Annotated in this window: 99 protein-coding genes and 1 riboswitch (2 of these 100 cut by a window edge); of the genes, 51 read left to right on the top strand and 48 right to left on the bottom strand. The window is 60.2% G+C overall.

What is annotated here, in order from left to right; all coding sequences use genetic code 11:
• Window positions 1-198: the start of a transporter substrate-binding domain-containing protein gene (locus OIL88_04045; protein HJI71542.1), read on the bottom strand. Its footprint begins 2,607 nt before the window's first position; the window shows 198 of its 2,805 coding nt (coding positions 1-198); its start codon is at window positions 196-198; its stop codon lies beyond the left edge, outside the window.
• 224 nt (window positions 199-422) lie between these two features.
• On the opposite strand from OIL88_04045, the gene OIL88_04050 reads away from it, so the two are divergent.
• From OIL88_04050 to OIL88_04060, 3 genes are all read left to right on the top strand, one after another.
• On the top strand, window positions 423-848 hold the full coding sequence (locus tag OIL88_04050) for a potassium channel family protein (GenBank protein ID HJI71543.1): 426 nt from the start codon (window positions 423-425) through the stop codon (window positions 846-848).
• A 37-nt stretch (window positions 849-885) separates the two neighbouring features.
• On the top strand, window positions 886-1,419 hold the full coding sequence (locus OIL88_04055; GenBank protein ID HJI71544.1) for a TIGR00730 family Rossman fold protein: 534 nt from the start codon (window positions 886-888) through the stop codon (window positions 1,417-1,419).
• 124 nt (window positions 1,420-1,543) lie between these two features.
• Window positions 1,544-2,830, top strand: a complete 1,287-nt coding sequence (locus OIL88_04060; protein ID HJI71545.1) for a chloride channel protein — start codon at window positions 1,544-1,546, stop codon at window positions 2,828-2,830.
• Window positions 2,831-2,916: 86 nt separating this feature from the next.
• Here the strand turns inward: OIL88_04060 and OIL88_04065 are convergent, their stop codons facing one another.
• From OIL88_04065 to OIL88_04085, 5 genes are all read right to left on the bottom strand, one after another.
• Window positions 2,917-3,654, bottom strand: a complete 738-nt coding sequence (locus tag OIL88_04065; GenBank protein ID HJI71546.1) for a class I SAM-dependent methyltransferase — start codon at window positions 3,652-3,654, stop codon at window positions 2,917-2,919.
• 258 nt (window positions 3,655-3,912) lie between these two features.
• Entirely contained in the window at window positions 3,913-4,788 is an 876-nt protein-coding gene (locus OIL88_04070) for an EamA family transporter (GenBank protein HJI71547.1), read from the bottom strand.
• Between the two features lie 68 nt (window positions 4,789-4,856).
• Entirely contained in the window at window positions 4,857-5,555 is a 699-nt protein-coding gene (locus tag OIL88_04075; GenBank protein ID HJI71548.1) for an ABC-2 transporter permease, read from the bottom strand.
• On the bottom strand, window positions 5,552-6,433 hold the full coding sequence (locus OIL88_04080) for an ABC transporter ATP-binding protein (GenBank protein HJI71549.1): 882 nt from the start codon (window positions 6,431-6,433) through the stop codon (window positions 5,552-5,554). Before OIL88_04080 ends, OIL88_04075 begins: the two co-directional genes overlap by 4 nt.
• Before the next feature lie 23 nt (window positions 6,434-6,456).
• Window positions 6,457-6,837 (bottom strand): GntR family transcriptional regulator, encoded by a 381-nt coding sequence (locus tag OIL88_04085; protein ID HJI71550.1) that lies wholly within the window; start codon window positions 6,835-6,837, stop codon window positions 6,457-6,459.
• A gap of 215 nt (window positions 6,838-7,052) precedes the next feature.
• Here OIL88_04085 and OIL88_04090 point away from each other — a divergent pair, with 215 nt between their 5' ends.
• The 3 genes from OIL88_04090 to OIL88_04100 all read left to right on the top strand — a co-directional run bounded on the left by OIL88_04090 (window position 7,053) and on the right by OIL88_04100 (window position 10,235).
• Window positions 7,053-8,666 (top strand): peptide chain release factor 3, encoded by a 1,614-nt coding sequence (locus OIL88_04090; protein ID HJI71551.1) that lies wholly within the window; start codon window positions 7,053-7,055, stop codon window positions 8,664-8,666.
• 156 nt (window positions 8,667-8,822) lie between these two features.
• Window positions 8,823-9,545, top strand: coding sequence for a VUT family protein (locus tag OIL88_04095; protein HJI71552.1), 723 nt, complete (start codon window positions 8,823-8,825; stop codon window positions 9,543-9,545).
• Between the two features lie 9 nt (window positions 9,546-9,554).
• The gene (locus OIL88_04100) at window positions 9,555-10,235 is read left to right on the top strand and encodes an SDR family oxidoreductase (protein ID HJI71553.1); all 681 of its coding nucleotides are present in this window, start codon (window positions 9,555-9,557) and stop codon (window positions 10,233-10,235) included.
• A 50-nt stretch (window positions 10,236-10,285) separates the two neighbouring features.
• On the opposite strand, the gene OIL88_04105 is transcribed toward OIL88_04100, so the two are convergent.
• Both OIL88_04105 and OIL88_04110 read right to left on the bottom strand, forming a co-directional pair.
• The gene (locus tag OIL88_04105; protein HJI71554.1) at window positions 10,286-11,011 is read right to left on the bottom strand and encodes a uracil-DNA glycosylase; all 726 of its coding nucleotides are present in this window, start codon (window positions 11,009-11,011) and stop codon (window positions 10,286-10,288) included.
• Window positions 11,012-11,099: 88 nt separating this feature from the next.
• Complete coding sequence (locus OIL88_04110; protein HJI71555.1) at window positions 11,100-12,002, bottom strand: DMT family transporter; 903 nt, start codon at window positions 12,000-12,002, stop codon at window positions 11,100-11,102.
• Between the two features lie 158 nt (window positions 12,003-12,160).
• On the opposite strand from OIL88_04110, the gene OIL88_04115 reads away from it, so the two are divergent.
• Window positions 12,161-13,027 (top strand): LysR family transcriptional regulator, encoded by an 867-nt coding sequence (locus tag OIL88_04115; protein HJI71556.1) that lies wholly within the window; start codon window positions 12,161-12,163, stop codon window positions 13,025-13,027.
• Between the two features lie 25 nt (window positions 13,028-13,052).
• Here OIL88_04115 and OIL88_04120 read toward each other — a convergent pair whose 3' ends face one another.
• Entirely contained in the window at window positions 13,053-14,435 is a 1,383-nt protein-coding gene (locus OIL88_04120; GenBank protein ID HJI71557.1) for an MATE family efflux transporter, read from the bottom strand.
• Between the two features lie 224 nt (window positions 14,436-14,659).
• Here OIL88_04120 and OIL88_04125 point away from each other — a divergent pair, with 224 nt between their 5' ends.
• A complete protein-coding gene (locus OIL88_04125; GenBank protein ID HJI71558.1) occupies window positions 14,660-15,475 on the top strand; it encodes a methyltransferase domain-containing protein in 816 nt (271 codons plus the stop codon).
• 114 nt (window positions 15,476-15,589) lie between these two features.
• Here OIL88_04125 and OIL88_04130 read toward each other — a convergent pair whose 3' ends face one another.
• A complete protein-coding gene (locus OIL88_04130; protein ID HJI71559.1) occupies window positions 15,590-15,964 on the bottom strand; it encodes a hypothetical protein in 375 nt (124 codons plus the stop codon).
• 457 nt (window positions 15,965-16,421) lie between these two features.
• On the opposite strand from OIL88_04130, the gene OIL88_04135 reads away from it, so the two are divergent.
• Window positions 16,422-17,126: a class I SAM-dependent methyltransferase gene (locus OIL88_04135; GenBank protein HJI71560.1), complete on the top strand. Its 705-nt coding sequence runs from the start codon at window positions 16,422-16,424 to the stop codon at window positions 17,124-17,126.
• A gap of 48 nt (window positions 17,127-17,174) precedes the next feature.
• Here OIL88_04135 and OIL88_04140 read toward each other — a convergent pair whose 3' ends face one another.
• A complete protein-coding gene (locus OIL88_04140) occupies window positions 17,175-17,471 on the bottom strand; it encodes a hypothetical protein (GenBank protein HJI71561.1) in 297 nt (98 codons plus the stop codon).
• A 77-nt stretch (window positions 17,472-17,548) separates the two neighbouring features.
• On the opposite strand from OIL88_04140, the gene OIL88_04145 reads away from it, so the two are divergent.
• The 4 genes from OIL88_04145 (at window position 17,549) to OIL88_04160 (ending at window position 24,064) form a co-directional block, all read left to right on the top strand.
• A complete protein-coding gene (locus tag OIL88_04145; GenBank protein HJI71562.1) occupies window positions 17,549-18,037 on the top strand; it encodes an N-acetyltransferase in 489 nt (162 codons plus the stop codon).
• Window positions 18,038-18,342: 305 nt separating this feature from the next.
• A complete protein-coding gene (locus OIL88_04150; protein ID HJI71563.1) occupies window positions 18,343-20,346 on the top strand; it encodes a TetM/TetW/TetO/TetS family tetracycline resistance ribosomal protection protein in 2,004 nt (667 codons plus the stop codon).
• A gap of 93 nt (window positions 20,347-20,439) precedes the next feature.
• Window positions 20,440-21,558, top strand: coding sequence for an ATP-binding protein (locus tag OIL88_04155; GenBank protein HJI71564.1), 1,119 nt, complete (start codon window positions 20,440-20,442; stop codon window positions 21,556-21,558).
• A gap of 10 nt (window positions 21,559-21,568) precedes the next feature.
• Entirely contained in the window at window positions 21,569-24,064 is a 2,496-nt protein-coding gene (locus OIL88_04160; protein ID HJI71565.1) for an excinuclease ABC subunit UvrA, read from the top strand.
• 40 nt (window positions 24,065-24,104) lie between these two features.
• Here OIL88_04160 and OIL88_04165 read toward each other — a convergent pair whose 3' ends face one another.
• From OIL88_04165 to OIL88_04195, 7 genes are all read right to left on the bottom strand, one after another.
• On the bottom strand, window positions 24,105-25,205 hold the full coding sequence (locus OIL88_04165) for an AAA family ATPase (GenBank protein HJI71566.1): 1,101 nt from the start codon (window positions 25,203-25,205) through the stop codon (window positions 24,105-24,107).
• 118 nt (window positions 25,206-25,323) lie between these two features.
• The gene (locus OIL88_04170) at window positions 25,324-25,923 is read right to left on the bottom strand and encodes a tRNA (cytidine(34)-2'-O)-methyltransferase (protein HJI71567.1); all 600 of its coding nucleotides are present in this window, start codon (window positions 25,921-25,923) and stop codon (window positions 25,324-25,326) included.
• A 101-nt stretch (window positions 25,924-26,024) separates the two neighbouring features.
• Entirely contained in the window at window positions 26,025-27,155 is a 1,131-nt protein-coding gene (locus tag OIL88_04175; GenBank protein HJI71568.1) for a GTP-binding protein, read from the bottom strand.
• An 86-nt stretch (window positions 27,156-27,241) separates the two neighbouring features.
• Window positions 27,242-27,583 carry an ArsC family transcriptional regulator gene (locus OIL88_04180; protein HJI71569.1) on the bottom strand — a complete coding sequence of 114 codons (342 nt, stop codon included), beginning with the start codon at window positions 27,581-27,583 and terminating at the stop codon, window positions 27,242-27,244.
• A gap of 12 nt (window positions 27,584-27,595) precedes the next feature.
• A complete protein-coding gene (locus OIL88_04185) occupies window positions 27,596-28,219 on the bottom strand; it encodes a flavodoxin family protein (GenBank protein ID HJI71570.1) in 624 nt (207 codons plus the stop codon).
• A 73-nt stretch (window positions 28,220-28,292) separates the two neighbouring features.
• On the bottom strand, window positions 28,293-29,822 hold the full coding sequence (locus OIL88_04190; GenBank protein HJI71571.1) for a diguanylate cyclase: 1,530 nt from the start codon (window positions 29,820-29,822) through the stop codon (window positions 28,293-28,295).
• A 127-nt stretch (window positions 29,823-29,949) separates the two neighbouring features.
• The gene (locus OIL88_04195) at window positions 29,950-32,667 is read right to left on the bottom strand and encodes an EAL domain-containing protein (protein ID HJI71572.1); all 2,718 of its coding nucleotides are present in this window, start codon (window positions 32,665-32,667) and stop codon (window positions 29,950-29,952) included.
• Between the two features lie 315 nt (window positions 32,668-32,982).
• Between OIL88_04195 and OIL88_04200 the strand changes: the two genes are divergently transcribed.
• Complete coding sequence (locus tag OIL88_04200; GenBank protein HJI71573.1) at window positions 32,983-33,852, top strand: patatin family protein; 870 nt, start codon at window positions 32,983-32,985, stop codon at window positions 33,850-33,852.
• Between the two features lie 100 nt (window positions 33,853-33,952).
• On the opposite strand, the gene OIL88_04205 is transcribed toward OIL88_04200, so the two are convergent.
• The 3 genes from OIL88_04205 to thiM are packed head-to-tail and all read right to left on the bottom strand — an operon-like array spanning window position 33,953 to window position 35,829.
• Window positions 33,953-34,648: a thiamine phosphate synthase gene (locus tag OIL88_04205; GenBank protein HJI71574.1), complete on the bottom strand. Its 696-nt coding sequence runs from the start codon at window positions 34,646-34,648 to the stop codon at window positions 33,953-33,955.
• Complete coding sequence (locus OIL88_04210; GenBank protein HJI71575.1) at window positions 34,645-34,986, bottom strand: thiamine-binding protein; 342 nt, start codon at window positions 34,984-34,986, stop codon at window positions 34,645-34,647. Before OIL88_04210 ends, OIL88_04205 begins: the two co-directional genes overlap by 4 nt.
• A 3-nt stretch (window positions 34,987-34,989) precedes the next feature.
• Complete coding sequence (thiM, locus tag OIL88_04215; GenBank protein ID HJI71576.1) at window positions 34,990-35,829, bottom strand: hydroxyethylthiazole kinase; 840 nt, start codon at window positions 35,827-35,829, stop codon at window positions 34,990-34,992.
• Window positions 35,830-35,881: 52 nt separating this feature from the next.
• Window positions 35,882-35,992: riboswitch (TPP riboswitch) on the bottom strand.
• A 93-nt stretch (window positions 35,993-36,085) separates the two neighbouring features.
• On the opposite strand from thiM, the gene OIL88_04220 reads away from it, so the two are divergent.
• The 4 genes from OIL88_04220 to OIL88_04235 all read left to right on the top strand — a co-directional run bounded on the left by OIL88_04220 (window position 36,086) and on the right by OIL88_04235 (window position 40,647).
• Entirely contained in the window at window positions 36,086-36,994 is a 909-nt protein-coding gene (locus OIL88_04220) for a Cof-type HAD-IIB family hydrolase (protein ID HJI71577.1), read from the top strand.
• A 10-nt stretch (window positions 36,995-37,004) separates the two neighbouring features.
• A complete protein-coding gene (locus tag OIL88_04225; GenBank protein HJI71578.1) occupies window positions 37,005-37,901 on the top strand; it encodes a LysR family transcriptional regulator in 897 nt (298 codons plus the stop codon).
• A 155-nt stretch (window positions 37,902-38,056) separates the two neighbouring features.
• A complete protein-coding gene (locus tag OIL88_04230) occupies window positions 38,057-39,190 on the top strand; it encodes a 5-methyltetrahydropteroyltriglutamate--homocysteine S-methyltransferase (protein HJI71579.1) in 1,134 nt (377 codons plus the stop codon).
• Window positions 39,191-39,312: 122 nt separating this feature from the next.
• Window positions 39,313-40,647: a uracil-xanthine permease family protein gene (locus OIL88_04235; GenBank protein ID HJI71580.1), complete on the top strand. Its 1,335-nt coding sequence runs from the start codon at window positions 39,313-39,315 to the stop codon at window positions 40,645-40,647.
• 61 nt (window positions 40,648-40,708) lie between these two features.
• On the opposite strand, the gene OIL88_04240 is transcribed toward OIL88_04235, so the two are convergent.
• The 4 genes from OIL88_04240 to OIL88_04255 form a co-directional block, all read right to left on the bottom strand.
• Window positions 40,709-41,371 (bottom strand): alpha/beta hydrolase-fold protein, encoded by a 663-nt coding sequence (locus tag OIL88_04240; protein HJI71581.1) that lies wholly within the window; start codon window positions 41,369-41,371, stop codon window positions 40,709-40,711.
• A 206-nt stretch (window positions 41,372-41,577) separates the two neighbouring features.
• On the bottom strand, window positions 41,578-43,362 hold the full coding sequence (locus OIL88_04245; GenBank protein ID HJI71582.1) for a carbohydrate-binding domain-containing protein: 1,785 nt from the start codon (window positions 43,360-43,362) through the stop codon (window positions 41,578-41,580).
• Window positions 43,363-43,633: 271 nt separating this feature from the next.
• Window positions 43,634-45,415: a carbohydrate-binding domain-containing protein gene (locus OIL88_04250; protein ID HJI71583.1), complete on the bottom strand. Its 1,782-nt coding sequence runs from the start codon at window positions 45,413-45,415 to the stop codon at window positions 43,634-43,636.
• Window positions 45,416-45,622: 207 nt separating this feature from the next.
• Window positions 45,623-46,936 carry an NCS2 family permease gene (locus OIL88_04255; GenBank protein ID HJI71584.1) on the bottom strand — a complete coding sequence of 438 codons (1,314 nt, stop codon included), beginning with the start codon at window positions 46,934-46,936 and terminating at the stop codon, window positions 45,623-45,625.
• A gap of 193 nt (window positions 46,937-47,129) precedes the next feature.
• On the opposite strand from OIL88_04255, the gene OIL88_04260 reads away from it, so the two are divergent.
• Together OIL88_04260 and bsh are read left to right on the top strand one after the other, a co-directional pair.
• Entirely contained in the window at window positions 47,130-47,549 is a 420-nt protein-coding gene (locus tag OIL88_04260) for a peptide deformylase (GenBank protein ID HJI71585.1), read from the top strand.
• Window positions 47,550-47,680: 131 nt separating this feature from the next.
• Window positions 47,681-48,646 carry a choloylglycine hydrolase gene (gene bsh / locus OIL88_04265; GenBank protein ID HJI71586.1) on the top strand — a complete coding sequence of 322 codons (966 nt, stop codon included), beginning with the start codon at window positions 47,681-47,683 and terminating at the stop codon, window positions 48,644-48,646.
• Window positions 48,647-48,727: 81 nt separating this feature from the next.
• Here the strand turns inward: bsh and OIL88_04270 are convergent, their stop codons facing one another.
• Together OIL88_04270 and OIL88_04275 are read right to left on the bottom strand one after the other, a co-directional pair.
• Window positions 48,728-50,875 (bottom strand): KUP/HAK/KT family potassium transporter, encoded by a 2,148-nt coding sequence (locus tag OIL88_04270; protein HJI71587.1) that lies wholly within the window; start codon window positions 50,873-50,875, stop codon window positions 48,728-48,730.
• Between the two features lie 238 nt (window positions 50,876-51,113).
• The gene (locus tag OIL88_04275; protein ID HJI71588.1) at window positions 51,114-52,025 is read right to left on the bottom strand and encodes a DMT family transporter; all 912 of its coding nucleotides are present in this window, start codon (window positions 52,023-52,025) and stop codon (window positions 51,114-51,116) included.
• 118 nt (window positions 52,026-52,143) lie between these two features.
• Between OIL88_04275 and OIL88_04280 the strand changes: the two genes are divergently transcribed.
• Window positions 52,144-53,001: a LysR family transcriptional regulator gene (locus OIL88_04280; GenBank protein HJI71589.1), complete on the top strand. Its 858-nt coding sequence runs from the start codon at window positions 52,144-52,146 to the stop codon at window positions 52,999-53,001.
• A 465-nt stretch (window positions 53,002-53,466) separates the two neighbouring features.
• Window positions 53,467-54,684, top strand: coding sequence for an aminotransferase class I/II-fold pyridoxal phosphate-dependent enzyme (locus OIL88_04285; GenBank protein ID HJI71590.1), 1,218 nt, complete (start codon window positions 53,467-53,469; stop codon window positions 54,682-54,684).
• A 75-nt stretch (window positions 54,685-54,759) separates the two neighbouring features.
• Here the strand turns inward: OIL88_04285 and OIL88_04290 are convergent, their stop codons facing one another.
• Entirely contained in the window at window positions 54,760-55,170 is a 411-nt protein-coding gene (locus OIL88_04290) for a peptide deformylase (GenBank protein HJI71591.1), read from the bottom strand.
• Between the two features lie 205 nt (window positions 55,171-55,375).
• Here OIL88_04290 and OIL88_04295 point away from each other — a divergent pair, with 205 nt between their 5' ends.
• Together OIL88_04295 and OIL88_04300 are read left to right on the top strand one after the other, a co-directional pair.
• Window positions 55,376-56,791, top strand: coding sequence for an MFS transporter (locus OIL88_04295; protein HJI71592.1), 1,416 nt, complete (start codon window positions 55,376-55,378; stop codon window positions 56,789-56,791).
• Between the two features lie 152 nt (window positions 56,792-56,943).
• Window positions 56,944-57,864: a hypothetical protein gene (locus OIL88_04300; GenBank protein ID HJI71593.1), complete on the top strand. Its 921-nt coding sequence runs from the start codon at window positions 56,944-56,946 to the stop codon at window positions 57,862-57,864.
• Window positions 57,865-58,285: 421 nt separating this feature from the next.
• Here OIL88_04300 and pdxT read toward each other — a convergent pair whose 3' ends face one another.
• Window positions 58,286-58,873 carry a pyridoxal 5'-phosphate synthase glutaminase subunit PdxT gene (pdxT, locus tag OIL88_04305; GenBank protein ID HJI71594.1) on the bottom strand — a complete coding sequence of 196 codons (588 nt, stop codon included), beginning with the start codon at window positions 58,871-58,873 and terminating at the stop codon, window positions 58,286-58,288.
• A 20-nt stretch (window positions 58,874-58,893) separates the two neighbouring features.
• Window positions 58,894-59,784 (bottom strand): pyridoxal 5'-phosphate synthase lyase subunit PdxS, encoded by an 891-nt coding sequence (gene pdxS, locus OIL88_04310; GenBank protein HJI71595.1) that lies wholly within the window; start codon window positions 59,782-59,784, stop codon window positions 58,894-58,896.
• A gap of 145 nt (window positions 59,785-59,929) precedes the next feature.
• Here pdxS and OIL88_04315 point away from each other — a divergent pair, with 145 nt between their 5' ends.
• Together OIL88_04315 and OIL88_04320 are read left to right on the top strand one after the other, a co-directional pair.
• Window positions 59,930-61,366, top strand: coding sequence for a PLP-dependent aminotransferase family protein (locus OIL88_04315; protein HJI71596.1), 1,437 nt, complete (start codon window positions 59,930-59,932; stop codon window positions 61,364-61,366).
• A gap of 542 nt (window positions 61,367-61,908) precedes the next feature.
• A complete protein-coding gene (locus OIL88_04320) occupies window positions 61,909-62,790 on the top strand; it encodes a hypothetical protein (protein ID HJI71597.1) in 882 nt (293 codons plus the stop codon).
• Between the two features lie 241 nt (window positions 62,791-63,031).
• Here the strand turns inward: OIL88_04320 and OIL88_04325 are convergent, their stop codons facing one another.
• Complete coding sequence (locus tag OIL88_04325) at window positions 63,032-63,595, bottom strand: NADH peroxidase (GenBank protein ID HJI71598.1); 564 nt, start codon at window positions 63,593-63,595, stop codon at window positions 63,032-63,034.
• Between the two features lie 253 nt (window positions 63,596-63,848).
• Between OIL88_04325 and OIL88_04330 the strand changes: the two genes are divergently transcribed.
• The 8 genes from OIL88_04330 to OIL88_04365 all read left to right on the top strand — a co-directional run bounded on the left by OIL88_04330 (window position 63,849) and on the right by OIL88_04365 (window position 73,118).
• Complete coding sequence (locus tag OIL88_04330) at window positions 63,849-65,069, top strand: iron-containing alcohol dehydrogenase (protein HJI71599.1); 1,221 nt, start codon at window positions 63,849-63,851, stop codon at window positions 65,067-65,069.
• Between the two features lie 8 nt (window positions 65,070-65,077).
• Window positions 65,078-66,457 carry an aldehyde dehydrogenase gene (locus OIL88_04335; GenBank protein HJI71600.1) on the top strand — a complete coding sequence of 460 codons (1,380 nt, stop codon included), beginning with the start codon at window positions 65,078-65,080 and terminating at the stop codon, window positions 66,455-66,457.
• A gap of 423 nt (window positions 66,458-66,880) precedes the next feature.
• On the top strand, window positions 66,881-67,060 hold the full coding sequence (locus tag OIL88_04340) for a hypothetical protein (protein HJI71601.1): 180 nt from the start codon (window positions 66,881-66,883) through the stop codon (window positions 67,058-67,060).
• 66 nt (window positions 67,061-67,126) lie between these two features.
• Window positions 67,127-67,672 carry a metallophosphoesterase family protein gene (locus OIL88_04345; GenBank protein ID HJI71602.1) on the top strand — a complete coding sequence of 182 codons (546 nt, stop codon included), beginning with the start codon at window positions 67,127-67,129 and terminating at the stop codon, window positions 67,670-67,672.
• Between the two features lie 73 nt (window positions 67,673-67,745).
• Window positions 67,746-68,582 carry a PRD domain-containing protein gene (locus OIL88_04350; protein HJI71603.1) on the top strand — a complete coding sequence of 279 codons (837 nt, stop codon included), beginning with the start codon at window positions 67,746-67,748 and terminating at the stop codon, window positions 68,580-68,582.
• Between the two features lie 346 nt (window positions 68,583-68,928).
• A complete protein-coding gene (locus OIL88_04355; protein ID HJI71604.1) occupies window positions 68,929-70,377 on the top strand; it encodes a PTS transporter subunit EIIC in 1,449 nt (482 codons plus the stop codon).
• Window positions 70,378-70,455: 78 nt separating this feature from the next.
• Window positions 70,456-71,220 (top strand): ChbG/HpnK family deacetylase, encoded by a 765-nt coding sequence (locus tag OIL88_04360; GenBank protein HJI71605.1) that lies wholly within the window; start codon window positions 70,456-70,458, stop codon window positions 71,218-71,220.
• A gap of 140 nt (window positions 71,221-71,360) precedes the next feature.
• On the top strand, window positions 71,361-73,118 hold the full coding sequence (locus OIL88_04365) for a DUF2130 domain-containing protein (protein HJI71606.1): 1,758 nt from the start codon (window positions 71,361-71,363) through the stop codon (window positions 73,116-73,118).
• A gap of 79 nt (window positions 73,119-73,197) precedes the next feature.
• Here the strand turns inward: OIL88_04365 and OIL88_04370 are convergent, their stop codons facing one another.
• From OIL88_04370 to OIL88_04380, 3 genes are all read right to left on the bottom strand, one after another.
• Window positions 73,198-75,879 (bottom strand): DUF3516 domain-containing protein, encoded by a 2,682-nt coding sequence (locus OIL88_04370; protein HJI71607.1) that lies wholly within the window; start codon window positions 75,877-75,879, stop codon window positions 73,198-73,200.
• Between the two features lie 309 nt (window positions 75,880-76,188).
• Window positions 76,189-77,028, bottom strand: coding sequence for a methyltransferase (locus OIL88_04375; protein ID HJI71608.1), 840 nt, complete (start codon window positions 77,026-77,028; stop codon window positions 76,189-76,191).
• Window positions 77,029-77,145: 117 nt separating this feature from the next.
• Entirely contained in the window at window positions 77,146-78,018 is an 873-nt protein-coding gene (locus OIL88_04380) for a class I SAM-dependent methyltransferase (protein HJI71609.1), read from the bottom strand.
• Window positions 78,019-78,285: 267 nt separating this feature from the next.
• Between OIL88_04380 and OIL88_04385 the strand changes: the two genes are divergently transcribed.
• The 4 genes from OIL88_04385 to OIL88_04400 all read left to right on the top strand — a co-directional run bounded on the left by OIL88_04385 (window position 78,286) and on the right by OIL88_04400 (window position 82,790).
• Window positions 78,286-79,008: a helix-turn-helix domain-containing protein gene (locus OIL88_04385; protein ID HJI71610.1), complete on the top strand. Its 723-nt coding sequence runs from the start codon at window positions 78,286-78,288 to the stop codon at window positions 79,006-79,008.
• The gene (locus OIL88_04390; protein HJI71611.1) at window positions 79,008-79,907 is read left to right on the top strand and encodes a DUF4097 domain-containing protein; all 900 of its coding nucleotides are present in this window, start codon (window positions 79,008-79,010) and stop codon (window positions 79,905-79,907) included. Before OIL88_04385 ends, OIL88_04390 begins: the two co-directional genes overlap by 1 nt.
• A gap of 96 nt (window positions 79,908-80,003) precedes the next feature.
• Window positions 80,004-81,911, top strand: coding sequence for a tRNA uridine(34) 5-carboxymethylaminomethyl modification radical SAM/GNAT enzyme Elp3 (locus OIL88_04395; GenBank protein HJI71612.1), 1,908 nt, complete (start codon window positions 80,004-80,006; stop codon window positions 81,909-81,911).
• A complete protein-coding gene (locus OIL88_04400; protein ID HJI71613.1) occupies window positions 81,912-82,790 on the top strand; it encodes a fused MFS/spermidine synthase in 879 nt (292 codons plus the stop codon).
• A gap of 26 nt (window positions 82,791-82,816) precedes the next feature.
• On the opposite strand, the gene OIL88_04405 is transcribed toward OIL88_04400, so the two are convergent.
• The 9 genes from OIL88_04405 to OIL88_04445 all read right to left on the bottom strand — a co-directional run bounded on the left by OIL88_04405 (window position 82,817) and on the right by OIL88_04445 (window position 92,564).
• The gene (locus tag OIL88_04405) at window positions 82,817-85,261 is read right to left on the bottom strand and encodes a DEAD/DEAH box helicase (protein ID HJI71614.1); all 2,445 of its coding nucleotides are present in this window, start codon (window positions 85,259-85,261) and stop codon (window positions 82,817-82,819) included.
• Between the two features lie 116 nt (window positions 85,262-85,377).
• Window positions 85,378-86,682 (bottom strand): ATP-binding protein, encoded by a 1,305-nt coding sequence (locus OIL88_04410; protein ID HJI71615.1) that lies wholly within the window; start codon window positions 86,680-86,682, stop codon window positions 85,378-85,380.
• Window positions 86,675-88,435, bottom strand: coding sequence for a TerB N-terminal domain-containing protein (locus tag OIL88_04415; GenBank protein HJI71616.1), 1,761 nt, complete (start codon window positions 88,433-88,435; stop codon window positions 86,675-86,677). Before OIL88_04415 ends, OIL88_04410 begins: the two co-directional genes overlap by 8 nt.
• Window positions 88,436-88,522: 87 nt before the next feature.
• Window positions 88,523-89,239 (bottom strand): DUF554 domain-containing protein, encoded by a 717-nt coding sequence (locus OIL88_04420; GenBank protein ID HJI71617.1) that lies wholly within the window; start codon window positions 89,237-89,239, stop codon window positions 88,523-88,525.
• Between the two features lie 118 nt (window positions 89,240-89,357).
• Window positions 89,358-90,788: a hypothetical protein gene (locus OIL88_04425; protein HJI71618.1), complete on the bottom strand. Its 1,431-nt coding sequence runs from the start codon at window positions 90,786-90,788 to the stop codon at window positions 89,358-89,360.
• Window positions 90,789-90,806: 18 nt separating this feature from the next.
• Window positions 90,807-91,022, bottom strand: coding sequence for a hypothetical protein (locus OIL88_04430; protein ID HJI71619.1), 216 nt, complete (start codon window positions 91,020-91,022; stop codon window positions 90,807-90,809).
• A 49-nt stretch (window positions 91,023-91,071) separates the two neighbouring features.
• Window positions 91,072-91,671, bottom strand: a complete 600-nt coding sequence (locus tag OIL88_04435) for a hypothetical protein (GenBank protein ID HJI71620.1) — start codon at window positions 91,669-91,671, stop codon at window positions 91,072-91,074.
• Window positions 91,672-91,761: 90 nt separating this feature from the next.
• Entirely contained in the window at window positions 91,762-92,271 is a 510-nt protein-coding gene (locus OIL88_04440) for a hypothetical protein (GenBank protein HJI71621.1), read from the bottom strand.
• On the bottom strand, window positions 92,268-92,564 hold the full coding sequence (locus OIL88_04445) for a hypothetical protein (GenBank protein ID HJI71622.1): 297 nt from the start codon (window positions 92,562-92,564) through the stop codon (window positions 92,268-92,270). The genes OIL88_04440 and OIL88_04445 overlap by 4 nt, the downstream gene beginning before the upstream one ends.
• Before the next feature lie 346 nt (window positions 92,565-92,910).
• Between OIL88_04445 and OIL88_04450 the strand changes: the two genes are divergently transcribed.
• From OIL88_04450 to OIL88_04460, 3 genes are read left to right on the top strand one after another with little or no spacing between them, the layout of a single operon-like run.
• Window positions 92,911-94,512 carry an FAD-binding oxidoreductase gene (locus tag OIL88_04450; protein HJI71623.1) on the top strand — a complete coding sequence of 534 codons (1,602 nt, stop codon included), beginning with the start codon at window positions 92,911-92,913 and terminating at the stop codon, window positions 94,510-94,512.
• 2 nt (window positions 94,513-94,514) lie between these two features.
• Window positions 94,515-95,330 (top strand): electron transfer flavoprotein subunit beta/FixA family protein, encoded by an 816-nt coding sequence (locus OIL88_04455; GenBank protein HJI71624.1) that lies wholly within the window; start codon window positions 94,515-94,517, stop codon window positions 95,328-95,330.
• On the top strand, window positions 95,331-96,536 hold the full coding sequence (locus tag OIL88_04460) for an electron transfer flavoprotein subunit alpha (GenBank protein HJI71625.1): 1,206 nt from the start codon (window positions 95,331-95,333) through the stop codon (window positions 96,534-96,536).
• On the opposite strand, the gene OIL88_04465 is transcribed toward OIL88_04460, so the two are convergent.
• Entirely contained in the window at window positions 96,533-97,345 is an 813-nt protein-coding gene (locus tag OIL88_04465) for an HD domain-containing protein (GenBank protein HJI71626.1), read from the bottom strand. The two genes, OIL88_04460 and OIL88_04465, sit on opposite strands and share 4 nt — an antisense overlap.
• Window positions 97,346-97,472: 127 nt before the next feature.
• Between OIL88_04465 and OIL88_04470 the strand changes: the two genes are divergently transcribed.
• The 4 genes from OIL88_04470 (at window position 97,473) to OIL88_04485 (ending at window position 100,974) form a co-directional block, all read left to right on the top strand.
• A complete protein-coding gene (locus tag OIL88_04470; GenBank protein HJI71627.1) occupies window positions 97,473-98,165 on the top strand; it encodes an AzlC family ABC transporter permease in 693 nt (230 codons plus the stop codon).
• Window positions 98,155-98,478 carry an AzlD domain-containing protein gene (locus OIL88_04475; protein ID HJI71628.1) on the top strand — a complete coding sequence of 108 codons (324 nt, stop codon included), beginning with the start codon at window positions 98,155-98,157 and terminating at the stop codon, window positions 98,476-98,478. Before OIL88_04470 ends, OIL88_04475 begins: the two co-directional genes overlap by 11 nt.
• A 142-nt stretch (window positions 98,479-98,620) precedes the next feature.
• Window positions 98,621-99,643 (top strand): 2-keto-3-deoxygluconate permease, encoded by a 1,023-nt coding sequence (locus tag OIL88_04480; GenBank protein HJI71629.1) that lies wholly within the window; start codon window positions 98,621-98,623, stop codon window positions 99,641-99,643.
• A 188-nt stretch (window positions 99,644-99,831) separates the two neighbouring features.
• Window positions 99,832-100,974, top strand: a complete 1,143-nt coding sequence (locus OIL88_04485; protein ID HJI71630.1) for a diguanylate cyclase — start codon at window positions 99,832-99,834, stop codon at window positions 100,972-100,974.
• A 111-nt stretch (window positions 100,975-101,085) separates the two neighbouring features.
• On the opposite strand, the gene OIL88_04490 is transcribed toward OIL88_04485, so the two are convergent.
• Window positions 101,086-102,021 (bottom strand): DMT family transporter, encoded by a 936-nt coding sequence (locus OIL88_04490; protein HJI71631.1) that lies wholly within the window; start codon window positions 102,019-102,021, stop codon window positions 101,086-101,088.
• 99 nt (window positions 102,022-102,120) lie between these two features.
• Entirely contained in the window at window positions 102,121-105,867 is a 3,747-nt protein-coding gene (locus OIL88_04495) for a phosphoribosylformylglycinamidine synthase (GenBank protein ID HJI71632.1), read from the bottom strand.
• A 184-nt stretch (window positions 105,868-106,051) separates the two neighbouring features.
• On the opposite strand from OIL88_04495, the gene OIL88_04500 reads away from it, so the two are divergent.
• The gene (locus tag OIL88_04500) at window positions 106,052-107,614 is read left to right on the top strand and encodes a cation:proton antiporter (protein ID HJI71633.1); all 1,563 of its coding nucleotides are present in this window, start codon (window positions 106,052-106,054) and stop codon (window positions 107,612-107,614) included.
• A 284-nt stretch (window positions 107,615-107,898) separates the two neighbouring features.
• On the opposite strand, the gene OIL88_04505 is transcribed toward OIL88_04500, so the two are convergent.
• Window positions 107,899-108,648, bottom strand: coding sequence for an SDR family oxidoreductase (locus OIL88_04505; GenBank protein HJI71634.1), 750 nt, complete (start codon window positions 108,646-108,648; stop codon window positions 107,899-107,901).
• A gap of 213 nt (window positions 108,649-108,861) precedes the next feature.
• Complete coding sequence (locus OIL88_04510) at window positions 108,862-110,205, bottom strand: homoserine dehydrogenase (protein HJI71635.1); 1,344 nt, start codon at window positions 110,203-110,205, stop codon at window positions 108,862-108,864.
• A 251-nt stretch (window positions 110,206-110,456) separates the two neighbouring features.
• Here OIL88_04510 and OIL88_04515 point away from each other — a divergent pair, with 251 nt between their 5' ends.
• From OIL88_04515 to OIL88_04535, 5 genes are all read left to right on the top strand, one after another.
• Window positions 110,457-111,623 carry an ABC transporter substrate-binding protein gene (locus tag OIL88_04515; GenBank protein ID HJI71636.1) on the top strand — a complete coding sequence of 389 codons (1,167 nt, stop codon included), beginning with the start codon at window positions 110,457-110,459 and terminating at the stop codon, window positions 111,621-111,623.
• A gap of 271 nt (window positions 111,624-111,894) precedes the next feature.
• Window positions 111,895-113,082: an ABC transporter substrate-binding protein gene (locus OIL88_04520; protein HJI71637.1), complete on the top strand. Its 1,188-nt coding sequence runs from the start codon at window positions 111,895-111,897 to the stop codon at window positions 113,080-113,082.
• 139 nt (window positions 113,083-113,221) lie between these two features.
• Window positions 113,222-114,103 carry a branched-chain amino acid ABC transporter permease gene (locus OIL88_04525; GenBank protein ID HJI71638.1) on the top strand — a complete coding sequence of 294 codons (882 nt, stop codon included), beginning with the start codon at window positions 113,222-113,224 and terminating at the stop codon, window positions 114,101-114,103.
• 9 nt (window positions 114,104-114,112) lie between these two features.
• Entirely contained in the window at window positions 114,113-115,192 is a 1,080-nt protein-coding gene (locus OIL88_04530; GenBank protein ID HJI71639.1) for a branched-chain amino acid ABC transporter permease, read from the top strand.
• Window positions 115,182-115,343 carry the 5' end (the start) of an ABC transporter ATP-binding protein gene (locus OIL88_04535; protein HJI71640.1) on the top strand. The gene runs 699 nt beyond the window's last position, so the window shows 162 of its 861 coding nt (coding positions 1-162); the start codon lies at window positions 115,182-115,184; the stop codon falls past the right edge of the window. The genes OIL88_04530 and OIL88_04535 overlap by 11 nt, the downstream gene beginning before the upstream one ends.

The raw sequence follows: 115,343 nt of genomic DNA on the forward strand, positions 1-115,343 counted from the left end.
CGAGAGGCGCTCGCCTGGGTTGCCGTCTTGGAACCCCTCGTTGTTGATAAGCCAGCCGACGCGGACCGTTTTGATCTGCTGGTCGGTATCGGCGGCAAAGGCCGGTGCGGGCATGACGGCGCTCAGCACGGTAAGTGCGGTGAGCACGATGGCGAGGGCGCGATATATAGTTGAACGAAGGACGGCGGCAGCTCTCACGGGCAATCCTAACGAATCGAGATAACACCACGTAAGGATACCAGCTCAGATGCCCCGTTTGCCCACAGATATAGTCATTGGGGACGTTCTTAAACGACTAGTCATTGGGGACGTTCTTGAATGACTAGTCGTTTAAGAACGTCCCCAATGACTAGTTCCGTTTGCGGGGGAGGCGTGGGACAATACCGAGCGAATGCGATTGATTGTCCGCGGAAGGGGTCGCGATGAAAAAGCTCAGGACGCTTGCCGATGTGTTGCATCAGGCCGGGTTCGCCCACATAACGGGCGTGTTCCTCGTCTTTTTCTTGCTGTGCTCAACTGCCGTTTGGCTGTCCGAGCCCACGACCCTTACGTTTGGCGACGGGCTCTGGTTTAGCTTTGAGACCGTGTCGACCATCGGTTTTGGCGACATTCCGGCCGAGACACCGGTTGCCCGCGTCATCACGGTCGTTTTGAGCATCATCAGCATCTTCTACATCGCTATGCTCACGGGCGTGGCGGTGAACTACTGCAATACGCTCATCAAGATGCGCCAAAAAGACACCATGGCGCGCTTTATGGACAATCTTGAGCATTTGGAAGAGCTCGACCGCGATGAGCTCGCCGATTTGTCGCGCCGTGTGCGCGAGTATCGCCGGCGCCAACGTTAGAACGGGCGTCGCGCGTCACGACGAGGGGGACTGAATATTGAATATCACGGTATACCTGGGCGCCAGCGTCGGTAACGACCCGGCGTTTCTGCCTGCAGTGCGAGAGCTCGGCACGTGGATTGGCGCCAACGGCCACGCACTGGTATACGGCGGGTCCAAGTCGGGCCTGATGGGTGCGCTCGCCGATAGCGTGCTCGATGCCGGCGGCCACGTGACGGGCGTTGAGCCGAGCTTTTTTATCGAGGCGGAGTTCCAGCACGACGGCATCGACGACCTCATCGTGACGAGCGACATGGCCGAGCGCAAGGCGAAGATGATCGAGCTCGGCGACGCGTTCATCGCCTTCCCGGGTGGAACGGGCACGCTCGAGGAGATTGCCGAGGTCATGTCTGCCGTGTCGCTGGGGCATCTGAGCGCGCCGTGCATTCTGTATAACCTGGATGGGTACTACAACGACCTGGAGGCTTTGCTCGAGCATATGATCGAAAAGGGATTATCGAGTCCGCGTCGCCAGCAGGGCATTTACTTTGCCGAAGATTTGCACGAGATTGCCTCGATCATCAATGGCTAAGTTCTAGATTAGGCGCGCGTTGCGCCCAATGGCGCCGTTTGGGGTGCAGATGGTTGGCTCGTCTGGGCAACGCTCGCTCTACAATAAAACATACCTTTGTCGACTCTAACCACGGGAGGGCCCGATGGATAAGCTTGCAAAACCTAAAAACCGCGCGCTGTTTTTGGTCAGCGTGGCTGTGACCGGCGCATTCGCGGGTGCCGCCGTCTGGCTGTTCTTCTTTGCGATGGAGCACGGCATCGACTATCTGTGGACCGAGATTCCGCACATGTTGGGAGTGGCGTCGCCCGAGCTCGCCAGTGGCCCGTTCGGCTTTTTGCCGTATCCATTTTTCGTCTGCCTGCTGGGCGGTTTGCTGATCGGTCTGTACGAAAAGATGACGGGTGCCAAGACCGACGACCTCAACCAGGTAATGGCCAAGGTCAAGCAAGACGGACGCTACCCGTATGACAATCTGGGCAAGCTTTCGCTCGCGGCATTGCTGCCGCTGCTGTTTGGCGGAAGTATTGGACCGGAGGCCGGACTGACCGGCGTTATCGCGGGCCTGTGCAGCTGGGTCGGCGACCGCATGCGTCGCTTTGGTGCCGAGTTTAGGGAACTCACGCTGTTGGGCACCCAGGCCGCGCTGACGGCACTCTTTACCGCGCCCGTCTTTGGCTTTGTGGCCCCGCTCGCCGGCAGCGCCGATGGCGAGGACTCCGTGTCTGACGAGATCACCATCAAGCTGCCCAAGGCACAGAAGACCGTGGTCTACGGCATCGCGATTGCCGGCGGCCTGGGCACCTATCTGCTGCTCGGCCAGCTCATGGGCGGCGGCATGGGTATGCCCAGGTTCGAGGCCGCCGAGGTGGGTAACCTGGAGCTTGCCTGGCTTATCCCCCTGTCGCTGATCGGCACGGTCTGCGGCTGGCTGTACTTTGTTTCGGAGCACGCGAGCGAGGCACTAGCCCACGCGATAGGGGAGCGCCCCGTGGTCAAGGCCATGCTGGCAGGTCTGGCGCTTGCGGCTTGTGGCACGGTTCTGCCCTATACCATGTTTGCCGGCGAGACCCAGGCCGATGTGCTCATGGAAACCTACCTGACCATTCCCGCCGGCGTGCTTATCGCAACCGGCCTGGTCAAGGCCATGCTGACGCCCGCCCTCATTACCATGGGCTGGCGCGGCGGCCATTTCTTCCCCGTCATCTTCTCGGGCGTAAGCCTGGGCTACGGCCTTGCCATCCTCACCGGTGCCGATCCGGTCTTTTGCGTTGCCGTCTGCACCGCCTCGACGATGGGCGCCGTCATGCGCCAGCCCGTCATGGTCGTGGGCCTGCTGCTCATGTGCTTCCCGCTCAAGGGCATCGTCTGCATGATCATCGCCGCCGTCATCGCCGCCGGTATTCCACTACCCAAGCCGCTGCGCAAGTAGTGCGCTGCTCGTCTGGGCTTATTCCATAACCCGTTTTGAAAGAAGCCGCGCGGGGCCGTATGTCTACGGCCCCGCGCGGCTGTCATTTAGAGCTTCCTCAGCACGATTGCGATGGTGTTGAGATACTCGAGGGCGCCCGCTTCAACGGCGGCACGGTCGCCCGCTGCGTATTCGTTGTCACAGACGAGCCAGTCTGCCCATGCTTCGTTGGTGCAGAGCATGGTCTGCATCGAGACAATCTCGACGCCGGTGGTCTGCTCGATCATGGCGTGCCACCAGGTCATATCGTGCATGTAATCGAGCTGCTCGGGTGTCCAAGACGTGAGCAGACAGTCCGGCAGCTTGTCGTGGCAGTCGCGGACCATGCCGGGAATGCTCAAATAAAGCATGCCCTCGTGCTTAACATAGGGGAGCAGGCGCTCGCCCAGATAGTGAGAGTCGCGGCCATAGTAGTTGTACGAGTCGATGCTCACGACTGCATCAAAAAAGTCATGCTCAAACGGCAAGCCTTGCGAGGCGTCCGCTTTAACAGGGCGAATGGTGTCGCGGGGAATACCGAGTGAATCGAAGAACGCGCGGTTCTCGACGGGGTCGCTCCAGAGGTCGACAGCGTAGGTGTCAAACCCGTATTCGCGGGCGAGCAGGGCACTGGTGATACCGGTGCCCGATCCAAGGTCGCAGACGCGGGCGCCGCAGGGAATACTTGCATCGCAAAGGAGCTCCTCGCAGAGCTTGAGGGGGTTCGGCCCCATAATCTTAGAACGCACGAGCGCCGTATCGAAGCTGTTGGCTTTTGGGAAGGATTGAGATTCCTGGGATTGCATTGTTCTTTCCTATCAGGTGCAAATTGGCAGATGACGGAGGCGGAACGGCGTAACAAACCACGGTCGTTGCACGGCCGTTTCCATGGTTCTATGCGATTGACCGTTCCCTAAAGAACAATGACCAAAAAGACATCCCCTTGGATGATCGAGATTGGGCCAAGGCCCGTGACGCATTTATTGTAGGACGTTACGCGCTGGCGGGGGGTATGCCATTTGTCATAGTTTTGCCGGTGGATTGAACCCCGTTCGTTTCCGCTGCTATTTCCATATCGCGAGCGCGGCGGTGCCCAAAACGATGAGGGCTAGTCCGATGGCGCTGCGGCGCGAGAGCTTTTCGTTGAAGGCCAGGTGCGCGAACAGCACCGAAACAAGGATCGAGAGCTTGTCGATCTGTACCACGACGCTTACCTGCCCGGCGGCAATGGCGTAGTAGTAGAACAGCCACGACGCGCCGGTTGCAATGCCCGATGCTGCGAGAAACGCGAGTTCATGTCGGTCAACGCGCACTACCTGTCCCAGTTTTCCCTTGGCGGCAACGATTGCCCATGCCATGACGAGTACCACGCAGGTACGGATCGCCGTTGCCAGATTGGACTCGACGCCCTCGATGCCAACCTTGGCAAGGATGGACGTGAGCGCCGCGAAAACGGCGGCGCCGATGGCGTAGGCAAGCCAGGTTCGGTCTTGCTTCTGGCCCACGCCAACTGACTGCCTCTTCTCAATCATCAGGAACGTGCCGAGGGCGATTGCGGCCGTCCCGATAAGCTTTACGGTCAGATTGCTCGTCTCGCCAAAGAGAGCAATGGCGATCAGCGCGGCGAGTACGGTGCTCATCTTGTCGACCGGTACGACCTTATTGACGTCTCCAATGCTGAGCGCCTTGAAGTAGCAGATCCACGAAGCGCCAGTGGCAAGTCCTGAGAGGACGAGGAATAGCCAAGCCTTGGCGGGAATACCGCCGATGGACCCGATGGATCCAGAAATGCCCGCCATTACCCAGGCAAATACGAGCACCACGCAGGTGCGGATGGCGGTGGCGATATCGGAATCGGTGTGTTTGATGCCGCATTTGGCCAGGATAGATGTGATGCCGGCAAAGAATGCCGATGCAAACGCTGCAACAACCCACGACACGGGTGCGGCGCCTCCTCAAGAACGACTGCGCCAGATCTGCGGCGCTCGTCCGATGATACCGCTTGCGGCTACAGGTCGCGTGCGCGATAAACCTTGGTGCTGACGGCGTAGCTGATCATGAATAGCACGAACGCAAGGACGGCTATGCCGGCGCACAGACATCCGATAACGGCGGGGTCGGGATTCGCCCCGGCAATCGACATGAGCCAGTTGCTGATGGGGTTGGAGGAGCTCAGCGTGGCCATGGCAAGGCATCCGAGCAGGGCGAACAGGCCGACGGAAAGGCGCAGCGCCTCCATGTGTCCAAATCGAAAGAACAGCGGCTGTGCCAAAAACACCATCATGAGGGAGATGAGCATCGATGCTGCCGAGGCTATTGCGATCTCAAAGACGGTTTGTCCCGTCGAGGGCATGCCCGCGCTGTTGAAGAGCGGGATAGAGACGATGCCCAGAAGCGCGGCGGCGCATGCCATGACGGCCGAGAAGACAATGATGCTCAGGTAGCGTGCACAGATGATGTCTATGCGCGAGATGGGCAGCGTTGCCCGATAGCGCTCCCATCCGTTTTGATTGTCGTAGCCGGCCAGCGAGTTCATGACCACGATGGGCGACATGGCACTGACCGCGCAGGCGCCGGCGCTCATACCGGAATCGCCATCCGATGCGTTGGCGAGGGTCAGTACGACGAAGATGAACAGGCCGACGCCCGCAATGCTCGGGACAAGCGTGCGGACGATGGCGAGCTCAGACATAAAGGCGCGTTTCATTTCGAAGCCCCTTTCAGCATGAGGCGAAGATAGTCATCAATGGTTGCCCGGTCGCAGGGAATCTCGGGGAAGGCCTCGAGCACATCGCGACGGTTGGGCACGAGCACGTCCACGCTATAGGCGTGGTGGGCGGCACGGGCGCCTTCGACGCAAGCCATGAGCTCGGACGCCTGTGCTTGGGTGCAGTGGGCGATGCCGGCTCGGTCGGTAATGTCCTCGCGCGGCAGGTCAAACACAATCGAGCCGTTATCGATGCAGATGACGCGGTCGGCAGTGCGATCGAGGTCGGATGTAATGTGGCTCGAGAGCAGCACGCTGTGCTGGCCGTCGGCGACAAAGGTAAGCAACTCGTCGAGCAGTTCCTCGCGCGCCATGGGATCAAGGCCTGCGGTGGCTTCGTCCAAAACGAGCAGCTTGGCATTGTGGCTGAGCGCACAGGCGAGCTGCAGCTTCATGCCCATGCCGCGGGAGAGGTCCTTGACCTTTGTCTTGGGATCGAGGCCAAATCGGTCGATGAATCCGGCGAACGTTTCGCAGCTCCACGTGGGGTATGCCGGGCCTACGAGCCTCTCGATCTGGCCCACCTTGAGCGTGGAGGGGAAGGGGCATGTGTCCAGGACAAGACCGACGCGGGAGCGCAGATGGCTTTGCGATTCATCGGGCGTGTCGGCGCCATAGCGCTGCCCAAACAGGTGTACCTCGCCGGCATCGAGCTTTATAAGCCCGAGTGCGGCTCGAATCGTCGTTGTCTTGCCGGCACCGTTTGCTCCCACAAAGCCGACAATTTGGCCGGGCTCCACAGCAAGCGTGACGTCACGCAACGAAAAACGGTCGCTCACGCGGCGCGATACGCCTTTGAGTTCTAGCAAATTTTGCATGGTATAGCCTTTCTTGCAGATGGCTACTGCATGGTTTCGGGGGCTACGAGGTCGAGCATCTCGTGCAGCTTGTCGCGCGTGACGCCCAAGGCTTCGGCTTGGTTCGCCGCTTTCGCAAGCAGCTCTTCGATATGGCAGAGCTGGTTTTCGCGCAAGAGCTCCTGGTTGCCCTCGGCGACAAAACAGCCCTTGCCCTGCACGGTGCAGATAAACCCGAGCTGCTCCAGGTCGGCGTAGGCGCGCTTGGTGGTGATGACGCTCACACCCAAGTCGCTCGCGAGTGCGCGGATGCTGGGGAGTTTGGCTCCCGCAGCGAGCGTGCCCGAAAGGATCTGAGCTTTGACCTGCGAGGATATCTGTTCGTAGATAGGCTTATCGCTCGAATTGGATAGGATGATGTCCACAGCGGCTCCTTAGCTGTTGGGCTACACGTGTATATAACCGGTAAGCACAGTATATATACACTATGCACAGTTACGCAAGAGACAAATTCGGATTGGGCCGGCTGCCCGGGCCTTGACTGATGAATTTGTCCTGATAGGCGCCCTAGATCGGGATTTCGCGGCTACAATAATGCGGTTACATCGACGTAATGCACTCAATGCAAGAAAGGATCCGCATGGCAAGCCTGTCGGATGAAATCTCGTCGCGCCGCACATTCGCGATCATCAGCCACCCGGACGCCGGTAAGACCACGCTTACCGAGAAGCTGCTGCTCTATACCGGCAGCATCCAGACTGCCGGCTCGGTCAAGGGCAAGAGCTCGGCCAAGCACGCCGTCTCGGACTGGATGGACATCGAGAAGGAGCGCGGCATTTCCGTTACCTCCTCGGTGCTGCAGTTCACCTATAATGGCGCCTGCGTCAACATCCTCGATACCCCCGGCCACCAGGACTTCTCGGAGGATACCTACCGTACCCTTATGGCCGCCGACGCCGCAGTCATGGTCATCGACGGCGCTAAGGGCGTCGAGGCCCAGACCAAAAAGCTCTTTAAGGTCTGTACGCTGCGCCACATTCCCATCTTCACCTTTGTGAACAAGCTCGACCACGAGGCTCGCGATCCGTTTGAGCTCATGGAAGAGATCGAGAACGTCCTGGGTATCAATACGTATCCCATGAACTGGCCGATCGGCAGCGGCCGCAACTTCCGCGGCGTGTTCGACCGTCAGACCCGTCGCGTCATTGCCTTTGAGGGCGACGGCCACGCCAACGCCACCAAGAAGGTCGCCGAGGTCGAGGCCGAGCTGGGCGATCCCGCTATGGACGAGCTCATCGGCGAAGAGAACCATAAGAACCTGATGGATGACATCGAGCTGCTCGATGGCGCCGGCGACGAGCTCGACTTGGATGCCGTGGCCTGCGGCAAGCTGAGTCCGGCGTTCTTTGGCTCGGCGCTTACCAACTTTGGCGTGGAGCCTTTCCTGAAGGAGTTCCTGCGTCTGGCCCCGACGCCGCGCGCCTATACCGATACGCTCACCAGCGAGCCGGTCGATCCCTGCCGCGACGACTTTAGCGGCTTTGTGTTTAAGATCCAGGCCAACATGGACAAGAACCACCGCGACCGCATCGCTTTTGTGCGCATTTGCTCGGGCAAGTTCGAGCGCGGCATGGACGCCTTCCACGTGCAGGGCAACCGCAAGCTTAAGCTTGCCACGGGCACGTCGATGATGGCCGATGACCGCGCCATCGTGGACGAGGCGTACGCGGGCGATATCGTGGGCCTGTTCGATCCGGGTATCTTTAGCATCGGTGACACCGTGTGCTCTGGCAAGCGCCATGTGCAGTATCCGCAGATCCCGACGTTTGCCCCCGAGATGTTCGCCCGCATTACGCAGGTCGATACGCTCAAGCGCAAGCAGTTTGTGAAGGGCATGGAGGAGCTTGCCCAGGAGGGCGCCATCCAGATCTTCCGCGAGCTGGGTGCCGGTATGGAGAGCGTCATCGTGGGCGTGGTCGGCGTGCTGCAGTTTGAGGTGCTCGAGCGCCGCCTCAAGGCCGAGTACCGTGTTGAGGTTCGTCGCCAGCCGCTGCCCTATACGGACATCCGCTGGATCCAGAACGACCCCGACACCATCGATATCCCGGCCCTTTCGCTCACGCGCGACACCTTGCGTGTCGAGGACATGCGCGGTGGTAAGCTGCTGCTGTTCACGAGCCCGTGGAACGTGGACTGGGCAACCGACCACAATCCCGACCTGATCCTGTCGGAGTTTGGCAACGTAGCCTTTTAACGCATCGGCGCGGTGGCCCTGCGGGGCTGCCGCGCTGGTTGCTTGCCTGATGCCGTGTGAGCGGCTATCATACCCACCGTCGTCTCAAGACCGGGGCGTCCGAGCAGTTCGGGTTCGATATCCTGCTCGTTAAACCTAAAACCAAAGGAGTACATAATGATCAAGAAGGTCATGGAGGACTACAAGGTCCTGTTGCGGAGCATTCCCGCGGCAACGGTTTCGCTGTTTTTCGTGAGCGTCATCATGATGAACCTGCTGGCCAACAAAGAGCTCATCAGTCTGCCGTATCTGGCGCTCGACTGTGGCTTTGTGGTGAGCTGGGTTTCGTTTTTGTGCCAGGACATGATCTGCAAGCGCTTTGGCGCCAAGGCATCCATCAAAATCTCTATCCTCGCGCTGCTGGTTAACCTGGCCGTGAGCCTGTGCTTTTGGGCATGCTCGCTCACGCCCGGCATGTGGGGTGCTTACTACGACACGGGCATGACCGAGGTCAACACTGCCCTTAACGCCACTATCGGCGGCACCTGGTACGTGGTGCTGGGCTCTTCGCTGGCAATGCTCGTTTCTGCCGTGGTTAACTCCACGCTCAACCAGTCGCTCGGCCGCATGCTCAAAAAGAATAACTTTGCGAGCTTCGCCTTCCGTTCCTATGTGTCCACGGGCGTTGGCCAGTTTATCGACAACCTGGTCTTTGCCATTGTGGTAAGCCACACGTTCTTTGGTTGGACCTGGGTACAGGTCCTTATGTGCTCGCTGACCGGCGCTGTTGCCGAGCTACTGTGCGAGGTCTTCCTGAGCCCCGTGGGCTACAAGGTCGTGCGCGGCTGGGAGCGCGAGAATGTGGGCTCCGAGTACCTCGAGCGCCACGCAACCGCCTAAGGAGCAAGTATGCGGGTTTTGATCACGGGCGCTTCGGGTGGTATCGGAGCCGCGTGCGTGCAGCGCTTTTTGGACGAGGGCCACGAGGTCGTGGGCTTTGATCTGCTGCCGGCGGCGATCGAACACGAGCGCTACCGCCATCTGATCGTTGATGTCCGCGAGCCGGACTCGTTTCCAAGCGACCTTGAGCCTCAGGTAATCGTGAATGTTGCCGGTACGCAGGATTCGGCCGACGACATCGCCTCCAACCTGCGTGGCACCATCAACGTGACCGAGCACTATGCCTTTGTGGGGGAGGGGCTTGCCGCCAAGCCGGCGCCTGCTATCCAATCCGTGGTCAATGTGGGGTCGGCGAGCGGGCATACGGGATCGGAGTTTCCCGCCTATGCCGCCAGCAAGGGTGGCGTTATCGCCTACACCAAGAACCTTGCAAACCGTCTGGCGCCGCAGGCCATCGCCAACAGTGTGGACCCGGGTGGCGTTGTCACGCCGCTCAACCGTTGTGTGATGGAAGACGAGCACCTGTGGAACCAGATTATGGAGCTCACGCCGCTTAAGCGCTGGGCCACCGCCCAAGAGATCGCCGAGTGGATCTACTTTGTGGGCGTGACCAACCGGTTTATGACCGGGCAGAGCCTGCTGATCGATGGCGGCGAGGCCGGCCGCACACAATTTATTTGGCCCGAATAGGAAACGCGCCCGATGGAAAGCCGTCGGGCGCGTTTTTGATGTATCGATTTTTAGCCGAGGCAAGTCCAGTTGACGGGGGTCGAGCCGTGCTGTTCGAGTAGCCGATTGGCTGCCGAGAAGGGGCGCGACCCCATAAAAGCGGGGAGTTCTGCCGTGGCACGGTTTGCCGAAAGTGGCGAGGGGTGCGTGGAGGCTAAGCAGTACTTGCCGGTTGCCTTGCCCGCGCCAGTCGCGGCGAGCTTGCCCTCGACCATCTGCTGGGCAAAGCGGCCCCATGCCAAAAAGACGACCGGTTGGGGCAGCAGACAGCAGCGCTCGATAACGTAGTCGGTCAGCGTGCTCCAGCCCAGTTTGGCGTGCGAGTTGGCGGCATGCTCGCGCACGGTGAGCGTGGTGTTGAGGAGCAGGGCGCCCTGTTGTGCCCAGGGGGTTAGGTCTCCCGTGGCGGGGATGGGGCAGCCCAGATCGGCGTTGAGTTCCTTATAGATGTTGCGCAGGCTCGGCGGCAGCTTGGCTTGCGTCGCGGGGACCGAGAACGACAGTCCCATGGCCTGGTTCGGTCCGTGATAGGGATCTTGACCCAAGATGACAACCTTGACCTGGTCGGCCGGCGTGTAGGCGAGGGCATTGAGGATGTCGTCTTGTGCCGGGTAGATAGTCTGCTCGGCACGCAAAAGGGCGATGCGCTCGAGCAGCTGGTTCGTCGTGTCACGTACCGGCTGCGGCGCATCGCCCAACCAAGTTGCGATGTTGCGGTCGCGGGTTGCGGTGTCCATGGGGCTCCTTTATGGCAGATGCTCTGTTGGCATCTATTGTAAAGGCGCACCGGTTACCTTTATGCCGCGGCTGTATGAAGAGTGGGGTCTACGAGACGCGCTCGGGCGCTCCTGCCATGCGAGCGTGTCCATGTGCGCGAAGGCGCGGAGGCTCGACGGTTGCCACCATGACGCCGGTGAGGATGAGGGCGGCGCCAAAGAAGGCGATGGGGCTCAGGACCTCGCCAACCAGGAAAAACGAGAAGACGGCGGAGCAGACCGGTTCGAGCGAGAAGGCGAAGCCGGTGGTCTCGGCAGGCACGTGGGGCTGCACGAGCGTCTGGGTGATAAAGCCGTAGGCAGAGCAGATGAGTGCGAGGGCAACGACAACGACGATCTCGCTCGGCGTGCTGGGAAGCGTAAAGCCGCCAAAGGCAAATGCGGCGATGCCCGAGAACAGGCCGCCGAAGCCCAGCTGCCAAACACCCAGGGCCAGCGGATCGACTTCTTCGACAAAGCGCTTAGCTACGATAATGTGACCGGCATAGACAAAGGCCGAGAGCAGCATGATGATCGCACCGGGATTCAGGCTGGTAAAGTCGGCACCCGAGAGCAGCAACATGCCGCAGGTGACGATGGCGGTTCCGATGAGCACCTTGCGCCCGGGAGCGCGACGCAGCAGGGCTGCGTTGGCAAACGGCACGATTACGACCGTCAGGCTCTGCAAAAAGCCGGCGGTTGAGGCGGAGGTGAGGCTGGAGCCCAGGCACATGCACGTGAGCTCGGTTGCCATGATGGCGCCGATGATGGCAGAGCGAATCATCACGTCACGGTTGATACGCAGCGCGTGCTTGTGGAAGAGCAGCAGGCAGGCCACAAAGGCGATGATGCAGCGCAACGCAACGATGCTCGTGGCGTTCATGCTGTCCATGCCGATCTTCATGAGGGGGTACGAAAAGCCCCATGCGACGGGAACGGAAAATGAGAGCGCGATTGCTTTTTTGCGATCCATGGGACTCCTTTTGTTACAGAACGGTTTCGCAAAAAGGATTCTGCTCCCAGATGTGGATGTAGTAAAGCGAATGTATCTTCAGTATGATTAAGAAATACTAATGCTACTAGAAAAAGCGCTGGCAAAACGTTTTACGGCTACATCGATGTGGAGGCACGATGGCATCGCGGTATCAGATTGTTTGTATGGTGGTCGATCGCGGCAGTCTTAAGGGCGCGGCGGACGAGCTAGGCTATACGCAAAGTGCGGTGAGCCAGGCCGTCAAGGCGCTCGAGCGCGAGCTGGGTACCACGCTTATCGAGCGCGGCAAGCAGGGTGTCTCGCTTACGCGCGACGGTAAGCAGTATCTGCCGTATCTGCGCCAGATCGTAACTGCCGAGGCCGAGCTCGAGGGCAAACGCCAGGAGTTGCTGGGACTCTCCTCGACCGATATTCGCATTGCGACGTTTACCAACGTGAGCCGTACCGTGTTGCCGCGCGTGATTCGCGACTTTGGGGCCCTGCACCCGGGCGTGCACTTTACCCTCAAGCAGGGCGATTACACGCGCAACGCTCAGTGGGTGCACGATGGCGTGGTTGACTTTTGCTTTACGGCGCGCGGATTTACCGCTGGGCTCGAGAAGCGCGTGGTCTATCACGACGAGTTGGTGGCGCTGCTGCCGACCGCGCATCCGCTGACGGCAAAGGAAAAGGTGACGCTCGCCGACCTGGCGTCCGAGCCGTTTGTGCTGCTGGATGAGGGCGAACAGAGCCTGGTGCTCGATGCATTCGCGGCGCATGGGCTGTCGCCGCACGTGACGAGCGAGGTGACCGACGACTACACCATCATGGCGATGGTGGAGGAGGGCCTAGGCGTGAGCATGCTGTATCGCCGTACCGTCGAGGGCATGCAGGCCGATATTCGCGTACGTCCTATCGTGCATGCCCCCTCGCGCGACGTGGTGGCCGCCTGGCGCAGCTGGGACACCATGCCCATTGCCACCAGGCGCTTTATCGACTATATGAGCTCGCATATCGTCAATTAGCGATGCGCGGCGCTTGGGGTTTCGCCTAACGCGCCCCTGCCTTGGCCTGGGCCAGGCGGTAGGTGCGCGCAGGATGACAGAGCAGCACGGCTACGACCATAAAGAACGCGGTAGTGCCCAGGCTGATGGGGTAGACCATCATGATGTTCGCGAACGTGCGGAAGTGCGGGAAGACGCAGAACACCCAGTAGAAGCGGATACCGCAGACGCAGATCATGGTGATGAGGGCGGGCAAGAGCGATATGCCAAAGCCGCGCAGGTAACCGGACATGTTTTCGTAGAACATGCTAAAGGCGTACGCGGGGAAGATCGAGCACACGCGGATATAGCCGATCGAGACGATATTGGGATCGCTGTTAAAGAGCGACAGGATCTCGCGCCCCAGACCGACGATGAGAACGATGGTGGTGAGCGCGACAATGCCACCTTCGACCAAGCAGACCTTGAGCGTCTTGGTGCAGCGGTCGATCTGGCGCGCGCCGTGGTTCTGTCCCACAAAGGTGGTGCAGGCTTGGCTAAAGCTGTTGAGCAGGTTGTAGCACACGTACTCCAGGCTCATGGCCGCGCTGGAGGCCGCCATGACCTCGGTGCCCAGGCTGTTGATGGCGGACTGGATGATAATGTTGGCGACGGCAAAGACAGCGCTCTGGATGCCGGCGGGCAGTCCGATCTTGACGATGCGCTTGAGGGCGACGGGGTCGATAGCCAAGTCGCGCGGGGTGACGCGGACGACGGAGTCGGTCTTGAGCAGGCGGATAAAGAGCGTGGCGGCGCTGACGGTATAGGCGATGGCGGTGGCGATGGCGACGCCCGCGACGCCCCAGTGAAGTACGGGGACAAAGATGAGGTCCAGGCCAATGTTCAGGACGGTGGACACGGCGAGCGCCTGGAGCGGCATACGGGTGATGCCGACGGAGCGGAAGATGGCGGCTTCGAAGTTGTAGAGCAGGATCGAGGGCATGCTCAGCAAAAAGACGCGCAGGTAGAGCGATGCGAGTGGCATGGTCTCGGCGGGGACGTTGAGCGCGGCGAGCATGGGCTCGGCAAAGATCTCGCCCAGCGCGATGACGACAAAGCCCACGAGTGCCATCAGGATCGAGGTGTGGACCGCGCGCTTGACCATGTTTTGGTCGTTGCGGCCGATGGCGTTGGCGATAACCACGTTGGAGCCAAGCGACAGGCCGATAAACAGGTTGATCATCAGGCTGGTGAGCGGAACGTTGGAGCCGACCGCCGCCATGGCCAGGGTTCCCTGGTCGCCCGAGAAGTTGCCGATAATGACCGTGGCGATGAGGTTCGACAGTTGCTCGAGGATGCTCGTGGCGGCGACGGGAAAGGCGAACAGGGGAATATTGCGCCACAGCGAGCCGGTAGTCATGTCAATGTGCTTAGATGCGGTGTCAGCCATACGCTCTCAATCTCTTATATGCGCTTCAATGCCAATTTGCGCAGACGATGATACTCCTAATGCAATCAGCCGGTACTTGGGGGGAACGTTTCTTTTCTGTCAGCACATAGACTAGTCATTGGGACGTTCTTGAATGACTAGTCGTTTAAGAACGTCCCCAATGACTAGGTGGGGGAGGCGTGAGACAATGGTGGGCGCTGTGTTGTCCGCGCTAAGGAGTTGCCATGTTGTTGTGTCCCGTTTGCCATGAGCCGTTGGTGGACGACGAGCGTGGGGCTGTATGTGCAGGTGGGCATCGATTCGATCGTGCGCGCGAGGGCTATCTGTACCTGTTGCGCTCGTCTAAGAGCGGTGACTCTATGGGCGATCCCAAGTCGCAGGCCCGTAGCCGTCGTGACTTCCTCAATTGCGACTACTATGCACCGTTGCGCGATGCGATGGTCGAGCTCGTACGCGAACGAGCGGCTGAGCGCGGGGCGTCCACGGACAAGCCGCTGACTTTGCTCGACATCTGCTGCGGCGAGGGTTACTACACGAGCGCCATGGGCTCGGTGCCGAACGTTGATGCCTACGGGTTTGACCTGGGCAAGGAAATGGTGCGTTTGGCTGCCAAGCGTGGCGGTGCGACGTATTTCGTCGCCAACATGAAGGACATCCCCGTGGCAGATGGCACCTTTGATATGGTAACCGAGTTGTTCGCTCCCTTTAACGAGCGCGAGTTTGCCCGCGTGCTGGCGCCCGAGGGCTCGCTCTACACCGTGGTCCCGGGTGCCCGCCATCTCTTTGGACTCAAGGAAATCCTCTACGACACGCCGTATCTCAACGACGAGAGGTTGCCGCAGACTACCGAGCTTGAGCTAGTCGGCACGCAGCGCGTGGCGGCGTCGATCACCCTCCAGACGCAGGCCGACATCGAAGCCGTGTTCCAGATGACGCCCTACTACTATCGCACGCGTCGCGAGGATCGCGAGCGCCTAGCGGGTCTACAGCGGCTCGAGACGGATATCGAGTTCGTGATCGCGGAGTACCGGCATCGGTAACGGACGGCGTCCCTGCGCATCTATCTCTCATGAAAGCGCTCCCGAAGTCATTTAAGACTTCGGGAGCGCTTGCGTAGTGTGTTTTGTGAGCGCCCTAGCGTGGGGATCAGCTGCTTACAGGCGATCGGCAGCTTCCTTCTTGACGTTATTTGCCGCTGAGAACAGCAATGCGTCGAAGATGACGAAGATGATGCTCAGAACGTTCATGGTGTGGCTGATGCAGCTGAGCGCTACCGCCGCAATGGCAATGACGAGCGCGACGATGCTTGCAGTCAAGACGCTCTTGACGGTTGACGGCTTGTTCGAACCCTTGATGCCGAACACGCCGGCGACAAGCACGATAACGCCATGGACGGTGGAGACGATGCCTCCCGTCATGCCGTTGGTGGCTTCTGTGGTCATCGACATGACACCCAGAATAATCTGAACGATGCCGAAGACCACAGCGAGCAGGGAAAGGACCTTCAACATTTTGCGTGCGTTGCTCATGGTATTCCTTTCGGTTGAGTGGACGGGCGCTGCGCAAATGGCGGCCCGTTGGAACGCATCTGATATCAACCAGCCATTTTAGCTGAATTACGTGCAAGGACAACTTGGATCACCAAGGCACTGTGCTTGAGCGAAGCGCGGAATCGAACCTTACGGAAGCGAAAGCTGGGCGTAAGCCAAATCGATGGCAGCCCATGTGCGGCGCTGCGATGATGAGGCCGTAACAAGGAGCTGGTCTCAAGGAGGAGTCATGATGTACGGAGCAGGGCAAGTGCGTGAGCCGCGGTCGTTGGGAAGGCGCATGGGTGATTCTGTGATCGCTGCCGTGTGCACGGGATTGATGGCGGTGCTTTGCATTGCGATGCTGTGGACCATGTCGCATGTGGGACAATAGCGAACGGTTGGGTGCCGACACAAACGGCGCTCACGTATTCGCTTTGCTTGCTAAGGAGTGCCCATGGGCGTTGTCGATCCCTTTTCTGTTGCTCGGGCTGCGGGGCTTGAGCTGATCGGGAAGTCCGAGGGTCTCACGCTCACCGACGGCACGATGGAGCTGCGCGCCGATTTTGGCCGCATGCTTCCACGACTCAAGCAGGGCCGTTTGCAGCAAGAGCTACTGGTGAAGGCTGCGCGCACAAAAGGCATCGAGCAACCATGGGCGATTGACGCCACGGCGGGCTTTGGCGAGGATTCGCTGCTGTTGGCGGCTGCGGGCTTTACCGTCGATCTGTATGAGCAGGATTGCGTGATCGCGGCGCTCCTTAAGGATGCCCTGGATCGCGCGGCAGATGAACCGGCGCTTTCGACAGCCGTGGCGCGTATGCGCTTACATGCGGGCGAGGACAGCATTGCCGGCCTTCGCCATACAGCTGAGTTGATCGAGCGGGGCGAGCTTGCCGCCCCCGACGCGGTGTACCTGGACCCCATGTTTCCCGAGCGTACCAAAAGTGCGGCGGTCAAAAAGAAGTTCCAACTCTTGCACCATCTGGAGCAGCCGTGCGCTGATGAGGAGACGCTGGTCGAGGCTGCGCTTGCGGTGCACCCGCGCAAGATCGTTATCAAGCGGCCGGTGAAGGGGCCGCTGCTTGCCGGCGTTAAGCCGAGCCATCAACTTGCGGGCAAGGCCGTTCGCTACGATGTTTTGGTGCCGCCGCGCCCGTAGCTTGCGCGCGATAGCTGGCGCTCCGTCAGTGTCGTGCCGAAGCGGCGCCTATTTCCAAGGGTGCGACGTCAGGTGCCATCCGCCGCAGTATTCACATTTGTAGCAGGCCAAACCACGCCGCCCGCGGTTTTCGCAGTCGGCCATAACGGCCTCGGCCTCGGCGCGCGTGTCGTAACGGTTTTTGCGCTCGCACGATTTGTAGCGCCAGGCCTCATCGCGCTCGGCGTCCAGGGCGTCGCGGCGCTCGTCCTCGCGCGCAAACAGGTCGCTCATATCACCGCCCGTGGCAGCGCCCAAAAACTCGCTTTTGGCTTTTGACCAAGCGGCTCGCTTTTTGCTCCCCATCTGCTTCGTGCCCCTCTCCAAACGCTGGTATCATTGCCCAATCAAAGTGATACCAATAAACGTGAGGTCGCCGCGTGATGATCAGAAAAACCCTCGATACCGACATTCCCGCCGTCATGGCTATCTATGACGCGGCCCGCGACTTTATGCGCGCGCATGGCAACGCCACGCAGTGGCCCGAGGGCACGCCTTCGGCCGAGCAACTGGCTGCCGATATCGCCGCCGGTGGCAGCTATGTGTGCGAAGTCGACGGCCGCGTGGTGGCGACGTTTGCCTTTTTACCGGGCCCGGACGAGTGCTATGGCGTAATTGAGGACGGGCGATGGCGCAGCGACACTCCGTACGCCGTGCTGCACCGTGTGGCGTCCGACGGCACCACGCATGGCGTTGCGGCCGCGATGTTTGCCTTTGCCAAGGAACGTATCGACCATCTGCGTATCGACACGCACCAAGACAACCTGCCTATGCAGGGCGCCATCGCCAAGGCCGGGTTTAAGCGCGCCGGTATCGTATATGTGTCGGACGGTACGCCGCGCGTCGCGTTTGATTGGCTGCGCGAGGCATAAAGGCCGAGTCACATACCAGCGTTTCACCGAAATGAAAATGGCCCCGAGTGGGGCCATTTTTGGTAAAACGCGTTGTTGCGGGGCTCGCGTTGTTATCGCCCCAGATGAGCCCGGGCAGATAAAAAGGGGAGGTGCCGGCTTTCGCAAGGCGCGAACCTACGAAAATCGCCGCGCGGCAACGCGGGGCGATGAGCTCGGTCGGGGGATAGGGCCCGCTTCGCCCGCCGGCCCGTACATTGTATCATCCAGTGTGGAACGAGGACGCCCGTTGCCGCGTGCGATGGGCTTGCAATAAGAGGAGAGCCATGTCGAAGCAAGCGGTCGTTGGAATCTTGGCGCATGTCGATGCTGGCAAGACCACGTTGGCCGAGGCCATGCTGTTCAACGCGGGTCGTATTCGCAAGCGCGGCCACGTTGATGATGGCGACTCGCACCTGGACACTAACGAGATCGAGCGCGAGCGCGGTATTACGATCTTCTCGTCGCAGGCCGTACTCGACCATGGCGATACCCGCGTCATGCTCGTGGATGCGCCGGGGCATGTCGATTTCTCTGCCGAGGCGGAGCGCACGCTGCGCGCACTCGACTATGCGATTTTGGTTGTGGGCGCCAACGACGGCGTGCAGGGGCACACCGAAACCCTGTGGCGCCTGCTTGCGCGCTATGACATCCCGACGTTCATCTATATCAATAAAATCGATTTGGAGAATCCCGGCCGCGATGTTTTGCTGGCACAGCTTGGGCAGCGTCTTTCCGAAGGCTGCCTGGATGCCAACGAACTGCTGGCGGGCGGTGCCGTTCAGGAGGACGCTGCTGCGTTGGACGAGGCGGCGCTCGAGGAGTTTCTTGAAGCGGGTGAGCTTTCCGTCGCAACGCTGTCGCGCATGGTTGCCGAGCGCAAGCTCTTTCCCTGCTTTGCCGGCTCGGCGCTCAAGGACCAGGGCGTGGACGAGCTGCTGGATGGTATATGCGCGCTGATGCGTGAACGGGCATGGCACCCGGAGTTTGCCGCGCGCGTCTACCGTGTGAGCCGCGGGGATCGCGGCGAGCGCTTGGCATGGGTTAAAGTGACCGGCGGCACGCTGCATGCCAAACAGCTGATTAACGGACGTTCCGGCGCCGAGGCATGGGAGCAGAAGGTCGATCAGGTACGCATCTATAACGGCGAAAAGTATGAGCTTGCCCAAGAAGTTGCTGCTGGCGGTATTTGTGCCGTGACGGGTCTTGCGCACGTTCGCCCAGGGGATGCCCTGGGCGCGGAACCTGCGAGCGATGCGCCCGTCATTGCGCCGGTCCTCACCTATACGGTGCTTCCGGGCGAACACGATGTCCACGCGGTGTTCAAAGCGCTGACTGAGTTAGCGGACGAAGATCCCATGCTCGGCGTAAGCTGGAACACTCATCTTGAGCAGATTCATTTACAGCTGATGGGCGCCGTGCAACTCGAGGTCGTGCAGCGGGTGTTGGCCGATCGTTTTGGCCTTCCGGTTGCGTTTGAGTCTGGCGGCATTCTCTATAAGGAGACTATTTCGCAGCCGGTCGAGGGCGTGGGCCACTTTGAGCCGCTGCGCCACTATGCCGAGGTGCATCTGCGCCTGGAGCCGTTGCCAGCGGGTTCGGGCGTGCAGTTTGGCACCGTGACCTCGACCGACGAGCTCGATCTTAACTGGCAACGTCTGGCGCTCACCAACGCCATGGAGCGCGATCACCTGGGCGTGCTGACCGGCTCTCCCATCACCGATGTGCGCATTACGCTCACGGGCGGCCGCGCGCATGCCAAACACACCGAGGGTGGCGATTTTCGCCAGGCCACGTACCGTGCGATTCGACAGGGACTCATGCAGGCGCGTGAGGCGGATGCTGCGGTGCTGCTGGAGCCGTGGTATCGCTTTGAGCTCGAGGTGCCGGGGGAGTGTGTGGGCCGTGCGCTCTCGGATGCCACGCGTATGGGCGCCGAGTACGAGCCGCCGGCGATGCTGGGCGACCGCGCCAAGCTCCTAGGCCGCGTCCCCGCATCCGAGGTGCAGGATTATGCGTTGGAGGTGGCTGCCTACACAAGCGGCCGCGGGCATCTGTACCTAGAGTTTGCCGGCTACGCGCCTTGTCATGATGCTGAGCGCGTGATCGAGGCGGCTGCCTACGAGCCCGAGGCCGATCTGCCCAACACGCCCGACTCGGTCTTCTGCTCTCACGGCGCCGGCTACACCGTCAAATGGTACGACGTACCCACCGCAGCCCACGTAAAGGTCGGTCCCGCCACCTTCCGCCCCTGGCGAGCGGCAGACGCGGAGTTTTTCGGCCACATGTGACAAAGGGATAGCTCCTTTGTCACATGCTATTGGTATAACTCGGTACAAGTTGGTATAACTATTACCAGGGTTTGCCAATCCGAGGAGGCCGACATGAACCCGAATCCCTTTAAGCCAACGGCAGGCAAGCGGCCTCCGATACTCATCGGTCGCGAGTCGGTCATCGAAGATTTTGAGGAAGGGCTCGACAACGGCGCTGGGGCGCCGGGCAGGCTCATGCTCATTACGGGAAACCGCGGCTGTGGCAAAACGGTTCTCCTACGGGAGCTGCAGCGTCTAGCCAGCGCGCGCGGATGGGCGGTTGTCTCCGATTCCGCTTCGCTTGGCTTATGCGACCGCTTGGCCGACGCGCTTCGCTCGAATAAACCCGTTGTGACGTCGTTGGAGTTCGGGCCGTCATTTGGCCGGATGTCGGTCGAGGCGGCGCGGGCAAAGGGCGAAACGTTGCGAGGGCTGGTCAACGAGCGCCTCAAGAAACTCGGGCCGGGAAAGGGCTTACTGTTTGCGATTGACGAGGCCCAATCGGCGTCTATCGAGGAACTGGCGGCGCTGGCCGTTCTCTATCAGCAAGTGCTCGGAGATCAAGATGCCACGGGCTTGCTCGATAGCGACCAGCGCGGTCTTGCGCTGGTATTTGCCGGCTTGCCCAGCATGGTTGATGGCTTGCTCGAAGAGCCGAGCGTGACGTTTTTGCGCCGTGCCCAGCAGCGTGCGCTGGGGGCGATCTCTTTGCCCAAGGTGCGTGATTCATATATCCAGACGGTCAAAGACGCCGGTCTTTACGTTGACGCGGAGACGGCGGACCTTGCGGCACACAAGAGCATGGGGCATCCCTATATGGTTCAGCTGGTGGGATATTACATGTGGCGGTCTGCTGTCCGGCGTGACTCGCGGGTCATTGAAGAGTGCGATGTTGAGGCTGGGCACACGGATGCCATCTCCGAGTTCTATGAAGCAGTTGACGCGCCCCTGTATTACGGACTGCGCAGTCCACAGCGCCTCTTTATCGAGGCTATGGCGGTTGACGAGGACAAGCCGACGCGCATGGCGGACATCATTGAGCGTTGCGACCGAACCCAAAGCTGGGCGAGTAAATATCGCGCAAGCCTGATTCGCGAGCGCGTCATCGAGGCTGCCGGATACGGCCTCGTCCGGTTTACCGTGCCCATGCTGGGCGCGTACATTCGCGATCGCGTTCTATGGCATGAGTAGGGTGATAAGGGTGACGGAACAGAAGATGAGCCCGCAGGCTATCGAGGTACGTGGCGCACGTGTCCATAACCTCAAGGACATCGATATTGATATCCCGCTGGGAAGGCTCGTGGGTATTGCCGGCGTGTCGGGCTCGGGCAAGAGCTCGCTGGCGCTGGGGGTTCTTTATGCCGAGGGCTCACGCCGCTACCTGGAGGCGCTCAGCACCTATACTCGTCGTCGCCTGACGCAGGCTGAGCATGCACAGGTGGACGAGGTGCTGCATGTGCCGGCGGCGCTCGCGTTGCATCAGCGCCCCAGCGTTCCGGGCGTACGCTCGACCTTTGGCACCATGACCGAGCTCAACAACAGCTTGCGCCTGCTCTTTAGCCGTTGCGCCCATCACGTGTGTCCGCACTGCGGAGCGCGCGTGGAGCCGAGCCTCAATGTAGCGGCGGGCCTGTCACTTATGTGTCCGTCATGCGGCCGCGAGTTCTATGCGCCGAGCGCCGAGGACCTTGCCTTTAACAGTGGCGGCGCGTGTCCCACCTGTGGCGGCACCGGTGTTATGCGCGAGGTGGATGAGGCGAGCCTGGTGCCCGATGAGTCCAAGACCATCAACGAAGGCGCGGTCCTTCCGTGGGGCACGCTCATGTGGGACCTGATGAAGCAAGTTGCCGGTGAGATGGGCGTGCGCACCGACGTGCCGTTTAACCAGCTCACAGCGCATGAGCGCGATATCGTGTTCCATGGCCCTGCCGTTAAAAAGCACATCCTCTACGTGCCCAAAAACGGCGAGGGCGCCACGCCGCTCGACTTTACCTACTACAACGCCGTCTATACCGTCGAGAATGCGCTTGCCAAGGTCAAGGACGACAAGGGCCTCAAACGTGTTGCGCGCTTTTTGCGCGAGGGGCCATGTCGTGATTGCGGCGGCACACGTCTTTCCGAGGCGGCGCGTCAGTCACAGGTGCGTGGCATCAATCTGGCACAGGCTGCAGCTATGACGCTGGGCGAGGCGATTGAGTGGGTGCACGGGGTGCCCGCAACGCTGCCGGCCGAGATGCGCCCCATGGCGACGGACATCTGTGATTCGTTCTTGATCACGGCTCGTCGTCTGGTTGACCTTGGCCTCGATTACCTTTCGCTCGATCGCGCCGGCGCGACGCTTTCCACGGGCGAGCGCCAGCGTGTGCAGCTTGCCCGCGTGGTGCGAAATCGCTCGACGGGCGTGCTCTATGTACTGGACGAGCCCTCGATTGGCCTGCATCCGGCAAATGTCGATGGCCTGGTGGGCGTGATGCGCGACCTGGTGGGCGATGGCAACACGGTGGTCGTCGTCGACCACGATACGCGCGTGCTGGCAGAGGCAGACTACCTGGTCGAGATGGGCCCCGTTGCCGGAGCGGGCGGCGGCAACGTGATTGCTGCCGGGACGGTGGATGAGGTCGAGCAATCGCGGAGTAGCCGCATTGCGTCGTTCCTCCGCTCGAATCCCAACCGCTTACGCCCGCAGGTAGCCGACGACGAAATGTTCGACCAAGGTCATATCCGCATGGCAACCGAGGTCATTCACACTGTTAAGCCACTCGAAGTTGATATCCCGCGCGGCCGGCTCGTCGCGGTGACAGGCGTTTCTGGCTCGGGCAAGACGACGCTGGTGCTCGAGACGCTTATCCCTGCACTCAAGGCGCAGGCCGCGGGCGAGCGCCTGCCAGGTCATGTGCGCTGGGTGGATGCCGAAGGCATTGCGCGTGCCAACCTGATCGACGCCACGCCCATTGGTGCCAACGTGCGCTCGACGGTGGCGACTTATGCCGATATCCACGACGAGCTGCGCCGCGCCTTCGCCCGTACACCCGAGGCCAAGGCTGCCGGCTACAAGGCGGGCGCCTTTAGCTACAACACCGGCGCCCTTCGCTGTCCTACGTGCGATGGCACGGGCTCCATATCGCTCGACGTTCAGTTTCTGCCCGATGTCGAGATTGTCTGCCCGGCATGCCGCGGCTCGCGCTACGCCGAGGCCGCCTCGCATATCCATCGCGAGGGCAAGGACGGGAGCCTGCTCACGTTGCCGCAGCTTATGGACATGAGTGTGGACGAGGCCCTCGACGCCACGGTGGGACTCAAGAAAGTTCAGACACGTCTGCAGACCTTACATGACCTAGGTCTGGGCTACCTCACGCTCGGCGAGCCCACGCCGGCACTCTCGGGCGGCGAGGCACAGCGCCTTAAGCTCGCGAGCGAGATGGGCCGCGTACAGGATGATGCCGTATTCGTATTCGACGAGCCCACAATCGGCCTGCATCCGCTCGATGTGCAGGTTTTGCTGAATGTGTTTGACGGCCTGGTTGCCAAGGGCGCCACGGTCATCGTGATCGAACACGACCTCGACCTTATCCGTAACGCCGACTACGTGATTGATATGGGACCGGGCGGCGGCGACGCCGGCGGGCAAATCGTTTGCGCCGGCACACCGGGCGATATCGCAACTTGCTCCAAGAGCATCACCGGTTGCTACCTATAAGCGATGTGACAAAGGGGCTGTCCCTTTGTCACATCGGCGTTTATTTAACGCATTGAGCAGCTAGATAGTCGCGGAAGAATGGCAATTCAAAGGCGACGACTCCGCGCCCGCGTTCTCCAATGATGCCGGCGTCAATCATGCGACGCCGGTAGCGGGAGACCTGCTGCGGCGAACGCTTAAGGCGCTCGACGAGGTCGGCGGTGGTGGACTCTTCCTCATCGTCAAGCATGGCGATAAGGAACCGCTTGTCCTCTGCGGTGAGTTCTCGATAGGTTGCTGCGAGAATTCGGTCATCCATCTCGTCGCGGGCGATTATGATTCCCTGTTTAAAGTCGCGCGACGAAATCTCTTTCGAGGTGCTCGTGAGATCCCAGGCGCGGTAACCAACAAGCTGCAATAGAAAGGGGAAGCCCGAAATCGAGCGAACAGCCTTATCGATTCCCTCGGCATTCGCCACGCGATCGTTTTCCTGAATCGTTCGGATCAGGGCTTCGCGCACATCGTGGTCGGCGATTCGCCCCAGATGATATTGCTGAGCACGGCGAAGAAACGAGACCGTCTTATGGCTTAGCAGTGTCGAGACGTTGTTGGGAAGTCCTGCCATGAGCAGGGCGACGCGCTTTCCGTCGGTCACAAAGTGCTGATATGTAGCTGCGAGTTGAATCATCTCGTCGAGCGTCGGATCGACCTCATCAACCGTGATGAGTAGCCCGGTGTCGGCCTCATTGAGCTGGTCGATGATGTCACTCATGCGGTAACGCCAGGTCGAGACCTCATGGGCGTGATTGACCTCGATGCTGCCGAGAGACGCGATTCCAAGACCGGTAATTTCGAAATCGCTCGATAGATCAGTGAGGTGGGCTGCTGCCCGCTTTGCTCCGAGCTCGATTTCCTCAAGCATTCCTGGAAGCGCGGTTGTCTTTACGGCAACCCAGCCATGGGATTCGGCCCTCGTCGCAAGCGACGACATGAGGGCGGTCTTGCCTGTTCCGCGTGCCCCCGAGAAGATAGAGGTCAGTTCCGGGCGTCTGCGCTGGCTTAAGAAAGCGCGGTCCAGATCACGAATGATCTGCTGCCTTCCGGCAAGGTGGGCGGGAACCTCACCAAAACTAGGAGTAAACGGGTTTTCGAGATACTCCACTGTGCCCTCCTTCAGCGTCTCGAGTTAACTTCATTTTATTCTAGTTAATTTCAGTTAAAAACGGTTAATTACGTTTAATTATATGGCGGTCGAATGTGACAAAGGGACTGTTCCTTTGTCACATGCCCGTAAATCCTGTCTGGCGTAGGGCCTCGTAGAGGACGATGGCGGCGCTGTTGGAGAGGTTGAGTGCGTTGATGCGGTAGTCGTCGGGATTGACGAAGTTACCGCAGATGTCCTGCTGCAGGATGGCTTCGTGGCTGTCCTCGGTGTGCCCGAGCGACTCCTCATGGGCCTCCCAAGCATCGGCGTTGTCGAGCGAGTCGCGATCGCGCAGCATGGGGATGCGCTCGCAGCGCTCGGGCGCCGCAGCGAGCAGCTCCTCGGGAATACCCGAGCTCTCGCTGCCAAAGACCAAGAAGTCGCCGTCGCGATAGGTACTTTGCGCATAGGTGCGGCGCGCCTTTTTAGTCAGTAGGTGCAGGCGCTCATCGGCGGGGGAGAGCCCGTTGCGCGCAAGGAAATCCTCCCAGCCGGCATAGGTCGTCACGTCCAAGTTTTGCCAGTAGCCCAGCCCGGCGCGACGCACCGTCTTGTCGTCGAGCGAAAATCCCAGCGGCTCCACCAGATGCAGGCGGGCGCCGGTAACCACGCAGGTGCGGCCGATATTGCCCGTATTGGCCGGAATCTCGGGCGCATACAGCACGATGTTGAACATGAATCTCCTTGGCTCAGAACGAAAAACCACCACGAAGGGGACAGGCACCTTCGTGGTGGTTTGGCGGTTACGTAGGCAGAAAAATGCCCGCTTGGATATACCTAGGCGCGGTGCCAGTCGGTCAGGCAGGCATCGAGGGAGGCGATGAGCGCATCCTTGTCCATGTGACGGCCGATGATGCACAGGCTCGTCATGCGGTCGCCCGTCTCGTCGTCCCAAATCTGCATGATCTCGGGGTTCTCGTCGATGATCTTCTGCTTCTCGCCCTCGGGCGCCGAGTCGACAAACAGGCCGTTCTCCATCAGGCGCATCTGGTGGCCAGCCTGCTCGAACATGTAGCACATGTCCGGATCGCCGGTCTGCCACAGCGGACCCTTGACGCGGATGACCTCGTCGGGCCACTCCTGCTCAACAAAATCGGTGAACTTCTGCAGGTCAAACGGCTTGCGACGCGAGTACACAAAGGTCTCGATGTCGTACTCGAGCACCTCGGGGTCGTCGTGCTCCTCGGGATGCTCCATGGCCTCGATCCAGGCGGCGGAGTTGTAGGCGCGCATAAAGTCGAAGCGGTCGGTGTCGAGCAGCTCCTCCATGGGAACCTCGCCGTTTTGAGCCTCGACAATCACGGCATCCTTCTGCAGGCTGCGCACGATGGCCTTGAGCTCGGCGATCTGCTCGGGGCTCACGGTGTCGGTCTTGTTGAGGATCAGCGTGGAGCAGAACTCGATCTGCTGGATGAGCAGGCTCTCGATGTCGTCCTCGTCGATATCCTCTGCCAGCAGGTCGCGACCGCCGTTGAACTCGTCGTACATGCGGGCGCAGTCGACCACGGCCACGATGTTGTCGAGCGCGAGCTTGGGCTCGCCGCCCACCTTGGCCTCGTCGCAGAAGCTCGAGATGGTGTAGGCGATGGGGATGGGCTCGCAAATACCCGAGGCCTCGATGATGATGTAGTCGAAGTCGCCCGAATCGGCGATGCCCTGCAGCTGGTTGGCAAGGTCGTCCGAAAGCGTGCAGCAGATGCAGCCGTTGGTGAGCGGGATGAGGTCGTCGGTCTCGGAAAGACCGCCGTCGGCGATAAGGCTGGCGTCGACGTTGATCTCGCCGATATCGTTGACGATCACGGCGGCGCGGATGCCGCCGTCGTTAGCGAGGATGTGGTTGAGCAGCGTGGTCTTGCCGGCACCGAGGTATCCGGTAAGCATGATGATCTTCACGGGTTTGTTGGGCATGTGCCCTCCTTTGTTAGACATGGCTTACAGTTGAATCTTATGCCAAACGCCTGCTCTTATACCCACGCGCCGGCAAATAACACAAGCTACTCCCAGGCTCCCCATACATCGGGGCAATAACCGACGGTGGCCTTTTTGCCGTTGCGCACGATGGGCTCGGCCAAGACCTGCTGGTTTTCGAGCAGCTTGTCGAAGCGCTGACTGGGGGTAAGGTGCTGAATGAGCGCGAGCGTCTCCTCGTCCTTGGCCTTGGGGTTGAGCAGCTTGTCGATGCCGCCGACCGCCTGCATCACGCTCGTGAGTTCGCCTTTGCTCATCTCCTTTTCCTTAAGGTCGATAAACTGCACCTTAATGCGGCGCTCCTTAAAATAGCGCTGAGCCTTTTTGGTGTCGAACGACTTCTTAGTCCCGAAGATTTGAATATTCATGGTTCCGCCGCTCTATCGAATGAAGTTGGTCGTTGCTCGATCGGCCTCGGGGGCTTCGATGCCGGCAGCCTTGCCTGCCTCGATGCAATGCAAGAGCCAGGCCATGTTTTTGCCGATGTTTCGCATGGTGGCAAGGCCCTCGGCGTCCCCATTGGCGTCGCCGGGCACGCGGCCAAAGACGTTGTTCCAGTAGGTGGAGGCGACCACGGGCATCTGGTTGATGGTGAAGTACTTGTTGAGTACATCGAACGTGGTCGACGTGCCGCCGCGGCGGGCAACGGCGACAGAGGCGCCCGGCTTGTGCGCAAAGGCCTTGCTGCCAGCATAAAACGCGCGGTCGAGGGCCGAGAGGATACGGCCGCTGGGGTGCGCGTAATAGACGGGCGAGCCAAAGACAAAGCCGTCTGCCTGCTCGGCGGCGGCAATGAGCTCGTTGACCACGTCGTCGTCAAAGGTGCAGCGGCAATCGAGCTTGCCGCACTGACCACAGCCAATGCAGTCGCGAATGGGCTTGGCGCCCAGCTGGAACACCTCGGTATCGATACCCTCGGCATGCAATTGCTCGGCGACTTCGGCAAGCGCGCGAGCGGTGTTGCCGTTTGCCTTGGGGCTACCGTTGACTAAAAGAACCTTCATCACAAACTCCCTGTGCTTTTGGTGACTTCTGCAGAGGATTATCGCACGATGGGGGGGCGGCGCGGGCGCGGCGCTAATCCAGTTTGGTACCTGGCACCTGCACGGCTTTCCCAAGCAACGCTTTGAGCTCGTTCAAAATGGAAACGGGCTGACGGTCGACGCCGTCCAGATGGAGCGTGGCCACGCGAATGGGCGGCTGATATTCAAGCGAGCCGATGAGCACGGGAGAACCCAGGAACCGTTCGATGTCGCTTGCGATCTCATCGATTGCCTCGGGGCCGAGCTCATCGAAGAGTGCCACGAACGTTGGTCCCGTCGAGCGGAACAGGCGGCCCTTGCCGCGCGAACAATCCATGAGGCAGGCGGCGCTTTCGGCGAGCACGCGGTCGCCTGCATCGAATCCAAAGCGGGCATTGACCTTGGCGATATCGTCGATCTTAATGGCGATAAAGCCTGCCTCGTGCGGTACGCGACGCATCTCCCCAATGGCGTTGACCAGAGCGTGGACATCGCCCAGGCCGGTTACGAAGTCGGTCGTATCTGCCAGGCTTCGGTTGATGATAATGCCCACGTACATGTTGGGTTCGGTGTCGGTGCCGTCCAGGCGGTAGCCCGTGCAGTCGCAGAGCACATACTTTCCGGCAGCATCCATCACGCGATACTGCATGTAATGGAAGTGCCAGGTGCCGTTGACCACCATGTCGAGCTCGGAGCGCACGTTGTCGCGGTCCTCGGGGTGGACGCGGGCGAGCCACATATCGACCGAGTTAAAGGGATGCTGGGAAGGCAGGCCAAAATCGCGAACGGCGTTGACCGACCATTGCGATTCACCGGTATCGAGGTTGAGGATGAATGGGTAGCGTGTCTCGGAGCTCATGGAGATTGCCTGGAACACACGGTCGTTGCACGGAAGATGGTCGGCGATCGGGTGTTGCTGCGTACCGTTGCCTTCCGGTTGCTGAACGCGGTGCATGAGCTTGTAGCGATACATCTTGCGGTCGGCATCCATCGTCATTTGGCGACGCGTGTCGCCAGCAAGCGGGTCAACACTCGAACAGCCAAAGCTAAAGCTGGCGATCATGGGCGCCTTACCGTTCGAAGTTGCTTCGATCAGATCGGCGCGCACCCGCTCCAGGCGTTGCTCGAGTTCCGTCTCGCTCTTGGTGGGCGAGACGAGCACGAACTCGTCTCCGCCAATGCGAAACAACATATCGTCGTGCTCCATGGTTTCGGAGAGTGAGCGGCAGATGCGCAGGATGTAGCGATTGCCCTCGGCGTGGCCGAATATATCGTTGCAGTGTTTAAGGTGATCGATGTCAATATAGGCGCAGGTAAAGGGTTCGCCGTTGCGCCAGAGCTGATCGACGTGACGGTCGAGTCCGCTGCGATTTCCAAGATTGGTGAGCTGATCGATATAGGCGCTGCGCTCGAGCAGTTGGCGCTCTTGCTGCATGATGGCGAGTGTCTTTTGCAGCTGCTCGCCAATGCCGCTCAGCTCTGCGGGCAATGCCGAAACATCGAGCTCGGCGGTTGAGGCCCCGTTCGCAAGTCGTTGAAGGTGGGCGATGATTGATTGCTCGCCCAGGCGATACGACTCGTTCATGATGTAAAACCTCCTTGGGCGAGACAACGGTTTGTATCATATGCCCAATTGCATTTTAATGGGGATAATAAGTTAGCCAATGGGGACAAACGTGCCCCTCAACGGTAGCGGCCTGCATGTGAACGCATCAATCCTCGCCATCGCCATCGAGCAATGCCTCAAAATCTACCGCCGGCATGGGACGGTAGTAGAGGAAGCCCTGAGCGTAGCGGGCGCCCATCTGACGGAGCAGCTGAGCCTGTGCCTCCGTCTCGACGCCTTCGATCACAACGGGCAGATCGAGCGATTGCGCCATCCCGAGCATCGACGAAATGATTTGCGCGCTACGGCCTTGATCGCCGTCGACGGGCACAAACGTGCGGTCGAGTTTGATGACGTCGACGTTGACGTTTTTGAGCATCGCGAGCGTGGACTGGCCGGTGCCAAAATCGTCCATGTAGGTCGAGAAGCCGCGGGTGTGCAGGTCGGCCGTCAGTTTATCCACAGCCTCGGGCTCTCCGGTATAGGCAGTCTCGGTAATCTCGATGCGCATGAGCTCGGGCGATAGATTGTAGCCGGCGGCAAGCGCGCTCATATGCTCGGCGACATCGCAGGCAAGGATATCCACGCGCGACACATTAAGCGAGATCGGAACCACACGAAGCCCCTGATCAAGGCGCTTGCGAAGCCACAAGGCAACGCCCTGCCAAATATATTTGTCGAGCGTCACCACAAAACCGCTTTCCTCGAGCGCCGGGATAAAGGAAACGGGCGAAATGAGGGCGCCGTCATTACCAATCCAGCGCGTGAGCGCCTCGGCACCAACAATCTCGCCGGTTTCCATGTCCACCTGGGGCTGCAGGTAGTAGGTGATGCGATCGTTGGAGAGCGCATATTGGAACTCGGTGAGGGTGTTGTGAAACGCAACCTCGTGGGCGTACTCTTCGGGGCGGAAAACAGCGATGCGGTCTTTAAAGTCATTTTTGGCGCGACGGTTGGCATACATGGCCCTTGCCTGAGCGTCGATGGTGATTTCCTCACGGGGTTTGACGGGGTAGACGCCCATGGACGGCCAAAAACCCACGCCGTCGTCGTGCCTGGCAACCGCTTCGCGCACGCCGGCATAAATTCGATGAATCGTATCGCGGTCAAAGGGAGCAAGGATGCAAAAGTCGTCCATGCCCCAGTAGCCCGCAACGCCCATGCCCGCGTTCTCGATATCCTTAAGCACCGTGCCCACATCGGCAAGCACGCGGTCGCCCTCGGTTTGTCCGTGCCATTCATTAAACAGGCGCATGTGTCCCATGTCGACGGTGGCAATGCACCATGCGCTGCCTTGTGCCGTCGACAGAAAGGCATTGGCGCGTCGCATAAACTCACTGGGGCGGTAGAGGCCGGTGAGCGGGTCGATGCGCTCGGCGATTGCGCCTTTGCGCTTGATTTCGGGAATGCAGGGACTGTCGTTGTGGAACGGTCCGTTTATGGCGCGAATGCGGCGGTCGAGTTCGTCCAAAACGGCCGGTGCCTGGTTAACAAGGCGCTCGTAGTAGACAGGCACGACCAGGCATGTGGGGGTGATGACGTCGCCGGCAATCTGGATGGGTTTTGAGACAACATGTTCCAAATCCCCAACGAGGTGATCGAAGGCATTGCGGTCAAAACTATCGGTAAGTACAACGAACTGCGCGCTGCGCGAGCGGAATACACGGCTTCTGCCGCGGATGAGCGAGAGCATGCGGCCGGCATACTCGGAAAGCATGGCATCGACGGCGTCGGCCCCATAGCGTTCATTGAGCTGCGTTGTACCGCGAACACGCACGGCGGCAAGGCCCATCCCGCGGTTATCGCGGCGGCAAGTATCAATGGCGCCGATCAACATGCGCTGGGTTCCAAGCCCTGTTGCGGGGTCAATCGTCTCGACCAGAGCGTGATTGACGAGTTCGCCAACGTAGAGCGAGGGCGTGTCTCCGTTTCCGTCGATGCGATAGCCTCGGACGCGACAAAGCACGTAATCGCCGGCGGCGTTGCGCACGCGATACTGCATGACGCGATAGTGCTTGGAGCCGTTGTAAATCTGGTTGATATCGTTGATATAGGCCTCGAGGTCATCGGGATGGACGCGCGTTTTCCAGTAATCGTGGCAGTTGTCTATATGCTCCGAAGGAAGACCGAAATCGCGCAAGGCGCCTTGTGACCAAAGGGTGCGATGCTTGTCCAAGTTCTCGATAAAGAAATATCGTCCCTCGTCAAGCATCGAGAAGGCGTCGAAGACACGGTCGCTGACTTCAAAATCGTCTGCATGAACTTGTTTGATATTGCGACGATCCAGGTGTACGGCATGGCGCAGCTTGTAGTCGTACATGCGGTGGTCGGCATCGAGCGTCATACGATCGGACGTTTCGCCCAGTTTTGGATCGGCATGCGATACGCCATAGCTAAACGAGTGAGGCATCTCGGCGTCGTTGTTTTTGAGCAGCACCGAGCGGCAATGCTCAAGGCGCTCGGCAAGGTCGTCTTCGGTCGCGATGGTGGACAAGATTGCGAACTCGTCGCCACCCAGGCGAAACACCGCTTCGTCAACTTTGATATAGAGCTTAAGGTACAGGCTCACCTGCATAATGTAGCGGTTACCCTCGTCGTGACCGAAGGCGTCGTTGCAGTGTTTGAGGTTATCGATATCGATAAACGCCATGGTGACCGGCGCGCCCTGCTCCCAGAGTTCTTCCAACGAGCGGGTATAGCCGCCACGGTTGCCAAGGCCGGTAAGTTGGTCGGTAAAGGCTGTTCTTACCAGGTCTTCCGGGCGCTCGAACAGGTCTTGAATGATCTTATCGAGCGTCTTGGTATAGGTGTTGGCTGTGTTCATATGTGAGTGGCTTTCTGGGGTCGAGATGGCTTGCGTCGGATGATCTTGTTGTCTATGGGACCTTCTGCGGTCTATGGACGCGTGAACTTTCGTCCCCGCCTTGTTTCATCGATGGGCTAGATTGTTGTCTACTGTTTGGTTCTGTTGCCTCATGATACGAACATCATTATAGGGTGTGTTTGTATAAACAAGGTCAGTCGTTAACAATAATCGCCGAGTGGTAATGTTTAGTTTGCATCGGCAAATGTGACCGAGACGGTATATGTTGACGGGTATACTTGTTCCGTTCAAAAGCATGAGGACGGGGATGGTTGCATGGCACTGCCAAAGACGGCACACACGGTGGGTCTGGCGCTCGAGGGCGGTGGCTACCGGGGCATGTATACGGCAGGCGTGCTCGACGTTTGGATGGAACATGGCCTGACCTGCGATCATATGGTGGGTGTCTCGGCAGGCGCTGCGTTTGGCTACAACTTTAAGTCGCGCCAGATTGGCCGCGCCATCCGCTACAACAAGGCCTATTGCGACGATAAACGCTATGCGAGCGTGGCCAGCTGGCTGCGCACCGGTGACATGTTTAATGCCGAGTTTGCGTATCACGAGGTGCCTATCGAGCTCGACCCCATCGACTTGGATGCCTACCGCGCCAATCCCATGAGGTTTACGTGCGTATGCACCGATATCGAGACAGGCAAGGCTGTCTACCATGACCTGCCCTATGGCGACGAGCGTGATATCGAGTGGATTCGTGCTTCGTCGGCGATTCCCGTGGCGACCAGGCCTGTTGCCATTGATGGGCATCGGTATTTGGATGGCGGCGTTGCGGACTCTATTCCCAGCGCCTGGCTTTTTGCACAGGGTTACGACCGCAATGTGGTGGTGCTGACGCAGCCGGCGGGTTTTGTAAAAGAGGCCAATAGCCTGATGCCCATGCTGCGACGCGTGTTCCGCCGCTATCCAAAGTTTGTTACAGCGCTTAGAGATCGGCATGAGGTGTATAACGCCACGCTTGACGATCTTGCGCGTCGTGAGGCCGCTGGCGAGATCTTTGTGGTGCGGCCGAGTGAATCGGTGAAAGTGCCGTCGCTTTGCCGCGAGCCCGATGAACTTGAGCGCATCTACCAGATCGGTCGCCGCGATGCGAAGGCGACGCTGCCCGCGCTGGAAGCGTATCTGGCGGGGTAGGGGCCACGGCGGAAAGCGCATCCCGGAATGGGGGTCCAAACTGGGATGCGCTTTCCGTAGCTGAAGATTTGTAGTCGCGGAGCAGTTGCTCGGCTTATGCCTATGCCTGCTGCCAGGTGTCGACGAGCTCCTTTGCCGCGGCGTGAGGGTCGTCGGCACTGCAGACGGCGCTCACCACAAAGAAGCCGTCGACGCCAGTGGCCTTGAGCTGTGGCAGGTCGACGGTCTTGACGCCGCCGCCCACCACGATGGGCACGGGGCTTGCGGTATGAAGCGCCGCCAGGTCCTCAAAGCTCTTGGTGATGATGGAGCCGTCGGCCGCGCGTCCGCAGTCGCGCTTGGTCTCGGTCTCGTGGAGGGGGCCCACGCCCAGGTAGTCGACCAGGCTCATGTCGGCGGTTTTAACGTACTCGAGCATCTCATCGCAGCGGGCAGAAAGGCCCACGATGGCATCGGGACCCAGCAGCTTGCGGCAGACTTCGACGGGAATGTCGCTTTGGCCCACATGGACGCCGTCGACGGCAATGCCCTGCTCGCGCGCGGCGAGTACGCAGTCAAGGCGGTCGTCGATCAGTAAGGCGACCTGACCGGTCTTGCCGGCCTGTGCGATTGCCTGCGCGGCGTCGCCGGTCAGCGCGATGATCTCGCGGGCGCTTGCCACCTTGGAGCGCACCTGGATGCAGGTAAAGCCGGCATCGAGCGCCTGGGCCACCACATCGCCCACGGGACGTCCCAGCGTGTTTTCGGGGCCGAGTACCAGATAGGCCGAGATATCAAGGTTGTCGCGGATGCTCATCGTGCTTCCTCCTGCTTTTTGATCTGTGCTTCCATGCGCTCGAGCTTGCCGGTCATGGTGTCGGTAAATCCGGGTCGAATATCGGCCTTGAGCACGACTTCGGTGCGGATGCCCTTGCTCGCCAACACAAAGGTTGCGTCGCGCACGGCCTGCATGACCTCGTCCCAGTCGCCCTCAATCTCGGTGAACATCGAGGTGGTGCGGTTGGGAAGGCCGCTCTCGCGAATAGCACGCACGACCTCGGCGACCTCGGCGGAGAGTTCATCGCCGGTGCCGCACGGGGCGATGGCCACGGCGACGAGCGTGTTCATGCCGGTATTGGTTGCGGGCTCGGACATGGCTTATGCCTCCTCGAGCTCGAGCTGGTTGTTGGCGATGTCTTGGGCGGTCGCGCGGTGGAGCTCGTCGATAAAGGCGACCTTAAAGCTTGCCGGGGCATCGGCGACAGCGGCGGCACGCGTGCCAGCCACGTTGTAGGCGGCGGTGCCGCAGACGGCTGCCGTAAACGGATCGGCCGCGCAAGCATATACGGCCAGCACGCCGCCCTGCGAGCAGCCACAGCCGGTAATCTTGGACATAAGCGGGCTGCCTCCGTGGGACTTGGCCACGGTCGAGCCGTCGGTGATCAGATCGGTCTCGCCCGAGACCACCACGGCGCCGCCGGTGTAGCGGGCGAGCGCTACCGCGGCGGCGCGGGCGGCATCGACCGTATCGGTGGTGTCGACGCCACGGGCGCGAACCAGGTCTGCCGCTTCGCCCTCAAGGCCCCACAGGGCGGCAAGGGCGATAATCTCGGAGGCGTTGCCGCGCACGATGGCGGGTTTGTACTGCTTAAGCTCGCTTACCAGCTGGGTGCGCAGGCTACCGATGCCCAGGCCCACCGGGTCGAGCACCCAGGGCTTGCCGGCGTCGTGTGCCGCCTTGGCCGCGCGGGGAATCGTCTGCTCGTAGATGGGGAAGAGCGTGCCCATGTTGAGATAGATGGCGCCGCCGCCGGCGACGAGCGCCTCGCCCTCGTCGGGCAGGTAGACCATAGCGGCCGAGCCGCCCACGGCGAGCTGTGCGTTGGCGACAAAGTCGATCGTCACCGTGTTGGTGATGGAGCCGGCCATCGGGTTGGTGGCGTGAATTTCGTCCACCGCTTTGATCATGTTTTGCTTAAGTTGTTCCGAATCGATCACTGCACATGCCTCCTTGGCATAGAAAAGGGGCGCTGTGCATAGACAGCGCCCCTGCAAAAGGCGGCATGCTCCCTACGCCAGCATTAACTGACAGGTTCAAAGGATTGGGCTCATTGCCCTCTCAGCCTTGTGGTTTGCACCGCCGGCACTCCTGCATCGAATCTGTTGGTCCCTATACTAGCGCACCTGCCAAAAAGGGGCAGGTTTATTTTGGCAGGTCGGTACAATAGGTAGGACCGATACGAATGGGGACCTCATGATCAAACTTGTGCTGACCGATATGGACGATACGCTGATTCCGGCCGGGCATGACGGCGCCAGCGACTACGCCATTGAGGGCATTCATGCCATGCAGGCGGCGGGTCTGCACTTTGGCCCGGTTTCGGGTCGCCAGCCGTCCGCGATGGGCTGGATGTTCAAAAATCGTTCCGAGTGTTTTTCGACTGGCGCGTTCTGTAACGGCCAGGTGATGTTTGTCGGCGGCGAAGTAGTCGCATCGCACGCAATCGACAACGATGCTCTGATGCGTTTGGCCGACTATCTGGAGCAAGAGACCGACGATACATTTCTAAAAGTCTATGGCCTGGGCGATGACTTTTGGGGCAACGATGCCTATTGCGTGACGAGTGATCCCGAGCGCGTTCGTCGCGCCATGGAGTCGGGCGGCAACGCATGGCTCAAAGGCGAAGAGGCCCCGTGCCGTCCCGTCGTCGATGAAGCGCCGGTGTTCAAGGCGAATATCTGGAGTGCCCGTTCGCGTGAGGAGCTCGCGGAGCTACGCGAGCGCGTTGCCGCTGAGGTACCGGAACTCTCGCTTGTGTTTCCCAACAACCGAGTGCGCCTGTTTGACATCCTTCCAGCAGGTTGGGACAAGGGTTGCGCTGCGCTGGAGCTGGCGCGCGCTTTGGGCCTGACGCCCGATGAGGTGGCCGTATTTGGCGATTCCGATAACGATCTGCCCATGATCGATGCCGTTCCCAACTCCGTTGCAGTCGCCAATGCCAACGAGGCTGTCACGGCTGCCGCGCGCTGGCATATCGGCGCTGCGGCAGACGATGCGGTTGCCGGGGCTCTGCATCAGATTGCCGCCTGCGCCGCGACGGGGGAGATGCCGCCGTTTACGCGTCAGATGGATGCGACGGGTTTCGACGTCACGAACGTCTAGGGAGAAAGCCATGAAGCTTCAGCAGCTCAGATATGTCGTCAAAGTTGCCGAATGCGGCAGCATCACCGAGGCCTCGCGCCGGCTCTTTGTGTCGCAGCCTTCGATTACCGCGTCGATCCGCGATCTCGAAAACGAGATGGGTGTGCACATCTTTGAGCGCACCAACAAGGGCGTCATTGTGTCCGAGGAGGGCGAGACCTTCTTGGGCTACGCGCGACAGGTGCTCGACCAGGCCGATCTGCTCGAAGGCAAGTACAAGGGCGCGTCCGAGCAAGTGCCGCACTTTAGTGTGAGCTGCCAGCATTATTCCTTTGCCGTTAATGCGTTTGTCGATGTGATCCGCGAGTTCGATGCCGCGCGCTACGACTTTACCCTGCGCGAGGAGCAGACTCACGAGATTATCGAGGACGTCGCGCATATGAAAAGCGAGCTCGGCATCTTGTACCTGTCCGAGCATAACCGCGAGGTTATCGAGCGTATGCTCGCCGCCAACGAGCTCGTATTCGAGGGGCTCTTCTGCGCCGCGCCGCATGTCTTTGTATGCGCCGATCATCCGCTGGCGGGTCGCTCGAGCGTGACGCTCGAGGACTTGGAAGACTACCCGTTCCTGTCCTATGAGCAGGGCAGCTATAATTCGTTCTACTATTCCGAGGAACTGACCTCGACGTTTGAGCGCCGCAAGAATATCCGCGTGCGCGATCGCGCGACGCTGTTCAACCTGGCCATGGGTCTCAACGGCTACACGGTATGCTCAGGCGTGATCAGTCATGAGCTCAACGGCCCTGGCATCATCTCGATTCCGCTCGATGTGGACGAGTACATGGAGATTGGCATCATCACGCGCAAGAACACGACGCTCACGCGCTACGGCCAAGCCTATATCGACGCGATCCGCCAGCATATCTAGGCTGCTGCGTTCTGTACGGGTCAAATCTCTCTATGGCAGTCCCAACTGATATAGGAAACATCTATATCAAACTGTTATAAACGTATATTTTACGATGGCCATATGAGCGCTCATACTTTGTCCCAGTAAAGCAACCAATGCAAAGGGAGATATCTATGAGTGCTTTAACCACGCTGAACGCGCCGTTTCGCGCCGATATCGTCGGCAGCTTTCTTCGTCCACAGGCCGTAAAGGACGCCCGTGCCGCCTATGCTGCGGGCACACTCGACGCCGCCGGCCTTAAGGCCGTCGAGGATGAGGCCATTCGCGACCTGGTGGACAAGCAAAAGTCCGCTGGCCTGCAGGTGATTACCGATGGCGAGTTTCGCCGCAGCTACTGGCACCTCGACTTTATGTGGGGCCTCAATGGCATTGAACGCCGTACCTCGCGTACGGGCTATATGTTCCACGACGAGGAGACCACGGCCGATACCGCCGTGGTGACCGGCCCCATCAGCGGCGAGAACCACCCCTTTGTCGAGCACTTTAAGTTTGTCAAGGCACTTGAGGGCGAGGGCCACGTTGCACGCCAGACCATCCCGGCGCCGATCCAGACGTTCTCCGAAGTCACGCTCGACCGCTGCGACGGCCAGCAGGAGAGCCTGCGCGCTGTCTATAAGACCGATGAGGAACTTGCCGACGCCATCGCAGCCGCTTATCGCACGGTGATCGCCGACCTGTACGCAGCAGGCTGCCGCAACATCCAGTTTGATGACTGCACCTGGGGCATCTACTGCGACACCGATTTTGTCGCCAAAACCGGCATGAGCCCGGTCGACCTGCAAAAGGTAAGCGAGCTGGGCGTGGCGCTCAACAATGCCGCCATCGCGGACAAGCCCGACGATCTGGTCATCAACACGCATGTGTGCCGCGGCAACTACCACTCCACCTATGCCTTCGAGGGCGGCTATGACCCCATCGCGCCGCACCTGTTCGCAAACGAGGACGTCGATGCATTTTACCTGGAGTTCGATACGCCGCGCGCCGGCGGTTTTGAGCCGCTCAAGTACGTTGCCCCGGGCAAGAAGGTCGTGCTGGGCTTGGTAACCACCAAGGCGGCAGAGCTCGAGAACGAGGATGTTATCGTCGAGCGCATCCGTGAAGCCGCAAAGTACGTGCCGCTCGAGAACCTGTATCTGTCGCCTCAGTGCGGCTTTGCCAGCTGCGAGATTGGCAACAAGCTGACCGAGGATGAGCAATGGGCAAAGATCGCGCTGGTCAAGCGCATTGCCGAGCGCGTTTGGAAATAGCGCTAGTGTTTGCAGGTGGCGGCGCGTGCGAGGCATAGTGTATCGCGTACAATGGTTCGGATCGTATCGTTCGGGCAGGTTATCCGATATGCCTGATCGCCCTTCCATTCGAAAGGACATCCATGTCCCAGTCCTCGACGCCCGCCGTCAGCGATGCCATCTACGACGCATCGTCGCTCGGCCGCCCGCGCATGTTCCTGCTCGGCCTACAGCACCTGTTTGCCATGTTTGGCGCCACCGTGCTGGTGCCCGTGCTCACCGGCCTCTCGGTATCGGCAACGCTTTTGTTTGCCGGCTTGGGCACGCTGCTGTTCCACTTCCTGTCGCGCGGTAAGGTGCCGGCATTTTTGGGCTCATCGTTTGCCTTTATTGCGGGTTATGCCGCCATTGCGCCCAACGGCGAGGCCGAGCTTTTGCCCTACGCCTGCCTGGGCGTAGCTTGTGCCGGTCTGCTCTATCCGGTGCTGGCGGCACTCTTCCGCGCGTTTGGCGCCAAGCGCGTCATGCGCTTCTTTCCGCCGGTAGTGACGGGCCCCATCGTCATTTCGATCGGTCTGATCCTGGCGAGCTCCGCAATTGCCAACTGCCAGACCAATTGGCTTGTGGCTGTTATTGCCGTTGCCGTTATTGTGATCTGCAACATTTGGGGTCGCGGCATGGTCAAGATCGTGCCGATCCTGCTGGGCGTCGTGGTGAGCTATGCCGTTGCCGCCGCGTTGGGTGAGGTCGATTTTTCGGGCGTTGCCGCCGCGCCGTGGGTCGGTCTTCCCATCGTGTGGGACAACACCGTGTTTGCACTCTTTGGGCCGCAGTTCGATAGCGGCCTTGCCACGACCGCCATCATCACCATCATGCCGTTGGCCTTTGCAACCATGATCGAGCATATCGGTGATATCTCCGCTATTGGCTCCACCTGCGAGCGTAACTACATTGCCGATCCCGGCCTGCATCGCACGCTGCTCGGCGATGGTCTCGCCACGATCCTGGCTTCGCTCTTTGGCGCTCCGGCCAACACCACGTATGGCGAGAACACCGGCGTGCTTGCCCTGACGCGCGTGTTCGACCCGCGCGTGATTCGCATTGCCGCGTGCTGCGCCATCGTGCTTTCGTTCTGCCCCAAGTTCGCTGCCGTGATCGCCGCCATGCCGCCATGCGTTATCGGCGGCGTGTCGCTCGTGCTCTACGGCATGATCAGTGCCGTAGGCGTGCGCAACCTCATTGAGAACCAGGTCGATTTTCAGAACAACCGCAACGTGCTGGTGGCCGCTCTGGTGCTCGTACTTTCGCTCGGCATTGCCTATAGCACCGCCGGCGCCATCGTGTTGGAGCTGGGCGGCGTGACCATTTCGCTGTCCGGCATTGCCGTGGGCTCACTGGTGGGCATTGTGCTCAACGCCATCCTTCCGGGTAACGACTTTGAGTTTGATGTCTCCGAGCTTGAGGAGGCTGCTGAGTAGCAGCTGCGTTCAGCTAAAACAAGATATGATGCCCATGCGTATATGCGTGTGGGCACCATTTTTAATGTGTCAGTATCCAGTGGATGCCGCGGGCCATGCGTAAGTCGGTTTGGGCAAAGTGATTGCCGGGGTTGAGCTCCAGCGTTGTTGGAATGCCGCGCTCGACGAGCAACGCTTCCATCGCGCGTGTGTCGTCGAGTACGTGCCTCATCATGCGGTTGGGCGTCTTGGTTTCCTTTTTGCCGAGTGACAGATAGACGGCTTGCGGGCTGCCGGCAAAAGGGGTCGTGCTGGCACGGTCGACAAAGTCGGGAAACCACAGCGACCCCGATGCGCTCGCCGCGCGGCCAAAGACATCGGTTTGCCAGAGAGCCCAAAGCGAAAAGAGGCCTGCCAGCGAGTAGCCGGCAATGCCGCGCCAGGTGGGCGGCTGAGGAAGCGACGACTCGACCTGGGGGATTATCTGATTCAGCAGCTCATCAAGAAAACCGGATGCCTGCCCACCAAAGGGCTCGGCATCGCGTACGGTCCCGTCGCATGCCCAGGGACTCAGCTCGCGATTCCAGTTGAGGCCGCCAATGGCGACAAGGGTGAATGGTGGGCAGTCGAGCTCTCGGCAGCGGTAATAAACATCACTACCGTCGCCCATGACCACGGGGAGGTAAATGACGGGTGCGCTTTCCGTATGCTCCGAATGAACGGTTATCTGCTTTTGCGCTTCCATGACGGGCTTCTCTCAGTGTTGTGATATCGGCAGTCCCAATTGTCGCACGCCAGCGTATACCGGTTGGGCAGCATCAAGAACATTCGCGCGCGTCGTGCGGGCGCAAACAGGAAACGCCACCGCCGGAGGGGAGCTCGGCGGTGGCGCTGCTAAACGGTGCGCGGACTAGGCGGCTTTAAAAGTGTCGGTTCGTGTATGAAGGGCGTCTATGAGCGCTTGCGGCTCACCACGGCGCCTGCGGCGATGGCGGCTGTTCCCGCAAGGACGGTTGCCACGATGGCCGCATCCGAGGTGTCGCCGGTTGCCGCGAGCACGCCGGTAGTCTTGGCTTTCGTGGTTGAAGCCGCAACGGCCTTGGTCGGCTTTGAGCCCTCAGGCTTGGGGTTCTGCTTGGACTCCGCGGGCTTGCTTTCTGCGGGCTTGGTCTCGTCGGGCTTGGGGTCTTCCGGCTTGGCTACCTCGGGAGGTGCGATGACCATGCTCTTGGCGACAGCTTCGTTATAGGGGGAGTCGATCACAGCGTCGCCCGTGCCGATGGCTTGGCCTGCCTCGTAGATGCCGTCACGGAGCTTGCGATAGTCAATGACCTTGCCGCCTTCGGGCGTCTGGATGGCGGCGTTCTCAATCTTGATGGTGCCGATTGTCTTGCCGTCAGCGCTCATGGCACGGGCAAAGATTGCCGCTGTATCTCCTTCGGCCGTTACCTTGCTGCGGATGATCGAGATGACTGCGGGTGTGACGCCCTCGCTGGTCTGGGCGATGATGCCGATGTTCTCGCCTTGGGGCTCGGGGCTCGTCTCACCATCTTGGTTTTCGCTGTAGGGGATGGGGCCGTCGCCGTTCTCGACATAGCGGGCTATGGCCTTGACAACGGAGTCGCTGATGTAGATGTGGCCACCCTCCTCGTTGGGTCGATCGTTTCTGGTGGAGAATGCAGCCGAAACCTCGCCTTCCGCAAACGCGTCCACGGTGGAGCCGTTCTTGACGACGATATCGTCTTGGTAGGTGAAGAGGGCAATGGCGCCACCGTATCTGCCTTTACTTGCACGGACCGTCACGTTTGCATGGTCGAGGGTGATGCCCTTGTGGGCATAGACGCCATATTCAACACCGTTTACGTTGAGGGAGGCGTTTGTGGCTGCGAGGCTGCCCTTGGCCTCGACGGCAGCGTCTTTCTCGGAGCTTGCCTTGACCTGGCTGCCGTCCGAGATGTTGATATTACCGCCGCTCCAAAGGGCCTCACCATCGGCTGAGCTTGCCTCGACCGTCCCGCCACCCTTGATGGTGAGGTTCTTGTCGGCTCCAATACCCTTGTCCTTGGTAGCCCTGGCGGTGACGGCTCCGCTGTCGTCAATCGTGATATTGCCGTTTGCCCTGATGCCATCCGATGCACCCGTGGCGTTGACGTTGCCCGAACCTTTGATAGCGAGATCACCTCCGGCATTGATGGCATCAAACCCAGTGCTCGTGGCGTTGACGGATCCGGCTCCGTCGATGTTGATATTACCCGTGGAGAGGATAGCGTCCTCAGTAGATGTCACGCTGAGCGTGCCGCCCTCGTCGCCTTGGATATTGAGCTCGGCATTCTCGTTAGTGCCATGAGAAACGTTGATGCTTTCGATCCATTCGGCAGTGACGATGTTGGTTCCCGAGTAATTCACGTTGAGCTTGCCTGCGGCCTGGATCTCGCCGCCGTTATAGTTGTTGAGCTTCAAGTCGTCGGCGCCGTCCCACGACCAGGTACCGGCCTCGTCGCTCGCCGCGGTGTTGTACTTGTTGCCGCCGACCTTGACCCATTCCGCTGCGAGCGAGACGCTCGGCATGAGCAGCGAGCTCACCGTGAGCGCGCACACGGCGCCCGCGACGATGCGGCGCGTCACGCGGCGCCAGCTGCCGTGCGCGAGTCCTATGCGACGGCGAACGTCGGGTTCGGCAACATGGGTTCCGGCGGTAGTGTCATTGCGTTTGGGGGTCGTGAACAAGGCTGCCATGGTTGCTCCCGTTCTCATAGGGCCTATACGACTAGATTCAGCGTATCTGCTGGATATTGCCGGCGGTAGTGCCGTTTGGAGGGCAAAATGGCCAAAATGGGGGAGAAATAGGCCGCACGCCGGCGCAGGGACCGGCGCTAAAAGAAAAGCGCGGGGCCGCATGGCGACTCCGCGCTTTATTGTTCAGCTTTTGCAGCCTTGCCCTTACGCTACGAAGAAGTAGACGAGGAAGGCAAGGGCCGCGATCCACCCGTCCCGTGCGAAAAAGTGTTTACGAGCGCTTGCGGCTCACCACGGCGCCCGCGGCGATGGCGGCTGTTCCTGCAAGGGCGGTTGCCACGATGGCTGCGTTCGAGGCGTCGCCGGTTGCCGCGAGCTTGCCGGTGGTCTTGGCTCCCGTGGCTGCAACTGCAATGGTCTTGGTCGTCTTCGTGCCCTCGGACTTGGAACCCTCGGGCTTGGAACCCTCGGGCTTGGTCTCGCCTGGCTTCTCCTCGGGCTTGGTCTCCTCGGGAGGCACGATGACCGTGCTCTTGGCGACAGCGGCGTCATAGGGGGAGTCAATCGTGGCATCGCCCGTGCCAATGGTCTGCCCCGCCTCGTAGACGATGCCGTCGCTGAGCTCTTCCTTGTTGCGATAGTCAATGACTTTGCCGCCTGCAGGCGTCTGGATGATGGCGTCCTTGATTTCGATGGTGCCGATCGCCTCGCCGTCCGCGCTCATGGCAAGGGCGATGATTGCCACAGTGTCTCCCTCGGCCGTGACCTTGCTGCGGACGATCGAGATGGTCGCGGGCGTGATGCCCTCGTGGGTCGATGCGTAGATGCCGATGTTCAGGCCCTCGGACTCAGGGATGATTCCGTCGTTCTGGTCTGTGCTGTAGTGGTCGGGGCCATCGCCGCCGGTCTCGGCATAGCGGGCTATTGCCTTAACAACGGAGTTGCTGATGTAGATGTGGCCACCCGCTTCGTTGGGGTTGAAGTTTCTGGTGGAGATTGCAACCGAGAGCCTGCCTTCTGCGAACGCATCTACGATTGAACCGTTCTTGATGACGATGTCGTCCTCGTCGGTGTAGAGGGCGATGACCTCCCCGCCATCTGAGCTTGCGCGGACCGTCACGGTCGCGCCATCGAGCGTGATGCCCTTGTAGGTATAGATGCCATATCCAACGCCGGTTGCGTCAAGGGATGCGTCCGTGACCGTGAGACCGCCATAGGCCTTGACGGCATAATCTTCCTTGGAGCTTGCCTTGACCTGGCTGCCGCCCGAAATCTCGATGTTGCTGTCGGCCTCGATCGCCTTGTCCTTGACGGAGCTTACCTCTACCTTGCCGCCGCCCTTTATGGTGAGGTTCTCGTTGGCATCGATACCTTCATCCTCGGTAGCCTTGGCGGTGACGGTTCCGCTGCTGTCGATTGTGATGTTGTCGTCGGCCCTGATGCCGTCCGAATCACCTGTGGCGTTAACGTTGCCCGAACCCTTGATGGTGAGATCGCCCTTGGCATCGATAGCATCGGACTCGGTGCTCGTGGCGTTGACGGTGCCAGCGCCGTCGATGTTAATGTCGCCTTCAGACCAGATGGCGTCGCTGGAAGACGTCACGTTGAGCGTACTGGACGCGTCGCCTTGGATGTTGAGCTCGGCGTTCTCGTTCGTGCCATCCACAACCTCGATACCGAGGCCGTCGTCGTTAGTGACGGTGTTGTTGCCTGAGTAGCTCACGTTGAGCTTGCCCTCGGCCACGATCGCGCCGCCGTTATAGCCGTTGAGCTTCATGTCGTCGGCGCCGTTCCACGACCAGGTGCCGGCCTCGTCGCCTGCCGCGGTGTCATACCAGGCTCCGCCGACTTCCACCCGCTCGGCCGCAAGCGAGACGCTCGGCATGAGCAGCGAGCTCACCGTGAGCGCGCATACGGCGCCCACGACGATGCGGCGGGTCACGCGGCGCCAGCTGCCGTGTGCGAGCAGCGTGCGACGGCGCACGTCGGGCTCGACAAAATGGGCTCCAGAGGTTTTGTCATTGCGCTTGGGGGTCGTGAACAAGGCGGCCATGGTTACTCCCATCCTCATAGGGCCTATGCGATTACGCCCAGCATATCTGCAGGATGTAGCCGGCGGTAGTGCCGTTTGGAGGGCAAAATGTCCAAAACTTGGGAAGCAATACATCGCGCGTCCGTGCGTTGCCTGGGCTTAAAAGAAAAGCGCGGAGCCGCTCGATGCGACTCCGCGCTTTGGCGTTCTGCTTTGGCAGCTTTGCCGTTACGCTACAAAGAAGTAGACGAGGAAGGCAAGGGCTGCGATCCACATGAGCGGCTTGATCTTGGATGCCTCGCCCTTAAAGAGCGCGACGACCACGTAGGCGATAAAGCCCAGACCAATGCCGGCAGAGATGGAGTAGGTGAAGGGCACGCCGGCGACAATCATGAACGCCGGGAAGCCCTGCGACACGTCGGACCAGTCGATCTCGGAGGCCTCGCTCATCATGAGGTAGCCGACGTAGACCAGAGCACCGCAGGTGGCGGCACTGGAAACGATGGTGACGATGGGGGAGAAGAACGCGGCGAGAATGAACAGCACGCCGGTGGTGACGGAGGTGAGGCCCGTGCGACCACCGTCGGCAGCGCCAGAGGTGGACTCGACGAAGGTAGTGATGGAGGAGACGCCCATAAAGCCACCGGCAGCAGCGGCCACGGAGTCGACGACCAGGATGGGACGGATGTCCTCGACATTGCCGTCCTCGGTCAGGAACTCGCCCTGCTTGGCGACGGCCATCGCGGTGCCCATGGTGTCGAAGAAGTCGCTCATGAGCAGCGAGAAGGCAACGACGAGCAGCATCGGGTCGGTCAGAACTTTCACGATGGCCATGTTGCCGTCGGCGGTGCTGGCAAACGGGGCGCCAAAGGTCGAGAAGTCGAGCGGTGCGATGAGGCCCTCGGGCGCATGGGTGACGCCCAGCGGGATACCGGCGATAACGGCGACGATGATGCCGATGAGCAGCGAGCCCGGCACGTTGCGGGAAGCCAGGGCAACCGTCACGACGATGGAGATGATGCCGACGATAAAGGTGGGGGAGGTGATGTCACCCAAGCCGACGAGCGTGCCGGCGCCAGCGGTGATGATGCCGGCGTCGCACAGGCCGATCATGGCGATAAACAGGCCCAGGCCCACCGAGATGGCGTGGCGCAGGACCACGGGGATGGCGTCCATGATGGCCTCGCGCAGGCCGCACAGGACGAGCAGCAAGATGACGATGCCCTCGAGGAAGATAACGCTCATGGCCACGTGCCAGTCGCCGCCGCACATGGTGGTGGCGATGCCCGCGATCATGGCGTTGATGCCCAGGCCCGACGCGCAGGCGAGCGGGCGGTTTGCGAAGATGCCCATGCAGATGGTCATGATGCCGGCGCCCAGGCAGGTGGCGCAGGCGAGCGCTCCCGCATCGATGCCAGCGCCCGAGAGTACCGCGGGGTTGACGGCGATGATGTAGGCCATCGCCAGGAATGTTGTCAGTCCAGCGCGAAGTTCGGTCCCGATTGTGGACTTGCGCTCACTGACGTGAAATAGTTCGTCCATGCATACCCTTTCCTTGTTCGGCCCCGAGTTTAGGCCGATTGACACGAACTCACCCACTATATCGCCTTTGTGAAGTTGGTGTTCCTCACATGTTGATGTTCGGCGGTTTGTAACGGACGGGCGGTATCTTTCGCATGAAATTGTGTAGGTACCGTATACTTAAGCGGTTACAACGACCCCTATGGAGGAACGTATGATTAAAGAGCTCTGCCGCGACGAGGCTATCCTGTCTCAGCGTTGCGAGGTTGCGACTGTCGAGGACGAATCGGTCGCTCAGGATCTGATTGATACCATCAAGTCGCTCGATGATGCCGGCTGCTTGGCCGCCAATCAGATTGGCGTTACCAAGAAGGTCTGCGTCTACCTGGACGATGCCGGCGAGCCCCACGTGCTCTACAACCCCCGTCTGGTGTTTGGCCTGGGCGCCAGCAAGATGGAGGAGAGCTGCCTGACGCACGAGGAGGTCACCAAGTCCACGCGCTATATCAAGTGCAAGGTTGCCTTTGACCAGATCGTCGATGGCAAGATGCGCGAGCGCAAGCAGGACTTTGTGGGCTTCGAGGCGCAGATGGTCCAGCATATGATCGACCACTGTCTTGGAAAGTTGGTCTAAGGGGACCAAAGCACCGCACTTCGTCTCTTTTGGTCCGGGCGTGACATTGTTGTCATGTCCGGGCTTTTGTGTTTAGCGCCTTTTTGTTTGGTGACAATGAGCTTAGCAAGAACGTAAAGCTAGGAGGCGCTATGTGTACGAGCATTCGATTTACCGATAATTCTGGCCACATGTATCTAGGCCGCAACCTCGACTGGAGCTTTGACTACGGCCAACAGGTTCGCGTGATGCCGCGCGGGTTTCACATCCCGTATTCGTTTATCGACGATGCGTCGGCGGCACACGCGGTAATCGGCATGTGCATCGATTACAAGAACTATCCCATGTTTTTCGACTGTGGTAACGATGCGGGTCTGGCTGTGGCGGGGCTCAACTTTCCCGGCTATGCCGAGTATGCCGAGGGCCCGGTTGATGGAAAGACCAATATCGCGGCCTATGAGTTTCCCCTGTGGGTGGCAGCGACGTTCTCGACGGTCGATGAGGTCGAGGCCGCGCTGCGCGACACGGTGATTGTCGCCAAATCTGCCGGAGAGGGGCTGGGCGTGTCGCTGCTTCATTGGATTATCGGCGACAGCCAGCGCAGCATCGTGGTCGAGATGATGGCTGACGGCCTGCATGTATACGACGATCCGGTCGACACCCTTGCCAACCAGCCGACCTTCCCGTGGCACATGGAAAACCTGCGCACCTATATCACCGCCACAAGCGATTTTCCGCAGACGGCGACATGGCGTGGCGCCGAGCTTAAGCCCTATGGAGCCGGTGCCGGCATGCGCGGCATTCCGGGCGATTGCTATTCGCCGAGCCGTTTTGTAAAGGCGGCGTACCTCAATGCCAATTACCCGCAAAAGGAGAGCGAGACCGAAAACGTCGTTCGCATGTTCCGCTCGCTCGAGGGCGTGGTGATGATCGAGGGAGCGTCCAGGATGGGCGATGGCAAGTTCGAGAAGACTATCTATACCGGATGCTTTAGCGCGCGCACGGGCAATTATTACTACGCGATGTATGGGGATCCGTCGATTCGCTACGTGAGCCTGATGGATGCCGAGGGCGCGAGCCCCGATAGGCTCGTGGTTCCCGAGCCGCGCCGTTCGTAGCTCACTGGTCCGTTGCGACATAAAACGGCCTCGCACCTCTTATGAGATGCGAGGCCGTTGTCGTCAATGGCTGGTGGCGTGTTAGAAGTTGGCGTCGTTGAACTGGGTGCTCTCGAGTCCGTCGAGTTGCTGTTCGGGCGTATCGGCGACGCTCTCGAGCAGCTCGGTGGGATCGACGTTCATGCTCTTGCCGGCCTCGTTGCCGTTGACCAAGTCGTCCGAGAAAATGTCGACCTCCATTTCCTCGGCCTCTTCGATCTGGACCTCGAGCGGCACCTGGGTGCGCACAAGTTTGACGGCCGGGCGCATGCGGGCAAAGAGCGGTACGTACTCAATGATGATGGCCGAGTTCTCGAGACCGTACCAGCGTGCCGGGCTTCCGCAGGCGCGGCGGACGGCGTACTTGATGGCCATCACGCGGTGGTCATTGCGGTTGATGTCCGTTTCGGGGGCAAGCATCTTGCGCAGCATGCAAAAGCGGAAGTCACCTACGTTGCCGCGCGTCTCGTAGATGGAGTAGGTGTGATGTTGCGGCGGCAGCTCGCCCGATGCCATCAAGTCGCCGACGATCTGACGCAGATAGGCGTTGACGCGCTGGTTGACCTTAAAGCCCAAGTCCAGGCGCACGCGGAACAAAAAGTCCGTGCCAAAGGTCTCGACGGAATACTCGTGCGTATAGGGTTCGTCGGTAACGTGCACGTTGATGAACCAATATGCCTTGGCGCGCTTGGGGTGCTTGTCCAGGATGGAATAGAGCACGTCGCGGTCGAGTGTGAGCGGGTCGGGGCTGTTGGTGAGAAATACCAGATTGTCGGCGAGCACGGGATAGGTCTCGTCATTGCGCAGGCGATTGAGCTGGTCGATGTACTTGGAGACGGGCAGCAGAATCGTCTGCGTGCGCTCGATGGCGGTGCCGCGACGCCACACATACATAAGGCCAAACAGCAGTGCGGCCAGGAAGATCATCACATAGCCGCCGTCAAAGAACATGGTGAGGCACGAAGCGAAGAAGCACAGCTCAATGGCGCCAAAAAGCAGGGCGAAGACGCAGGCGCCCAGTCTGTGCTTGAGAATGCCGACGATATAGCTCGTCAAAAGCGTCGTGGTCATAAGCATGGTCACGGTAATGGCGAGGCCATAGGCGCTCTCCATGCGCTCGGAGTTCTGGAACAGCAGCACGATGAAGATGCAGCCGACCCACATGATGTTGTTGACGAGTGGAATATAAAGCTGGCCCTTGGTGTCGCTGGGGTAGTGGATGCGCAGGTGCGGCATAAGGTTGAGGCGCGTTGCCTCCGAAACCAACGAGAACGAGCCGGTAATGAGCGCCTGCGAGGCGATGATGGCCGCCACGGCCGAAAGCACGATGGCAAAGGGGCGCAGGGGCTCAGGAAGCATCATATAGAACGGGTTGACGATATCCATCGCGAGCATCTGGGGGTTGGAGTTATTGGCGAGCAGCCAAGCGCCTTGACCCAGATAGTTGAGGATAAGGGCCGCCTTAACAAACGGCCAGGATGCATAGATGTTTGCCTTGCCAACGTGGCCCATGTCCGAGTAGAGGGCCTCGGCGCCGGTCGTCGACAGAAAGACAAAGCCGAGCACCATAATGCCCGAGTGGTTGATGGGCGAGAACAGGAACATGATGCCGCGGATGGGGTTGAGCGCGCGCAAGATGGACAGGTTGCCGAGCATGTTGAACAGGCCGGCGCCTGCCAGGAACAGGAACCACAGCGTCATGAGCGGGCCGAACAGCTTACCGATCGACGAGGTACCGGCGCGCTGCATGGCAAATAGGCCGCAGATAATGATGATGGTGATGATGATGACGTTGGTCTGGCCGTCGCCCAAAAGCGCGTGGCCCCACTCGATAGTGCGCAAGCCCTCGATGGCCGTGGTAACCGTGACGGCGGGGGTGAGGATGCCGTCGGCGAGCAGCGCCGCGCCGCCGATCATGGCAGGTAGGATCAGCCATGGTGCTACTTTTCGCACCAGGCTAAACAGGGCGAAGATGCCGCCTTCGTTGTGGTTATCGGCCTTCATGGCGATTACCACGTACTTGACCGTGGTCACGAGCGTCATGGTCCAGATGACGAGCGAAAGCGCGCCCAGAATCATGTCCTCGCTGACGGTGCCGATGCCGCCGTTGTTGGCGACGATTGATTTCATGGTGTACATGGGGCTCGTGCCGATGTCACCATAGACGACGCCGAGCGTTACGAGCAGCATGCCAGCGGAGAGGGGAATGGCTCCGTGCCCGCCTTGACCATGCTGGTCTTGGGGGCTTGCCTCCAGTTTGTTGTGTGCCACGTGGACTCCCTTGGACATCTGGTTATCTGTCTAGGACAGATAATCTTTATGCCGTCTTTATATATACAAGAGCAGTTTGGCACATCGGGTTATTTTAGACAATAATCCTCAGCTGGGGATTATTTATCTACGCAGGTAGCATTCAAAGCAGGGGCTTTTAAGCACGCACTGTCTGGGCGATGCCAGCCTTGGCGTTTGCGCGTTTGCCGGCGAGTTCGCAAAAAATCGCGCCGCCGATGATAAGTGCGGCGCCCGTCAGGCGGATCGGTGTTATGGCTTCGCCTAAAAGGACGGCCGAGAACACGACCGCCGAAAGCGGCTCGAGGTAGCCGACGACCGCGACGGTCTGAACGGGCAGCTTGGCGACAGCACTAAAATAGAGCAGGCAACCGATGCCGGTGTTGACGACGCCGAGCATGATGACGGCGCGCCAATCAATACTGGCGGCGACACCGGCGGACAGGAATGAGGGAGCGCCCTGCGTGATGAGCGTGAGGACCAGCGCGGTCGCAAAGGCGGCGCTCACCTGGAGCGTGGAGTTTTCGAGGCCTTCGATGTGTGGCGCACCCTTGCTGGCGATGACCATCAGCGCATAGCAAAATGCCGAGGCGATGCCGCAGGCGATACCCGCAATGGGCATATTGCCGCCTAGACCTTGCGCTGCAATGAGAAAAGCACCGCAAGCAACGGCGATAAAGCCGGCGATTTTGCCGCCGGTCAGTTTTTCGCCAAAGATGAGCGGGGAGAGCGCCATGACGATGATGGGGCCGCAGTAGTACAGCAGCGAGGATACGCCGACGCCGATCGTCTGGTAGGCACGGAAGAGAAAAATCCAGCTGGCACCCAGCGCGGCTCCCGAGAGAAGGAGTGCTGCGGCCTCGCGGGGGCGAGACGGAGCCTGCAGGTTATGGCGCTTGGTTATGAAGAGGACGGCGGCAAGGGTGAGAGCGCCCAAAAACGTGCGCAGGAGCACGATATCGGAGCTCGGCAGCGCGATGGCGGCGGCGATGATGCCGTTAGAGCCAAACAATAGCAATGCTGCTAAGTACGTAAACAGTCCGTTGTTCATGCGCTGACATCCCCTCTATATCCGAGCATGTTCACTATGGGTGAACTGGCTATAGAAGAAAAGCGAATATAATGCATGGATAACATGACAAAAACTCATGTAAAGGTGGAGGCGTGTCGTGGAAACGAATATTCAAAAGATGCAGGTGCTGCTGGAGACGGTGCGCGCCGGAAGCTTTACGCGTGCTGCCGAGCGCCTGAGCTATTCGCAGTCGGGCGTGAGCCGTATGGTGGCCGATCTTGAGGCCGATTGGGGCTTTAAGGTGCTCGGCCGCAGTCGCGAGGGCGTAGTGCTTTCTGCCGACGGGCGGCAGGTCATGCCGGCGGTTGAGGCGCTCTGCGAGGAATTCACTCGCTTGCAGCGACGGGTGGATGAGATGCGCGGGCTCATGCGCGGCAAAATCTGCATCGGTACGTTTTCGAGCGTGGCGACCCACGTGCTGCCGCCGGTGATTGCGCGCTTTCGTGCCGATCATCCGGACGTCGATTATGAGTTGCTGATGGGTGATTACTCAGAGATTGAACAATGGGTGGCTGAGGGTCGTTGTGACCTGGGCTTTATCCCGCGCGAGCCACGCGGCGCCGGCATGGCGTCGCGACCGTTGGTGCAAGACGAGCTGATGGCCGTGGTGCCAGCGGACTCCTCGCTTGCCACCGCGGAGGTCGTTTCCCTTGCCGATTTGGCCAACGAGCAGTTTATCCTGCTGGAACGCGGTAGCGACGACGAGATTACGCCGCTGTTTCGCCGCGCAGGCCTGGCGGTGCGCTCTAAGCTGTCGACCTGGGATGACTATGCGATTATGGCCATGGTCGAGGACGGCCTGGGCGTGAGTGTTCTTCCCGCGCTCATCTTGCGCCGCTGTCAGTTCGATGTTGCCGTGCGCCCACTCGAGGGACATCCTCATCGGCAGATCAACGCCATATATCGAACGGCCGACGTTTCGCTTGCCGCTGCTCGATTCCTTGAATACCTCTAAACGCGTGCATGTCATTGTCTGCTTTGGGCAAATCTCGGAGTCCGGTACATTTTCTTATGAAATTGAACTATCGAATGAGGTGCCGCGTTATACTGCTTGCTAAATTGAACCATGGTTCAATTCGTGTTCTATAAATTGAACTTTGCCAGCAAGGAGGTTCTAGTGGCCCAAGAGACGTTTAGCGATCGCCTGCGACAGGCTATGTCCGATCGCGACGTTCGCCAGTCGGACGTGATCCGCGCATCGGAGATGCTCGGCAAAAAACTCGGCAAGAGTCAGATGAGCCAATATGTGGGCGGCAAGACGATCCCGCGGCGCGATGTGGCCGAGCTGCTCGCCCGTATTTTGGAGGTCGATGTTACCTGGCTGCTTGCCGGCGACGCCGATCAAGGCGAGGCATCATCACCCCGCAACGATTCCAAGCCCGAACCCCATCCCTCAGCTCAAATTGCAAGGAGCACCACCATGCGTACTTTTTCTAAATCCACCAAGCTCGATAACGTCCTGTATGACGTGCGCGGTCCCGTCGTCGACGAGGCCGCCCGTATGGAGGACGAGGGCGAGCGCATCCTCAAGCTCAATATCGGCAACCCGGCGCCCTTCGGTTTCCGCACACCCGATGAGGTCATCAAGGACATGCGCCAGCAGCTGCCCGACTGCGAAGGCTATTCCAACTCGCGTGGCCTGTTCTCCGCGCGCAAGGCGATCATGCAGTATTCGCAGATCAAGGGCCTGCCCAACGTTCAGATGGAGCATATCTACACGGGCAACGGCGTGTCCGAGCTCATTCAGCTTTCGATGAACGCGCTGCTCGACAATGGCGACGAGATTCTGATCCCCAGCCCCGACTATCCGCTCTGGACGGCGTGCGCAACCCTTGCTGGCGGTCATCCCGTACATTATCTGTGCGATGAGCAGGCGGATTGGTATCCCGACCTGGAGGATATGGAGTCCAAGATCACGAGCGCGACCAAGGCCCTCGTCATCATCAACCCCAATAACCCCACGGGCTCGGTCTATCCGCGCGAGGTACTCGAGGGCATCGTCGAGATTGCGCGCAGGCATCAGCTGATGATCTTTGCCGACGAGATCTACGACCGCCTGTGCATGGACGGTTATGAGCATGTCTCGATCGCTTCACTCGCTCCCGACCTGCCCTGCGTCACCTTTAGCGGCCTGTCCAAGTCGCACATGATCGCGGGCTACCGTATTGGCTGGATGGTGCTTTCGGGCAACCAGCGCTGCATGAGCGACTTTATTATGGGCATCAACATGCTCTCGAACATGCGCCTGTGCTCTAATGTCCCGGCTCAGTCGATCGTCCAGACGGCGCTCGGCGGCCATCAGTCGGTCAACGACTACATCCGTCCCGGCGGTCGTGTCTACGAGCAGCGCAACTTTGTGTATGAGGCGCTCAACAAGATCGACGGCATCTCGGTGGTCAAGCCGCGCGCGGCGTTCTACATCTTCCCCAAGATGGATGTGAAGAAGTTCAACATCACCGACGACGAGCAGTTTGCCCTTGACCTGCTGCACGAGAAGAAGATCCTGATCACGCGCGGCGGCGGCTTTAACTGGGCCGAGCCCGATCACTTCCGTATCGTGTACCTGCCGCGCATGGAAGTGCTCAAAGAGTCCCTCGAAGATCTCGCCGACTTCTTCGATCATTACCGCCAGAGCTAGTGGGATAGAAGTTCCGCACTATGAAAAGCTCCCTGCAGTTGTTTTGCTGCAGGGAGCTTTCTTGAATCGGCGGAACTAAATAACGATTCCGCAACAGTGGTCGATTTCGTGCTGGATGATCTCGGCGGTGTAGCCCGAGAAGTTTTTGATGCGGTGGACGAAGTTCTCGTCCAAATACTCAACCTTAATGCGGCGATAGCGGGTGCAGGGACGCTCGCCGATCAGCGAGAGGCATCCTTCGCTCGTCTGATAGGCATTGACCTGTTCAAGAATTTGAGGGTTGTACATCAGGAGCGCCCTGTTGCCGTCCTTTACGCAGATGATGCGTTTGCGCACACCGATCATGTTGGCGGCGAGCCCCACGCACTCGTGCTCATGCTCGTGGAGTGTATCCAGGAGGTCCTGCCCGGTCGCGGCATCGTCGGGCCCCGCGTCTTCGGAAGGCAGGCGCAAAAAGAACTCGGATTTCATGATGGGCTTAATCATGGCGGGCTCCTCATGTCTTATGCTTTCGTGGACTTTTAATAATAGCGCGGAAGGAAAGCTGCGCGTCCGCGTTACAATCTTTTGACGTTGGACCATGTTGCCAGATTCGTCGTGTACGGCGTCTGGCGTAAGTCTAGGGCTCATTTTTCGCCCTGGACTGTTCCTCTGGGGCGATGCGACTGTCGTTCCAAGAGGAAGGAAATGCATGGGGAGCAAATCTCAGCAACAAGTTCAAGCAACGCCATCGGCCACTGCGGCACTTCTCGTCGTTATGTATATTGCAGCCTTTGTTGCCGCGTTTAACGAGAACATCATTAACGTGGCGTTGCACGACATTATGGCAGCCTTTTCGGTGAGTGCCACCACGGCGCAGTGGCTCGTTTCGGGCTACATGATCGTGACGTCGATCTTTACGGCCATCATGGCCTTCCTGTCCGGCCGTTTCTCGACGCGCAAGCTGTTGTTTTTCGCATGCGGATGTATGGTCGCCGGCGAAGTCCTGTGTCTGATCGCTCCGTCGTTTAGCGTTTTGCTACCAAGTCGTATTTTGCAGGCTGCGGGATCGGGCATCTTGTTCCCGCTCATGATGAACGTGGTGCTGTCTTGCGCCCCGCGCGAGAAGCTCGGTCTGTATCTTAGCCTGGGCGGTGCCTGCATTACGCTAGGGCCGGCGTTTGGACCCGTAATCAGCGGTCTTATGTGCACGTTGTTCGGCTGGAGGGCGGTGTTCGTAGTGCCGCTGGTGGGCGGCATTGTGGTCGCTGCGGCGGGCGTTAAGCTTGTTCAGAATGTCGGAGAGCGCTCGAGCACCACGCTTGATATTCTGTCGGTTGTTTTGCTCGCCGCCGGCATTACGGCATTCGTGTATTCCGTAGGCGAGTTCTCGACCAATCCGATTGCCGGCATCGTGGCGCTTTTCGCCGCCATTGTGCTGCTCGGCCTGTTTGCGGCCCGTCAGCTCAAGCTCGAGCATCCGGTGCTTAACGTGCGTCCCATGGCGAGCGTTCGTTTTTGGCCCGCGTGCCTGCTTGTGGTGGTGTCGATGATGACGACGTTCTCGATGAGCGTTTTGTTGCCGCTCTATTTTGAGGGCGCATACGGCATGACCGCACTTATTGCGGGCTTGCTCATTTTGCCGGCGATTGCCTGCAACGCCGTGACCTCGATTGTGGGCGGACGCGTGATGGACGCCCGTGGCGCATGGCCGCTGCTGCCGGTCGGCTTTGCCTTGATTGCCGTGGGGCAGACTGCCATCTCGATGACGGCGGCAAGTATGAACATCGGCGTCGTCGTGGCGCTGACCGTTGTGGTGTATGCCGGAGTCGGTTTGGTGCTGAGCCCCTCGCAAACGGCCGGCTTGGAGACGCTGCCTGCCGCTGAGCATCCCCACGGAACGGCATTGCTTAACACGTGGAACATGATTGCCGCATCGTTTGGCCCATCGCTGTTTATCGGTCTGCTCTCGAGTTCTGCGGCGACTGCCGGCGCGGCTGGCGCTGCGACCGACGTTGCCCAGGCGATTGGATTTGCAGCTGCCGTGCGTGTGGCGGCTGTGATTGCCGTGGTCGGGTCTGCGACGTCGCTGGTGTACGCTCGTCGCGAGTCGCACATGTCGCATTAATGTGTGCACATAGATTCTGCAGCTAGATTGGATGGCAACACCATAAACTAATTGACGTTTTGCCGAGAGGCATGAATGTTTAAAGCGCAAAGAGTGCGCGACGGGCCCCGCGAATGGGGCGATGATGCCCGAGAGGGCCAAGAAGGAGTCTCATGTCCGAGAACGAAGAGATCATGAACGAGACCGAGAACGAGACCATGGCTGCCGAGGTTGAGGCAGTCGAGACCGTGGAGACCGAAGCTGCCGAGGTTGAGGCTGCTGACGAGGTTTCCGCCGAGGAGGAGGCCGAGGTTGTCGAGGCCACCGTTGATTACGATGACGAAGAGCTGATGGACAAGATGCAGAAGGCCGCCCGCCTGCTGCGTAGCCGTCGCTTTGCTATTTCCAAGGAGGAGGAGGCCAAGGCCGAGCGCATGGCGAACATCGAGCGCGCCATCAAGCTTCTTGACCTCAAGCCCAAGATGGAGCAGAAGGAAATGTCCGACCTGCTGGGCATGCGCCTTCGTGAGCTCGATGGTCTGATGGCCGAGGCCGAGGCTGCCGATCTGGTCGGCCGCATCGACGACGCCGAGGGCGATATGCGCAAGATCGTCGTCTTCGCTGCCGAGGATGCCGCTGAGGGCCTGGTCGAGCTTGCCAACAAGAAGGAGAAGCTTCTGCCCGAGCTTTCTTACGAGGAGGCCACCGAGCTGATGGCCGCTCTCGATAAGGTTATCGCTCCGCTCGTCGCCATGGGCCTGGACGAGGACCGCGGTCCTCGCGGCGGTCGTGACGATCGCGGTGGCCGTGGCGGCGACCGTGGCGGTCGCGGCGGCTTTGGCGATCGCGGTGGCCGTGGCGGTGACCGCGGCGGTCGCGGTGGCGATCGCGGCGGCCGTGGCGGCTTTGGTGACCGCGGCGGCGACCGTGGCGGTCGCGGCGGCTTTGGTGGCAACCGTGGTGGTTATGGTGACCGCGGCGGCGACCGTGGCGGTCGCGGCGGCTTTGGTGGCAACCGTGGTAACGACCGCGGCGGTCGTGGTGGCGACCGTGGCGGCCGCAACGGCGGCGGCTTCCGCGGTAACCGCTTCTAGGGGTTACGCGGTTCTACGAACCGCGTAACTAGTTGACGCTGCGCGCCACCCAGGGCGACAATTTGTCATTCAAAAGGCAAGGCATGACCAGAAGGTCTATGCCTTGCCTTTTTCATGCCAACTTGTTCGCCCTGGGCGGCGCTCGCTGGCGTTGCCAAAACATCGGCGTTGCCTTGATCAAAACCTGCCAAAAAGGGACAGGTTTATTTTGGTCGGTTTTATCTGAGCAAACGTGGTTGTCTATCGCAATGTAGTCGTTGGGAACGTTCTTGTTTGAGTAGTCGTTTAAGAGCGTCCCCAATGACTACATAGCATGAGAGTGGATAATCTCCCGGTTTGAGCCTGCATTCAAGCTCAAAGTGGGAGATTATCCACTCTCATTTGTTGTATGTCCGAAAATCCACGCTCGTTTAAATTCTGCCTACATTTGTAGGAACAGTTCGTGGAGGCGGGTATCGTCGTCGAGCTCGGGGTGGAAGGTTACGCCGAGCTGGTTGCCCTGACGGGCGGCGACAATACGACCGTCGACTTTCGCTAAGGCCTTGGCGTCGCCGTGGACCTCGACGATGCGGGGCGCGCGGATAAACGTCAGCGGCACTTCACCGTCGATGCCGGCTACCTGCCCCTTGGTTCGAAAGCTGCCGAGCTGCCTGCCGTAGGCATTGCGCTCGACAAGTACATCCATGGTTTCCAGACGCGGCGTGCCCTTATCGTCATGGGCGGCAAGGTCGTGAGCCAGTAGGATCAGGCCGGCGCAGGTGCCCAGGACGGGCATACCTTCAGCGATACGGGCACGAAGCTCCTCGAGCATGCCCAACTCATCAAGCAGCTTCCCTTGAACGGTAGACTCGCCGCCGGGAAGCACCAGACGGTCAAAGTCCTGCTTCAAATCAGCCGCCTGCCTCAGCTCAATACAGTGTGCGCCAAGCTCGAATAGTCTTGCCTCGTGCTCGGCAAAAGCGCCTTGGACCGCCAGCACGGCAACCGTTTGGTCTGCATAATCGCTCATGTGCGATCCTTTCTGCTGGACTAGCGCCCGCGCTCTTCCATGATAATCTCGATTTCGTCGGCGTTAATGCCCACCATGGCCTCGCCCAGGTCCTTCGAAAGCTCGGCGATGAGCCTGGCATCGGTGAAGTTTGCCACGGCCTTGACGATGGCAGCGGCGCGCTTGGCGGGGTCGCCGCTCTTAAAGATGCCCGAGCCGACAAAGACGCCCTCGGCACCCAGCTGCATCATCAGCGCGGCATCGGCCGGGGTCGCTACGCCGCCGGCGGCAAAGTTCACGACGGGAAGCTTGCCCGTGGCATGGACCTCGCGTACCAGCTCGACCGGAACCTGCAGTTGCTTGGCTGCCTCAAAGAGCTCGTCGTCGCGCAGGGCAACAACGTCGCGGATCTGCTTTTGGATCTTGCGCATGTGACGCACGGCCTGAACGACGTCGCCCGTACCCGGCTCACCCTTGGTGCGAATCATAGTGGCGCCCTCGGCAACACGGCGCAACGCCTCGCCCAGATCGCGGGCGCCGCAGACAAACGGCACGTCAAACTGGGTCTTGTCGATGTGATAGACCTCATCGGCGGGGGAGAGAACCTCGGACTCGTCGATGTAATCGATCTCGATGGCCTGCAGGACCTGCGCCTCGACAATGTGACCGATGCGGCACTTGGCCATGACGGGGATGGAGACGGCCTCTTGGATGCCCTTGATCATCTTGGGGTCGCTCATGCGCGAGACGCCGCCTGCGGCGCGGATGTCGGCCGGGATGCGCTCGAGTGCCATGACGGCGCAGGCGCCTGCCTCCTCGGCGATGCGTGCCTGCTCGGGCGTGGTGACGTCCATGATGACGCCGCCCTTGAGCATCTGCGCGAGTTCGCGATTGAGTTTGACGCGATCGGCCTTGCTGGTCTGTTCTGCCATGGTTGCTCCCTTGGTTGGCATGTGCATTGCTTGACGGAACATCCTATCGGGGAGCTGGGTATGGCAAAATACTCAGTTTTCGAGATAATAATAATGTCAGCCTAATACCAGATTGAACAGCTCGATAAGGTCAGGTGGCAAACTCATGCTTGACTACAATTTGGAAAAACGCGGCGAAGCATCGCTTTATGAGTATGTTTACCAGCAAATTCGAGATGATATTGTTGCTGGACGTATTGTGGCGGGGGAGCATCTTCCGTCTAAGCGCGCCTTTGCCAGTCATCTGGGAATCAGTGTCATTACCATCGAGAATGCATATAGCCAGTTACTTGCCGAGGGCTATATTTGCTCAATGCCGCGTCGTGGCTACTACGCTTGCAAGCTTCCGGATGCACCGGTTTTGCCTTTGGCTTCGCAGGGCATCGACCGAGATACCGTCTCTGTGGGCCTCAGCGCGCATGATGTCAACGGACAGGTCGAGCTGTTCGATGCACTTTCTCCTTCCGCTTTGGAGGCGGCGCGGCTTTGGCAAAGCGCACTACGGGCGACGCTGGCATCCGAAGATGAGCGCGAAATCTTTTCGCCCGCACCGGCGCAGGGCACCGCTCGGCTGCGACGCGCAATTGCTCACCATCTGCGTGGGACAAGGGGCATGAATGTCGACCCCAACAACATTGTTATCGGTGCAGGCGCCCAGCTGCTCGATACCATGTTGGTTCAGTTGCTTGGCGCTGACAAGGTGTATGCCGTTGAGGACCCGGGCTATTTGCGTCTGACGCGCATCTATCAGGCTATGGGCTGCCAAGTACGACATATCCCGTTGGATGACGACGGCGTGGACCTGAGCGCTCTGCAGAAAACTGGGACCGATGTCCTTCACCTTATGCCGTCCCATCAGTATCCCACCGGTCTTGTGACGAGCATTGCGCGTCGCTATGCGCTGCTGAGCTGGGCCGCCGAGCGACCAGGTCGGTACCTCATCGAAGATGACTTTGATTGTGAGTTTCGCCTTGCCGGCAAGCCAATTCCCGCGCTCGCGTCGATCGATGCCTCCCAGTCGGTTATCTACACCAACACGTTTTCGAAGAGCCTGTCATCGGCGTTGCGTCTAGCGTACATGGTGCTGCCCGATGAGCTAATGGAGCGGTTTAGGCGCAACCTTGGTTTTTACGCCTCGTCGGTGAGTTCTGTTGACCAGGTCGCTTTGGCTCGTTTGCTGGAATCGGGTGATTACGAGCGACATGTGAACCGCGTGCGCGTTCGTGCTCGCGAGGCGCGTGATGGCCTGGCGGCGCTTGTACGGAAGGCATTTCCGGCAGGGGAAGTCTCGATCGAACACGCAGACGCGGGCCTTTACTGCACCGTGGTTGCGGAGCGTGGAACGGGCGGAAGCACTTTTGCACGGGCCCTCACGCGCTCGAGTATCCCTTTTGTCGATATCAGTGACTGTTATTGGTGTGCCGATGGCGCATCTGTCCCTAAAAACTCAACTCAAATTCTTGTCCAGTATGACGATTTGAGTCCAAAAATGCTTAATACCTTGGAATTGCAGCTAATGGGGGGTGCTCTGCAACCTAAGTGAGTAGACTTTTAGCACTTTGGCGACCAGGCAGTTTTGTAACAAGTTATCTACCTGCGGTTTTGAAAAGCAGGAAGACCGGCCTGCTCGGAATGTTCAAAAAAGTCTACTCACTTGCCGCGTAAAGCTTCTGCATGAGAAAAAAATGGGGTTTTCAACAGGGCTTCGTCCAGCTCTCGACAAGCTTTTGGCCAGTTGGGGAGGGCTGTTGAAAACTTGGCAGTCCGTTCGGCGCCATTTTTGGTGCGTTCGCGCCAATGCGTGACTGACTGGGTTGAAATTCGTGTTCTCCTGTGCCTATGAAGGATCTACTTTGTGACATATCGGCTTTTAGGTATTGGCGTTTGCCTCCTCAAGTCCGCGCTTTGTGTCCGCCGCTTCCACGACCGGAAGAAGACCGGCAGCGATATGATCTCGCCCGCAACCCGACGGCTGCGGTCGCACTCGGTTTTCCGTTGTATACATTGGTTCGGACGAGAAACAAACGGACTTGTCCAGCCAGCATTAGGCAGCGGCTGTTTCTTGGTGAGCTTCCCAGGGAATCCGTGCTGGAAACGGAGCATGGGTTTTTGATTACGTCTCCTCTACTGACGGCATTCATCATGTCGCGGCACCTGACGGATCTCCAGCTTCTTTTGGTATTGGCGGAGATGTGTGGCTTGTTTGCGGTGTGCGCTCTGCCGGCGGCACTTGAGGCGGAGCTTTCGCGTGCAATTGATTCGGGCGCGATTTCGACAACGTTCGGTTGGGTGCGCTGCCCGTCCGAGGACGGCACCGCCTCAAATTTATGGCGTCGAGACGCTTTGGTTTTAGGCAGAGACCTTGACCGTTTTTGTTCAGATGTTTGCGGGATGCGTTACGGCAATAGATTTATGGCGGTATCGCAACTCGTTCCATTGGGTGCCGCGTTGCCTTTTGAGGTCGAGGCGTATTTGTTGCTTGGACTGCCGCGAGCCCTGGGAGGCGAAGGGTTTTGCGGCATAGAGCTCAATGTCGAAGTGACGTTAAGCACAAGTGCTCGAGCGATTGTGGGAAAGTCCCGTGTATATATCGACCTACTTCTTTCTTCGCCGGACGGTAGGCGACAGGTGGCCATTGAATGTCAGGGAAAGGCCTCGCACGGACGCGCAGGGGATGGCTTGCGTGACGCTGACCGCATGACGGCCCTTCAGGCCATGGGCTACGATGTGCTTCTCCTTACACACAGACAGATATCGGATGAGGATAGATTCCGCGCGATCGTTAAGGCCATATGCAGGATGCTCGATGCTGAATATCGTGATAAAAGCTCGGATGAGCAAAGGGCTGAGATATTACTCCGGTCTGAACTATTCATTGACTGGACAAAATTGGGAGTAATCGACGGAAAGATGCCCGTTAGACACAAAATGGCTCGATCGTGGACGGCTGCGAATCTAAGTGAGTAGACTTTTGGCACTTTGGCGACTAGGTCGTTTTGCAACAAGGCATTTACCTGCGGCTTTATAAAGTGATATGGATGGTCTGCTCGGCAAGTTCCAAAAAGTCTACTCACTTAGTTTTTGACGAGAAGCCGATGCCGAAGGCGGTCCTATTTCAGGTAGTTAACAAGTTTGTGAGGCACGAAAAAGGCCCGAACCATGCGGTCCGGGCCTCATCGAGCTAGAGGTTATGTCTCAGGTTGCTGGCTTAGCCGAAGTAGCGCTTGAGCAGGCCGGCGAAAGCCTTGCCGTGGCGAGCCTCGTCGCGAGCCATCTCGTGCACGGTGTCGTGGATGGCATCGAGGCCAGCGGCCTTGGCGCGCTTAGCAAGATCGGTCTTGCCGGCGGTGGCGCCGTTCTCGGCCTCAACGCGCATCTCGAGGTTCTTCTTGGTGGAGTCGGTTACGACCTCGCCCAGGAGCTCAGCGAACTTGGCAGCGTGCTCGGCCTCCTCGTGGGCAGCCTTCTCCCAGTACAGGCCGATCTCGGGATAGCCCTCGCGATGAGCGACGCGCGCCATGGCCAGGTACATACCGACCTCGGAGCACTCGCCCTCAAAGTTGGCGCGCAGGTCGGCAACGATGTCCTCGGAGACGCCCTCCATCTTGGCGACGCCCACGACGTGCTCGGCAGCCCACTCGAGCTGACCCTCCTCCTGCTTCAGGAAGCGAGAACCGGGAACGCCGCACTGGGGGCACTTGAAGTCCTCGGGCAGCTGGTCGCCGTCGAACTCTTCCACATAACCGCAAACGGGGCAAACAAACTTCATGATTCGATCCTTTCGATCGATGGCGATTGTGCGCTCGTCCGGTCCCGTAAGGGCCCTCTCCGGACGTGCGTCTTGACGAGTTCTATTATCCATAAATGCAACCAAATGTGAAGCCTATTAGGAATGATTTTTAATAAAACAATTTCGAGATATGAAGATGTTGATTGATTAACGATTGGCAAGCCGTCTTTGACCGCCGCTGAGTACAATCGGTCGAGCAAATGTTGACCCATCAACAAATGAAGGAGTTTCCTTTATGCATCTAGCCCGTCGTGCCTGGTGCCGAACATATCAGACGGTTTTTCGCATCGCATTGCCGATCCTGCCCTATACCGAGCCGCGCATTTTGGAGCATGCCGAGGATGTACCCGCGGTACTTCAAAAGCGCTCGATCAAGCACGTTCTCATTGTGACGGACCCCGGCATTGCCCGTTTGGGACTCACGGCATCACTCGAGAGCGCACTTGCGGCAAAGGGGATTGGCGTTACGGTCTATGCCGATACGCGTGCGAACCCCACGGTTTCGAATGTGGAGGAAGCGGCGGCGCTGTATCGCGAGAACGACTGCCGGGCCATTATCGGCTTTGGTGGCGGTTCGGCTATGGACTGCGCCAAGGGCGTGGGCGCGCGCATTGCGCAGCCAAACAAGCCCATCAACAAGATGCGCGGCCTGTTGCGTGTCCACCGTCTCCTGCCGCTGCTTATCGCGGTTCCCACTACCGCCGGCACGGGAAGCGAAGTCACGCTCGCGGCGGTGATTACCGATGACGAGACGCACTATAAGTACCCCATCAATGACTTTGTGCTCATTCCGCGCTTTGCGGTGCACGACCCCGAGTTTACGCGTGGACTGCCGGCGTCCATTACGGGGCAGACGGGTATGGATGCCCTGACGCATGCCGTCGAGGCGTTTATCGGCCGCAGCACCACGCCTTACACGCGCAAGATGGCGCGCCAGGCGGTTCAGCTCATCCACGACAATTTGCTCGAGGCCTATGAGCATGGCGACAACATGCGTGCGCGCCGCAATATGCTTTCGGCGGCGTATAAGGCGGGCGTCGCCTTTACGCGCTCCTATGTCGGATACGTGCATGCCATCGCGCACAGTCTGGGCGGCCAATACGGCATTCCGCACGGTTTGGCCAACGCCATTATCCTGCCGCACATGCTGCGCGCTTATGGCGAAACTGCAGTTCCCAAGCTTGCCGATCTTGCTCGCATGGCGGGCATTGCGCCGGCTAACGCACAGGACGGCCTGGCCGCCGAGGCTTTTATCGATTGGGTCGATCGCATGAACGAGGCCTTGGGGATCCCCAAATATATTTCGGGTATTCGCCGCTCCGATATTCCGCAAATGGCGGCCCATGCCGATGCCGAGGCCAATCCGCTGTATCCTGTCCCGCTTTTAATGGACCGTTTGGAGCTCGAGCATATGTACGAGGTCGTTGCGGGTGGTATGTTTGAGGACGAGAACTAGGAGGGTCCATGAACACCGAGGAAATCGCGCGCGTCGTTGCCGATCAGCGTGCCTATTTTAAAACGCATGCCACGTTTGATGTCGATGCTCGCCGCCGCGCGCTCGTGCGCCTGCGAGATGCGGTTCGGGCACACGAGGACGATATCGCCCATGCGCTCAAGACTGATTTGGGCAAGTCGCACGACGAAGCGTATATGTGCGAGATCGGCACGTCGCTTTCCGAGATTCGCCATCAGATTGCGCATGTGACCCGATGGAGCCGTGCACACCTGCGTCCATGTGACCTTGCCAATGCCATTAGCGTGTGCAAAACGCAACCGGTGCCCTATGGTGTGACGCTGATCATGGCGCCTTGGAACTATCCGTTTCTGTTGACGCTGGAGCCGCTCGCCGGTGCGCTCGCTGCGGGCAACACGGTGGTCATCAAGCCGAGCGCCTATGCGCCGGCTTCGAGTGCGGTGCTCAGGCAGATTTGCGAGGAAGCGTTTGATCCGCGTCTGGTGACGGTCGTCGAGGGCGGTCGTGCCGAGAACGAGGCGCTGCTCGATGAGTGTTGGGACAAAATATTCTTTACCGGCAGCGTTCCGGTCGGCAAGCTGGTCATGGAGCGCGCGAGTAAAAACCTTACGCCTGTGACGCTCGAACTGGGTGGCAAGAGTCCCTGCATCGTGGATGCGACGGCAAACTTGAAGGTTGCGGCGCGGCGTATCGCCTTTGGTAAGTGGCTCAACGTGGGCCAGACCTGTGTGGCGCCCGACTATCTGCTGGTTGACGCGCGCGTGCACGACGAGCTGTTGGACCTCATCAAGGAGGAAGTCCACCGCATGTTTGGCGAGCACCCGCTCGACAACGAGGACTACGGCCATATCGTCAACGCCAAGCATTTCGCGCGCGTGCGCGGGCTGATCGATCCCGACAAGGTTGTGCTGGGAGGTGCGGCACGCGAGGCCTCGCTCAAGATTGAGCCGACGATCCTGGACGGCGTGACGCCCGAGGATGCCGTGATGCAGGAGGAGATTTTCGGCCCCATCTTGCCGGTGCTGACGTTTGAAGGTCTAGACGAGGCCGAGGCGTTTATTATGGAGCGTCCGACGCCGCTGGCCCTGTACATCTTTAGCCGGGACCGCGCGGTGCAGCAGCGCTTTGTGCGCTACGTGCCCTTTGGCGGCGGCTGCGTTAACGACACGATCATGCATCTGGCTACGAGCCATATGGGCTTTGGCGGCATGGGCGCAAGCGGCATGGGACAGTACCATGGCCGTGAAAGCTTCGATGCGTTTAGCCACAAGAAGAGCATCGTGAGCAAGGCAACCTGGCTGGACGTGCCGTTCCGCTATGCGCCCTACGCAAGCTGGAAGCACAAGTTCGTGCGCATGTTTGTGCACTAGAAAAAGGCGCGGGCAATACGAACAGGTGTTCCTATTGCCCGCCATTTGCGTTAGACTACTGCCACGGGGTACGGATGGGCCAACTCCCTTTAGAAGGGAATTGGTATGAGCGTAAGCGATGTTATTTCGTTATTGGCGTTGTTAATCGCGGCTATCGAACTCGGCCTGTTTATCGGCCGAACGAAATAGCCGCCCCCGCGTAAGCGAAGACGGCCACTTCTCACGATGTAAACGTGTATCGGAGTTGGCAAGACCCGCTGCCACGGGTGCCATCCGTGTTCCTATCTTATCTGCAAGCGTCCCGTCGCGCAAGCGTTGCGGCAAGCGATTGAAAGACACGGACGGGGTGAATTTGTGTCCGCACGAACCCGCAGACTTCTCAACTATGTGGCGGATACTCGCTAATCGGTGATGGAGGCGGTCATGTTTGATGACGATGACCTGTTCGATCTGGTAGGCGATCCGTTTGAGTGGGATCTGCTGCTCGATGACGATGAGCTGGAGCAGGATCGTAAAAAGCGGAAGGATAAGAACGCGCAAGGCGACGCATCGAAAAAGAATGACAAGCGCCGCCGTGGACTGTTTGGCGGGCTCTTTGGGTAACCGCCGCGCCCAAGCGTCTGTATACTAGGCACGTGTTAGACGCGTTGCGAAATGAGGACACAGACGATGATGTGGTTTACCGCCGACTTGCACTTGGGCGATACGAATATCTTGCACGATATGGATCGGCCGTTCGCCTCGGTCGAGGAGATGAACCGCAAGGTTATTGACGCCATTAACGAGTGCGTTGCTGCGGACGACCGCCTCTATATTCTTGGCGATTTTACGTATCGGCTGCCCATGGCGGAGGCCGTGAACCTACGCGAGCGTATTGCCTGTCAAAACGTGACGCTCATCCGCGGTAACCATGACGGCGATTGGGAAGATCCGGACGCACCGCATATTTGGGATGATGTGCGCGACTACCTGGAGATTGCCCCCGGCTATGCCAAGGGACATCGCCTGGTTTTGAGCCATTACCCCATGCTCAGTTGGAACGGCAAAGCGCGTGGTGCCATTATGCTGCACGGGCATATCCACAGCAGGGGGGACCGTACCAACGCGCGCAACCGTGATCGCGAGCGTCCCGTTTACCGCTACGATGTTGGCCTCGACGCCAATGGCTACAAGCCCGTAAGTCGAGATCAGATCTTGAGCTTCTTTGGACTGTAATTGGAAGTGCAGGTAGAATGAACGCGCCGCGCGGATGGTCTGCGCGGCGCGTTTTAATAGGAGCGATGATTCCATGAGGGCTATCCAGCGCATTAACCACAACGCTGCCATCTGCGAAGATGGTGCGGGGCGTCAGCTTATCGCGTTGGGTCGCGGTATCGGCTTTGGCGATATGCCCCACGAGGTCGACCTGGATGTCATCACCCGCACCTTTTACGGCGTCGATTCAAAGTACCTGGCGTTTATCGACGAGGTTGATCCCGAGGTGCTGGAGTTTTCTGCTCAGCTGGCAGATATCGCAACCGGGCAGCTCTCGTACGAATTGAGTCCCAATCTGCCCATTACGTTGGCCGACCATATTCAGTTTGCCATTAAGCGCGCTCGTGAGCACATGGTGGTATCGTTGCCGCTCGAGCGCGATTTGGAGCAGTTGCACCCCATCGAATATCGCTTAGGCGAGCTGGCTGTTCGCGGTATTAAGAAAACCTTTGCCGTCCGCATGCCCAAGAGCGAGGCCGCGGGTATCGCCATGTCGATTATCAACGCGGCAGTTAAGCCAAGCGAGCGGCGCGTACTTGCCGAGCAGCAGGAGGAGCGCCTGCTCGACATGACGGTCGCAATTATTCAGGAAGAGCTCGGCGTGACGGTCGATCGTACGTCGTTCGCCTTTACCCGCTTTGCCACTCATGTACGCTATCTGCTCGACCGCGTGGCAAAGAAAGAGCCCATCGATACCGAGAATTCCGGTCTCTACGACGTGCTCGTGGAGCAGTATCCGGCGGCATCGCGTTGTGCCCATCGTGTCGACGAGCTGATTCAGGAGACCTTTGGCGAGGCGTTGGCGCAAGAAGAGCTTGTCTACCTGATCATGCATGTGAATCGCGTGGCTCCTTCAAATGCAGATAACTAGTAGGGGCGACTAAGCGTTTCAAATCTGTCTCGGCAACCGTTCGCGGGCTCTTTGCTACCGTTTGTCAGTAATCTGAGCCGCAGCGAACGCGTTCACCGCATATACTCGCCGTGTGTTGGGTGTTACTCACGGCGCAGCTCCGAGAGGCACTACCGATTCTGCCGAGGTCCGTATTGGGTCTCTGTCGGTTGTGCGCGGGGCTTTTTTCATGTCGATCCACCCGGGAATCACATGCAATGAAATCTCTTGCCAACGGGCATCGCGCGCTGCGCAGGCGCGAGCGGAATCGTGTGCCTTGGCGCGGTGAAGTCCCACGGGCTTTTAGTTGGAAGAGAAGGGATTCGACATGGCTGTCGATAACAAGAAGATTGCCGAGGACGTGCTTGCTGCCGTCGGCGGCGCCTCCAATGTGACGAACGCGACGCACTGCATGACTCGCCTGCGTCTGAACCTCAAGGATCAGTCCATCCCCAATGACGATGAAGTTAAGAAGATCAAGGGCGTACTGGGTGCCCAGTGGTCTGGCGGCCAGTATCAGGTCATCATCGGCCAGAACGTGCCGAAGGTCTATGACGCCGCCATTGCGCTGGGAGTTAAGGGCGAAGGCTCCATCGACGAGAATCTCGATGACGGCACCAAGGAGCCGCTGACGCTCAAGACTGCGGGCAAGAAGGTCCTCAACTACCTGTCCAAGACGATGGTCATGACGATTCCGATCATCATGGGCGCCGCCATGTTCCGTACCATCGCCGTGATTTGCGGCGACGGCATGCTCGGTATTTGGGCTGCCGATTCCGATATCTACAACTTCTTCTATAACTGGATCTACAACGCAGGTTACTATTTCCTGCCCATTTACCTGGGTTGGGCCGCTGCCAAACAGCTCGGCTGCAGCCAGCCGCTCGGCATGATGCTCGGCGGTGTGCTCATTGCCCCCGAGTTTATGACGCTCGTTAACGCTGCAGCAGATTCGGGTGCAACGACCACTCTGGTCTACGGCGTGCTTCCGGCTCAGCTGAACAACTATTCTGCCACCGTGCTCCCCATGGTCCTGTCCATGCCGGTGCTCATGGTCGTCGAGAAGTTCATGAAGAAGGTCATTCCCGACATGCTCTCCACGGTGTTTGTGCCTGTGTGCACCTTGGCCGTCATGGTTCCCGTTTCGCTGTGCGCTCTGGCTCCGATCGGCTCCATCCTGGGCAGCGTGGTCGGCAACTTCATGTTCGGTCTCGGCAACACCGGCGGTATCCTAACCATCGTTTCCCTGGTGGCTATCGCCGCGCTTTGGGAGTTCCTGGTCATGACCGGTATGCACCAGGTTTTGATTACCCTTGGTATTGTTCAGCTGCTTACGCTGGGCTCTGACTCCTGCGTTATGGTTGCAGGCGGTATTGCTCAGTTCGCCACGTGGGGCATGGCCTTTGGTGCCTTCCTGCGCCTTAAGGAGACCGACGAGAAGGGCGCTATGCTCGGCTTTTCCCTTTCCGGTATCGTCGGTGGCGTGACGGAGCCTGCGCTGTATGGCTGCGGCTTTAAGTACACCCGCTGCCTGGGCGCCATGGTTGCCGGCGGTGCTATCGGCGGCCTGGTCGCGGCCCTCACGAACGTGACGACGTATGTTTTGGGCGCAACGAATATTCTGGCTATTACCGGATTTGTTGCCGGCGGAACGGCCAACCTCGTTTGGGGCTGCGTTGCTTCGGGCGTTGCGTTTATTTCCGCCGCTGCCATCGCCTACCTCTTTGGTTTTACCAAGGAGCAGCTCGAGGAGGATGCTGCTGTCGCTAAGGCTTAAGACATCTGTTTAGGTGGGATAATTACCCAGGGCACTTGGCTACTCTCCAAGTGCCCTTTTCCATAGATTGGAGTCGTTATGAAACAACTGCTTATTCGTGCCGACGATATCGGTTATTCGTATGCCGTTGACCTGGGGATTGCCCGAAGCGTCAACGAGGGTTTGGTGCGCTCGGCGGGCCTTATGCCCAATATGCCCGAGGCAGAGCGCGGTTGGTCGCTCGTGGCCGATGCCGGCATTGCGGTGGGCCAGCATACCAACGTGTGCCTGGGCAAACCGTGTGCCGATCCGGCACTCATTCCAAGCCTGCTCGACGACAACGGCGAGTTCCATAGCAGCCGTACCTTCCGCGAGCACTTTAAGCGTGGCGAGGAACTGATCGACTTTGACGAGGCCTGCATTGAGATTCGCGCGCAGCATGACCGCTTTGTCGAGATCGTGGGGCGCGAGCCTGATTACTTTGAGGCACACGCCGTTATGAGCAAAAACCTCAACCGCGCGATTTCGGTGGTGGCACAGGAGCTGGGGCTTAAGGAGCAAAAGGCGAGCTTCGACCCCACGGCCGTGGTGCATTGCGGAGACACCGATTTGCGCATGGTGATGCGCTCGATGGAGCCGGGCTACGAGCCCAAGGAAGCAATCATGCAGACGGTTCGTGAGATGTCCGATGACGAGACGGTCGTCTTTGTCTGCCATCCGGGCTATCTCGATCGTTTTATCCTCGAGAGTAGCTCGCTTACGACCGATCGTACCAAGGAGGTCGATGCGCTGATCGATCCCGAGCTGCGGACATGGCTCGAGGCCCAGGACGATCTTCGCCTCATCGACTACCGCGACCTGTAAAGCACTCAAACCACCACAATGGGGACAGGCACCTTTGTGGTGGTTTTGGCGCCGTTGCCATTATGGCGGCGGCGCCTTTTTTGTCCGCATAGCGCGGTAGAGTGTAGGCGGTTGAAATTTGCGTCCATCGAGGAGCTGCTATGAACGAGATCAAGTGCCCGCATTGCGGCGAAGTTTTTAAGGTCGATGCGTCCGGCTATGCGGATATCGTCAAGCAAGTGCGCGATGCCGAGTTCTCGCGCGATCTTGATGAGCGCGTAGCGGCGGCTCGACGCGAGGGCGAGCAGGCGCTGGAGCTTGAGCGTTCGCGTTCGGCGTCTGCCCTGCAGGAGGCGGAGTCTCAACGCGACGCTCAGCTTGTCGAGCAGAAGAACACTGCGGATCAGAAACTGGCGCAAGAGGTTGCCAAGCGCGATGCTGAGCTTGCCGAGCTGCGCGCTAAGCTCGAGGGCGCTGCCGCAGAGCGCGAGAGTGCAAGCCAGCGCGCGGCGGTTGAGGCACGAGCCAATGCTCAAAAAGAGAATGCCGAACTCCAGCGTGAGATTGATAGCCTGCGTGCGCAGCTTGGGCGCAAAGATGACGAAGCAAAGCTTGCCGAGTCGGCGGCGCGCAACGCTGCTCAAAACGATTTAGCTGCACGCGACGCTCAGATTGCCGAGCTGCAGGCCAGGCTTGCCGCGGCGGACAAGGCCCAGGAGATGGCGCTTGCCGCTGCCGCGGCAGAGTCGCAGCGTGAGCTCGATGCCGCTCGCAGCGAGGCCGAGCGCGCGTTTGCTGACTATCGCGCGAAGGTGCAAGAGAAGTTTTCCGCCGCAAAGGCTCAGTCCGAGCAAGAGGCCGAGGGCCTGCGTGCCCAGCTGCGCGAGCAGGAACTGATGGCAAAAATGAACCTGTCAGAGGCGGTCGCCGCGGCGGAGCGAGAGCGCGATGAGGCGCGTGCCAAACTGACGAGCGAGCTGGCGGTGCGCGATTCTCGCGAGGAACAGGTCAAGGCGGCACACGAGCTCGAGCTTGCGCAGGCCAAGCGCGCGAGCGATGACCTGATTCGCTACAAGGACGAAGAGATTGAGCGCCTTAAGGACATGAAGGTCCGCCTGTCCACCAAGATGGTGGGCGAGTCGCTCGAGCAGCACTGCGAGACCGAGTTTAACCGTCTGCGCATGACGGCGTTTCCTAACGCGTACTTCGAGAAGGATAACGATGCGTCCGAGGGCACCAAGGGCGACTTTATCTTCCGCGAGTGCGACGCAAGCGGTAACGAGGTCATTTCGATTATGTTCGAGATGAAAAACGAGAACGACGAGACCGCGACCAAGCACAAAAACGAGGACTTCTTTAAGAAACTCGATCACGATCGTCGCCAGAAAGGCTGTGAGTACGCGGTGCTCTGCACACTGCTCGAGCCCGAAAGCGAGCTCTATAACGCAGGGATAGTCGACGTGAGTTACCGCTATGAGAAGATGTACGTGATCCGCCCGCAGTTCTTCATTCCCATGATCACGCTGCTGCGCAACGCCGCCATGGGTTCGCTGCGCTATAAGCAGGAGCTGGCGGAGTACAAGCAACAGAACATCGACGTCACGAACTTCGAGGCCAAGATGGAGAAGTTCAAGAACGACTTCGGCCGCAACTATGAGCTTGCGAGCCGTAAGTTCCAGACGGCGATCGAGGAGATTGACAAGACGATTAGCCATCTGCAGAAAACCAAGGAGGCATTGCTGTCCTCCGAGAACAATTTACGTCTAGCCAACAAGAAGGCCGACGATCTTACCATTCGCAAGCTCACCTGGGGCAACAAGACCATGAAGGCGGCGTTTGACGAGGCGCGCGGGGCTGCGACAGGGGCAAACGATGAGCCCGCCGAGGCGGATTCGTATGAGGTCGAGGATGCCGAGTAGGGGATAGCGTATAGTGCAAAAGCGGGGCCGCTGGCGATGTTGCCAGCGGCCCCACTTCGTTTCGTTCCGGTAAGTTCGGCTAGTCCTCGAGCAGGTCCTCGATAAAGCCGACACGGTAGTTCTTGAAGATGACCTCGCCGCCGTCTTGCGTGGCGTCCAGATTGACATCGCCCATGATGCCAAAGTCGTGGTCGCCATCCTCGTCGGCAAAGATCTGGTGCACGTGCCACACGTGATCGGTCTTCTCGTCGCTCTCGTCGATGGTAAACATCGCGGCGCCGCGGGCGTCGCCGTTGGTGAGGATTTCCTCGTGTTGCTCATGATAGGCGTCGAGCGCCTTTTGCCAGCGGATCTCGCTCATGCCCCAGTCGTCGTCGAGCTCGCCCAGGTCGCGAACGTGCTCGCGGGCGGCAAGGGTCACGCGGCGGAAGAGTGCGTTGCGCACCAGCAGCGTGCAGCCGCGACGGTCCGCAACGACCTCGTCGATGCCCTGCGGCGGCGCGGCGTCGAGGGCCGCCGGGTTGCCGGCGTTCTCCCACTCGTCCACCAGGCTCGAGTCGACCGAGCGCACCACAAAGCCGAGCCACGAAATGATGTCGCGCAAGCGCTCATCGCGCTTCTCAATGGGCACGGTGCGATCGAGGGAGCGGTAGGCCTCGGCTAGGTAGCGCAGCAGAATGCCCTCGGAGCGGGCGATGCCGAGCTTTTGGATATAGCCCTTAAAGTCGCTCGCGCTCTCCAACATGTCGCGCAGGACGCTCTTGGGCGAGAGCTGGTAGTCGTTGGCCCAGGGTACTTCCTGGCAGTACTTGTCGAAGGCGGCATCGAGCAAATCCTCGAGCGGCTTTTCGTAGGTGACATCCTGGATGCGCTCCAAGCGTTCCTCATATTCGACGCCGTCGGCTTTCATCTCGGCCATAGCGCGGTCGCGCGCGGCGCGCTCCTGCGCGCGCAGCACCTGCTTGGGATCCTCGAGCGTAGCCTCGACCATTGAGATCAGATCCATGGTATAGGTCTCACTCTCGGGGTCGAGCAGCTCCAGCGCGGCAAGCAAAAACGGCGAGAGCGGCTGGTCGAGCGCAAAGTCCTCGGGCAGATCGACCGTCAGTGCATAGTCGATGTCTGGCGCGGCGTCAGTCGGGGCGTCGGGCGCGGGCGGCACCTCGGTGCGAACGACGACGCCGGAATCGATGAGCGTGGCGAAGATTTCGTCGGCGCGAACCTCGAGCTTGGCCTTTTCCTCGGGGGTCTGCAAGCTCGTCTCGATGAGGTCGTGTACGCGGACTCGGGCATCGCCGCCCTGCTCGACCACGCTAATCACCATGGAGTGCGTGATGCGAAGGCGCGGCTTGAGCGTCTCGGGCTGCGTCTCGATCAGGCGCTCAAAGGTCTGCTTGTTCCAGGTGACAAAGCCCTCGGGGGCCTTCTTCTTTTTAATCTTGCGGAGCTTCTTGGGGTCGTCGCCCGCCTTGGCCATGAGTTTGGCGTTCTCGATCTCGTGCTCCGGGGCCTCGGCGATGACCACGCCCTCGGTATCGAAGCCCGAGCGGCCGGCGCGACCGGCAATCTGATGGAACTCGCGGGCGCGCAGGCGACGCATCTTGTAGCCGTCGAACTTGGTGAGCGCGGTGAGTACCACGGTGTGGATGGGTACGTTGATGCCGACGCCGAGCGTATCGGTGCCGCAGATGACGGGCAGCAGGCCCTGCTGCGCCAGGCGCTCCACCAGCAGGCGATAGCGCGGCAACATGCCGGCATGGTGCACGCCGACGCCGCATCCAAGCAGGCGTTTGAGAATCTTACCAAAGGCCGTGGAGAAGCTCGTCCCCTTTGCCGCTTCTTTGATGGCCTCGCGCTGCTCCTTGCTGGCGATGCCAAAATTGGCGAGCGACTGTGCCGTTGCAAGGGCGGCATCCTGGCTAAAGTGCACGATATAGAGCGGGGCCTCGCCGCGGCGCATGGCGAGCTCGACCGTGCCCTCGAGGGAGGTCGTCACGTAGTCGTAGCTCAGCGGCACGGGGCGCGGGGCATCGACGACCAAGTCGCAGGTAGCACCGGTGTGTTCCTCGAGTGAGGCGGCGATGGCAGTGACATCGCCGAGCGTGGCGCTCATGAGCATGAATTGCGTGTGGGGCAGGGTGAGCAGCGGCACCTGCCAAGCCCAACCGCGGTCGGGGTCGGCAAAGTAGTGGAACTCGTCCATGGCCACGCAGCCCACGTCGGCATCTTCGCTCTCGCGCAGTGCGTCGTTGGCAAGGATCTCTGCCGTGCAGCAGATGACGGGTGCCTTGGTGTTGATATGCGTGTCGCCGGTAATCATGCCTACGTTATCGCGGCCGAGCACCTGCACAAGGTCGAAAAACTTCTCGCTGACCAGAGCCTTGATGGGAGCCGTGTAGTAGCAGCGCTTGCCCTGCGCCATGCCCATAAAGAGCATGCCCAGCGCGACGAGCGATTTACCCGATCCGGTCGGTGTGCCTAAAATGACGTGATCGCCGGCAGCCAGGTCCATGAGGGCCTCTTCTTGGTGATCCCACAGTTCAATGCCGCGATCGCTCGTCCATTCAAAGAAGCGTTCGAAGGCTTGATCGGGCGTGAGCCACGGTTCGGGCTCGCTGCCGTCCTCGGGCTCCCACCAGGTGGGGGAGAGCGCGCCGAGCGAGCCAAACTCGGCTTCGGTTCCCGTGCCGCCCGAGAATGAGCTGGCGGCGCCGGCGCCGGAGACGGTGCTGGCGGCGGTATCTGTCGTGGTCTGTGCCATGTGGTTGCTTTCTCTCGCGATTGTCCGCCAACTATTATGGCGTAGCGGCGCATCGATGCGTTTGCAGGCAAGAAAATGCAGGAAATGGGCGTTCTGCCCGGCCGTTTGGTGCAGTTGCCAGCTAAGTGAGTAGACTTTTTGCGATGTCGCGAGCACATGGATTTTGCACAAGGGTTCTATCTGCGGTTTTAGTTTTCGTTATGCGGGTTGTGCTTGGCTATTGCAAAAAAGTCTACTCACTTAGGTTTGAGGGTTGTTTGCTGGCGCCTATTCGCGCTTATTTGCTGACGCCGCGACCATCAGAAGCCCCTAGGACTCTTGCGGCAGGCGCTTCTTGCCCTTGCGGGCACGGTTTCTGAAGTTCTCGACGGCCTCTTCCATGCCGAGAGGCACGTAGGTGAGCTCATCGAGGTTTTCGGGCAGGTAGCAGGCAAGGCTTTGCTCCTGCGCGCGGCCCGCCGCGAGCTGCTCTTCGATGGGTTCCGCGCCGGGCGTAGCGCAAATGCCATAGACGGCGGCGCCCATCTCGCGCGTGCGGCATTCATATTCGGTCTCGGGATGCTCGGGATGGTCGCGGCGGACGTCGTCACTTACCCAAAGCGTATCGTAGCCGGCTGCGGCAAACTGTCCCAGGGCGTAATCGCGCAACGGTTTGCTGTCGGTTCGCAGCGTTACGGTGGCGCCGGCTGCAAAGAGCGGGCGATAGAGCATCAGATGGTCGACATGGACGAGGCGCTTTTTGGCGTACTTGGCCTTGGGCTGCGGCGTGGGAAAGTTGATGGTGATGGCATCGAGCTCGCCTGTGGCAAATAGCTGCGGCAGCGATGCGGCGCCTCGAGGCAGAACGAGTGCGTTGGTCAGTTCATGCTCGCAGATTTTCTGTGCGGCATAGGCGATGCAGATGGGCTCTTGGTCCATGCCGATAAAGAGCGTGTTTGGCTCGTGGGCCGCGCGCTCTACAAGGTACGTTCCCTTGCCGCAGCCAAGATCTAGGTGAAGGTGTTCGAATGGCTTGCTGCCAACTGGCGCACAGACTTCACGCCAATCTCCGGCATAGGCCTCGGGGTTCGTCTCAATCGCATCGGCGTAGCGCTCCAGGCGCTCCTCGAGCACAAAGTTCTTAGGCGTGCGAACGTGGACGGCTCCCATGAGGCTCCTTGGTCATAAATATGGAACGCATAGCTGCGCGTTCCGTCAATGGGTTGAAAAGGGTGGGCATAGTTTGCCCGAAAGAAGCGGCACGGCTCGGCGGCGAGTCGTCGATGCCTACAGGCGCTTGAGGATCACATAACGGTTGAGCTCGCCGCTGCGACCGTCGGCATGGAAACGCTCAAGCTCGCGCACGGGGACCTCGCCGCTTTTGTAGAACGTACGGACGCCGCGCACCAGGTCGGTGATCTGCTGATCGTCAAAGTGATGGCAATAGCGGTAGGCGTGGCGGTCGTTTTGCCAGCCAATGAGGTGGTCGCCGGCTTCAAACTGCGCGGAATCGTAACCCTCAAACGGCGGGGTGAGCTCGGCGCGGGCTTCGGCTCGAACGGCCTTGCGCGCCATGCGCTCGTCGTTCATAAACTCCCAAAAGCTGATGGCGATGATGCCGCCCGGGCGCGTTTGCCGCACCAGGGCGTCGAGCACGCGTACGCGGTACTCGCACGACGGCACGTGGTGCATAAAGCCAAAGCAGACCGAGATATCGGCGAGCGGGGCGTCGAAAAGCACGTCGGGTGTTTCGGCGGGGTTGAGCTTCATGAGGGCGTCGAGCACGTCGAGTTCCTGGAAGTGCAGGTTGGGAATGCGCAGCGCGTGGCCATGTGCATCGATGGCCAGGTCTTGACACGAGTCGACGCCATAGAACTCAAACGGGCAGCTGGCATCTGCCGAGGGGTTTGCGCCGTCGACGCCCTTGGCGGCAAGTGCGCCGCCGGCGGCAAAGTTTTCGAATCGCATATTGCCGCAGGCGAGATCGAAGACGCGGACGGGATGCTCGATCGTGGCGACGTCGAGCTGTTCGAGCGCTATGTCCATGGTGCGCACCCAGCCGGGCCAAGGAGCCTGGCGCGTATCGGAAAAGGAGGCGGAGTGCTCGCGATAGAACGTATTGTTGAGCTGGATGAGCGATGAGGCGAAATCGCGGTTCACGGCGCGGAACTCCCTCCGTTGGCGGTGCGGAATAAACAGTACGACCATACTACCGTTAACGCCGCGACGGGGACAACCGAGCTGCGGGTCATTGCTTTGTTTGGACACATTTCCGCAGCTCATATATGCCCGCAACCGCCGGTTGTCAAAAATCTCACTAGAATAGGTGGCATGCTTTTGGCGGTGGCGGATAGATTTTTAACTGTGCAAGGCGCCTTAAGAACAAAAACGGTCCGGCGGCACGGCTGGCATCACATAGGAGGAACCATGAATGTAGAAACTGCGCAGCGGCTCGCCGACCTTCGTCGCAGCAAGGGTTTTAGCCAAGAAGGGCTGGCGCGAAAGCTGGGGCTGTCGCGCCAGGCGGTCAGTAAATGGGAGCGTGCGGAGAGCTCGCCCGATACCGAGAACCTGATCTCGCTCGCAAAACTCTATGGCGTGAGTTTGGACGAGCTCCTCAATCCGAGCGATGAGATCGAGGACGATATCGAGTTTGAGAACGAGGACCGCGCCCGTCAGCGCGAGGCCGAGGCGGCGGAGCGTGCCCGCACTCATGAGGCGGCGGCACGAGCTACCGAGGCGGCAACGCAGGCGAGTGATGCGGCTGCCAAGGCGGCGCAAGCGGCAAGTTGGAGCGCGCAGGCAGCTAATGCGGCGACGGCTCAGGTGACGGGTGCCGGTGCGACCAGCGTGACTCCGGTGAAGGGTCCGTTTCAGTCGTTCCCGTATTGGGCTGTGTGCTGGCTGCTGTTCTTTTTGCTGATGTTCCTGTTTGGTGCCGGCCCCTTTGCCGCGCTGATCTTCTTTACGATCCCCATCTATCACTGGGTGGCGCGTGCGCTCGATGGCGATTGGGCGCGCGGGGATATCCAGGTTGGTCCGGCGCCGGCGGTCGCTAGGACTAAGGGGGAGGACGTTTCCACTGCGGTTGACGCTGACATGGCTGCCGGGGCCACCGCTGAGCCGAGTGCCAAAGAAGGTGGTGAATGATGAAGCTCTCGCATGAGTCTAAGAGGCGCTTGGGTGTCGGCATCGGAGCGTTTGTGCTTATCATCGGACTTGTCTTCGGCACTTCGTGGACTTTGATTCATTTTGATGGACCGTGGGATTTCGACGATGTTGTATCCGGCTTGTCTGGTATGGGCGATGCGTTTGACGAGGACGATTCCTTGAATAGCGGTAACTATTCCGCTCGGCCTCAACAGCTTTCGAAGGAAACGTTTGATGCCGACGCGTTCACATCCCTTGACTTGGATGTGACGTCGGGTACGGTTGAGATCAAATGCGTTTCCGACGGGCCGGTACGTGTCATCGAGAGTGGCCGCGTCGCAAAAGGAGTAGCTGCTTACGATGCGGCAACCCAGAATCTGGCCGAGGTTAAGGGTTCTACGCTCAAGCTTCGCCAGTTCGATTGCGATGACGAGCGCGCCATTGACCGCACGGTTACCGTCGAACTGCCGCGCAAAGTTGCCGATAACATGGTGGGCATTACAGCGAATGTAGGATCGGGTGATCTGACGGTCGCGGGCATTGCGTGTCATGACCTCAACCTGACTCTGGACTCGGGAGACGTTGAGTTTACGGGCACCGTGACCGATACCCTGAATGCCGAGGTCGGTTCGGGCGATGTGACGTTCGAGCTTTACCCGGCCCCCACGAAGTCGATGGACGTGAGTGTGGGCTCGGGCGATGTGGAGATGACGGTTCCGAACTCGACGGGCTTTAAGGCGAGCCTCACCTTGGGCAGCGGCGACTTCGAGAGCGATTTCCTTCCGCTTGGCTACGACGGCGAGACCATTTTGAATCTTGAATTCGATAACGGTGACAAGTCTGCCACGTATCGTTTTGAGGTCGGTTCGGGCGACATGTCGTTTGATTCGGAGTATTGAGGCAGACGAAAGCCTAGGCGAAGATATAGACGCGCTGTTTGATGAAGGCGCCGAAGCCGAGATCGGCTCCGGTGCCTTTGCCTTTACAATGGGGGCATGGAACAGATTATCTTGAACATACTCGAGGCTCTGCGTCGCGGCGAGACCGTGGACGACAAGGTGCTCGTCAAACTGATACATGCCGAGGCGCGCCGTGAGGGTGCCGACAAACGCGATTTGGCCAAGCGCCGTCTGCTGCCGTTCTACCAGCGGGTTAAACGTGAGGAGCCGGCTCGTTGGGCTGGGTGGAATGTCGATGCCGAGCTGGAACGTCAACTGCTGCAGGTGCTGCGTATGAAGCCTCGTCGCACGGCTTCGGGCGTGGCAACCATTACCGTCATCACCAAGCCGTGGCCCTGTTCGGGCGATTGCCTGTTTTGTCCTAACGACCTGCGCATGCCCAAAAGCTATTTACATGCCGAGCCGGCGTGTGCCCGTGCAGAGCAAAACTGCTTTGACCCGTATCTGCAGGTGAGTGCTCGTTTGACCGCGCTTTCGCAGATGGGGCATGCGACCGACAAAATTGAGCTCATCGTGCTCGGCGGTACCTGGAGCGACTATCCGCAAGGGTATCAGGCATGGTTTATGTCGGAGCTCTTCCGTGCGCTCAATGATGATGCGGTGGCGGGCGTGGCGGCTAATCCCATGCTGGCGCGCCCGGGTATCAGTCGTGCTGAGGCCGGGCGCCTGCTCGATGACGCTCCCGCCGATGCCCTGCCGCCGGTGGTAGCAGAGCGTCGCGAGCGCTATCGGGCCGCCGGCATTGCGACAGACGAGGTCGAGCTTGCTGCCGGCGTTGCCGACGAGCAGGGGCGTGTGGATGCTGCCGTGGGCGGCTATAACCGTGCGGTGCGTCGTCTGTACGGCCCCGGTACGCCGTGGGGCGAGGTCACCGAGTGGCAGACGGCAACGATGGAGGAGCTCGAGCGTCAGCAGCGCATCAACGAGACGGCGAAGCATCGCGTGGTGGGGCTCGTTATCGAGACGCGCCCCGATGCTGTAACGCCGCAGGCCCTCACGCTCATCCGCCGCCTGGGCTGCACCAAGATACAGATGGGCATCCAAAGCCTTGACCAGCACCTGCTCGATATCAACGAGCGCCGCATTTCGGTGGCTCAGATCGAGCGGGCGTTTTCGCTCGCGCGCCTGTTTGGCTTTAAGATCCACGCGCACTTTATGCTCAACTTGTTGGGTGCTACGCCTGAGGGGGACAAGCGTGACTACGAGCGCTTTATGACCGAGGGCGCCTTTATGCCCGACGAGGTCAAGGTCTACCCGTGCGCGCTCATCGAGGGTTCACGTCTGGTGGGCTGCTATGAGCGCGGCGAGTGGCGTCCCTATACCGAGGAAGAGCTGCTCGATGTATTGGCCGACGACATCGTGGTGACGCCGGCGTTCTGCCGCATTAGTCGCATGATCCGCGACTTTAGTTCCGATGACATCATGGTGGGCAACAAGAAGCCCAACCTGCGCCAGCTCGTTGAGAACCGCCTGGCTGCTCGGGGTGACGGTGCGACAGTGCGTGAGATTCGCTATCGCGAGATCAGCACGGCGGGCGCCGACTTGGATGAGCTATCTCTTGATGAGGAAGTGGCGTACGAGACGCCGGTGACTTACGAGCGCTTTTTGCAGTGGGTGACGCCGCAGGGCAAGATTGCGGGCTTTTTGCGGTTGTCGCTGCCCGACCATTCGTTTGTTGCCGCGCATGCGGACGAGTTGCCGACGACGCCGGACGAGGCGATGATTCGCGAGGTACACGTGTATGGCATGGCGGCACGCGTGGGGGATCAAGGCCAGGCGGCGCAGCATCACGGGTTGGGGCGTTTGCTCGTAGAGCGTGCGTGCGAGATTGCCCGGGATGCGGGTTATGCGCGCATCAACGTGATCAGCGCGATTGGCACACGCGAGTACTATCGCCATCTTGGATTTTATGACCATGACCTTTATCTGCAAAAGGAGCTCTAGATGAACAAGCCGAGTGTTCCTGCCGGTGTCGTTGCCGGCGTTGCCCTGGGAGCCGCGGCGCTTGGTGCGGCCGCTGTCGCTGTTCGTGCTGCCTGTCTGCAGGTTGCGCGAACCCGCAATGGGTTGGCGCGTGTGAAGCGCGTGCACGACGAGGGCGGCGATGAGATTCGCGTGCTCGTGCAGGGCGGCGTCTACCAAAGCGCAAGCTACGTTGGCGAGCGTTGGGCGGAGCCCGTCTTTGCGTACTATCGTGCGTTTGACGACGTGTTTGAGTCCGAGGATGCGATGCGTGACGCTTGTGGTCACGGTATCGACCGCATGCTTATGCTGGGCGGTGGCGGGTTTGCTTATCCTAAGTTCGCCCTGATGTCGCACGAGGGCTTGCGCATGGACGTCATCGAGTATGACGGAGAGATTACGCGCCTGGCGCGCCGTTGGTTTTACCTGGATGAGCTGGAGCGCGCGGCGGGCGATCGCCTGCGGGTGATAATCGCTGAGGCTCGCTCGTATCTGGGTGTGACGAGCGTGGGCCATCGTCGCTACGACGTGGTCGTGAGCGATTGCTTTGGCGGTGCCGAGCCCGTGCGCGAGCTGGCGACGGTTGAGGCGTTGCGTTTGGTGCGAGGCAGCCTGAACCCCGGGGGTATCTACGCGGCCAATATCGTGAGCGCAAACGAGGGGAGCGACGTGACGTTCCTGCGCGACTGCGCTGCCACGGCGCTCGAGGTATTCGCCCACGCCTGGGTGGTCCCATGTGGCGATGCGGAGTTCGGCGGCGAGGAGAACTACCTGCTCATTGCCAGCGACGGTGACTACGCCTTTGCCGAAGCCGTGCCCTTCGACGCCGACTTCCTCGGCACCGTCCTTCACGACAAGTAAGTCTCCCCGTCCCAAAAAGACTGGTCTTAGGCGTGGTCGCGCCAGCCGAGAACGCGCTGCTTCATGCCTTCGATGTCGAGCACGCCTTCGGCAAAGCCTTTGCGCACGAGCTCTTCTGGAACGAATTCGTCGTACCGATCAAAGTAAGGCACCTCGCCGGGATAGACGAGGTCGATGGGGTCGAAGTCTTTCTCGGCTTCGGCGGCGAGCACTTCAAAGAACGTCTCCTCGTCGGCCTTCATCTTAAACTGCATAAAGTACGGGCGTGACGGGTCGAGTCCGCGAAGGCCCAACTCAGCGGCGCATTTGATTTTAAGCATGCGCTCGAGTGCTAGGAAGGCGTAGCTGCCTAACCAGGGGAAGAGCACCCAGGTGTCGCCACCCAGGTTGATGAGCGGCTTAGTTCCCGCGCCCGAAATCTCGGCGGTATGACGAGCTTGTGCCAAGCGAGCCCGTGCGTTACCCATGAGGTACGGATATGTCGCGTGCTCGTTGAGCGTCTTGCGCATGCGCTCGAGTACGTGTGTATTGATGTCACCGGGGCAGTCGCCAAAGTAGGCTGGCACACGACCCTTGACCTGCGTGGCAAAGACGGTGTGGCGCTTCCAGTCCACTTCCTCGACAATCCAGCAGTGTCCGGCGATGGCGATGCGCTCACCGGGCGGTGGCGGGTTGACGATCGTGCCCAATTCGGCCGACTCGCTACGAACGGTGAACTCCTCGTTTTCCTGGAACACGGCGTAGAACTTAAAGTTGTTGATGATGCGCTCGCCCGCGAGACCCACGATGAGCCCGCCGCCTTCGGTGACCTGGATATGGTCGATCTTAATGAGGTGACGCAGCAGCACGCGATAGTCATCGGCCGAGATACGATGGAAATAGCTCAGTGTGAGCACGCGCTGGGCAAGTTCGGCCGGCGTGAGCTCTCCGGTGCTGGCGAGGGTCGACATGGTCTGGTGATAGAGCAGACTGTAGGGGAGTCGATCGAGCTCAGGCGGCTCGACCCATTTTTCCTCGCGATAGAGTTGTACGAGCGCGATGCCCTGCAGGAGCTTCCAAGGAATGGTTTCGGGCATCATCGTGCGCGGCTCGGGCTCTTCCTCGCGCATGACAAACCACATCTCGGGCGGAAGGTCGCGGCGTCCCGTGCGGCCCATTCGCTGCAAAAAGGAACTGACGGTAAACGGCGCATCGATCTGAAACGCACGCTCCAGACGGCCGATATCGATACCGAGCTCCAGCGTAGAGGTGGTGACGGTTGTCTGTGCCTGCTCTTCATCGCGCATGAGTTCTTCGGCCGTCTCGCGTAGCGATGCCGAAAGATTGCCATGGTGGATGAGAAAACGGTCGGGCTCGTGTCGACTTTCGCAGTGGCTGCGCAGCATGGAGCACACGGCCTCTGCCTCCTCGCGCGAGTTGGCAAAGACCAGGCACTTACGGCCGCGCGTATGTTCAAAGATATAGCCCATACCGGGGTCGGCGTTGTCGGGCGCCGTGTCGGTGGGGTTGAGAAGCGCCTGCTCGGTCGCTCGTGGGATGTCGACTTCGCCCTCGGGGGCCGAGGAAGCTTGGCGGTCCTTGGGAGCGGCCTTGCTCCGTGCCCGCTCACGACGTTGACGGCGCTCCTCTTGTGTGAGCTGTCCGCTGTGACGCATGTCTTGGGCGCCGGCGGGCAGTGCCGCGGATGCCGCCGCCTCGATACGCTCGCACGCAAGCACTTCGGCCTCTTGAGGACCCGTGCTCTCGAATCCCCGCTGCTGTGCCTGGGGACCCGAGTTGTAGAAGTGCTCCATGGAGATGCGCCACACGCGGCGCGGTTCTTCAAAGCGGGGGATAACACAGTCGCGCCCCGTTCCCTGTGAGAGAAAAGCGCCCGTGCGCTCGGGGTCGCCGATGGTGGCAGAAAGGCCGATGCGTCGAGGCTGCACGCCGGCCATGCGCGAGAGCCGCTCGATAAGGCAGAGCGTCTGCCCGCCACGGTCGCCGCGCATGAGCGAATGGACCTCGTCGATGACCACGTAGCGCAGGTCGCAAAACATGCGCGGAATCGCCATGTGCTTATGGATTAAGAGCGCTTCGAGTGACTCGGGCGTAATCTGCAAGATGCCGCTCGGTTTTTTGATGAGCTTAGCCTTGTGCGACTGCGAGACATCGCCATGCCAGTGCCAGACAGGGAGGTCGGCTTCTTCGCAGAGGTCGTTGAGACGGACGAACTGATCATTGATGAGCGCCTTGAGGGGGCCGATGTAGAGGGCGCCCACGCTTGCGGGCGGGTTCTCCCAAAACTCGGTCAGGATGGGAAAGAAGGCTGCCTCGGTTTTGCCGGAAGCCGTGGATGCCGTCAGGAGCACATTATCTTGCGTGTTAAAGATGGCGTCTGCCGCTGCAACCTGGATAGAGCGCAGACTCTCCCAATCGTGGGAGTAGATGAAGTCTTGGATAAACGGAGCATATCTGTCAAAGGCGTTCACGGGGCCTCCTCTCAAAAACGAATCTCTCAACGCGGCTGGCAACGGCTTGCTGCATTGCTGCTTCAACGTTTGCCCAGATAAAACCTGCCAAAATAAACCTGTCCCGTTTTGGCAGGTTAGATGGTGAATTCGGCGAAGTTGCGGTCACCGTCTGCAGCGCCGGTGTCGCCTGTTGCGGCTGCCGGCGCCAGCGCGTCGCCGCCGACGCTTTGCAGCAGCTCCGCCACATTTGCATCGGGGTTCTGACACAGGATATCGAGCAGCTCGATAAAGTCACGGATGACCTCACGCGGCGTTAAGTGCGTATCGGCTCCCACGCGGCCAAACTCAATCTTGAGAAAGCCCACCAAGTCGTTCTCGGTAAGCGTGGGTGTCCAGCCAAAGTAGCCGGCATGGATTTGCATGAGTTTTTCGATGAGCACCAGCAGTTCCTCATAGGTGAGTGGCTGCAGGCGGATGATGGGCGCGAGCATGTCCTTAAGGTCCTCGCGCGCAAAGCGGCCCTGAGCGAGTCGGCTGCGCAGGGCTTCGTAGGAGAACACGCCGCGGCGGCGGTCTTCGATGGAGGTTGGCGTGCCGCCCATGATTATGCCCAGGTACTGCGCTTTGCCCTGGAGCGTGTCGTTGTACATGGTCAAGATCTTCTCGTAGTTGTATTGGCGAGTGATCGCGTTGGGAATCTTGTACAGATTCACGAGCTCGTCGATGAGCACCAGCATGCCCTTGTAGCCGCTGCAGACCAAAAAGCGCGCAATGAGCTTAACGTAGTCGTACCAGTCGTCATCACTGATGATGGTCGAGGAGCCCAGCTCGGCGCGTGCCTCACTCTTGGTGCGGTACTCGCCGCGAATCCATTTGGTCACGCGGCTCATGGCTTCTTCGTCGCCCTCGGATACTGCCGCGCGGTAGCGGCGGAGCATGCGGGCGAAGTCGAAGCCGTGGACCATTTCCTCGAGCGGGGCCAGTTGGGCATTGACGGCAGACTCATCGGCATCGGCACACGAGGCGACCCAGCGATCCAGGATAAGGTTGAGCGCACCGCCCTCGGGGCGCGTTTTAGTCGATATGTTGCGGATGAGCTCACGGTAGGTGGCAAGGCCCTGTCCCTGGCCGCCCTGCAGGCGGCGCTCAGGGGATAGGTCGGCATCGGCCACGACGAATCCCTCGCCCATGGCGTGCGTGCGGATGGTCTGGAGCAAAAAGCTCTTGCCGGCTCCGTAGCGACCGACCAGAAAGCGGAAGCTTGCGCCGCCGCCGGCGATGAGACTCAGGTCGGTGAGCAGGGCGCGGATCTCGACCTCGCGTCCTACGGTGATATAGGGAAGGCCGATGCGCGGGACCACGCCGCCCTTGAGCGAGTTGAGAATGACGGCAGCGACGCGCTTGGGCACGCGGGGTGCTGCGGATGCGTTATCACTCATGGTCTAGGTATCCTCTCACGTCTGCTTCGTAGTCCTCGATAATGTGCGGTCCTGCTGCGCCAAATTCAATTACGGTGTCACCCACCAGGTCAAAGAGCGCCTCGTTGATGGTATCGACGAGCATGTCCTCACTCTGTCCCGACCTCTCCACCGCCGATGCCGTCTGCGCTGCGTTTTGCTCGAGTAGTGCTCGAAGATAGGCGTCTGCGGCGGGATCGAGTGCGGTTGCGGTGCCAGCGGGTGCAGTCGATACGACCGCTGGCGTCGGTGCGAGCAGCGGCGCCACGACACCAAACTGTTCGGTGGATATGGTCGGCTCGTCGGCCTCGTCCTGCCGAATGGGTGCCGCGACCAGCTCGACAAACGCGTCTGCTGCGGGCTCGGCTTTCGGCTGCTCGGAACCCGCCGTATCGACCTCTGCGAGCACATCATCCTCGCGCTCCTCATCAATCAAAAGCGCTTCACGCGTTTGCGCGGCGGCGCTCCGAATGTGCCCTAGCTGACTCAAATCGATATCGATCTTGACGGGCTGGTGCGCGGCGTCCCACGAAAGCCATGCCACGATCTCGTCATCGATGATCTTGGCCAGATATTTGGGGACCTTCTCCTCCTTCAGGGGATGGGTGGGGTCTAGGGCCAGGCGCAGGCGTTGGTCGCAGGCGCGCATCATCTCACCGAGCTTGCTGCTTTTTTGTCTGCTGCCGTGGATGCGCATGCATTCCCAAAAGCCATTTTGGCAGCGGTAGATGTGAATGGGGTCCAGGCGATATTCGCAGTCCTCGTGGCGCTCGGGCGCAAAGAACACGGCCGAGGCAAACATGGTGTAGGGCATGGCCGTCTCCTCCCCAAACAAGCTCGCTACGATGCCGGTCTTTCGGTGCGTGTCATAGTAGCGCGCCATACGGACATACACGGCGCATGCCACGTGGCGCAGGTCGCGATGGTGGGAACGGTCGAGCCGTGAGTTATTCAGGTTGTACGTGGAGAGGGCGTTTATAGCGGTCATGAGTCGCTCCTCGCCTGCCTCGTCGGGCGGAAGGGGGAGCGTGGGCTCGGAGGTTTTGCGACGCTTGGGGACTTGGGCCGACGGCGTCGGTGTAGGTGCAAGGTCTCGAGCCGCGCGGCGCAGCTCGATGAGGGCGTTGTCGAACATGACGGTTTTAGAGTCGCGAAGCAGCTTGGGGTCGAGTCCGTGGAACACGGCGTAGTCCTGCAGCCACACGCGTGCAAACCGGTCGATGCCGGGCTCGAAGGCGCGGTAGGCATCCCAAAAGGCCTTGATTTTGTTAAAACCATCGAGTGGGTCATCTACGCCAATGCCACAGATCAGCTCATAGAGATACAGGAAGGCAAAGGACGTAGACGTTTCCTCGACGGTTCCGCGGCGCACTTGTGCACGCCAGGTAAAATAGCCACGCAACTGCCGATCGCTCATGGCGTTATAGGTGGGAAAGTACGACTTGAACGTACCGTTGTAGGGGCAGTCGTCCTCAAAGTCGGCCATCAGCAGGCCTTGGCGGTAGAAAAGCTCGGCTTCCGAAAGCCAGCGACCCGCGCCGCCTTTGGGGTCATCCTGCCAGCGCGATATCTCGCGCATCTTGCGGTATTGGTCGGGAAGGAAGTTCTGCATCTGACGACCGGTTTTGAGAATTGGCTCGTCAGCATAGACTTCGTTTGAGAAGCGAGCAGACTGATGGGTCCGGGCCTCGGCCATAATGCGCTCGATGAGCATCTTGATGTCCTGGTCGGCCACCGCTCCTCCTCTCGAACGCAGCTACGGTGACCTCATATCATAGCACAGCATCAAACAGGTGTTCGAGATACCGCTGCGTTGATAGATTTAGAACAGGAGGGCATAGATGACGGCTATGACAACGGAGGGGAGCATATTGGCCGTGCGGAAGGTCTGAGGACGGATGAGGTTGACTCCGACGCAGAAGATGAGCATAGAGCCCACGAGCGATAGGCTGTCGAGGGCGGCGGCGGTCATGATGGGGGAGAGCGCGCCGGCAAACAGCGTGATCGTCCCCTGGAACACGGCGACGGGCAGGGCGGAGAAAATGCAGCCGCGGCCAAGCGACGCCGTCATGGTGCAGACGATGATGCAGTCCAATGCGCCTTTCAGGGCAAGCGTTGACCAGTCACCGAGCAGACCGTCCTGGATCGATCCCACAATGGCCATGGCGCCGATACACACGGTGAGTGAAGTCGAGACGAAAGCGTTGGTGAACTCGTTATCGCCCTCGCTGCCGGTTTTGCGCTTGAGCCATTCGCCAAGGTTTTCAATGGCGGCCTCCAAGTTGATGGCCTCGCCGATGAGCGAGCCGAGGGCGAACGAGACAATGAGCATGGTGGTACCGGTGGTCGCCAGCGCCTTTCCATCGATGATGAGCATCTTTTGCATGGTGCCGCCAAGGCCGATAAACAGGACGCACAGCCCCGATGCTTTCATGAGCGTGTCTTGGATGCGCGGTGTAATGAAGCGGCCGCCCGCTAATCCCAAAAGACCGCCCGCAACTAAAAGCACAACGTTGATGATTGTTCCCAAGCCCGGCATGAGCCCTCCTGTATTGATGCCAACGTGGCAATCGTAGCAGAACGAAATGCGAGGCACATCGCGACTCATCTAATACGTTATATAAGTGGTGTTAGGAATGATGCGCAGCATTTAAGCCTCAGGTGGTTGTCGGGACATAGGGATAGTAGTCAAAGCGCAGTGTCATAAGCCGCTGTGGGGATTCAATAGCCGCGGCGATGATATTGGCATCGCGGGCACGATCAAACCCTTCGAGTTCGATCTGATACGAGACGTCTTGCATAATGTCCAGATGTCGCCAGGCTAGGAGTGTGTCACCATCGAATTCCAAGGTCTTGCCTCCGTCTGGAGCAACGGCGTATAGACGCAGCTTGGCGGTGGTTGCAGGGTCGACAACCGTGACCTTTTTAATTTCGTTTCGAGTATTCTTGGCGCCCAACAAGGTGAGCAGTGTTGGGGCCACGACCTCGCCCGATGGCAAAAAGACGACTTCGATGGATTCAGGAAATGCGATGATGGCCGACTTGCGGACGGGCTGATTGGCGGCGGCAACTTCGATGTTCGCAGCGTCGATGACCTCTGTGTGGTCGAGCGCGGCAAGCACGCAGCAGTTACCTTCATCGATCTCTTGAGGATCAGCAAGCCCCAGACTGTCTGCGAGCTCGGGATCGTTTGGATCGTTAGCGGGCTCATTCGGTGCTTCGAAAGAAGCTGGGACGCTGTTTGTCGGCGACGGCGTGTCGCCCGCACCTGCTTCTTTGTCCGCGTTCTCTTCTTGTATGGTTGCGTTGATGGGTTCGTCGTTTGAGGGGAGCGTCTTGGCGTCAAGCGCGGAGGGGATAATTCCGATGGCTCCTGATCCGTTCCACTCCATTTCGAGAAGCGCCGGGTCGGCAAGAATGCGTTGCCTGCTTTGCGCGTGGGCATCGATTTCAATAGGGCCTGCCTCTATCCCTCGTGTAAGGCTGAGTGATCCGGCTGGCTTCTCGAAATGAGCGTCTGTGTCTTTGGTGCTGACGGCGTAGAACAGCAGGGACGCTTCTCCCGCCGCGATGGCATCGGTGTCGGCTTTGGTCAACCGCAACGATGCCGTGAATGAGAGGGTGGGCTGCGTGTCGTCTGCATTCGCGGCGGCGCAGCCCAGACATATACCGCCTCCTTTCTCGAAAAACGCACCGTCGAAGGCGACCTTCGCTCCGTTCGCCGAGTCATCGATCGAAGCGATGTCGATGTGCAGCTCTAAATTGCATGGATCGCCATCTGCGTCGAGCACAACCGAGCGCCACGTGCAGACGGCGTACCCCGCCTGGGAGCCGTTTGCCTTGTTCGAACGATTGATATCCACGACTATCGAACCGTCCGTATTACGACGAAGGCATCCCGAGGTTGAGATTGCAGCCTGTGCGATCGAAAAACGCTTGCACGCAATGGCGCTCGACGGATTTGATGCGGAGCTTAGGGCTGCTGGTAAGGAGTCTGCCATGACGGGAGTCGCCCAAGCGGCGACAGGCGTTCCGGTTGCGAGCGCGCCGCAGAGTGCGACGACGGGCAAAAGGTTCTTCGATGCCATGGGGTCTCCTTAGCTAATTTAGTGCGGCCTGTCCGTGTTTTGTTTCTGGCTGCGTTTGATGTGCAGGCCGAGGCTGGCGGTTCCCGCGCCTGCTGCTGTGGCGCCTGCTGCCAAGAGCCATCGTCCATCGCCTGTCTGCGCCAATGGTTCCTCGCGGTTGCCGCGGTCGAGCCCCGAGAGGTCGACCGTCACTTGCGTGGCGGCCTGCGCCTGTTCTTGCTGGGCAAAGGCCATGGCTGGGCCAAACGCTAGGATGCTGACGGCGGCGGCCAGGGCGACGGCCTTATGCCGTGTGCGCACCGGGCTCGACCGTCCAGGTGATCGTTGCAACCTGATCGCCTTCGCCGGTTACGCGGAAGATGTCGCGCGTGACGCGGGCGACGTTTCCGCTTGTCTTGAGCTTAATTTTGTCCTTGCCGCCGGCAATGCCCTGGTAGCTCATGTCGAAGGCTGCGTTCTTGGAAAGATCGAGGCCCGTCCCCTGCATTGCGGCGCTGGCGTTCTGGAGTGCGCCGTCGGGGCCGACCTTAAAGTCGATGGAGTTCTGCGCGGTTCCGGCCTTGGCGTCGGCAGCAATGGTCCAGGTGTTCATGGCGTCGATCTTCATGTTGGTGACATGGATGCCGTAGGCCGAATGATTATCGATGGTGGTCGCGTCTTCTGAGGGGCCCTGGAGCGTGCCGTCGGCCTTGGCGACGAAGGGAATAACCGTCGGAACTTTGAACTCAACGTTGTCGATCTCGGTCCTGACCATTACTTTCGTGGTTCCAACGCGCCCGGCTGCCATAGCTGGCGTCGGGGCGGCGCCCATTGCGAGCGCGAGCGCGAGCCCTGCGCCCACGACGAGCGCTCTGGCTCCGTTCATGTTCCTGGTGATGTCCATGGTCGTTCCTTTCTATTCGCCGCGGGCCGTCCCCGCGATGATTGGACGAATGCTGGTGAATTGCGTGCGGTGCCGCGTCGGCCGGAAAAGCTAGTTCTCGGCTTGCTCAACCCGCACCTTGACACGTGTCGGATTGCCGTGGCTGTCGAGGGTCTTGGCATCGAGTGCCTGGATCTCGATGTACGCCTCGCCTTCTTTGATGTCGCCGGCGGGGCACGTTTCGATTGTCTTGCCGGTCTCGACCACGCCCGATTCATAGATGGTCTCGTCGTTTTGGATCACGCGGAAACGCTGGGGAAACTTGTTGTCCTGGACGTTTTGCACGTTGACGCGCAGCTTGCCGCCTTTTTGTAGCTGGGCGACTGGTGCGACCGAGATCGTCATCATGTTGTCGCGGACGATGGCGTCGAGCTCATCTTGGATTTCCTGACGCGTTTTGCCCTCGGCCGTCGTAACCGAAGCGCCCGCCTCGGGTACGGGCTGCGACTGCCAAGCGTATAGTCCTACGGCGACAAGGGCACAGACGATGGCCAAGCAGGCAACGATGAGCTTCTTGCGACGACCCAGGCCTGCAAAGTGGGGTGGCTTCTTCGCGCTCATGCGGCATCCTTGGCGGTATAGATGCGCGCAAAGGTGGACGGGTTCGCTCCAAAGAGCATGTGAAGCATCAGGCGGCGTGAGTAGACAAGCTCGTCGAAGTCGGGAGGGAGCTCGATGTCGTGGATATGCGCGATGCGGTGGGCGAGCGCCGAGAACGACTCGGGGTCGCAGATCACATCGGTGGTAACGTGGTAGACCGTCGTATCGGGGAATGCCTCTTCGTCGAAAGGCAGGAGATGGGGATCGTCGTCGACTTCGATGGCGATGCCGTACTGGGGCCAGTAATATGCCATGGGAACCTCCCTGCTTCTGGGGCCAAAACTTCTGTCGGTTTTGGCTGTTGATGCCGACGGTATCAGCCACTACTTGACCAATTGCTGACCAAATGCTTGACGGATTGGTGTCTCCGCAGGTAAAAGGCGGCAAAAAATACTCCAACTTTTTTCAAGCGACAATCGCGCGGTCGGCGACGGCGGGGCCATATGTGTCAAAAGCATCGTCTGCCGAGGAAATCAAGCCGCTCGCCGAATTGCGCGAACGTAAAAATCCTCAATTATGGAGACGGTCTCGAACACGTCAACGAAACGATGCGGTAACATCTCCCTGCAAACACTGTAGTTAGCTAAAGGGGAGTTCTGCATGTCTGCAACCATCAAACCCTTCACCGATGAGTTCGAGGAATACGGTCGCGACGAGTCTCGCTCGTCGGGCGAGGCCTCGAGCATTTCGTTTCCAACATCGGAAGGCGAGGCTTGCGCCATCCTGCGGCAGCTCCATGCCGAGCGTGTCTCGGTAACGGTTCAGGGCGCCCGGACCGGTCTTGCCGCCGGCGCCGTGCCCCATGGCGGCCACATCCTCAATACCTCCCGTATGAATCGCTACCTTGGCCTTCGCCGCGATGACGAGGGCCACTTTCTCTTGCGTGTTGAGCCCGGCGTCGTGCTGTCCGAGCTGCGCAAGCAGCTGGGCAAGAAGATGCTCCCGACCGCAGGCTGGGACCAGGCTTCGCTTAAGGCTTACGAGGAATTTCAAGAAGCCCCCGAGCAGTTCTTTCCCACCGATCCCACCGAGGCATCTGCCTGCTTGGGCGGTATGGCGGCATGCAACGCCTCTGGCGCCCGTAGCTACGCTTACGGTCCCATGCGCCCCCACATCACGGGTCTTCACGTCGCGCTGACCGATGGCGACCTGGTCGAGCTTCAGCGCGGCGAGGTTTTTGCCCGGGGTCGCCACCTGTCACTTGCGACAGCGGAAGGCCGCGCGCTCGAGCTCGATCTTCCCGGCTATATCATGCCCGAGACCAAAAACGCTTCGGGCTATTTCGTCGCGGACGACATGGATGCCATCGACCTCTTTATCGGCGCCTGCGGCACGCTCGGCGTCATCACGGAGCTCGAGATTGCCCTGCAGGCGGCGCCTGCGGTCGTTTGGGGCGTCAGTTGCTTCTTCGATAGCGAAGACAAGGCCGTGTCCTTCACCGATTCCGTGCGCCCCGTCCTGTCCCATGCGGCCGCCATCGAGTATTTTGATGCTGGGGCTTTGGATATCCTACGCCGCCAGCGCGAGCAGTCGACGGCGTTTTCTTCACTGCCGGCGCTCGACAAAGAGGCCAAGGTCTGCGTCTACGTGGAGCTCGACTGCGACGACGAGGCCCAAGCGACCGAGGAGCTGTATCACTTGGGTTGGGTGCTGGAGCTTGCAGGTGGCCGCGACGATGCGACGTGGGTCGCGCGTACCGAGGTCGATCGCGAATGCCAGCGATTCTTCCGCCATGCGGTGCCCGAGAGCGTCAATATGCTTATCGACGAGCGCCGCCGCACCGACCCCACTATCACCAAGCTGGGCTCGGACATGTCGGTGCCCAACGCACGCTTGGCCGATGTCATCGCCCTCTATCGACGCACGTTGGCCGAAAGCGGGCTCGAGTCTGCCGCTTGGGGACACATTGGTAACAACCACCTGCATGTGAACATTCTGCCGCGCGATGCGCAGGATTACCGCCGCGGCGTCGAGTTGTTTGCCCAGTGGGCCTCTGAAGTTACGGCTATGGGCGGTGCCGTCTCCGCCGAGCACGGCGTCGGCAAGATCAAGGCGGGCTTTCTTGAGACGATGTACGGCCACGAGGCTATGGTCGAATCGGCACGGCTCAAGCTCCAGCTCGATCCTGCCGGGCAGCTGGGTCGCGGCAACCTGTTTTCGGAGAAGCTCTTGGATGAACTCGTCCAGAAAGGGGGCGCGTGAAGATGAGTGATTTCCATATGGTGGTGTGCGTCAAGGCGGTGCCGGGTAGCACCGAGGTCAAGATGGACCCCAAGACCAATACCATTGTGCGCGACGGCAAGCAGGCGGTCATCAATCCCTTTGATGCGAGCGCCCTGGAGTGCGCGCTGGCGCTCAAGGACGACTTTATCGGCTTTGGCATGGATGTGCGCGTGACGGTGGTGTCGATGGGTATTCCCGCGACCGAAGCGCTGCTGCGCGACTGCATCGCCCGTGGCGCCGACGACGCGCTGCTGCTAACCGATCGCGCCTTTGCAGGTGCCGATACCTTGGCGACCACGTATGCCCTCAAATGCGGTATCGAGGCACTCGACGAGGACTTCGACCTGCTTATCTGCGGCAAGATGGCGGTGGACGGCGATACGGCCCAGATTGGTCCCGAGCTTGCCGGCGCCTTCGAGATTCCCTGCGTGACCGATGTGAGCTGCGTGCAGAGCGCGGGCTTTACGACGTGCGGTTCGCTGGCGCTCGTTCACGGATGCGATGCCGGCGAAGAGACGGTCTATCTTGAGATGCCGTGTGCGATGACGACCGCTAAGGAGATCGGCCAGCTGCGCATGCCGAGCATCGCCGGTATTCGTGCGGCTGAGGAGGCTGACGTGCGCGTGGTCAACGCTGCCGACGTGCATGCCGACCCTGCGCGCTGCGGTCTTGCCGGCTCGCCGACGCAGGTCGTGCGCTCATTTGTGCCCGACCGCGATCAAACGTGTGAAGCCGTTGAGGGCAAACCGACCGAGCAGGCGGCAAAGCTTGCCAAGATTATCGAGGGGATGGCATAGATGAGCGGACTGGTTATCGATAGCGAAGCCTGCATCGGCTGCGGTCGCTGCGTTCGTGCCTGCGCCTCGGGCGGTATTGTGGTGGAGGGTGAGCGGCCAAACCGCTGCGCCCGCGTAACCGACGGCTGCATCCTGTGCGGCGGCTGCGTCGACGCCTGTCCGGTCAGCGCTATCTCGATTGAACGCGATGAGGCCACTGACGCAGTCGATCTCGACGCATACCAAGACATTTGGGTATTTGTGCAGACTGACGAGCATGACACCGTAGCCCCTGTGGCCTATGAGCTCATGGGCAAGGGATGCGAGCTTGCCAATGCCCGTGGCTGCCGTCTGGTGGCGCTGGTCGGCATGGGTCCCGAGAGCTCACTTGGGGAGCTGGAGCATCTGGTCTGTGCCGGTGCAGACGAAGTTATGGTCTGTCGTGACGAGCGCCTGCGCCAAAACGACGCGGAGGTCTACGCCCGCTTGATCTGCGATTTGGTGGCCGAGCGCAAACCCGAGGCCATCCTCTACGGCGCGACCGCCTTTGGTCGCGAGCTGGCGCCTGGCGTTGCCGTCCGCTTGCAGACGGGCCTTACGGCCGACTGCACCGTGCTCTCGATGGATACGGAGACGGGTTTGTTGCAGCAGACGCGCCCGGCGTTTGGCGGCAACCTGATGGCCACCATCATCTGCCCCAATCACCGTCCCCAGATGGCAACGGTGCGTCCCGGCATCTTTAAGGCGCCCGACTTTGACTACGGCCGCTCCGGCACGATTACCCAAGTAGCGCTTGCGGAAGACGCCAAGGCTCGTGTCGAGATCTCAATCCCTGCCGAGGAGTGGGGACAGCAGGCCTCGATCGCCGATGCCGAGCGTCTGGTTGTGGTGGGCCGCGGTATCGGCTCCAAGAAAAATCTGCCGTTGATGAGAAAGCTTGCCGAAGCCCTCGGTGCCGAGCTCGGCTGCACGCGCCCCGTGGTGGAGGCGGGCTGGCTGGAGTATCGCCACCAGATCGGCCAGACGGGCGTGTCGGTCTCGCCCAAGCTCCTCGTGAGCATCGGTGTCTCGGGTGCCATCCAGCATCTCGCCGGCATCGGCGGGGCGGAGTGCATTATCGCCATCAATGAGGACCCGGACGCCCCCATCTTTGGCGCCGCCCAGTATAAGGTCGTCGGCGACGCCGTCGAGGTCGTCGAGGAGCTGCTGGCCCAGCTTGAGCGCTAGGCACGCGCCAGCCAGTCGCGCATCTCGTCCTTTAGGCGCTCCCAGGCCGTCTGTGTGGTGGGATCGGCGAAAGGCCGCGTAATGCCAAAGGGTGCGTCGAGCAGGCGGTAGATATCGCCCTGCTCGCACGCCAGCGCGCGACTTGCGGGATAGACAAGTTCAAACATAAAGCAGATGAGCCCTACCAGGAAGTCTGCAGGTTCGTTGCGCTCATCGCGTGCAACGCAGCGGTGCTCGTCAAAGGCGGTGAGTGTCGGCGATGAGAAATGGCTGGCGAGAAACGTCTTCTCGTCCACCTTGAGGATAGTATCGACGGTGCTGTCGGCGATGGTGCGCATAATGTCGACCTTATCGCCGTCGCGCACGATATCGCAGAAGCGCCGCGTGCGCTCGTCGAGCTCCTCGGGTAGGCGGAAATCGCTGTGATAGGCAATGCTCGCGCGAATGAGCTCGTCGTTCTCGTCGGCCTCAATAAAATTGCGGATGCTCGTTGCGGCTGGTGCATCGGCGGGATTCTCGCCAAAGAGGACCTCGACGCCCAACGCTGCATGGCTCATGCTCTCGGCATCTTTAAAGGTGTCCCAGCGTCGCAGCTGCTCAAAGCGGCCCATATCGTGCAGCAAGCCGCAAAGCCACGCCAGGTCAATATCCTCTGTCGACCAGTTCTGCTCGCGCGCCACGGCATCGCATACTCTGGCAACGTGGTACGTGTGCTCGATTTTGAGTGCGATGCGCGGATTGGTGGCATCGTAGGCATCGGTATAGGTCTTGAAGGCCCTGGCTGCCCGCGTTCGATCGATAGCTGTCATAATGACTTCCTAAAAAGTTGTGTCTTTCGATCCGGTGGCAATTGTAGGTGAACTCGGTTGCCGTCGGACGATAATTCTGCCGCATCGTTACATGCGGCTCGGATGCCTTGTCGGGATAAGGAACGTTATGGTGCTCAAAATCGTTAAAACTGTCTGGCCGGTGATGCTTACCTATGTTGCGATAGGCGCGCCGTGCGGAATGATTATGGCGCAGACGGGGATGGAGCCCTGGATGGTCTTTGCCCTGAGTACCACGTTTGTGACGGGCAGCGGTCAGTTTATGATCTGCAACCTGTGGCTGGCGGGCGTGCCGGCGGCATCGATCGTCGCAAGCGTCGCCGCCATCTCCTCTCGCTTTGCGCTCTACTCGGCATCGCTTGCGCCCCATCTTGCCGGGGCTTCGAAACGCCAGACGCTGGCGGTTACGGCGACGCTTACCGAGGAGGCCTACGGCATCTCGTTGGCCAAATTGGTCGAGAGCGATGACTGGGGTCCAAAAGAGGCCTTTGCGCTCAACGCGATCCTCATCGCGACATGGGGCGTCGCGTGCACGGTGGGCGCCGTCGCCGGTGCCGCCGTCGATGTTCCTACCGCTATCGCAGGCTTTGTCTGCACGTCGCTCTTCATCTGCCTACTCTTTTCGCAGCGCCTGTCGCGCGGCAATGTCGTCGCGGCGGTTTCGGGCGCGGTGTCCGTCGCCATGTTCAAGTTCTTGGGCCTTACGAATATTGCCGTGCCGGCAAGCGTCGTGGTCGGCGTTGTCATCGAGCTTGTGTGCGATGCCGTATTCGACGGAAGGGGTGCTCGCGATGCCCGTTAACGAGTTTTTGATTCTGTGGCTGTCGTCGTGGGCAGCCATCGCATTCTTTCGCATCGCGCCAGCGTTCGCCCTGCGCGGACGGACCCTGCCGCCCCGCGTTACCGAGGCCCTGGGCTACATTCCGCCCGCTGCCTTCGCCGCGCTGGTCGCCAACGACTTGGTAAGCCCCGGTGCGTTCGATGCGGGGCTGTGGCCCGCCCTGGTTCCCTGGGTCGCCGCTGCCGGCGTCGTGGTGGTGGCGATTAAGACAAAGTCGATGCTGTGGTGCTGCGTCTCGGGCGTTGTGCTGTATATCGTTTTGAGCCTCATATAGGGGCCAGCGTCTCTTTTGCCATTGCCGCCCCGAATCGAATTTCTCATCGAGCTGGTCTGCTTCTTCTGGTACCATGGTCAGACTTTACTGTAGCAAAGCATGACGTGGGCTTTTGTTCCCCGTCAGCGGAAATGGGGGTTTCATGGCACAGGAAGCAACCGCCAACGAGCAAAAGAAATTCAAGGTCCCGCGTATCCCGGGCGACATCATGATCTATCCCATGATCGTCGGCCTTTTGCTCAACACCTTCTGTCCGCAGGTCTTTGAGATCGGCGGCTTCTTTACGGCTGCCTGCCGTGGCGGCTCCAACACCATCGTCGCCGCGATTCTGCTCTTCGTGGGCGCCGGCATCAGCTTTAAGTCCACGCCGGGCGCCATCAAGACCGGTATCGTCGTGTTGATTCCCAAGCTTGTCGTCGCGGCGGCTCTCGGCTTGGGCGTGGCGTATTTCTTTAACGATAACTTCCTGGGCCTGAGCTCCGTATCCATCATCGGCGGCATCACGTTCTGCAACATGGCGCTCTATACGGGCATTATGGGCGAGTTCGGCGATGAGTCCGAGCAGGGCGCCGTGGGCATTCTGTTCTTTACGGCCGGTCCTGCCGTCACGATGATCATCCTCGGTGTCTCGGGTCTCGCGAATATCCCGCTGGGCACCATCATCGGCTCCATCCTGCCGCTCGTTATCGGCATGGTTTTGGGCAACCTGTTCCCGTTCATCAAGAACCTGCTGGTCCCCGGCGCCAATCCCGCGATCGCCGTCATCGGTTTTCAGCTCGGTGCGTCCATGAGCCTGTCGAGTTTCATCACTGGCGGCATCTCGGGCATCCTGCTGGGCCTCATCACGCTCTTTATCGTCGGTCCCATCACCTTTGCCTTTGAGCGCCTGTGCGGCGGCAACGGCAAGGCTGCCGTTGCCTGCTCCACCATCGCCGGTACGGCCATGACCACCCCGGTCGCTCTCGCCGAGGTCGCTCCGCGCTATGCCGAGCTTGCGCCCACCGCGTACGCCCAGATCGCCACTGCCGTTATCATCACGGCGATCCTGGCCCCGATCCTGACCGGCTGGGTCGACAAGAAGTTCTGCCAGGGCAAGGAGGACCTGTCGGTTGCCGGCGTCGAGGCTATCGAGGAGGCCGTCGCGACCGATATCGACGGCGAGTAATCGTCTCTTCGAGTCAATGAAACGGCGCGTGCAATTCACGCCATCTGAGCGTCCGAACGGCATCTGTTATTCAGTGTCATTCGGACGCTCTGCTATTATTCCCTTTACCCCTGGGAGTAAGGGGTGTTTGCTGTCCGAGTGTGTCTCGGGCGATTTTGGCCACTTGGATATAGAGGGGATGGAGCCTGGTGGTTAAGGCACTCAAGATCGAGATATTTATGCTGTGCATGATTATTCTTATCGGGCTTGCCGCGCGAAGTCGCCGCTCCTTGTTCTCGAGCACCCAGCAGCTTTTGTTCAGCATGCTGGGCTACACGTCTGCCGCCTACATTTTCTTCGATATGATTTGGACGCTCTCGGACGGCGTGAGCACTCCTGTGGGCATTACAGCCAACTGGATTTCCAACGCGGTCTCGTTTTCGCTGTTCGCCATCGCGTGCCTCATTTGGTTCTTCTATTCCGAGACGATGCAGGGCTCGCGATTCCTGGCCACGCGCTACAGGATGGCACTCGTGGCATTGCCTACGGCGGTAGTGGTCGCCCTGGCATTTACCAGCTACTGGACACACACTCTTTTCTATATCGATGCGCAAGGCGTATATCGTCGCGGTGCAGCTTATATGATTCAGCCTATCGTTAGCTACTGCTACGTCATATATACGTCCTTGCATGCCTTTGTTCAGGCTCGAAAAGTCGAAAGCCTGCAAAAGAAGGCCATTTATCGCACCCTCGCCTTTTTCGCGGTCCCCGCTCTGGTGGGCGGTACCTTTCAGGTCGTATTTTCGGTGCCCGGCCTTTGCGTCGGCATAATGATCAGTATTTTGCTGCTCTATATCGTCTACCAGGAGCAGCTGATCTCGACTGACCCGTTGACTGGACTCAACAACCGTAACCGTTTTGAGACCTATATGCTGTCGCTGTTCTCGGGTGCTGACCAGGCCGATGATGTGTATCTGCTGATGATGGATGCTGACGGCTTTAAGCAGATTAACGACCACTATGGACATGTCGAGGGCGACCATGCCCTTCAGGTTGTTTCGAAGGCGCTCAAGGACGTCTGTTCGATGTCCGGCGGCTTTATCGCGCGCTATGGCGGCGATGAGTTCGTGGTGCTCCAAAAGGCAGCGACGGAACGGGACATCATAGACCTGTGCACGGCGATCAACGACGAACTCGCTCGTGCCGAGGTGCCGTATCTGTTGCAGATGTCTATCGGTTACGCGCGGGTTGGCGATGGGATCGATACCTGGCAGGATTTGCTTCGTGCTGCCGATGCGGAGCTCTATCGCGTCAAGGGCGAGAAGAAGAAAGTCGGCGTCCAGATACGCTAGAAAAAGGGGGCGCACGACCGTTGCGATGGTCGTGCGCCCCCTTTGTGTTGGCGGGATTAGTAGCGACTGTCGAAGATGCGCCTCGTCTTTTTCTCGGAACGGGGTGGCCTACTAGGCCTTTTTAGGTTTGTTGACGATGATGATGCCGCCGCAGACCAACAGCAGGGCAACGATGACGGTAACGGGGCTCGTGCCGGCGCCCTCGCCGAGCAGCAGCGCACTCAGCAGCACGCCGAAGACCGGGTTCATAAACCCAAAGACCGAGACGCGGCTGACGGGATTGACGGCAAGCAGGCGCGACCACAGCGAGTAGGCGACCGCGGAGATAAGCGCCATATAGATAATGAGCGCGATGGCGGGGGCGATCGCGGTGGGGGAGAGCGCACCACCCATCAAAAAGCCGATGGCGGTGAGGACCAGGCCGCCGACCAAGAACTGCCACCCGGCAAGCAAGACGCCGTCGTGCTCGCGCGAGAAGATACCGATCAGGCAGGTCGAAAGGGCACCTGCGACGGTGGAGGCCAGGATAAAGCCCTCGCCGTCGAGCGTAAAGCCAAAGGTTCCGTCCGCGCCCGAAAGGTTGACGAGTGCGACACCGGCAAAGCCCAGCACGCAGCCGAGCACCTTGGCCGCATCGAGCTTTTCGGTGCGAAACGCCAGAGCGGCAAAGAGAATCGCCAAGAAGTTAGCGCTGGCCTCGATGATGGAGCTCGACATGGCGCTGGCGCGCGAGAGTCCCAGGTAGAAAAAGAAGTACTGCCCGATAGTCTGGAAGAGCGACAAGACAAAGATGGGCTTGATATCGCGCACCTGCGGAACGAGCGGGCGGCGTTGGGCCGCGCTCATGCCGACGATGACCAGGGCACCGGCAAGCGTGAAGCGCAATCCTGCAAAGAGCAGCTGCGAGGCGCTATCGTGCGCTGGGATACCAAAGAGTGCGTAGCCGATCTTGATGCAGGGAAAAGCCGATCCCCAGAGTGCGCAGCAAACGAGGCAGCCCAGGATGAGTCCGGGCAGGGTGGCGAGATACGGCTTGCGGCTTTCCATGATGTCCTTCCTACGTGCGCGAAACAAAAAAGAACCCGCCACCGGATGTGCCAGTGGCGGGTGTTATTACCCGAAGGGATTGTACCCGATGGGATGGTTTTAGGCGAAGTAGGCTACGCCACTCTCAAAGATGGGCATGAACTTATCGCCGGGGACATGCTCGGGCACGTTGCGGTACAGGTTGTCGCCGCGACGCTCGGCGTGGCCCATCTTGCCCAGGACGCGGCCGTCGGGGCTCGTGATGCCCTCGATGGCCAGTGCGGAGCCGTTGGGGTTGACGGAAAGATCCATGCTCGGCTTGCCGTCCTCGCCCACGTACTGCGTGGCGACCTGGCCGTTGGCGATGAGCTGGGCGAGCACCTCGTCGTTGGCGACAAAACGGCCCTCGCCATGGCTGATGGCGACGGTGTAGGGGTCGTCGAGGCTGCACTGCGACAGCCACGGGGACAGGTTGGACGAGATGCGGGTGCGCACCAGACGGCTCTGGTGGCGGCCGATGGTGTTGAACGTCAGCGTGGGCGCATCGGGCGTGGCGTCGACGATGTCGCCGTAGGGCACCAGGCCGAGCTTGACCAGGGCCTGGAAGCCGTTGCAGATGCCCAGCATCAGGCCATCGCGGGCCTTGAGCAGGTCGCGGACGGCCTCGGTGACCTCGGGAGCGCGGAAGAACGCCGTGATGAACTTGGCGGAGCCGTCGGGCTCGTCACCGCCCGAGAAGCCGCCGGGGATCATGACGATCTGGCTTTGGCGGATGCGGCGGGCGAGCTCATGGGTGCTCTCGGCGACGGCCTCGGGCGTGAGGTTGTTGATCACGAAGGTGTCGGCCTCGGCGCCGGCGGCGCGGAAGGCACGGGCGCTGTCGTACTCGCAGTTGTTGCCAGGGAACACGGGGATGACCACGCGCGGGCGGGCGATCTTGGCGCCGCCATACACATGGATATCCTTGGTGCGGAAGTCGATGGTCTCGACCTCGGCGGTCTCGCCGGCGCTGCGATAGGCAAAGACGCTCTCGATGCCGCTCTCCCAGGCCTCCTGGAGCTCGGAGAGCTCGATGACCTCGGAGCCGGTGTCGATGACATAGCCCTCGACGGTGGTGCCCAGGGGCTCGACGACAACGCCGTCGGCGACCTCGGGCAGCTCGGCGTCCTCGGTGAGCTCGACGATAAAGCTGCCGTAGAGCGGGGTGAAGAGGCTCTCCACGTCCACATCCTCAGCAAGCTCGATACCGATCTGGTTGCCGACGCACATCTTAAAGAGGCTCTCGGCGCCGCAGCCATAGCCGGGCGTGGAGACGGCCAGGGCGTCACCGGTGGCGGTGAGCGCCTCGACGGCGTCAAATGCGGCGAGCAGCTGCTGGGCGTCGGGGCGGTAGTCCTCGCCGTAGGTGGCGGGGGCGATGCGGACGACGCGGTGCGTGAGGCCCTTGAACTCGGGGGAGACGGCGCGGGCTGCACGGCCCACGGCGACGGCGAAGCTGATCAGGGTCGGCGGAACGTTGAGCTCGCCGGCCTCGTCCTCAAACGAGCCGCTCATGGAATCCTTGCCGCCGATGGCACCGGCGCCCAGGTCGACCTGGGCCATGAGAGCGCCGAGTACTGCAGCCATAGGCTTGCCCCAACGCTCAGCCTCGGTGCGCAGGCGCTCGAAGTACTCCTGGAAGGAAAGGTAGGCGCGCTTGTGCTCAAAGCCGGCGGCCACGAGCTTAGCGATGGACTCGACCACGGACAGGTAGGCGCCTGCAAACTGGTCGGCTTCCATCAGATAGGGGTTGAAGCCCCATGCCATGGCACTCGCCGTGGTGGTCTCGCCGTCCACGGGGAACTTGGCGACCATGGCAGAGCTCGGAGTGAGCTGCGTCTTGCCGCCAAAGGGCATGAGCACGGTCGCGGCACCGATGGTGGAGTCGAAGCGCTCGGAAAGGCCCTTGTTGGAGGCGACGTTGAGGTCGGTGACGAGCGAGGTCATGCGCTCGGCAAGCGTGGTGCCGGCCCAGCTGGGCTGCCACACGCTGCGGGCGCACACGTGGGCGACCTGGTGTTTGGGCGCACCGTTGGAGTTGAGGAACTCGCGGGACAGGTCGACGATGGCGACACCGTTCCAGGCCATGCGCATGCGCGGCTCGGCGGTAACCTCGGCGATAACGGTCGCCTCGAGGTTCTCCTCGGCGGCGTAGCCCATGAACTCCTCGACGTCACCGTCGGCGACGGCACAGGCCATGCGCTCCTGGGACTCGGAGATGGCGAGCTCGGTGCCGTCCAGACCGTCGTACTTCTTGGTCACGGTGTCCAGGTCGACATACAGGCCGTCGGCAAGCTCACCCACGGCGACCGAGACGCCGCCGGCGCCAAAGTCGTTGCAGCGCTTGATCAGGCGGCAGGCGTCGCCGCGGCGGAACAGACGCTGCAGCTTACGCTCGACCGGGGCATTGCCCTTCTGGACCTCGGCGCCCGAGGTCTCGATGGACTCGGTGTTCTGGGTCTTGGAGGAACCGGTGGCGCCGCCGATGCCGTCACGGCCGGTACGGCCGCCCAGCAGGATGATCTTGTCGGTGGGGGCGGGGCACTCGCGGCGCACGTGGTTTGCCGGGGTAGCGCCCACGACGGCGCCGACCTCCATGCGCTTGGCCACGTAGCCGGGGTGATAGAGCTCGTTGACCTGGCCGGTGGCAAGGCCGATCTGGTTGCCGTAGCTGGAGTAGCCGGCGGCAGCGGTGGTCACGAGCTTGCGCTGCGGCAGCTTGCCCTCGAGCGTCTCGGACACGGGGACGGTGGGGTCGCCGGCACCGGTGACGCGCATAGCCTGGTACACGTAGCTGCGGCCCGAGAGCGGGTCGCGGATAGCGCCGCCCACGCAGGTGGCGGCGCCGCCGAAGGGCTCGATCTCGGTCGGGTGGTTGTGGGTCTCGTTCTTAAACAGGAACAGCCAGTCCTGCTCCTCGCCGTCGACATCGACCTTCACCTTGACGGTGCAGGCGTTGATCTCCTCGGACTCGTCGACATCGGTCATGACGCCGGTCTTCTTAAGGTACTTGGCGCCGATGGTGCCCATGTCCATAAGGCAGACGGGCTTGGCGTCGCGACCGAGCTCGTGGCGCATCTCCATATAGCGGTCGAAGGCCTGCTGTACCACGGCGTCATCGATCGTCACGTCGTCCAGGACGGTGCCGAAGGTGGTGTGGCGGCAGTGATCGGACCAGTAGGTGTCGATTACGCGAATCTCGGTGATGGTGGGGTCGCGATCCTCATCGCGGAAGTACTGCTGGCAGAATGCGATGTCCGCCTCGTCCATGGCAAGGCCGCGCTCGGCGATGAAGGCGGCAAGGCCGGCCTCATCGAGCTCGCGGAAGCCGTCGAGCACCTCGACGGGCTGGGGCTCGGGGGTCTCCATGTGCAGCGTCTCGGGCAGATCGAGCGAAGCAATACGGGCCTCGACGGGGTTCACCACGTAGTGCTTGATGGCCTCGACGGCGGCCTCGTCCAAGTCGCCCGAGATCATATAGACCTTGGCGGAGCGCACGGCGGGGCGCTCGCCCTGGCTGATGAGCTGCACGCACTCGCTGGCGGAGTCGGCGCGCTGGTCAAACTGGCCAGGCAGGAATTCGACGGCAAAGACGGCGCCATCGCTTGCGGGGAGCTCGTCATAGGTCACATCGACCTGGGGCTCGCTGAAGACGGTCGGCACGCAGGAGCGGAAGAGCTCCTCGTCGATGCCCTCGACGTCGTAGCGGTTGATGATCCTCAGGGCCTCGATGCCCTGAATGCCGAGAATCTCGGTCAGCTCGCCCTTGAGCTGCTGAGCCTCGACGTCGAACCCGGGTTTCTTCTCCACGTAGATACGAGAGACCATTGGTTCCTGCCTTCCTGATCGGTTGGGCGTACGGTACGGTATGCGGCAGCGGTCGGTTTGCGGGGTCTGCCCTGCGGTCGCCTTGAGCCACATGTTTGTAAACCTCACTATGATACGACAGCTCGCGGCGCGTTGAGGACGGCGAGGGTGCTACAGTGAAGCGCAAACAAGAGAAAGGCATCACATGGCATTCGTTTCGCTCGCCATCATCGCACTCGTGGCCTTTGCGAGTCCTTTTATCGCCTCGGCGATTCCCGGAAAACCCGTTCCCGAGACGGTCTTTTTGCTCGTGCTCGGCGCGGTACTGGGACCCCATATGCTCGGCGTCATCCATGTAGATGCTGAGGTCTCGCTTGTGTCCGAGCTGGGCCTGGCCTTTTTGTTCCTGCTTGCCGGCTTTGAGATCGACCCCAAGAGCATCACGGGCGTCGAGGGGCGCTACGGCTTGGCGACGTGGGTCGTCACGTTTGGTATCGCCTGGCTTGCCGTGCGCTTTACCCCGTGGTTCTCAGTCAGTCATTTCGACGGTATCGCCGTGACGCTTGCCCTCACTTCGACGGCGCTCGGTACGCTTGTGCCCATCATGCGTGAGCGCTCGCTCACCGGCACGCGCGTGGGCGACTCGATTCTCGCGTATGGCACTTGGGGCGAGCTCGGTCCCGTGCTTGCTATGTCGGTGTTGCTGTCTGCCCGCACCGGCATCCAAACGCTCGTAATCCTTGGCTTGTTTGCGGTGGTTTGCGTGTTGCTGGCCGTGGTCCCAAGCCGCTCCAAGCGCGTCGGCAGCCGCTTCTTTGCGTTTGTCGAGGAACGCGCCGATACCACGTCGCAGACCTTCGTGCGCCTGACGGTGCTCATCCTGGTCACGCTCGTGGCGTTCTCGGCCGTCTTTGATCTCGACATCGTGTTGGGTTCTTTTGCCGCCGGCTTTGTCCTGCGCTATATCATCCCCGAGGGCAACCATACGCTCGAGACCAAGCTCGACGGTCTGGCCTACGGTTTTTTGATTCCGGTGTTCTTTACCGTATCGGGCGCAAAGATCGATTTGACGGCCGTGGCGTCGCGCCCGGGTCTGCTCGTGGGCTTTATCGTGGCGTTGTTGATTATTCGTGCCGTGCCCATTCTTATTTCCATGAGCATTTGTCCTGCGACGCGCGATGTGTCGGCGTATGGTCGCATTACCGTGGCCCTGTACTGCACCACGGCGCTGCCGATCATCGTTGCCGTTACGAGCGTTGCCGTCAACGCGGGCGCGCTGTCGCAAGATATTGCGTCGGTCATGGTTGCCGCCGGTGCCATCACGGTGTTCTTGATGCCATTGCTCGCGCAGCTCTTCTACCGCGTGGTGGATGCCGCACCGGTCGCCGCCGTGGCAGAGGTTGCCGAGCATCCATCCGATGCGCTCGACATCTTGCGCGCCCACCACGACCTAGCGAGCTTGCTCGCGCGCGAGCATGAGCTGCTGACTTCGCATGGCCATGGTCGCGTATTCGAGGGCCTGCCTACGCTCGATACGATTGCCGAGCGTCTTTCCGCCGAGGCGGCGAGCGGCCACATCGATGCCCGCATCGTGGACGCGGCGCACCTGCTTGCCGATAAGACCTATGGAGACGAGGTCGACCCGTCCGAGCTGACTCCGCGCGAGCGCCGTCGCCTGGAGCGCGCCAAGCTCGCCGTGCGCGAATACCGCCGCCGCATGCTGGAGCTCTATGCGCGCGAAGAAGCCGAAGACGACGACGGTAAGTAGTCGATACTTTCTCGGGGAAGCCGCGTCCCGCTTTGAAGGCTCGGAACGGGATGTGGTTTCCGAAACGGGGGCCGTTGGGAAGCTGTGTCCCGGAATGGGCGCTCAGAGTGGGATGCAGTTTCCGCAAGGAGGTCCTGGGGGAAACCGTGCCCCGTTCTGATCCGAAATACTGGGACATAGTTTCCCTTTCATAACAGGAGAAGGCGCGCTGTCTGCAGTTGATTCAGACGGCGCGCCTTTTTGGTTGAGCTATGTTGAAGCTTGAAGCCAAAGCTTGTGGCTCCTTAGGAGCGGGCGGCTCCGTCGACGGGGAGCACGGCGCCCGTGACGTAGGAGGACATGTCGCTCGCCAGGAAAACAAAGGCGTTGGCGACATCCTCGGGCTCGCCCATGCGACCCAGCGGAATGGTGGCGATGATGGGCTTGATGACCTCTTCGGGCAGGTTGGCGACCATATCGGTCTTGGTCACGCCGGGTGCGACGGCATTGACGCGAATGCCCATGGGGGCGAGCTCGCGCGAGAGCGACTGGACCATACCGTTGACGGCAAACTTGGACGTGGGGTAACCGACGCCGGAGGGCTGACCGTACTTGGCGACCATCGAGCTCGTGGTGGTGATGGTGCCGCCACGGCCGGCCTTGGTCATGATCTTGGCGGCTGCCTGGTGGCCATTAAAGACGGCGACGACGTTAAGGTCCATGACCTTTGCGAACTCCTCGGCCGTGTAGTCCAAAAGGGGCGAGCGCTGGGAGATGCCGGCATTGTTGACGACTGTATCCAAGCCGCCCATATCGGCTGCGGCCTGGGTAAAGGCCTCGGTCACGGCTTCGAGCGAGGTGAGGTCGCAGGAGCGGCCCCAGACCTTGGCGTCGGGATAGGCGGCTGCCAGCTTCTCAACGGCCGTGTCGGCAGTCTCCTGGCGCGAGCCAAAGACGGTGACGGCAGCGCCTTCCTCGATAAAACGGCAGGCGATGGCATAGCCGATACCGCGTGTGCCTCCGGTGATGATTGCTTTCTTGCCCTCGAGCAACATGGTGCTTCCTCTCATCGCGAGCGGACATTCGCAGCACAGCGTAGCGGTAGTCGGAATCGGCCGCGTTTGCATATCGGTGAACGTAGCCCGCGTTACCGATGAGCGGCTCGCGCAAATATGCTTTGCCGTTGTGCTTAGGGCAGGTGACAAAAGGGCTCCCGTCCCACATCGGACGGGAGCCCTCAAGGCGCGTATTGCTAGGCGAGCGTTGGGCTAGTTCGCCATGACGCCTTCGGTCCAGGCCTCGACGTCCTCGATACGCAGGACGTTGGCGACCTCGGCCACGCAGTCGACGCTGGCAAGCTCGGCGGCGGCAGCCTGGACGTCCTTCTCGAGCGCGCGGTGCGTCAGGAAGATGACCGAGCAGGCATCGCTGACGCCCGATTTGCCGTCCTCGACCTGGTTGATGAGCGAGATCGAGATGTTGTGCTTGGCAAAGATGTCGACCGTCTCGGACAGGGCGCCCACGCGGTCGGCGACTTTCAGGCGCACATAGTACTTGGTCTGGAGCTCGTCCATGGGCTTAAAGGTGAGGTTGTGGCCATAGGGCTCAATCTCGGGCAGCGGAGCCACGCCGCGGCTGATCTGCTCGGAGAGCGACAGGATATCGCCCACGACGGCGCTCGCGGTGGGGAAGGAGCCTGCGCCCGCGCCGTAGAACATGGTCTCGCCCACGGCGTCGCCTACCACGTAGACGGCGTTCATGGCGCCGTTGACCTTGGCGAGCATATGGTCTGCGGGGATCAGCGTGGGATGCACACGAACGTCGACGCCAGCGTCGGTGTTGCGGGCGATGCCGAGCAGTTTGATGGTGAAGCCGAGCTCGCGGGCCTGGGCGATGTCCTCGGCGCCGATGGTGCGGATACCCTGCTGGTACACATCATCGGTGGTAACGCGGGTGCCAAAGCCGATGGAGGCGAGGATGGCCGTCTTGCTGGCGGCATCGAAGCCGTCGACGTCGGCGGACGGGTCGGCCTCGGCATAGCCCTTAGCCTGTGCGTCGGCGAGCACGTCAGCGTAATCGGCGCCCTCGGCGTCCATGCGCGACAGGATGTAGTTGGTGGTGCCGTTGAGGATGCCGGCGATGGTCAGGATCTTGTTACCCACCAGGTCGTGCTCGAGTGTGCTGACAATGGGGATGCCGCCACCGCAGCTGGCCTCGCACTTAATCTGCACGCCGCACGCACGCGCCTTCTCGGCAAGCGTCTCGACATGGCGGCCCAGCAGGGCCTTGTTGGCGGAGACGACATGCTTGCCGTTCTCGAAGGCAGTGGTGAAGATCTCGGTCGCGGGGTGCTCGCCGCCGATCAGCTCGACGACGATGTCGACGGCGGGGTCGGTGACGACATCGTGCCAGTCGCTCGTAAAGGCCTCGCGCTCAATGCCTGCCGCCTCGGCCTGCTCCCAAGCAAGCGCGCAGGCGCGGGTCAGCTTAAGGTCGATGCCGTAGGCTGCCAGGTACTCATCGTGGTGGCTCTTGATCAGACGGGCCACGCCGCCGCCGACGGTTCCCAGACCGATCAGACCGACGTTCACGGTGCGCAGGGGTTCGCTCATAGATAACTCCTTCGTGCATCTTATGGATGGATAAACCGCTTAAAGGTTGAGTGCATTCTAGCGTGAACCGGGGGCGCGTGCTCGCCAGGCAACAGGAGCCGCACGAAACGGCACCCCCGAAACGCTGCGGAAACATTGGAAACACGCTCGCTACAAACGGACTTCCGTAACAAACTGTCAACGTTTGCGCCATAAGGTTTGCCCTGTACCGCAAGACGGCCGCACCGCGGCCAGCGAAAAAGGGGGACACCATGTTCAACATCAACAGCACGCTCAGCCGTAGGAACTTTCTCGCCGGCGCTGCGGCGCTCGGCAGCACCGCCGCACTCGCTGGTTGCTCGTCGGGTGGCTCGGACGGCGGCACCGCCGATGACGGCAAGACCTTCAAGATCGGTGTCATCGGCCCTCTGACCGGCGCCGCGGCAACCTATGGCGTCTCGGCCGAGAAGGGTGCCAAGCTTGCCGCCAAGGATTTCTCGACCAAGGACCTCAAACTCTCGCTTAAGTCCGAGGATGACGTCGCCGACGGCGAGAAGGCTATCAACGCCTTCAATACCCTGTGCGACTGGGGCATGCAGGCGCTCGTCGGCCCCGTCACGACTGGTGCCGCCGTCGCTGTCTCGGGCGAGATCGCCGACGATATGCTCATGGTCACGCCTTCTGCCTCGTCGCTTGACGTCACCAAGGACAAGACCACGGTCTTCCAGGTCTGCTTCACCGATCCCACCATGGGCACGAGCGCTGCGAAGTTCTTGGCCGAGAAGTACGCAGACGCCAAGATCGCCCTGTTCTATAACTCCGGCGATACGTACAGCTCGGGCGTTGCCGATGCCTTTGCCGAGCAGGCCAAGGAGTCCAAGCTCGATATCGTCGACACCGAGACCTTTAAAGACGACTCTTCCACGAGCTTTACCAACCAGTTGACCAAGGCCAAGGAGGCCGGCGCCACGCTCATCTTTGCGCCCATCTACTACACGCCGGCATCCGTCCTGCTCAAGAATGCGAGCGACATGGGCTACGACATGACGCTCATGGGTACCGACGGCATGGACGGTCTGCTCTCTGTGGAGGGCTTCGACACCTCGCTTGCCGAGGGCGTGCTGCTCATGACGCCGTTCTCCGCCGATGACGAGAAGAACGCCGACTTCGTCAAGGCATACAAGGAGGAGTACGACGAGACCCCCAACCAGTTTGCCGCCGACGCCTACGACTGTGTCCACGCTATCGCCGAGGCCATCGACAAGGCCGGCATTGACACGACGGCCGACGGTGCCGACATTGCCGCCGACCTTGCCAAAGCCATGCGTAAGATCAAGATCGAGGGCCTGACGGGCGAGCTGACGTGGAACGACGAAGGCCAGGTCGAGAAGCCCGCCACGGCTTATGTGATTCAGGGCGGCAAATACATCGCCGCCTAAGTGCGCATGAAACGCGACCGGTGAGGCTGCTTTATTCAGAACAAGGGCGCTTGTAACAGAATGGAAACATTACTTTCACACAATAAAGTGGCATAGCTGCATAAAGCGATAGAAATACGCAGAATTATGGATATAAGGACAAACCGAAAGAAAAGTTGAAATAATCGCCACTTTTCCCAACTAAAGCGTCTACTATTTTGCGAACGCCGAACACGGCGAAGGATGGCCTGTCGGGTAACCGAAACCCGACGAGAAATGAGAGGAGAGCCGCATGTCGAGCCTCACCGGTAAGTCATTGAACCCTGTTATGAATCGCAGGAGCGTTATCGCGAGCGCAGCAGGTCTGGGGGCGATGTCCATTCTAGCTGGCTGCTCCTCCAACGGCGGCGATAGCGGTTCCGCTTCGAGCGACGCTTCGTTTAAGATCGGTACCATCGGCCCGCTGACCGGTGCAAATGCCTCCTATGGCAAGTCCGTTACTCAGGCCGTCGAGCTTGGCTGCAAGGATTTCTCCACCAAGGAACTTCCGCTTGCCAGCAAGGCCGAGGACGATCAGGCCGACGGCGAGAAGGCCGTCAACGCCTTTAATAATCTTCTGGACTGGGGTATGCAGGCCCTCGTCGGCCCGACCACCACGGGCGCATCGGTTGCCGTTGCCGCCGAGTGCGGTAAGGACCCCGAGACGTTCATGATCACCCCGTCCGCGTCTTCCGAGGACGTCACCAAGGGCAAGGATTGCGTCTTCCAGGTTTGCTTTACCGACCCCAACCAGGGCGTCAACGCTGCCAAGTTCCTGGCCGAGAAGTATGCGGACGAGAAGTTCGTGCTCTTCTATAACTCCGGCGACGCATATTCTTCGGGTATTGCCGATGCCTTTAAGGCCCAGGCCGCTGAGTCCAAGCTCGAGATCGTTGACGAGGAAACCTTTAAGGACGACTCTTCCACGAGCTTCACCAACCAGCTGACCAAGGCCAAGCAGGCCGGCGCCACCATGATCTTCGCACCGATCTACTACACGCCGGCGTCCGTCCTGCTCAAGAATGCCAAGGACATGGGCTACGACGTCAAGATGATGGGCTGCGACGGCATGGACGGCATCCTGGGCGTGGAGGGCTTCGACACCTCGCTTGCCGAGGGCTTGCTGCTCATGACCCCGTTCTCCGCCGACGACGAGAAGAACGCCGACTTCGTCAATGCTTACAAGGATAAGTACGGCGATACCCCCGACCAGTTTGCCGCCGACGCCTACGACGGCGTGCATGCTGTGGTCGAGGCTCTCAAGGAGGCCGGCCTGGGCGTCGACGCCGACCCCACCGAGGTCGCCGAGAAGCTGCCCGAGGCTATGCTCAAGATCACCGTTGATGGCCTGACCGGCAAGCTTTCCTGGAACGACAAGGGCCAGGTCCAGAAGGACCCGACTGCGTACGTCATCACCGACGGCAAGTACGTACAGGCCTAATAGGCCGCCTTACATAGAGCGGTTTTGATCCCAAGCAGGGGAGGTTTTGGCCTTCCCTGCTTGCTTGGTATCTAGGGACGATGTAACGTCCCTGTTTCGTACATCAACTGGAAACCTATTCGAAAGGGGGATGTGGAACATGACGGTCTTTATCCAATACCTGGTCAACGGCCTGTCCATGGGTAGCGTCTACGCCATCATCGCGTTGGGCTACACCATGGTCTACGGTATCGCCAAGATGCTGAACTTCGCTCACGGCGACGTCATCATGGTCGGTGCCTATGTCTCGTTCTGCGCCACGTCGTATCTCGGCCTCCCGGGCTGGGCTTCTGTAATTCTCTCTTGTGCGGTCTGCACGGTTCTGGGCGTTCTCATCGAGGGCCTTGCCTATAAGCCTCTGCGCCAGGCGGGCCCGCTGGCCGTTCTGATCACGGCCATCGGCGTGTCCTACTTCCTGCAGAATGCCGCCCAGCTTCTGTGGGGCGCCACGCCCAAGAACTTTACTTCGCTCGTCACCTTCCCGGTGCCGGAGTTCTTGGCCAAGTACAACGTGAGCGCCGTCTCACTCGTCACCATCGTCGCCTGCCTGGTTATCATGGCCGGCCTGGTGTTCTTTACGGGCAAGACCAAGATGGGCAAGGCCATGCGTGCCGTGTCCGAGGACAAGGCAGCCGCTCAGCTCATGGGCATCAACGTCAACCGCACCATCTCGATGACGTTCGCCATCGGTTCTGCCCTTGCCGCCATCGCCGGTGTGCTCCTTTGCTCCTATTCGCCGGTGCTGCAGCCCACGACGGGCGCCATGCCTGGCATCAAGGCCTTCGACGCCGCCGTCTTCGGTGGCATCGGCTCCATCCCCGGCGCCTTTGTCGGTGGCATTCTCATCGGCATCATCGAAGCGATGGCACAGGCTTACATTTCCACGAGCCTTGCTAACTCCATCGTCTTTGGTGTTCTGATCATCGTCCTGCTCGTCAAGCCTGCCGGCCTCTTGGGCAAGTACGTCCCCGAGAAGGTGTAGGTGAGCGTTATGAAGTTCCTTAAAGACAAGCAGACGCGTCACGACTTTGTCACGTATGCCATGTGCATCGTGGCCTTCGCCATCGTGTTCTTTATGCAGTCCAACCACATGATCCCGCGCATGATCGCCGGTCAGCTGGTTCCCATTACGGCCTACATCGTCATGGCCATCTCGCTTAACCTCGTCGTCGGTATCGCGGGCGACCTGTCGCTGGGCCACGCGGGCTTTATGAGCGTCGGTGCCTACACGGGCATCGTCACCGCGGTCGCGCTGGAGAGCGCCGTTCCCTCCGATCCGGTGCGCCTTATCATCAGCATCGTGGTCGGCGCTATCGCCGCAGCCATTCTGGGCTTCTTGATCGGCATCCCGGTCCTTCGCCTGAGCGGCGACTACCTGGCCATCGTGACGCTGGCCTTTGGCGAGATCATCAAAGAGATCGTCACCTGCCTTATCGTGGGCGTCGACTCGCGTGGCCTGCACGTGATCTTCAATATCACGGGCAACTCCACGATCGACGACCTGCACCTGCTCGAGGACGGCACCGCCATCATCAAGGGTGCCCAGGGCGCCTCGGGCGTGTCGACGTACTCGACCTTCCTCGCCGGTGCCATCCTGGTCATGGTCGCGCTCGTAATTGTGCTCAACCTGGTTCGCAGCCGTACCGGCCGTGCCATCATGGCCGTTCGCGACAACAAGATCGCCGCCGAGTCCGTGGGTATCTCCGTCACCCAGTACCGTATGATCGCCTTCGTGGTTTCCGCTGCCCTCGCCGGTGCTGCCGGAGCCCTCTTTGGCGGTAACTTCTCGCAGCTCTCCGCCACCAAGTTCGACTTCAACACGTCGATTCTCATCCTGGTGTTCGTGGTCCTGGGCGGTCTGGGCAACATGCGCGGCTCCGTCATCGCTGCGGCGCTGCTCACCGTGCTTCCCGAGCTGCTCCGCCAGTTCTCGGACTACCGCATGCTCATCTACGCCATCGTGCTGATTCTGGTCATGATTTTTACCAACAACCCGCAGCTCAAGGCATTCTTCGGTCGCGTTAAGGACCGCTTTGCTCCCAAGAAGGAGGTGGCAGCCGATGCCCAGTAAGTTTGAGTTCAACAAGGGCAAGATGGTCCCGTATCCTTCTGGTGCCATCGTTCCCGACCGCGACCTGGGCGAGCGCCCGGCGCTCGAGTGCATCCACCTGGGTATTGAGTTCGGCGGCCTTAAGGCTGTCGACGACTTTAGCCTGACCATC

The organism is Coriobacteriaceae bacterium, from assembly GCA_025992855.1.
Lineage (GTDB): Bacteria > Actinomycetota > Coriobacteriia > Coriobacteriales > Coriobacteriaceae > Collinsella.

Coding starts and splice junctions, on each gene's coding strand:
- OIL88_04050 (HJI71543.1), top strand. CDS start 423: ATGAAAAAGCTCAGGACGCTTGCCGATGTGTTGCATCAGGCCGGGTTC.
- OIL88_04060 (HJI71545.1), top strand. CDS start 1,544: ATGGATAAGCTTGCAAAACCTAAAAACCGCGCGCTGTTTTTGGTCAGC.
- OIL88_04065 (HJI71546.1), bottom strand. CDS start 3,654: ATGCAATCCCAGGAATCTCAATCCTTCCCAAAAGCCAACAGCTTCGAT.
- OIL88_04075 (HJI71548.1), bottom strand. CDS start 5,555: ATGAAACGCGCCTTTATGTCTGAGCTCGCCATCGTCCGCACGCTTGTC.
- OIL88_04080 (HJI71549.1), bottom strand. CDS start 6,433: ATGCAAAATTTGCTAGAACTCAAAGGCGTATCGCGCCGCGTGAGCGAC.
- OIL88_04090 (HJI71551.1), top strand. CDS start 7,053: ATGGCAAGCCTGTCGGATGAAATCTCGTCGCGCCGCACATTCGCGATC.
- OIL88_04095 (HJI71552.1), top strand. CDS start 8,823: ATGATCAAGAAGGTCATGGAGGACTACAAGGTCCTGTTGCGGAGCATT.
- OIL88_04100 (HJI71553.1), top strand. CDS start 9,555: ATGCGGGTTTTGATCACGGGCGCTTCGGGTGGTATCGGAGCCGCGTGC.
- OIL88_04105 (HJI71554.1), bottom strand. CDS start 11,011: ATGGACACCGCAACCCGCGACCGCAACATCGCAACTTGGTTGGGCGAT.
- OIL88_04110 (HJI71555.1), bottom strand. CDS start 12,002: ATGGATCGCAAAAAAGCAATCGCGCTCTCATTTTCCGTTCCCGTCGCA.
- OIL88_04115 (HJI71556.1), top strand. CDS start 12,161: ATGGCATCGCGGTATCAGATTGTTTGTATGGTGGTCGATCGCGGCAGT.
- OIL88_04120 (HJI71557.1), bottom strand. CDS start 14,435: ATGGCTGACACCGCATCTAAGCACATTGACATGACTACCGGCTCGCTG.
- OIL88_04125 (HJI71558.1), top strand. CDS start 14,660: ATGTTGTTGTGTCCCGTTTGCCATGAGCCGTTGGTGGACGACGAGCGT.
- OIL88_04130 (HJI71559.1), bottom strand. CDS start 15,964: ATGAGCAACGCACGCAAAATGTTGAAGGTCCTTTCCCTGCTCGCTGTG.
- OIL88_04135 (HJI71560.1), top strand. CDS start 16,422: ATGGGCGTTGTCGATCCCTTTTCTGTTGCTCGGGCTGCGGGGCTTGAG.
- OIL88_04140 (HJI71561.1), bottom strand. CDS start 17,471: ATGGGGAGCAAAAAGCGAGCCGCTTGGTCAAAAGCCAAAAGCGAGTTT.
- OIL88_04145 (HJI71562.1), top strand. CDS start 17,549: ATGATCAGAAAAACCCTCGATACCGACATTCCCGCCGTCATGGCTATC.
- OIL88_04150 (HJI71563.1), top strand. CDS start 18,343: ATGTCGAAGCAAGCGGTCGTTGGAATCTTGGCGCATGTCGATGCTGGC.
- OIL88_04155 (HJI71564.1), top strand. CDS start 20,440: ATGAACCCGAATCCCTTTAAGCCAACGGCAGGCAAGCGGCCTCCGATA.
- OIL88_04170 (HJI71567.1), bottom strand. CDS start 25,923: ATGTTCAACATCGTGCTGTATGCGCCCGAGATTCCGGCCAATACGGGC.
- OIL88_04175 (HJI71568.1), bottom strand. CDS start 27,155: ATGCCCAACAAACCCGTGAAGATCATCATGCTTACCGGATACCTCGGT.
- OIL88_04180 (HJI71569.1), bottom strand. CDS start 27,583: ATGAATATTCAAATCTTCGGGACTAAGAAGTCGTTCGACACCAAAAAG.
- OIL88_04185 (HJI71570.1), bottom strand. CDS start 28,219: ATGAAGGTTCTTTTAGTCAACGGTAGCCCCAAGGCAAACGGCAACACC.
- OIL88_04190 (HJI71571.1), bottom strand. CDS start 29,822: ATGAACGAGTCGTATCGCCTGGGCGAGCAATCAATCATCGCCCACCTT.
- OIL88_04195 (HJI71572.1), bottom strand. CDS start 32,667: ATGAACACAGCCAACACCTATACCAAGACGCTCGATAAGATCATTCAA.
- OIL88_04200 (HJI71573.1), top strand. CDS start 32,983: ATGGCACTGCCAAAGACGGCACACACGGTGGGTCTGGCGCTCGAGGGC.
- OIL88_04205 (HJI71574.1), bottom strand. CDS start 34,648: ATGAGCATCCGCGACAACCTTGATATCTCGGCCTATCTGGTACTCGGC.
- OIL88_04210 (HJI71575.1), bottom strand. CDS start 34,986: ATGTCCGAGCCCGCAACCAATACCGGCATGAACACGCTCGTCGCCGTG.
- OIL88_04220 (HJI71577.1), top strand. CDS start 36,086: ATGATCAAACTTGTGCTGACCGATATGGACGATACGCTGATTCCGGCC.
- OIL88_04225 (HJI71578.1), top strand. CDS start 37,005: ATGAAGCTTCAGCAGCTCAGATATGTCGTCAAAGTTGCCGAATGCGGC.
- OIL88_04230 (HJI71579.1), top strand. CDS start 38,057: ATGAGTGCTTTAACCACGCTGAACGCGCCGTTTCGCGCCGATATCGTC.
- OIL88_04235 (HJI71580.1), top strand. CDS start 39,313: ATGTCCCAGTCCTCGACGCCCGCCGTCAGCGATGCCATCTACGACGCA.
- OIL88_04240 (HJI71581.1), bottom strand. CDS start 41,371: ATGGAAGCGCAAAAGCAGATAACCGTTCATTCGGAGCATACGGAAAGC.
- OIL88_04245 (HJI71582.1), bottom strand. CDS start 43,362: ATGGCAGCCTTGTTCACGACCCCCAAACGCAATGACACTACCGCCGGA.
- OIL88_04250 (HJI71583.1), bottom strand. CDS start 45,415: ATGGCCGCCTTGTTCACGACCCCCAAGCGCAATGACAAAACCTCTGGA.
- OIL88_04255 (HJI71584.1), bottom strand. CDS start 46,936: ATGGACGAACTATTTCACGTCAGTGAGCGCAAGTCCACAATCGGGACC.
- OIL88_04260 (HJI71585.1), top strand. CDS start 47,130: ATGATTAAAGAGCTCTGCCGCGACGAGGCTATCCTGTCTCAGCGTTGC.
- bsh (HJI71586.1), top strand. CDS start 47,681: ATGTGTACGAGCATTCGATTTACCGATAATTCTGGCCACATGTATCTA.
- OIL88_04270 (HJI71587.1), bottom strand. CDS start 50,875: ATGCTGCTCGTAACGCTCGGCGTCGTCTATGGTGACATCGGCACGAGC.
- OIL88_04275 (HJI71588.1), bottom strand. CDS start 52,025: ATGAACAACGGACTGTTTACGTACTTAGCAGCATTGCTATTGTTTGGC.
- OIL88_04285 (HJI71590.1), top strand. CDS start 53,467: ATGCGTACTTTTTCTAAATCCACCAAGCTCGATAACGTCCTGTATGAC.
- OIL88_04290 (HJI71591.1), bottom strand. CDS start 55,170: ATGATTAAGCCCATCATGAAATCCGAGTTCTTTTTGCGCCTGCCTTCC.
- OIL88_04295 (HJI71592.1), top strand. CDS start 55,376: ATGGGGAGCAAATCTCAGCAACAAGTTCAAGCAACGCCATCGGCCACT.
- OIL88_04300 (HJI71593.1), top strand. CDS start 56,944: ATGTCCGAGAACGAAGAGATCATGAACGAGACCGAGAACGAGACCATG.
- pdxT (HJI71594.1), bottom strand. CDS start 58,873: ATGAGCGATTATGCAGACCAAACGGTTGCCGTGCTGGCGGTCCAAGGC.
- pdxS (HJI71595.1), bottom strand. CDS start 59,784: ATGGCAGAACAGACCAGCAAGGCCGATCGCGTCAAACTCAATCGCGAA.
- OIL88_04315 (HJI71596.1), top strand. CDS start 59,930: ATGCTTGACTACAATTTGGAAAAACGCGGCGAAGCATCGCTTTATGAG.
- OIL88_04330 (HJI71599.1), top strand. CDS start 63,849: ATGCATCTAGCCCGTCGTGCCTGGTGCCGAACATATCAGACGGTTTTT.
- OIL88_04335 (HJI71600.1), top strand. CDS start 65,078: ATGAACACCGAGGAAATCGCGCGCGTCGTTGCCGATCAGCGTGCCTAT.
- OIL88_04340 (HJI71601.1), top strand. CDS start 66,881: ATGTTTGATGACGATGACCTGTTCGATCTGGTAGGCGATCCGTTTGAG.
- OIL88_04345 (HJI71602.1), top strand. CDS start 67,127: ATGATGTGGTTTACCGCCGACTTGCACTTGGGCGATACGAATATCTTG.
- OIL88_04350 (HJI71603.1), top strand. CDS start 67,746: ATGAGGGCTATCCAGCGCATTAACCACAACGCTGCCATCTGCGAAGAT.
- OIL88_04355 (HJI71604.1), top strand. CDS start 68,929: ATGGCTGTCGATAACAAGAAGATTGCCGAGGACGTGCTTGCTGCCGTC.
- OIL88_04360 (HJI71605.1), top strand. CDS start 70,456: ATGAAACAACTGCTTATTCGTGCCGACGATATCGGTTATTCGTATGCC.
- OIL88_04365 (HJI71606.1), top strand. CDS start 71,361: ATGAACGAGATCAAGTGCCCGCATTGCGGCGAAGTTTTTAAGGTCGAT.
- OIL88_04370 (HJI71607.1), bottom strand. CDS start 75,879: ATGGCACAGACCACGACAGATACCGCCGCCAGCACCGTCTCCGGCGCC.
- OIL88_04375 (HJI71608.1), bottom strand. CDS start 77,028: ATGGGAGCCGTCCACGTTCGCACGCCTAAGAACTTTGTGCTCGAGGAG.
- OIL88_04385 (HJI71610.1), top strand. CDS start 78,286: ATGAATGTAGAAACTGCGCAGCGGCTCGCCGACCTTCGTCGCAGCAAG.
- OIL88_04390 (HJI71611.1), top strand. CDS start 79,008: ATGAAGCTCTCGCATGAGTCTAAGAGGCGCTTGGGTGTCGGCATCGGA.
- OIL88_04395 (HJI71612.1), top strand. CDS start 80,004: ATGGAACAGATTATCTTGAACATACTCGAGGCTCTGCGTCGCGGCGAG.
- OIL88_04400 (HJI71613.1), top strand. CDS start 81,912: ATGAACAAGCCGAGTGTTCCTGCCGGTGTCGTTGCCGGCGTTGCCCTG.
- OIL88_04410 (HJI71615.1), bottom strand. CDS start 86,682: ATGAGTGATAACGCATCCGCAGCACCCCGCGTGCCCAAGCGCGTCGCT.
- OIL88_04420 (HJI71617.1), bottom strand. CDS start 89,239: ATGCCGGGCTTGGGAACAATCATCAACGTTGTGCTTTTAGTTGCGGGC.
- OIL88_04425 (HJI71618.1), bottom strand. CDS start 90,788: ATGGCATCGAAGAACCTTTTGCCCGTCGTCGCACTCTGCGGCGCGCTC.
- OIL88_04430 (HJI71619.1), bottom strand. CDS start 91,022: ATGGCCTTTGCCCAGCAAGAACAGGCGCAGGCCGCCACGCAAGTGACG.
- OIL88_04435 (HJI71620.1), bottom strand. CDS start 91,671: ATGGACATCACCAGGAACATGAACGGAGCCAGAGCGCTCGTCGTGGGC.
- OIL88_04440 (HJI71621.1), bottom strand. CDS start 92,271: ATGAGCGCGAAGAAGCCACCCCACTTTGCAGGCCTGGGTCGTCGCAAG.
- OIL88_04445 (HJI71622.1), bottom strand. CDS start 92,564: ATGGCATATTACTGGCCCCAGTACGGCATCGCCATCGAAGTCGACGAC.
- OIL88_04450 (HJI71623.1), top strand. CDS start 92,911: ATGTCTGCAACCATCAAACCCTTCACCGATGAGTTCGAGGAATACGGT.
- OIL88_04455 (HJI71624.1), top strand. CDS start 94,515: ATGAGTGATTTCCATATGGTGGTGTGCGTCAAGGCGGTGCCGGGTAGC.
- OIL88_04460 (HJI71625.1), top strand. CDS start 95,331: ATGAGCGGACTGGTTATCGATAGCGAAGCCTGCATCGGCTGCGGTCGC.
- OIL88_04465 (HJI71626.1), bottom strand. CDS start 97,345: ATGACAGCTATCGATCGAACGCGGGCAGCCAGGGCCTTCAAGACCTAT.
- OIL88_04470 (HJI71627.1), top strand. CDS start 97,473: ATGGTGCTCAAAATCGTTAAAACTGTCTGGCCGGTGATGCTTACCTAT.
- OIL88_04475 (HJI71628.1), top strand. CDS start 98,155: ATGCCCGTTAACGAGTTTTTGATTCTGTGGCTGTCGTCGTGGGCAGCC.
- OIL88_04480 (HJI71629.1), top strand. CDS start 98,621: ATGGCACAGGAAGCAACCGCCAACGAGCAAAAGAAATTCAAGGTCCCG.
- OIL88_04490 (HJI71631.1), bottom strand. CDS start 102,021: ATGGAAAGCCGCAAGCCGTATCTCGCCACCCTGCCCGGACTCATCCTG.
- OIL88_04495 (HJI71632.1), bottom strand. CDS start 105,867: ATGGTCTCTCGTATCTACGTGGAGAAGAAACCCGGGTTCGACGTCGAG.
- OIL88_04500 (HJI71633.1), top strand. CDS start 106,052: ATGGCATTCGTTTCGCTCGCCATCATCGCACTCGTGGCCTTTGCGAGT.
- OIL88_04505 (HJI71634.1), bottom strand. CDS start 108,648: ATGTTGCTCGAGGGCAAGAAAGCAATCATCACCGGAGGCACACGCGGT.
- OIL88_04510 (HJI71635.1), bottom strand. CDS start 110,205: ATGAGCGAACCCCTGCGCACCGTGAACGTCGGTCTGATCGGTCTGGGA.
- OIL88_04515 (HJI71636.1), top strand. CDS start 110,457: ATGTTCAACATCAACAGCACGCTCAGCCGTAGGAACTTTCTCGCCGGC.
- OIL88_04520 (HJI71637.1), top strand. CDS start 111,895: ATGTCGAGCCTCACCGGTAAGTCATTGAACCCTGTTATGAATCGCAGG.
- OIL88_04525 (HJI71638.1), top strand. CDS start 113,222: ATGACGGTCTTTATCCAATACCTGGTCAACGGCCTGTCCATGGGTAGC.
- OIL88_04530 (HJI71639.1), top strand. CDS start 114,113: ATGAAGTTCCTTAAAGACAAGCAGACGCGTCACGACTTTGTCACGTAT.